Below are 115343 nucleotides of genomic sequence, written 5' to 3'. Positions count from 1 at the left end.
AATATGCTGATGTTGCCGTTGTTTTCTATTCGCCGGATGCTGTGAAAATTAAACAATTGGAAGAAGTAACTTATGAACAAATCGCAACTTCCTTTAATAGAAAAGATTTAATTATTTATACCAATCCAACGGAATTTAAAAAGTATTTATTCAATTTAAATCTTGATAATTCTGCATTATTATTGATGAGTTCAGGTAATTATGGAGGTTTGAATTTTGATGAGGTCAAAACTTTGATTGAGTAAATTAATGTGTCAATTAGAATTAGATAATGTGCCAATTGCTTTTAAGTAATTGGCATTTTTTTTTATTATCTAATTTAAGTTTGTATAACGATAATGTCCCGCAATTTTATATTCAAACAAGCAATCTTCTAAAACTTGCCCGCCGCCAACGTTATGAACAATAAGATTTCGTTTGCCGTCTTCTGATTTTTTGTTGGTGATAATTCCAATATGAGGCAACTTTCCGTTAATCATCCAGGTTACAATTTCTCCTGTTTTATACTCTTTAGCATCTTCAGTAACTGGCAGTTTTGTTCCTTTTCTGTCAAAGAAAACTTCTAAATTAGGAACTCTGCGGTGGTCGATATTGGTGTCCGTTTTTGTCATTCCCCATTTTTTTAAATTTGGATATTTAGAAAAGTTGTCGACCATATCTTCATGGACTTCTTTTTGTAAATCAATATTTAATTTTCGATAGGTACGAATTACAACATCTGAGCAAACACCTTTGTTTATAGATATATCTCCGTTTGGATATTTTATCGAAAAATAGGCTGGATCATAATCTATTGAAGCATCAATTATCGATATTGCAGCTTCCGATAATTTTTCTTCAAAAGTTTTTACAGCAGTTTTATGCGTATCTGTAAAAGCTAATTTTTTGTTTTCTTTTTGGCTACAAGAAATAAATAGTAATAAAACTAAAGTGATGCAGATAGATTTCATCCTTTTTGTTTTAAAATTAATGATTATAAAAATAACAAATGAATTTTAATGAATGATTTTTCTTATTTTTGAAAACATTGATAAAAACTATATGCCTGAAAAAATTAAAGTTGTCCATACGACAAGCGAAAATCATGATTTCATATTTTTATACGGCACCTTCGATACTTTTTTGTGGGAACGTTATTCCGAATTAAAAACGGATTATTGGAATAATAATGTAATAGAATTTACTCCAAATGTAGTTGTTGTTTATTTAGAAAACAAAGCGGTTGGTTGTGGCTGTTTCAAACAATACAATGATACGACAGCCGAATTCAAAAGGATGTTTGTTTTACCTGAAGCAAGAGGACTTGGTTTGGCTCAGCTCATTATTAAAGAAGTTGAAAAGAAGGCAATTGAAGACGGTTTCAAAGTTTTGATTTTAGAAACTTTATATAAACAAATTGAAGCCATTACTTTATATCAAAAAGTTGGATTCGAAATAATTGACAACTACGAACCTTATGTGGGCTTGACAAATAGTATTTGTATGAGCAAAAACATTAATATTTAATTCTGATGGAATCAACTCATTTTCCTATTCCAAACTGGTCCGAAGACGACAGGCCACGTGAAAAATTAATGCTAAAAGGCAAAAGTGTCTTAAGTGACGCCGAATTAATTGCCATTTTGATTGGTTCCGGAAGCCGGAATGAATCGGCAGTGGATTTAAGCAAAAGAATTTTGGCCAGTGTTGATACTTTGAATTCATTAGGCAAAATGTCTATTTCGCAATTAATTGATTTTAAGGGAATAGGCGAAGCTAAAGCCATTACTATTATTGCTGCATTAGAATTAGGAAGAAGGCGCAGGGCAGAAGATTCAGTTGAACTGACCAAAATTACATCTAGTAAAATGGTTTTTGAAATCATGCAGCCTATTATTGGCGAACTTCCGCATGAGGAATTTTGGGTACTTTTTCTGAATAATTCAAATAAAGTAATTTTAAAGTCTCAATTGAGTAAAGGAGGTATTTCAGGAACTGTTGTTGATGTCCGCCTGGTTTTTAAATTAGCACTTGAATCTGGCGCTACTGGCTTGATTTTATGTCATAATCATCCATCAGGCACGTTAGTCCCAAGTGAAGCTGATAAACACATAACCAAAAAGCTAAAGGTGGCAGGAGATAGTTTAGATGTTAAAGTTTTGGATCATTTGATTATTACTGAAACAAAATATTATAGTTTTGTAGATGAAGGAATTTTATAAATTATGCACACAAATATTACCGATATATTTTTTGATTTAGACCATACGCTTTGGGATTTTGATCGAAATTCAGAAAAGGCTTTTGACCGAATTTTTAAAAGTAAGTTTCCGGAAATTAAATGTCAGGATTTTATTGAAAAATATATACCTGTAAATCAGGCTTGCTGGAAATTATATCAACATGACAAAATTTCACATCAGGAACTGCGTTATAAAAGATTGAAGTTGTCTTTTAACGCTTTGAATATTACTATTTCTGATCAGGATATTGATCAGATTGCAAATGATTATATTGAATTTCTAACCGATAATAATCATCTTTTCGAAGGTGCAATTGAAATTTTAGATTATTTAAAATCAAAATATACATTACACATCATAACAAATGGTTTTGCCAGTGTGCAGGAAAAGAAAATAAATAATGCTGCATTAGGAAGTTATTTCAGTACAATTACAAATTCTGAACTGGCAGGTGTAAAAAAGCCAAATAGTTTTATCTTTGATTATGCAATTAATTCGGCAAAGGCTTCAAAAGAAAATTGTATTATGATTGGAGATTGTTTAGATGCAGATGTTAATGGAGCACTTAATGCAGGGTTAGATGCTATTTTTTTCAATGATAAAAAAATTGAAGCACCACAAAATATTAAACAAATAAATCATTTATTAGAACTCAAAAAATATTTATAATTATGAGAATTAAAATTTTATTAATCATCTTCCTCTCTTCCTTTGCTGGTTTTTCACAATCAATCAATGATTACAAGGCTGTTATTGTGCCTATTAAATTTGATTTTGCAAAAGGTGTCAATCCATATAGGCTGTCCACTATGACAAAGGCAAATTTAATAAAAGCAGGTTTTGAAGCTTTTTATGAAAATGAACAGCTTCCTGCAGAATATGCAAATCGTTGTGATTTATTATATGCTGATGTAAAAAGAGATAATGCTTTTTTAGTAACTAAACTTTTTGTTGAATTTAAAGATTGTTATGGAAAAGTAGTTCATACCTCTGAAACCGGAAAAAGCAAAGAGAAAGAATTTGATACAGCTTATAGAGAAGCTTTAGATATGGCATTTGTGTCTATATATAGTTTGAATTACAACTATAGTGGGAAAACCGCAATAACAACTTCGGGTGGTGCTTCAACTGTTGCTGTTGCCGCGCCGGCTGTTGCTGCAACCTCAGTTTCAACTCAAGTTGCTACACCAGTTGCAGATGTTTCTGATCCAAATTTACTGTATGCACAACCAACAGAAAATGGGTATCAATTAATTGATAAAACACCAAAAGTAGTTATGAAATTACTTAAAACTTCTCGACCTGATTCTTTTATAGCGATAAAAGAGGGGGTACAGGGAACTTTAAATGCTAAAGACAATCAGTGGTTTTTTGAATATTATCAAAATGATAAATTAGTTTCTGAAAAAGTTTCTGTAAAATTCTAAATATAAAATATAGTTTAATAACCATATTTATCCTTCCAACGGTTCTTTAAAAATTCACGGTTGCTATTCTCTCTTGAATTCTGACCTGGATTATAAAGAACCGTTTCTTTTATGGCATCGGGTAAAAACTCCTGTTCTGCAAAGTTATTGGCGTAATCATGCGAGTATTTATAGTCTTCGCCGTAACCCAATTCTTTCATCAGTTTTGTTGGAGCATTGCGCAAATGAATGGGAACAGGCAAATCACCTGTTTGTTTTACCAATTGCTGTGCATTTCCAATCGCCATATAAGATGCATTACTTTTAGGCGAAGTAGCCAGATAAATAGCGCATTGACTTAATAAGATGCGACTTTCGGGATAACCAATAGTAGACACGGCCTGAAAAGTATTATTTGCCATAATAAAAGCTGTAGGATTGGCATTTCCAATATCTTCACTTGATAAAATCAACATTCTTCGAGCTATAAATTTCACATCTTCACCACCTTCAATCATTCTGGCAAGCCAATAAACAGCACCGTTAGGATCACTTCCACGAATCGATTTGATAAAGGCCGAAACAATATCATAATGCTGTTCTCCAGTTTTGTCATACAAAACCGTATTTTGCTGAACAAGTTCGAAAACCCTATCATTTGTAATGATAATTTCATCACTGGCAGAAGCGTTGACAACCAATTCAAAAATATTTAATAGCTTACGGCCATCTCCGCCAGATAATCTTAGCAATGCCTCAGTTTCTTTTAGAATAATATTTTTTGTTACTAATTCTACATCCGTCTTCATGGCACGATAAAGCAAGGCTTCTAAATCAGTTTTCGTAAAAGCATTTAATATATAGACCTGACAGCGTGATAACAATGCAGGAATCACTTCAAAACTTGGGTTTTCTGTGGTTGCACCAATTAAGGTAATCCAGCCTTTCTCGACCGCTGCCAAAAGGGAATCCTGTTGCGACTTACTAAAACGGTGAATCTCGTCAATAAACAAAATCGGATTTTTAGTCGTGAATAACCCACCACTTTGTTTCGCTTTTTCAATCACATCGCGAATATCTTTCACACCAGAATTTATGGCACTCAAAATATAAAAAGGGCGCTTTGATTCCTGAGCAATAATTTGGGCCAGAGTCGTTTTTCCGGTTCCTGGAGGTCCCCAGAAAATTAATGAAGGAATAATTCCTTTTGAAATTTGTTGTGTTAAAGATCCGTTTGGACCAACCAAATGGTTTTGACTAATGTAGTCTTCTAATTTCTGTGGGCGTATGCGTTCTGCTAAAGGTGCTTCCATTTTGTAAAATTACGAGTTTCAATTTTAATTTAATTTTTTTTAGGAGCTATTTCCTGCTGTCCGCTATATCTTTTTTGGCAGAAAAAGCCAAAAAAGGATGTCGTTTCCATCAGGGCTATAAATCGTATCTTAATAAATCAATTTTTTGCTGACAAATTATCAGTAAAGTGTATTTGGATAGTTTTTTGATTGAACAATTATTCAATTGATTATAAAAACATGAACGATAACCACTTTAAATTTTCAACCGCTGTTGTTGGACTTCCGGTATTTTTTGTCCTCTTTTTGTGGATTGTGTATTGGATTCAGATCCGGTTTGATTTCGATTTTTATCAAAACGGAATTTATCCTCGGGATTTATCAGGTTTGCAGGGTGTTGTGTTTAGTCCTTTTATTCATGAAAATTTAAATCATTTGTACAACAACTCTATTCCGCTTTTAGTATTATTGGCAGCTTTGCAATTTTTTTATCCAAAACAATCTTTTGCCGTTATTGGTTATGGAATTTTATTTTCCGGTTTAATAACATGGATTATCGGAAGAGGAAATTATCATATTGGAGCCAGCGGATTGATCTATGTTTTGGTAAGCTTTATATTTTTCAAAGGGATTCAGAGTAGATATTATCGTTTAGTAGCATTGTCATTCACTGTAGTTTTACTTTATGGAGGAATGATTTGGTATGTTTTTCCTGATGTAGATCAAAGCATTTCCTGGGAGGGACATTTGGCAGGTTTTATAACCGGTTTTGTAATATCGTTGTTTTATAAAACGCCCGAGTATACAAAACCAGTTGTGTATGATTGGCAGAAACCTGATTTTAAACCTGAAGAAGATGCTTTTATGAAACATTTTGATGAAAATGGTAATTTTGTTAATATTGAAATTGCTCAAGAAAATGCTGAAATAATATCATACAATTTTAACTCTGATGTTTCGGTTAATTATGTCATAACTAAATCAGAATCAGGAGATAAATGATTTAGCAGATGTTCCATTGATTTAAATTGATTATTTTTGTTAAGGTTCTGTAATTTTATTTGATTCTTATGAAAACGATTTGTTTGTTAACCACTTTTACGATTTTTTTAATCTGCTCAAAAACTATTGCTCAATGTGAGATAAAAAATAGGGTACAAGCTGATGGTAGTATGATGTATTATTTTGATCCGGCTGTTTTTTATACTACAAAATCAAAGTCACTAAAAATAAATATAGTTACAGATAAAGAGCACTACTTTGTTGCATTACAGCCTACACCATTCCCGCCTAAAAAGGAAGGCAAAGAAATTAAAGACGATTTAACTATAGAATTAGCAGACCAAAAAAGATACAAACTGAAACATTATGATACACAATATAGGCATAACGATTCTATAATGCAGGTGCTGTATTTAATGGATGAAAAAGATATTGAAGCTTTTTCAAAATTCGAAGCGGTAATAGCTCAAATTAATATGAAGGGAACAGAATTCGTTCGAAGCTATAACTTCAAATTGCATAAACATGCTATAATGCAACAATTGAACTGTTTTTTGAAAGAGGAGGACAAGTAAAAATTATTCGTCACTTGTTGTCGTTTCGTTTTTATGTAGTTTTTTGCTGATATTTTTATAAAGATTATTAAAGGAAATTGTTAAAGCTGCTGCATTAACAATTTGGTTTCCATTATCCCTTGGCAGGTATTCATTTGCATAAGTCAATTCAATCTGTATGTCATCAGTTAGTAAATATCCAGCGCCTATATTTAATCTATTTCGATCAAAAAAACGTAAACCCGTGACCTTAGTGCCGGATTTGAAGAACAATTCATCCGAAGCTACTGCGTATATAACACCTTCTCTTAAAACTTTACTGTTAATAGGTTGTAAATATTTAATTTGCTGCCGATATCTCAAAACATTCTCATACTCCTCGTTTCCGTTTCTCATGTGCCTGAGCTCTAATCTCATTCTGGTGCTTAAAGTGTATCCCGTTTTATGAAAATAATAGATGCCCTGTAAAGCAAAACGCCATTCGGGAGATTTAAATTGTCCTATCTCCGGGACATCTTTATTGTCAAAATAAGCTATAAACGTAGAAAGCTTCCAGCGAGGCGATAAATAATAATGCCCCCAGCCTCTAAATGTTTTTTGAATGTTTTTTTCAAAAATATTAGGAGAGGATTCAGTACTGCTGTAACTGCCTCCAATGTTTAATTCTGCAGACCATTTGTCATTTAATGTTCTGTTAAATTGTATTTCATTCCAAAGTTGATTATAAGTGGTAGATTGTCCGTAACATATACCTGTAGTAACAAGTGTCGCAATGAAGCAACAGATGTTTTTAAGTACTATGTTTGAAGTAGGATTACAAGACATTCGATTAATAATTAAAAAATCGTTTACTCACCATACATTCTCCATACTATTTAAATTCTTTGTCTGACAGTTTCATACAGGAAAGCACCACAGGCAACAGAAACATTTAAAGATCCAATTGTGCCAAACATTGGCAGTTTTGCTTTTTCATCTACAATTTTTAGAACAGAAGGATTAATTCCTCTGTCTTCAGATCCCATGATGATTGCTAAAGGTTCATTCAATTGTAAATCATAAATATTTTGCTCTGTTTTTTCAGTAGCAGCTATAGTTTTTATTCCTGATCCCTGTAGGTAGAAAATAGCATCTTTGATATGTTCAACTTTACAAATTGGAACATTAAAAACAGCTCCGGCTGAAGTTTTTACAGTATCTCCGTTTACAGGAGCTGAACCGGCTTTTTGAACTATAATTCCGTTAACACCAGTACATTCTGCTGTTCTGATAATGGCACCAAAATTTCTTGCATCAGAAATTTGGTCTAATATTAAAAATAGAGGTTTTGAACCGGATTCAATTGTAGATTCTACCAGATGTTCTAATTCTATAAATCCAATAGGGGATATGGTAGCAACAGCACCCTGATGATTATTTGGTGTTAAGCGATTCAGTTTTTCAACAGGAACGTATGAAAAGTTAATGTTCGCACGTTTCATCACTTTCATTAAATCTTTCATTAACTCACCCGAAATTTCCTTCTGGATGAATACTTTATCTACTTCTTTTCCTGCCTGAATGGCTTCTATAATGGCTCTGATTCCAAATATTTGATGTTCTTTTTCCATGGGGACAAATATAGGGATAATGTTTATATAAAAAAACCATCCCAAGTAATGGGATGGTTTAAATAAAATTCTTTATATATAATTTTAATGTTCGTCTTCAAGAAACCCAGTTCTCTTATAACCTTTCACCTCATAAATAGTTCCTGGATCATCTGAGAATTCAGCTTTAAAAGAGATACCATCAACAGTATGGCCTCCAGTAGATGTAGCGCCATTCTTAGTAATTTTACCTTCTGTGATGTTTACATTAACGTCATATGTTTCAATAATATCAGGTGTTGAAGCAACATCGTGAACAATACTACTAGCTAAATTATCTCCTGCAAATGACAACGAACTAAGAGTTATGGGTGACTTAACTTTAAAATCCCAAAGGTTGCCATGATCATCAATCCACATGTCTTTTCCATCATTTGCTGATGTGTTGTAAGTAGAAAGAACTCTATAGTTTACTACTACTGCTCCATCAACGAACATTTGAACGTACCAGTCTCCTGACATACTCTTAACAGATGTTTCTCCTGGATCAGTATCTCCAACTTCGTCACAAGATGTAAATGAAGTAAGCACAAGTATTACTGCAAGCACACGTGTTATATTTAATTTTATATTTTTCATTTTAATATTTTTAAATTATCGTTTAAATATTCTATCAGCAGTGCCGAAGAATGCTGTAGCAGTAATAGACCATTTCCAGTTGTCTTTATCTGTAATTGTTCCAATGTTACTTTCAGCATCAATACCTGTTTCAGAAGCGTCTGCTTTGAAAGGAGCATAAATTTGTTTGTCATCTATATTGTAGAATTCCATCTTTAAATTGTTAGGATCATCTACAGTATAACCAGTAGCATTGTCTGTGAAATACTTTCTGTCTCCTAGTTTAGTAACATTATTAGCATTACTGCCTCTGAAAAAGGTACCAGACAAGTCAATTGTACTTGGTTTGTTACTTAGTACCACTACAGTACGAGTTAACGAAGCAGGATAACCATCGCTATTTGTTGCAGAATATTTCAGTTTATAAACTGTAGGCTTACTAGTGTCAACTGTACCGTCAATTTTTACTTCAAGAACTTTTCCTTCAGCTTCAGCTTCAACGCCTGCTTCTGTATATGTTTCTCCTTGAGTGAGAACAACTAATGGATCACCATTCATGGTTAAGTTAGCGTATGCAGTCACTTTTGATACTCCATCGGTAGATTCTTCACATGAAGTTAATAATAGTCCTGAAACCATCATTAGGGATATAAATATTTTTTTCATTGTTTGTTTTTTTTTAGTTAGCATCCCACCAAACTGGAGCAGTTATTTTTGCTAAAACCGGAGCGTTAGGATTACGTGTTTTTACAGTATTTGGTAAAACAAGTCTTCTAGGGAATAATTTTCCTGTTACATTTTCAACAGATACTCTAAATTGTCCAGGAATGTAATCTTCGTCATCCTGATCAACAGCAGACTCTCTTGGGAAGCCCGTTCTGTTCTGCTCTAAGAAAGATTCGTAACCGTTTCCAGGAAAACTTGCTATCCATTTTTGAGTTATAATTGCTTCAATTTGAGCGGTAGCTCCTGTTGCAGGAAATTCATACTTCCCTCCCGCAGCCAATAATGCGTTAGGGCTTCCTACTGGGGCAGTTATTGGGGCAACGGTAGTAGTACTGTTGTATTTTTGGAAATTTGCAGCAACTCCTAAATCGTATTTTTGTTTAGCATCTACACCACCATAATATCTAACAAGGGCTTCTGCCTGCAAGAAATAGCTTTCTTCAGCACTCATAAAATATAAAGGAGTTTTAGCGTATAGAGTTACTAATGAAAGTCCTGAAGCTCCATTTTCAAAATCGCCTTGGTTGTTTGGATTTCCTGTGCCATAGTATTTGTTCAAACGTGGATCACCATTTGTTTGCAGGTAAAGGTATAAGGTTTTACTAGCTCTAAGATTCAAAGTAGTGTTCAACTGTCTTCTGTCAGTTTCATATAATGGGTTGCTCCTATCTGCAGCATCTTCGAATTGAGTCATTGCAGCATCAACATCTAAAAATTGTGCACCAGAAGCAAATAATGTTTTGATTCCTGATTCTGCTAATGAAGGATTAACTTCTGTAAGTCTAAGGTGTAATTTTAATAATAATGAGTTCCCAAATTTTGTCCAGTTAGACATTGTACCATTGAAGATAAAATCATCATTTCCAGGAGCAGCTCCGACAGATGAACTTAAGTCTTTAGACAATGCTAATTTTAAATCAGATATCATTAAGTCGTAAGTTTCTTTTCCTGTATTAAATTTAGGCTGCAAAATATTAGGGTTGTTTGCTTCTGCATATGGAATGGCATCATATAAATCTGTCATTATCTGTGATGCTTCAACTTCAAGGACAGTAGCAATTAAATAGTAATTCCAGTTACCTTCTGCCTCTGCTTGTCTTTTTACAACTCTGATGTCGTTTAAAGCATCGTACATTGCGGTCCAGGCAGTTTGGAAATCATTAGTCCCAATGCTATATTGATCAATGTTTTTGTATTGGTTTGAAGTAGTGTTCTGTGTCCAGAATTGAGACCAAAATCCTCCAATAAGAGCATAGTATGATCCTTGTGCACCTGCTAAACCTGCAATTCCTGCTGGTAAAATAGTGCTATTGGCTTGTCCGGGAGGCAGAGCATCCGGGTCTCTATTAATGTCAAATGATTCATCACATGACACTAATAAGAATAGTGCAGTTATTATTGTTGCTATCTTTTTCATTTTTATCTATGAATTATATTTTTAGAATGATAATTTTAAAACTCCACCTACTGATCTCTGTGATGGATTAGCTCCAAATTCTCCAAATTCAGATATTACTCCTGTTCCAAAAGTTCCAACTTCAGGATCAACATATGGGTTTTCTCCAGGAGTCCACATGAAAAGGTTTCTTCCGTAAATACCAACAGTGATTTTGTTTAATCCCATGTTTTTAGTAAGAGTAGAAGGGAAGTCATAATTTAAATTAACCTCTCTTAATCTAACAAAAGTTTTGTCAATTACATGTGTTTTCTCTATTCCAGGGTTGTTTCCTGTATTGTAGAAATTAGTTACAGTACTAAATGTAAGTGGTGTTGTGTTCTCTGTATAGGTAACTTCTTGTGTTGTTGGGTCAATCTTTTCATTAACAGAATTTGGTATGATAAAAGAATTTCTATCATTATAAGTAGTTTCTATTCCATTTCCTACGAAATGTGATAGCCTTTTTGTATAAGAGTAGAAATCGCCTCCTTGTTTCCAATCTAAAGAGAATGCCAGATTAAAGTTTTTGTATTTGAAAGAGTTTTGCAATCCCATAACAAAATCACGCTGAGCGTTTCCGATTTTTTGGATATCATCACTTACTTCATACATACCTGTTGATGCGTTTACAATATATTGTCCTAAAGCATTCGTTTTAGGAGTTTGAGAGTAGAACGAACCAATAGCCTCTCCTTTAGTGGCTCTCATAGTTACACCATATGCACTTGTTAAATCAATATAATTTCCTCCTGTATTTAATTCAGTTACTTCATTCAGGTTTTTAGTGAATGTGTAAGTAATGTTCCATGAAAAATCTTTGTTTTTAATTGGACTACCGGTTACAGAAAGTTCAATTCCTTTATTTTCTACATCCCCAGCATTGATTGCTTTTATTGTATATCCGGTTGAAGGATCCAATGGTAAGTCTACAATAAGGTCGCTGGTTGTTTTATGATACAATGCAATATCATAGCTAATTCTGTTTTTGAAGAATGATCCCTCGGCTCCAACTTCGTATTCTAAGGTGCTCTCTGGTTTTAAATCTGGATTACCAAGTCTTCCTGAAGCTTCGAAGAAACTTACACCTCCAACTGGTGACGCAATTATACCGAAGTTTGCGTTAGCTATACCTGAAATGTAAGAGTCTTCAGTTGTATATACTCTGGTGTCATTTGCAATATTTGAAACGGCTGCTCTTAGTTTAAGGAAAGTATTTCCGTTGTCAATTGCAATTGCACCTAATGATAAGGATGGGTAAAAATATGAATTTTCTGTAGGCGGTAGAGTCGATGTAATATCGTATCTGCCTGTTACTGTAGCGAAATATCTGTTTTTAAATGAAAGCTCAGCAGATGCATAAACAGCTCCTGTTCTTCTTAGAGAGTTTGACTGATCAATCACCGGTCTTAGAGCAGAGTTTGATAGTTCATAGAACCCTGGAAGACCTAGATTTGTGATTGAGTTTTTTAATATATCACTCTCTCTTTTATTGTAGTTGAAACCTCCTAAAAGATTTAAGGTCCAGTCTTCGCTTAAGTTGGTATTATAATTAAGGTTAAAATAAGTGTCAAATTCACTAAATTCTGACCTTGATTCTGTAACTCCACCTACAACTGGGTTAGCACCTGCGATTGCTTGTGGTGATCCAGGGGTATAATTCACGATTGCACCGTAACTCTTAAGTCTTTCTGTTCTGACGTTACCACCAATTTGCCATGAAGCAGTAAGTTTTTCTGTTAATTTGTAGCTTAAATTAACGTTTCCAAAAAGATTATGTCCGTATACTTTTGTACTATTCTCGTTTATTGAAAAATATGGGTTTGTTGCATAAGGTGTAAAATAGTAATCAGGAGTGTTAAAGACATTGTTTTTGTAATCACTTAAGTCTACTACACTAATATCTCTTGGGATTTGTAATAGATCTTGTTGTAAGGTTGAACCTTGACCTGCATCATCACCTTGACCTGTATTAACTATACCTTGGTCTTTATATACATAGTTTATCGATGTTCTTAATGTGAATTTTTTTCCTTTTAATCCACCATTGAAACCTAAGGATTGTTTTTTGTATAAATCGACTGATGTTGGCACAACTCCATCACTGTTTACATTTGAGAATACCAAAGAGAAGTCTGAAGTATCTCCTCCACCACTAAGTGTAACAGACTGTGTAGATAATACACCTGTATCGTAAAAGTCTCTTATGTTGTCATTTAATCCAACGTAAGATTTAATTTGTTGAGTGTTGTTGTATATGGTTCCCCAAGGTCTTGATTCGCCATTAAAAGCTGGTCCCCAGGAACCGTTTTCGTTACTGGTTGTGCTAGATCCAGAAAATCCTAGACCATTCCATCCTTGTCCAAAACTATTTTGTAGATGAGGTACTCTGGCAACTTCACTAAATTCTGTTGAAGCTAACATGTCTACTTTAATTCCTGAGTTTGCTTTTCCTTTTTTAGTTGTAATAATGATTACACCACCACCAGCTCTTGAGCCATATAAGGCAGATGCTGCAGCTCCTTTAAGGACTGTCATACTCTCAATATTGTTTGGGTCAATATCACTTATACCACTACCAGAATCATAGGATCTTGTAGAAGTAGCTACTCCATTATTTCCTGTACCAGTTGGAGTATTGTTAATTGGAGTTCCGTCAACAACATAAAGTGGTCCATTACTATTTGTAATACTGTTTAAACCACGAATAACAACTTTTGTGGAAGCACCTGGCTGAGATGGTGCAGTAATATCTACACCTGCAATTTTTCCGGAAAGTGTTTCAAATGGGTTAGTATTTACAACCTGAGTAAGTTGGTCTGCTTTTAAAGTTGTTGTCGCATAACCCAGAGATTTTTTTTCTCTTTTAATACCAAAAGCCGTTACAACAACACCTTCTAGTTCTTGTGCTCCTGCATCTGCTAATTTAACGTTTACAGTAGAGGAACTTGCTGCTACCTCTTCAGTTTTCATACCGATGTAGCTAAATACCAAAACCTGGCTTGTTGTTGCTCTGATGGAAAATTTACCGTCAAAGTCTGTTTGTGTTCCGGTTTTTGTTCCTTTTACCAATATGCTGACACCTGGAAGAGGCATTCCTGCATTGTCGGAAACAGTTCCTGAAACAACTCTTTCTTGCGCAAAAGTAAGTTGCGCGACTAGTACTAAAATTAGCACTAAGAATCCATTGAACTTTAGTTTCATTTTTAAATATTTTGAATTAGTATCGCAAAACTCTTAATAATTTGTTAACTATCCTAATAAATAAAAATCTTTTTTTGGTAAACATCAAAATTTAACATTATAACATATGTTTATGATAGTGTTATATAATTTTAAATTTTGATTGTGCGCAATGCCATTTGTAAGGTTAATCTTTAGTGTTCCATTTGTGGTTTGTATTGATGTTCCAAATCCAATTCCTGTTAATTTATTAATTTTGGTTTTGTTCTCATTTCTTGTTAAGTCTTGATATATTCCATAATCAAGAATAGAATTTACATAGAGGTTTTTAGAAGCAACGTATCTGTATTCTGTAAGAATAGAAGAAAATAAATTTGCTTGTAAGCTGTTTTCTAAAAATCCTCTTATTGAATTCATTCCGCCAAAACGAAATAATTCATTGATAATGTAATTTTCACTGTTTAAGTAGAAATTTTGTGAATTTATGTTAATGAAATTCTTTTCATTCAATTCGAAGTTGTAGGAGATGTTTAAGTTTGTGTAAAATTGATTGCAGGAAGCAGCTGTTTTGGGTTGATTTGTTGTATTTCTTTTTCCAAATCCAAATACTAAGTTAACATTAGCTTTTTTTGGTAACAAATAATTAACTGCATCAGTTCTGATGTACTCAAATGTTGTGGCTAAGAAGGAATTTTTGAAATCGCTTATGTTGGTATTGTTTGTGTTTTGAATATCACTTGATTCAGTTGATTGATATCCTAAATATACTTTAGAATTATAATTTATATAATAGCCTAAGTCAATTTGTGTTTTTGCATTTTGAAAAGTACTGTCTTGTTTAAAGATGTTTAACTGAGCTTTAATTCCAAGTGGTGATTTAAAGATGTATGGGATTTCTAATTTTGTATTAAAAGTTTTTTGTTGGTTTCCGTCGCTTTTCCAATATAAAGAAAATTGTTCTCCGGCTTTAAGAATGTTTTGCAGGGTGATGTCAAGGTATCCGTTTAAGTTTAGTTTTTTGTTTTCATCATTTGAAAATCCTACGTATCCATCAAAGGTGTTTGCTTTTCTTTTTTCGATATAAACGTAAACTTTTGTCGAGTCGTTTGTGAATAGTATTTCAGGATATTTTGTCTGATTGACGAATCCAAAATTATTTATATCATTATAAAGCTCATTAATAGTTTTTTTATTATGGGTTCTGCTGATGTATTTTATATGGAGTCGTTTTAAATGACCTTTGGGAAAATAATCCCTACGATTGTTATCTGTGTAATTTAGTATAATGGAATTTACACTGCGTTTTTTTTCGGAATTAAAATTTAAATCGGCATAAATTATCAAATCCTTTCTTCGTATATTCTCTAATTTTATTTTGCTTAATGCAAATCCTTGTTTTTCGGCCTCAATAATTTTTTGATTTATGTAATTTTCGGTTTCTTCATACGGAATAATTAAGGTGTCATTTTTTGTTTTTGATGAGCTAAAAAATAAATTATCTCTACCTATATATATATGCGTATATTTTATTTTGTTTCCAAGTGATAATTTGTATGTGTATATTGAGTCATTTTCTTTTTGATTTTCAAGGGTTTTAATGTCTAAATAACCTTTTTTATTTAGCTTTTCTATAGCGTTGATAAGCTCGTTATTAAGTGATTTTATGTTTGTATGTTTTTGGATATAATTTAATGAATCTAAAATTACATCTTCTGTTTTGTTAGTCCCTCTTAATTTTAAATTAAAATCTTGAGCATTCGCAAAAATACTTATTAAATAAAAAGTGATTATTAGTAATGACTGTTTCAAGAGCAATTGTTTCATTTATTAAAAGTATTGCAAATATCTATTATTTGTTTGTAAAAGTTTAAGCTTAAATAATGTTATTGAAAATTAATGATTTAACGTTTGTATAGTGGAAAATATTTTATACATTTGCAACCCCGTAAAAAGCGGGAATTTAATATACATAATAAATTTTTAGTATTAATTATGCCAACAATTCAACAATTAGTAAGAACAGGAAGAACTCAGATCACTAAGAAGAGTAAATCGGTTGCTTTAGATTCTTGTCCTCAAAGAAGAGGGGTTTGTACGCGTGTTTACACTACTACACCAAAGAAACCAAACTCTGCAATGCGTAAAGTTGCGCGTGTACGTTTGACAAATGGTAATGAAGTGAATGCTTACATCCCTGGAGAAGGTCACAATCTGCAAGAGCACTCGATAGTATTAGTGCGAGGTGGAAGGGTAAAAGATTTACCAGGTGTTAGATATCATATCGTTCGTGGAGCGCTTGACACGTCAGGAGTTGCAGGAAGAACGCAAAGAAGATCTAAGTACGGTGCTAAACGCCCAAAAGAAGCAAAAAAGTAATTTAAAACTTTTAAGAAAAAGACATGAGAAAAAGAGCGGCAAAGAAAAGACCACTTTTACCAGATCCAAGGTTTAATGACCAATTGGTAACGCGTTTTGTGAACAACTTAATGTGGGACGGTAAGAAATCTACAGCTTTCAAAGTATTTTATGATGCAATTGACATCATTGAGTCTAAAAAGCAGGATTCAGAAAAATCTTCATTAGAAATTTGGAAAGATGCTTTAACAAACGTTATGCCTCACGTAGAAGTACGTAGTCGTAGAGTAGGTGGGGCTACATTTCAAATTCCAATGCAAATTAGACCAGACAGAAAAATTTCTATGGCAATGAAGTGGTTAATACTTTATTCCAGAAGAAGAAATGAAAAATCTATGGCACAACGTTTAGCGTCAGAATGTTTAGCTGCTGCTAAAGAAGAAGGTGCTGCGGTTAAGAAAAGAATGGATACTCACAAGATGGCAGAAGCTAACAAAGCTTTCTCTCACTTTAGATTTTAATTCGTAAGAAATGGCTAGAGATTTAAAATATACAAGAAATATCGGAATTGCTGCTCACATTGATGCTGGTAAAACAACAACAACTGAGCGTATCCTTTTTTACACTGGAAAGTCACACAAAATTGGTGAAGTGCACGATGGTGCTGCAACAATGGACTGGATGGCACAAGAGCAAGAAAGAGGTATTACAATTACTTCTGCTGCGACAACTTGTGAGTGGAATTTTCCAACTGAGCAAGGTAAGCTTTTACCAAACTCATTGCCTTATCACTTTAATATTATTGATACTCCTGGACACGTTGATTTTACTGTAGAGGTAAATCGTTCTTTACGTGTACTTGATGGATTGGTTTTCTTGTTTAGTGCTGTTGATGGTGTTGAGCCACAATCAGAAACTAACTGGAGACTTGCTGATCAGTATAGAGTTCCTCGTATGGGATTTGTGAACAAGATGGACCGTCAGGGATCTAACTTTTTGGCAGTTTGTCAACAAGTTCGTGATATGTTAAAGTCAAACGCTGTTGCGATCACTTTGCCAATTGGTGAAGAAAATGATTTTAAAGGTGTTGTAGATTTAGTAAAAAACCAGGCTATCATTTGGCATGATGCAACTCAAGGGGCAACTTTTGATATTGTTGAAATTCCTGCTGATATGGTTGCAGAGGTTAAAGAATATAGAGATATCCTTATTGAGGCAGTTGCTGATTACGATGAAAACTTGCTTGATAAGTATATGGAAGATCCAGATTCTATTACTGAGGAGGAAATTAACAATGCTCTTAGAGCTGCTACTATGGACATGGCTATCATTCCTATGATTGCTGGTTCTTCTTTCAAAAACAAAGGAGTTCAATTCATGTTAGATGCAGTTTGTAAATATTTACCTTCTCCAATGGATAAGGAAGGTATCGAAGGAATTCATCCTGATGATGCTGAATTATTAGAAGAAGATCAAACTAAAATCTTGCGTAAGCCAGATGTAAAAGAGCCATTCGCTGCTTTAGCATTTAAAATTGCTACTGACCCATTCGTAGGTCGTTTGGCTTTCTTTCGTGCTTATTCTGGGCGGTTAGATGCGGGTTCTTATGTTTTGAACACACGTTCGGGAAATAAAGAAAGAATTTCTCGTATTTACCAAATGCACGCTAACAAACAAAATCCAATCGAATACATCGAAGCTGGAGATATTGGAGCTGCTGTTGGATTTAAAGATATTAAAACTGGAGATACATTGTGTGATGAGAAACACCCAATTATTCTTGAGTCTATGAAATTCCCTGCGCCGGTAATTGGTATTGCAATTGAACCTAAAACTAAAGCGGATGTTGATAAAATGGGTATGGCTTTGGCTAAATTAGCTGAAGAAGATCCAACATTTACTGTTAGAACAGATGAGGCTTCAGGGCAAACTATTATCTCAGGTATGGGTGAGCTTCACTTGGATATCTTGGTAGATCGAATGAAACGTGAATTTAAAGTTGAAGTAAACCAAGGTGAGCCTCAAGTTGAATATAAAGAAGCGTTTACAAGAACTGCAACTCATAGAGAGACTTACAAGAAGCAATCAGGAGGTCGTGGTAAATTCGGTGATATCGTATTTACACTTGAGCCAGCTGATGAAATTGATGGTAAAGTTCCTGTAGGATTGCAATTTATTAATGCAGTAAAAGGTGGTAACGTTCCTAAAGAATATATTCCATCTGTAGAAAAAGGTTTCCGTGAAGCTATGAAAACTGGTCCTTTGGCTGGTTATCAAGTGGATAGTTTAAAAGTAACTTTGACAGACGGATCTTTCCACCCTGTCGATTCAGATGCTCTTTCTTTTGAATTAGCTGCAAGAATGGGTTATAGAGAAGTAGCTAAAGCTGCTGGAGCAATTATTTTGGAACCAATCATGAAAATGGAAGTTATTACTCCTGAAGAAAACATGGGAGATATCGTAGGTGATATCAACCGTCGTAGAGGTCAGGTTAATGACATGGGTGACAGAAACGGTGCAAAAACTATTAAGGCTGATGTGCCTTTATCAGAAATGTTTGGATATGTAACAACATTAAGAACATTATCTTCTGGTAGAGCTACTTCAACAATGGAGTTTTCTCACTATGCAGAAACACCTTCTAATATTTCAGAAGCTGTAATTAAAAAAGCAAAAGGTAACGCTTAATTCTTAAGAAAATGAGTCAAAAAATCAGAATAAAACTAAAATCTTACGATCACATGTTGGTAGATAAGTCTGCTGAAAAGATCGTAAAAACAGTAAAAACTACTGGCGCGGTTGTAACAGGTCCAATTCCGTTACCAACTCACAAAAAACTTTTCACTGTACTGCGTTCTCCGCACGTAAACAAAAAAGCGAGAGAGCAATTTGAAGTAATGTCATACAAGAGATTGATTGATATTTATTCATCTTCATCAAAAACAATTGATGCATTAATGAAACTTGAATTGCCAAGTGGAGTTGAAGTAGAGATCAAAGTGTAATTTTATTATATTTTTATAAAAAAAAGCGAGACAGGAATGTTTCGCTTTTTTTTGTATTTGTAGATTTTTATTCTTTTGATTTTTAATAGAATAAAAACAATAATTTAATGCCGTTTTGTTAAAAAAGCCTTGTATATAGCTTGTTGGCAAGGATTGAGAGGTTTTTCTAATAATTCATTTTGTAATATTAATCTGTAATAATTATTCATTAAAATATTTTCACTTTGGAACTAAAATAAAAATATGCTGATTTTTTTGGGCTTGGATTTTGATAATGAGCGATTTAATTTTTGTAACCGTTTGGTAAATTGAATTTTAATACCTACTTTTGCACTCCCTGTTTGGAAATTTATGTGATTTTCAAATTGAAGGGAGTTTTAGTAATCAATAATTAATATTTATGTCTGGGTTAATTGGTAAAAAAATCGGCATGACTAGTATTTTCGACGAAAACGGGAAAAACATTCCTTGTACAGTAATCGAAGCTGGGCCATGCGTTGTTACCCAAGTCAGAACCAAAGGTGTTGACGGGTACGAAGCGTTGCAACTTGGTTTCGATGACAAAAACGAGAAACATTCCACTAAAGCGGCTTTAGGTCACTTTAAAAAAGCTGGAACTGTTGCTAAGAAAAAAGTCGTTGAATTTCAAGATTTTGCAACTGAACAAAAATTAGGAGATCTTATTGATGTTTCTATTTTTACTGAAGGAGAATTTGTGGATGTACAAGGTGTATCTAAAGGTAAAGGTTTTCAAGGGGTTGTTAAACGTCACGGATTTGGTGGTGTTGGGCAAGCAACTCATGGTCAGCACAACCGTTTAAGAGCGCCGGGTTCTGTAGGAGCTTCTTCTTATCCTTCCAGGGTATTCAAAGGAATGCGTATGGCTGGAAGAATGGGAGGAGATAATGTAAAAGTTCAAAACCTTAGAGTTTTAAAAGTAGTAGCTGAAAAGAACCTACTTGTTATTAAAGGATGCGTTCCTGGACATAAAAACTCTTATGTAATCATTCAGAAGTAATGGAAGTAAAAGTATTAGATTTCAACGGAAAAGATACTGGGAGAAAAGTTCAACTTTCTGATTCAGTATTCGCAATTGAACCAAACAATCACGCTGTATACCTTGATGTTAAGCAATATCTTGCAAATCAAAGACAGGGAACTCACAAAGCTAAAGAAAGAGCTGAGGTGACAGGAAGTACGCGTAAGATTAAAAAACAAAAAGGAACTGGTACAGCTCGTGCGGGAAGTATCAAAAATCCATTGTTTAAAGGTGGTGGAACTATTTTTGGACCAAGACCAAGAAGCTATTCATTCAAATTGAATAAAGCCTTGAAAAGATTGGCGAGAAAATCAGCTTTCTCAATCAAAGCAAAAGAGTCGAATATTATCGTTCTTGAAGACTTTGGATTTGAAGCTCCAAACACTAAAAATTTCATTAACGTTTTGAAAGCTTTAGGGTTAGAAAATAAAAAATCTCTATTTGTATTGGGTGAAGCGAATAAAAATGTATATTTGTCGTCACGTAATTTAAAGTCTTCTAATGTCGTAACTAGCTCGGAATTAAGCACTTACGCTATATTAAACACTAATAATTTAGTGCTTTTAGAAGGTTCTTTGGAGTTAATTGAAGAAAATTTAAGCAAATAATAGGAATATGAGTATCATAATTAGACCTATAGTAACAGAAAAAGTAACCAAAGAAAGTGAAGTTTTAAACCGCTTCGGATTCGTTGTTGACAAAAAAGCAAACAAAGTTCAGATTAAGAAAGCTATCGAAGCTGCTTATGGAGTAACTATCGTTTCAGTTAACACGATGAACGTAAGACCGGACAGAACTACAAAATACACTAAAAGTGGTTTGATCAGTGGAAAGACAAATGCTATCAAAAAAGCAATTGTACAAGTACAAGAAGGAGAAACAATTGATTTTTACAACAATATCTAAGATAAAATGTCAGTAAGAAAATTAAAACCTATTACCCCAGGTCAGCGATTTAGAGTTGTGAATGGTTATGACGCCATTACAACTGATAAGCCGGAACGCTCTTTGATAGCGCCGATAAAAAACTCTGGAGGTAGAAATAGTCAAGGAAAGATGACCATGCGTTATACGGGTGGTGGTCACAAGCAGAGATATCGTATTATTGATTTCAAACGTACAAAAGAAGGAATTCCAGCTACAGTGAAATCAATCGAATATGATCCAAATCGTACTGCATTTATCGCATTATTAGCTTATGCTGATGGTGAGAAAACTTATGTTATCGCTCAAAACGGATTGAAAGTTGGTCAGAAATTAGTTTCTGGTCCAGAATCTCAACCTGAAATTGGTAACACATTACCTTTAAGCAGAATTCCTTTAGGAACTGTAATATCTTGTATTGAGTTACGTCCAGGTCAAGGAGCAGTAATTGCTCGTTCAGCTGGTACATTTGCTCAGTTAATGGCAAGAGATGGAAAATATGCTACAATTAAAATGCCATCTGGTGAAACAAGATTGATCTTGTTAACATGTTCGGCTACAATTGGAGCTGTTTCTAATTCAGACCACCAATTAGTTGTATCAGGAAAAGCTGGTAGAACAAGATGGTTAGGAAGAAGACCTAGAACAAGACCTGTTGCAATGAACCCTGTTGATCACCCAATGGGTGGTGGAGAAGGACGTTCTTCTGGTGGACATCCACGTTCAAGAAATGGAATACCAGCAAAAGGTTATAGAACTCGTTCTAAGAAAAACCCGAGTAACAAGTATATCGTAGAACGTAGAAAGAAATAATAAGATATGGCACGTTCATTAAAAAAAGGACCTTTCGTTCATTATAAGTTAGACAAGAAAGTTCAGGAAAACGTAGAAAGTGGTAAAAATAGTGTAGTAAAGACTTGGTCTAGAGCTTCTATGATTACTCCGGATTTCGTTGGACAAACAATCGCAGTTCATAACGGTCGTCAATTTGTACCAGTTTACGTAACAGAAAACATGGTAGGTCACAAATTAGGAGAATTTTCACCAACTAGATCTTTTAGAGGTCATGCTGGAGCAAAAAATAAAGGTAAAAAATAAGAAGCAATGGGAGTTCGTAAAAGAGAAACAGCAGATGCGAGAAAAGAGGCTAATAAGTCTATTGCTTTCGCGAAATTGAATAACTGCCCTACTTCACCTAGAAAAATGCGCTTAGTAGCGGACTTGGTAAGAGGTCAGAAGGTAGAAAGAGCACTTAACATCTTAAGATTCAGTTCTAAAGAAGCTTCAAGAAAATTAGAAAAACTATTATTATCTGCAATCAACAACTGGGAGCAAAAAAATAGTGAAGGTAATTTAGAAGAAGCTGGATTATTTGTTAAAGAGATCAGAGTAGATGGTGGAATGATGTTGAAAAGACTTCGTCCAGCTCCTCAAGGTCGTGCACACAGAATAAGAAAACGTTCTAATCACGTAACAATCGTGCTTGGAGCTATCAATAACACACAAAGCAATTCTTAAGCAGCATGGGACAAAAGACAAATCCAATTGGAAATAGACTTGGTATCATCAGAGGGTGGGACTCTAACTGGTATGGTGGAAATGATTACGGTGATAAACTTGCCGAAGATCACAAAATCAGAAAGTATATCCACGCCCGTTTATCAAAAGCTAGTGTATCAAAAGTAATCATCGAGAGAACTTTGAAGCTTGTAACCGTTACTATCACTACTGCAAGACCTGGTATCATTATCGGGAAAGGCGGACAAGAGGTAGACAAGCTAAAAGAAGAACTTAAGAAAGTTACTGACAAAGAGGTTCAAATCAACATCTTTGAAATTAAAAGACCTGAATTAGATGCTTATCTTGTGGCGACAAGCATCGCTCGTCAAATCGAAAGCCGTATTTCTTACAGACGTGCAATCAAAATGGCTATTGCTGCTTCTATGCGTATGAACGCTGAAGGTATCAAAGTTTTGATTTCTGGTCGTTTGAATGGTGCGGAGATGGCGCGTTCAGAAGGTTTCAAAGAAGGTAGAATTCCTCTATCAACTTTCAGAGCTGATATTGATTATGCTTTGGCTGAAGCTCACACTACTTATGGTAGAATGGGTATCAAAGTATGGATCATGAAAGGTGAAGTTTATGGAAAGAGAGATCTTTCCCCACTTGCAGGAATGGATAAAAAACAATCCGGAACTGGTGGTGGTAAAGGTGGAGATTCTCCAAGAGGAGACAGAAAACCTTTTAATAAAGGTGGAAAACCAGATGCTCGTAAAAGAAAGTAAATTTTTAAACTAAAGAAAAATGTTACAGCCTAAAAGAACAAAATACCGTAAGGTACAGAAAGGTAAAATGAAAGGTAACTCTCAAAGAGGGCATGAACTTTCTAATGGAATGTTTGGTATTAAATCTGTACATGAAGATGGAATGTTCTTAACGTCTCGTCAAATCGAAGCTGCACGTATTGCTGCAACTCGTTTTATGAAGAGAGAAGGACAATTATGGATCAAGATATTTCCAGACAAACCAATTACTAAGAAGCCTCTTGAGGTACGTATGGGTAAAGGTAAAGGTGCCGTTGAATATTGGGCTGCCGTTGTTAAACCCGGAAGAATTATGTTTGAAGTTGGAGGAGTTCCTTTGTCAGTTGCAAAAGAGGCGTTACGTCTTGCAGCTCAAAAGCTTCCAGTAAAAACTAAGTTCGTCGTTGCTAGAGATTTCGAAGCATAATTAAATTTATATTATGAAACAATCAGAAATAAAAGATCTTTCTGCAGCGGAGTTGCAAGAAAAACTTAGTCAAACTAAGAAAGTATATGCTGACCTAAAAATGGCTCACGCTATTTCTCCAATTGAGAACCCACTTCAAATCAGAAGTGTAAGAAGAACAGTTGCAAGATTGGCTACAGAGTTAACTAAAAGAGAGTTACAATAATTGTATTCTGCTGAAAGATGGAAGAAAAAAGAAATTTAAGAAAAGAAAGAATTGGTGTTGTTACTTCAAATAAAATGGATAAGTCTATTGTTATTGCTGAAGTAAGAAAAGTAAAACACCCATTATACGGTAAGTTCGTGTTGAAAACAAAGAAATACGTTGCACACGACGAAACAAACGACTGTAACATTGGAGATACTGTAAGAATTAGCGAAACGCGACCTTTAAGTAAAACAAAATGTTGGAGATTAGTTGAAATCTTAGAAAGAGCTAAATAATTATGGTACAACAGGAATCAAGACTAAAAGTAGCAGATAACACGGGAGCAAAAGAAGTTTTAACTATCCGTGTTTTAGGAGGTACCAAAAGAAGGTATGCCTCTGTTGGTGACAAGATTGTAGTATCTATTAAAGATGCAACTCCAAACGGAAACGTTAAAAAAGGAGCTGTTTCAACTGCAGTTGTTGTACGTACCAAAAAAGAAGTGAGAAGAGCTGATGGTTCTTATATCCGTTTCGATGATAATGCATGTGTTCTTTTGAACGCTGCAGGGGAAATGAGAGGAACTCGTGTTTTTGGTCCGGTAGCAAGAGAACTTCGTGAAAAACAATTCATGAAAATTGTATCATTAGCACCAGAAGTGCTTTAATTCGTTTTAAGATGATAAAGCTAAAAATAAAATCAGGAGACATCGTAAGAGTTATTGCTGGAGACCATAAAGGTGCTGAAGGTAAAGTATTACGTGTTTACCGTGAGAAAAATAAAGCGATAGTTGAAGGTGTAAACATGGTTTCGAAACATACAAAACCAAGTGCAAAAAACCCTCAAGGTGGTATCGTTAAGAAAGAAGCTTCTATACAAATATCTAACATTTCACTAATTGATCCTAAAACTAAGGAAACAACTAGAGTTGGTATTAGAGTAGAAGGAGATAAGAAAGTAAGATTTTCAAAAAAATCTAATCAAGTACTATAGTAATGGCATATACACCTAGACTAAAAGAAGAATATAAGAGTAGAGTAATTGCTGCTCTTAAAGAGGAATTCGGATATACAAACGTGATGCAAGTTCCAAAACTTGAAAAAATCGTTTTGAGCCGTGGAGTTGGTGCAGCTGTATCTGATAAAAAACTTATCGACTATGCGGTTGATGAGTTAACAAAGATCACTGGACAAAAAGCAGTATCTACAATTTCAAAGAAAGACGTTGCGTCTTTTAAATTGAGAAAAGGGATGCCTATTGGAGCAAAAGTTACTTTACGCGGAGAAAGAATGTATGAGTTTTTAGATAGACTTGTTACTTCTGCTTTACCACGTGTTAGGGATTTTAGTGGTATTAAAGCTACTGGTTTCGATGGTAGAGGTAATTACAATCTTGGGGTTTTAGAGCAAATCATTTTTCCAGAAATTGATATTGACAAAGTAAACAAAATTTCAGGAATGGATATTACATTTGTTACTACTGCAAAAACAGACAAGGAAGCAAAGTCATTATTGGCTGAATTAGGTTTACCTTTTAAAAAGAATTAAGATATGGCTAAAGAATCAATGAAAGCCCGTGAGGTGAAAAGAGAAAAAACGGTAGCTAAGTATGCTGAGAAAAGAAAAGCTTTGAAAGAGGCAGGAGATTTCGAAGGATTACAAAAATTACCTAAAAATGCTTCACCAGTTCGTTTGCATAATCGTTGTAAATTAACTGGGAGACCAAGAGGTTATATCCGTCAATTTGGTATTTCACGTGTTACTTTCCGTGAAATGGCTAATAACGGATTAATTCCTGGTGTTAAAAAAGCATCTTGGTAATCTCGCAATAAGTTTGTAGTTTTGCAAACCAAAAAATAATTTTAATTGATTAAAGGTTCGGGAGACGAGTGTCTCCCGAAAACCATAGTCGCAATCAAATACATATGTATACAGATCCTATTGCAGATTATTTGACTAGAGTTCGTAACGCAGTGGCCGCAAACCACAAAGTTGTTGAAATTCCAGCTTCTAATCTAAAAAAAGAAATAACTAAGATCTTATTTGATCAAGGTTATATCTTGAGTTACAAATTTGAGGACAACTCTGTTCAGGGTTCAATCAAAATTGCTCTGAAGTATGATAAAGATACTAAAGAGCCTGTGATTAAAGATATCCAAAGAATTAGTAAACCTGGTTTACGTAAATATGCAGGTGCTGATAAATTACCTAGAATCCTTAACGGATTAGGAATTGCTATTGTTTCTACATCAAAAGGTTTGATGACTGGAAAACAAGCTAAGCAATTACATGTAGGTGGTGAAGTAATTTGTTACGTATACTAATTTTAAAGACTAAATAAGATGTCAAGAATAGGTAAAAGCCCAATTGTAATCCCTGCCGGAGTAACTGTAGAAGTTAAAGACGGTATTATTACAGTAAAAGGAAAAAAAGGTCAACTTACTCAGGAGTTCTCGGACGTAACTGTAACAGTTGAAGGCGATCAAGCATTAGTAGAAAGATCGTCTGATCATAAAGACCAAAGAGCAAAACACGGATTGTACAGATCATTAATCAATAATATGATTATTGGAGTAAATGAAGGTTTTACAAAAGAACTTGAATTAGTTGGAGTTGGTTATAGAGCTTCAAACCAAGGTCAAAAGTTAGATTTAGCTCTTGGATATTCTCACAATATTGTTTTAGAAGTTGCTCCAGAAGTAGTAGTAGAAACAGTATCTGAAAAAGGAAAAAACCCTATCGTAAAATTAACGTCATTTGACAAACAACTTTTAGGTCAGGTTGCTGCGAAAATCAGAGGTTTCCGTAAGCCTGAGCCGTACAAAGGAAAAGGTGTTAAATTTGTGGGTGAAGTATTAAGAAGAAAAGCAGGTAAATCAGCTTAAAAAATAAGATTATGTCATTAACAAAATCTGATAGAAGACAGAGAATTAGATTCAGAATTAGAAAATCGATTAGTGGTACTGCTACTAACCCAAGACTATCTGTATTTAGAAGTAACAAAGAAATTTACGCTCAACTTATTGATGATGTAAATGGAGTTACTATATTAGCTGCATCTTCAAGAGAAAAAGAAATAGGAAAAGGTACTAACGTTGAAGTAGCTGCTGCTGTTGGAAAACTAGTTGCTGAAAAAGCGTTAAAAGCTGGGATTGATACCATCACTTTTGATAGAGGAGGTTATTTATATCACGGTCGTATTAAATCATTAGCAGAAGGCGCAAGAGCGGCTGGACTTAAATTCTAATATATATGTCTAAATACAAAAATGTAGAATTGGTAAAACCAAGTGGTCTTGAACTTAAAGATCGTCTGGTAAGTGTTAATCGTGTTACTAAAGTTACAAAAGGTGGTAGAGCTTTTGGTTTTTCTGCTATTGTAGTTGTAGGTGATGAAAACGGAGTAGTTGGTCATGGTTTAGGGAAATCTAAAGATGTTTCTGAAGCAATTGCGAAAGCAGTAGAAGATGCTAAGAAAAATTTAGTAAAAATTCCTTTAAATGGACAATCAGTTCCTCACGAACAAAAAGGTAAATTTGGTGGTGCACGTGTGTTTTTGATTCCTGCCTCTCATGGTACAGGAGTTATTGCTGGTGGAGCTGTTCGTTCAGTTCTTGAATCAGTAGGTATTCACGATGTATTATCTAAATCTCAAGGATCATCAAATCCTCATAACGTGGTAAAAGCAACTTTTGATGCTTTATTACAAATGAGAAGCGCTTATACTGTTGCAAAACAAAGAGGTGTTTCTTTAGAAAAAGTTTTTAAAGGTTAATTCAGGAAATTATGGCTAAATTATTAGTAAAGCAAGTACGAAGCAAAATCAACTGCCCTCTTTCTCAAAAGAGAGGTTTGGAAGCTTTGGGTCTACGTAAAATGGGACAAGTTGTAGAGCATGATTCAAACCCTGCTATCCTTGGGATGATAAACAAAGTTAAACACTTAGTTTCTGTAGAAGAAGCTAAATAACAAATACTGTTATGAATTTAAGTAACTTACAACCAGCTGAAGGGTCAACACACAATCAAAATAAAAGATTAGGTAGAGGAGAAGGTTCTGGAAAAGGTGGTACTTCTGCAAGAGGTCACAAAGGAGCAAAATCTCGTTCTGGTTATTCTAAAAAGATTGGTTTTGAAGGAGGGCAAATGCCACTTCAAAGACGTGTGCCTAAATTTGGTTTCACAAACATCAACCGTAAAGAATACGAAGGTGTTAATTTAGATACGCTTCAATTGTTAGTAGACAATGGTGTAATTACAGATTCTGTTTCAATGACAGATTTTGTAGCAAACCGTTTAGCTACCAAAAATGAAATCGTTAAGATTTTAGGTAGAGGAGAATTGAAAGCAAAATTAAAAGTAACTGCTCACAAATTTACTGCTACTGCAAAAGCTGCTATTGAAGCTGCTGGTGGAGAAGCTGTAACAATATAATTTTTCTATTCTATGAAGAAATTTATTGAATCAATAAGTAATGTTTGGAAAATCGAAGAACTGAAAAACAGAATCCTGATTACATTAGGATTACTTTTAGTATATCGTTTTGGAGCACACGTTACGCTTCCTGGAATTGACGCGACTCAATTGACTGGTTTAGCGGGACAAACAAAAAATGGTTTAGGATCAATCCTTGACATGTTCACCGGAGGTGCTTTTTCTAAAGCTTCAGTTTTTGCTTTAGGTATTATGCCCTACATATCTGCGTCTATTGTTGTTCAGTTAATGGGAATTGCGATTCCATATTTGCAAAAACTTCAAAACGATGGAGAGAGCGGTAGAAAAAAGATTAATCAAATTACACGTTGGTTAACTATTGCTATTACATTGGTTCAAGGCCCAACTTATATCTATAATTTATACAGAACATTACCAAGCAATGCGTTTTTGCTAGGGTTCAACTCCCCTGAGTTTTTATTTTCGTCTGTTATTATATTAGTTACAGGTACAATATTTGCTATGTGGCTTGGAGAAAAAATTACTGATAAGGGTATTGGGAATGGAATTTCATTATTGATTATGGTTGGTATCTTAGCTCGTTTACCGCAAGCTTTTATACAAGAATTTACAACCAGAGTTACGAATAACAACGGTGGTCCCATGTTATTGGTTATTGAAATTATTGTATGGCTATTAGTTATTATTTCTTGTGTATTGCTTACAATGGCAGTACGTAGAATTCCAGTGCAGTATGCTCGTCGTACAACAACAGGTGATTATGAGCAAGATTTAGCCGGTGGCAATAGACAATGGATTCCACTTAAGCTTAATGCTTCAGGGGTTATGCCAATCATTTTTGCCCAGGCAATTATGTTTATTCCTGCTGCTGTAGCCGGATTGTCTAAATCAGATACATCACAATCTATCGTTGGTGCATTTAGTAATATGTTTGGGTTTTGGTATAATTTTGTATTTGCAACGTTAATCATTGTATTTACATTCTTTTATACTGCGATCACAGTACCTACTAATAAAATGGCTGATGACTTAAAAAGAAGTGGTGGTTTTATTCCCGGAGTTCGTCCAGGAGCAGAGACTTCAGACTTTCTTGATAAAGTGATGTCTTTAATAACTTTCCCAGGATCTTTATTCCTTGCTTTGATTGCTGTGTTCCCGGCTATTGTTGTAAGTATTATGGATGTACAACAATCTTGGGCAATGTTTTTTGGAGGTACCTCATTAATAATTATGGTTGGAGTTGCAATAGATACTATTCAACAAATCAATTCATACTTGTTAAACAAGCATTATGATGGTTTAATGAAGACTGGTAAAAATAGAAAAGCGGTAGCTTAATATATTTATGGCAAAACAATCAGCAATAGAACAAGACGGATCAATCATTGAAGCATTATCAAATGCGATGTTCCGTGTAGAGTTAGAAAATGGACATATTGTAATTGCTCATATTTCTGGAAAAATGCGTATGCATTACATCAAATTATTACCTGGTGATAAAGTGAAACTAGAAATGAGCCCTTATGACTTGTCAAAAGCAAGAATTACTTATCGATATTAAAGGATATTCACTATGAAAGTTAGAGCATCAGTAAAAAAGAGAAGTCCCGAGTGCATCATTGTGCGTAGAAAAGGGAGATTGTACGTAATAAACAAAAAGAATCCTAGATTTAAACAAAGACAAGGATAATTATGGCAAGAATAGCAGGGGTAGATATCCCAAAAAATAAGAGAGGTGTTATAGCACTTACCTATATCTTCGGATTAGGAAGAAGTAGAGCGATTGAGATTTTAGAGAAAGCTCAAGTTAGCCAAGATAAAAAAGTTCAAGATTGGAATGATGACGAGATCGGAGCAATTCGTGATGCAGTTGGATTTTACAAAATTGAAGGAGAATTACGTTCTGAAGTTTCTTTGAACATCAAACGTCTAATGGATATTGGATGTTACAGAGGTATCCGTCATAGATCTGGTCTTCCTTTGAGAGGGCAAAGAACTAAAAATAACTCTAGAACAAGAAAAGGTAAAAGAAAAACTGTTGCTAACAAGAAAAAAGCAACTAAATAATAAGTAATATGGCTAAAGCAACTGCAAAAAAACGTAAAGTTATCGTTGAATCAACGGGTGAAGCTCATATTTCTGCCACTTTCAATAACATCATTATTTCTTTGACAAATAAGAAAGGTGAAGTTATTTCTTGGTCTTCAGCTGGAAAAATGGGTTTCAGAGGTTCTAAAAAGAATACTCCATATGCGGCTCAAATGGCAGCAGAAGATTGTAGTAAAGTAGCTCTTGAGGCAGGACTTAAAAAAGTTAAGGTTTATGTAAAGGGACCAGGAAACGGGCGTGAGTCTGCCATCCGTTCTATTCATAACGGTGGAATTGAAGTTACAGAGATTATCGATGTTACTCCAATGCCTCACAACGGATGTCGTCCTCCAAAGAGACGTAGAGTTTAATAATATATTTAAGTATAACAAGGTAGAATAAACGATTATCGAAGGATATGACCTGAATTCATAATCTCTACCTTAAATTTAATTTTTTAGAAATGGCAAGATATACTGGTCCTAAAACTAGAATTGCTCGTAAATTTGGCGAAGCAATATTCGGAGATGATAAATCTTTCGAAAAAAGAAATTACCCACCTGGACAACACGGGATGGCTAAAAAAAGAGGTAAAAAATCTGAGTATGCTGTTCAGTTAATGGAGAAGCAAAAAGCTAAATATTCTTATGGAATTTTAGAAAAACAATTCAGAGGTTTATTCAAAAAAGCATCAGCTACTAAAGGTGTTACTGGTGAGGTTCTTTTACAATTATGTGAAGCAAGATTAGATAATGTTGTTTTTAGAATGGGAATTGCTCCATCTCGTAGAGGTGCAAGACAATTAGTTTCTCATAGACATATTACCGTAAATGGTGAAGTTGTAAATATTCCTTCTTACCACCTTAAGCCTGGTGATAAAGTTGCAGTTCGTGAAAAATCTAAATCTTTAGAAGCAATCGAACGTTCTTTATCAAATTCAAGTCATGTTTATGAATGGATTACTTGGAACAATGATCTTAAAGAAGGAACTTTTGTTTCTGTACCTGCAAGACTTCAAATTCCAGAAAACATTAAAGAACAATTAATCGTAGAGTTGTACAACAAATAATAATTGACTTAGTCGAAATTTATGGCAATATTTAATTTTCAAAAGCCCGATAAAGTTATCATGATCGATTCAACCGATTTTGAAGGTAAATTCGAATTTAGACCTTTAGAACCTGGTTATGGATTGACAGTTGGTAATGCACTTAGAAGAGTTTTGCTTTCAGCATTAGAAGGTTATGCAATTACATCTGTTCGTATCGAAGGTGTAGATCATGAGTTTTCTACTATTTCAGGTGTTGTTGAAGATGTTACCGAAATTATCCTTAATCTAAAACAAGTGCGTTTCAAACGTCAAATTGAAGATATCGATAATGAAGCAGTTACAATTTCTGTTTCTGGTAAAGATCAATTAACAGCAGGTGATTTTCAAAAATTTATCTCAGGTTTTCAAGTTTTGAATCCAGACCTTGTTATCTGTAATTTAGATTCTAAAATCAAATTGAACTTCGATTTAACAATCGAAAAAGGTAGAGGATATGTTCCTGCTGAGGAGAACAAAAAACAGAACGCTGCAATTGGAACTATTTTTACTGACTCAATTTTTACTCCGGTAAAAAATGTTAAGTATGCAATTGAAAACTTCCGTGTAGAACAGAAAACAGATTATGAAAAATTAGTTTTTGAAATTAAAACTGATGGTTCTATTAATCCAAAAGATGCTCTTACTGAAGCTGCTAAAGTTTTAATTCACCACTTCATGTTATTTTCTGACGAAAGAATTACACTCGAGGCTGACGAAATTGCACAAACAGAATCGTATGATGAAGAGTCATTGCATATGAGACAATTGCTTAAAACTAAGCTTGTTGATATGGATTTATCTGTGAGAGCATTAAATTGCTTGAAAGCGGCTGAAGTTGATACACTTGGTGATTTAGTATCGTTCAATAAAAATGACCTAATGAAATTCCGTAATTTTGGCAAAAAATCTTTAACTGAACTAGATGAACTAGTAGCGGTTAAAAATTTAACTTTCGGAATGGATTTAGCTAAATACAAATTAGATAAAGAATAATTCAATCCCGCTTGCGGGATTAAATTTAAAATAGCAATGAGACACGGAAAAAAATTCAATCACTTAAGCAGACAGACTGGACATAGAAAAGCTATGTTGGCTAATATGGCTTGTTCTCTTATTGAGCACAAACGTATTAACACTACTGTTGCTAAGGCTAAAGCGCTTAAACAATTTGTTGAGCCTTTAATCACAAAATCAAAAGAAGATACGACTCACAATCGTCGTATTGTTTTTGCTTACCTACGTAGCAAATATGCGGTAACTGACTTGTTCAGAGATGTAGCTGCTAAAGTTGGTGACCGTCCAGGAGGATACACTCGTATCATTAAAGTTGGAAATCGTTTGGGAGATAATGCTGATATGGCAATGATCGAACTTGTAGATTTTAATGAACTTTACAATGGAGGTAAAAAAGAAGTTAAAAAAGCTAAAAGCCGTCGTGGTGGTAAAGCAAAAAAAGCTGAGGAAACTACTGAAGCTCCAGCTGCTGAATCAGAAACAACTACTGAAGCTTCTGAATAATTATGAAAGTAATGATTCTATAGAAATCAAGGATAAGCTAATTTTTAGTTTATCCTTTTTTTTTATTTTTTTATAGAGAAAGTATAATTTAACTTTTTTGAGAGTTTGGGTTTTATTTTTGTGAATGAAATTTTTAAAAAATCTTGGAAGCACTCTTTTAAAAAAGTAAATTTGCAAAATATCTAATTATAAATAAATGAGCTATAGCTTGTTTTGAAGACGATAAAAAGAACAATACAAATTAAATAATGAAATACACGACACGACAAAGCGCCATTTTATTACTAAGTGATGGAACTATTTTTCACGGGAAATCTATCGGAATTAGCGGTAAAACTTTTGGTGAAGTTTGTTTTAATACAGGAATGACAGGATATCAGGAAATTTTTACTGATCCTTCTTATTTTGGACAGATATTAGTTGCTACAAATGCGCATATAGGAAACTACGGTGTTAATGATCAGGAAATAGAATCTGATAGCGTTAAAATTGCTGGTTTGGTTTGTAAAAATTTTAGCTTTAATTATTCAAGAGAAGACGCATCAGGGAGCTTAGAAGATTACTTTACTAAACAAAATTTGATTTGTATTTCTGATGTTGATACGAGAGCTCTTGTTAGCTATATTCGTGATAACGGCGCTATGAATGCTGTTATTTGTACAGACGGAACTTCTGTTGAAGAATTGAAAAAAGAATTGGCTAATGTGCCAAACATGGAAGGTTTAGAGTTGGCATCAAAAGTTTCAACTACTGAGCCTTATTTTTTTGGTGATGAAAGTGCTACTTATAAAATATCTGCTTTAGATCTTGGAATCAAAAAGAATATTTTAAGAAACCTTGCAAAAAGAGATTGTTATATTAAAGTCTTTCCTTATAATTCAACTTATAAAGATTTGTCAGAATTTAATCCGGATGGATACTTTTTATCAAATGGTCCTGGTGATCCAGATCCGTTATTTGGTGCTATAGAAGTTGCTAAAGAAATTATCGCAGACGATAGACCTTTATTTGGAATTTGTTTAGGTCATCAGATTATTGCTCTTGCTAATGGAGTTAAAACGTATAAGATGTTTGGTGGTCATCGTGGGATTAATCATCCGGTAAAAAATATTATTACCGGAAGAGGCGAAATAACTTCTCAAAATCATGGTTTTGCTGTAAAAAGGGAAGCTTTAGATGGTCATCCTGAATTAGAGATTACACATGTACATCTTAATGATGATACTGTTGCAGGAATGCGTATGAAAAACAAAAATTGTTTTTCAGTACAATATCATCCCGAAGCAAGTCCTGGACCACATGATTCATCGTATTTATTTGATCAGTTTGTTGAGAACATAAAACAAGCTGCCTCTAAAACGATATAGTTAATAAATAAAGATGTTTAATATCAACAATACGTTTTTACTATTAAATATTTTTATAATTTCGTAAAAAACATATAATTTACTAATAAAAAACAAAAATAATGAGTATTATAATTAAAGTTCACGCAAGACAAATTTTTGATTCCAGAGGTAATCCTACTATTGAAGTTGATGTTGTAACTGAAAATGGTGTTTTAGGTAGAGCTGCTGTTCCATCTGGTGCTTCAACTGGAGAACATGAAGCTGTTGAATTACGTGATGGTGGTAAAGCATATCTTGGAAAAGGAGTTTTGAATGCGGTGAATAATGTAAATACTGTTATTGCTGAAGAATTGGTAGGAACTTCTGTTTTTGAACAAAATACTATCGATCAGTTAATGATTGATTTAGACGGGACTCCAAATAAATCTAAATTAGGAGCAAATGCTATATTAGGAGTTTCATTGGCTGCTGCGAAGGCTGCTGCTAATGAGCTTGGATTGCCATTATACAGATATGTTGGTGGAGTTTCTGCCAATACCTTACCTGTGCCAATGATGAATATCATTAATGGTGGTTCTCATTCTGATGCCCCTATTGCTTTTCAGGAGTTTATGATTTTTCCTGTAAAGGCAACTTCTTTTACTCACGCTATGCAAATGGGAACTGAAATTTTCCATAGTCTGAAAAAAGTATTACACGATAGAGGGTTAAGTACTGCTGTAGGTGACGAAGGTGGTTTTGCGCCAAACTTGGCTGGAGGTACTGAAGACGCTTTGGATACAATTAAATTAGCAGTTCAAAATGCAGGATATTCTTTCGGTGATGAAATTATGATTGCACTAGACTGTGCTTCTGCAGAATTTTATGTAAACGGTAAGTATGATTACTCTAAATTTGAAGGAGAAACAGGTAAAGTTAGATCTTCAGTTGAGCAAGTTGAATACTTGGCTGAATTGGTTGCTAAATATCCAATTATTTCTATCGAAGATGGTATGGATGAAAATGACTGGGATGGATGGAAATTGCTTACTGAGAAAATAGGACATAAAGTTCAATTGGTTGGTGATGATTTATTCGTTACTAATGTTGAACGTCTATCGACAGGAATTGAAAAAGGAATAGCAAATTCAATTTTAGTAAAAGTGAATCAAATTGGTACTTTAACTGAAACGATAGCAGCTGTTAATATGGCTAAAAATGCAGGTTATACTTCAGTAATGTCTCACCGTTCAGGTGAAACAGAGGATAATACAATTGCTGATTTAGCAGTAGCTTTAAACTGTGGGCAAATTAAAACAGGTTCTGCTTCTCGTTCTGATCGTATGGCAAAATACAATCAATTATTAAGAATTGAAGAAGAGTTGGGAAGTACTGCTTATTTTCCGGGATTAAAAGCTTTTAAAATCAAATAATTGTAAGAGTTATATTGTAGAATAAAACCATTCGTATAAACGGATGGTTTTTTTTTGGAGTTTTAACAAATTCATAGTATTATTCTTTTTTTAATTAGTCTTAAATTCCTTAGATTTGATAAATTATTATTTTAAAGAATTATTTCCGATATATTATGTCAAAAACTGCTACATTAGAAGTAGATGGTAAGAAAATTGAACTTCCGGTAATCACAGGAAGCGAAAATGAATCAGCTATCGATATTAACAAATTACGTGATTTAACTGGTATTATTACTATTGATCCAGGTTATAAAAACTCAGGTTCTTGCAAAAGTGAAATCACTTTCTTAGATGGGGAATTAGGAATTCTTCGTTATAGAGGTTATTCAATTGAAGATTTAGCTGAAAAAGCTAGTTTTTTAGAAACCTCTTATCTTTTGATTTTCGGAGAATTACCAACTGCTCAGCAATTAGCACAATTCGAAAATGATATTAAAAAGCATTCTTTGGTTAACGAAGAGATGAAAAATATTATTGACGGTTTTCCAAAAACGGCTCACCCAATGGGAGTTTTATCTGCCTTGACTAGTGCTTTGACAGCATTTAATCCAAAGCCGGTAAATGTTGACAACGAAAAAGAAATGTATGATGCTATTTGTAAAACAATGGCCAAATTTCTTGTAATTGCAACTTGGACCTACAGAAAATCTATGGGCTATCCGTTAAATTATTACGACAATACAATAGGGTATGTAGAAAACTTTATGCATTTGATGTTTGAACTGCCTACTGGGCCTTACAAATCAAATCCAGTTGTTGTTGATGCATTAGACAAATTATTTATTCTTCATGCAGATCATGAGCAAAATTGTTCTACTTCTACAGTAAGAATGGTAGGTTCTTCTCATGCAGGTTTGTTTGCTTCGATTTCTGCAGGAGTTTCTGCTCTTTGGGGGCCACTTCACGGAGGTGCCAATCAGGCAGTTCTTGAAATGTTAGAAGAAATTAATAAAGATGGTGGAGATACTGATAAATTTTTAGCGAAAGCAAAAGATAAAAATGATCCATTTAGATTAATGGGATTTGGTCACAGAGTTTATAAGAACTTTGATCCTAGAGCAAAAATTATTAAAAAAGCAGCTAAAGAAGTATTAGAAACGTTGGGTGTTGAAGATCCAATTTTGGAGATTGCAAAAAAATTAGAGGCTGCGGCTTTAGAAGATGAATACTTCAAGTCAAGAAATTTATATCCAAATGTGGATTTTTACTCTGGAATCATTTACAGAGCGTTAGGTATTCCAACCGATATGTTTACAGTAATGTTTGCTATTGGAAGATTACCAGGCTGGATTGCACAATGGAAAGAAATGCGCGAAAATAAAGAGCCAATTGGAAGACCAAGACAAATTTATACTGGTCATCCATTGAGGGAATTTCAGTCAAATAAATAAAATGAAAGCTTCACTTAACTGTGAAGCTTTTTTTATATTTGCAACAAAATCTAACACTTATGTTGCAGTTAAATATAAAGAACGAAACATCAAGATTACGTGCTGTAGTTTTGGGTTCTGCCGTTCATAATGGGCCAACTCCCTCAATAAAAGAGGCCTATGATCCTAAATCGTTGGAACATATTAAGGCAGGAACGTATCCTCTCGAAAAAGATATGGTTGTTGAGATGGATGCTTTTAATTCCGTTTTTCAAAAATATGATATAAAAGTTTATCGTCCGGAAATGATAGAGAGTTATAATCAAATTTTCACTAGAGATATTGGTTTTGTAATTGATGATGTCTTTATTAAATCAAATATTTTGCCTGACAGAGAACGTGAGCTAGATGCTATTCAATATGTAATTAATCAAATAAATCCTTTAAAAGTTGTTCGCCCGCCACAAGAAGTTCATATTGAAGGTGGTGATGTTATGCTTTGGAACGGCCATATTTTTATTGGAACTTATAAAGGGAGTGATTATAAAGATTATATAACTGCAAGGACTAATATTCAAGGTGTAAATTATATCAAAGAGTTATTCCCAAACAAAATTGTCAAAGAATTTGATTTGGTTAAATCTAAATTAGAAGCTCGTGATAATGCTTTGCATTTAGATTGCTGTTTTCAGCCTGTTGGAAAAGATAAAGGAATCATTTATAAAAGAGGTTTTCGGGAAGAAGCAGATTATCTTTATTTGGTAAATCTTTTTGGAAAAGAAAATTTATTCCATATCGAAAGAAACGAAATGTATAATATGTTTTCAAATGTTTTTTCAATAGATGAAAACATTGTAGTTTCAGAAAAGAATTTTACGAGATTAAATAATTGGTTACGTACTAATGGTTTTACAGTTGAAGAAATTCCGTATGCTGAAATTGCAAAGCAGGAAGGTTTGCTTAGATGTTCAACTTTGCCTTTAATTAGAGATTAATACATGTAAAGTAAAGATGTACAGAGTATGTCTCTACAAAATTAAAATATACAGATATGGAACAAATAACAAATGCTATCGTAATGATTCGTCCTGTTGCTTTTAGGATGAATGAACAGACAGCCATAAATAATTATTATCAAAAAGTATTAGACGGACTTTTGCCAAGTACAGTAAATGCAAAAGCACAGCAAGAGTTTGATGTTTTTGTGGAAAAATTAAGAGCTGTGGGTGTTGATGTTACAGTTATCGAAGATACATTAGAAACAGATACACCTGATAGTGTTTTTCCAAATAACTGGGTTTCATTTCACGAAAATGGGGATGTGGCTTTGTATCCAATGTTTGCCGAAAACCGTCGTCCGGAGCGTCGCGAAGATATTTTGGATACCCTTGAAGAAAAAGGTTTTGAGATTAGTAACATTATGGATTATACTTCGGCTGAAGAGGATGGCATTTTTCTTGAAGGAACAGGTAGTTTACTTTTAGACAGAGCTAACGGAAAAGCATATTGTGCGTTATCACCTCGTGCAGATGAAGAATTGTTTATTGAATTCTGTGAAGATTTTGATTATGCTCCGGTAATTTTTGAAGCTTTTCAAACTGTAGAAGGAGAACGCAAATTGATCTATCATACAAATGTAATGATGTGTCTGGGCGAAACTTTTGCGGTTATTTGTGCAGATAGTATTGATGATAAAAAAGAACGTAAAATGGTTCTGGAAAATTTAAAAGCTGATAAAAAAGAAATTATTTTAATTACCGAAGCACAAGTAAATAATTTTGCTGGTAATATGTTAGAAGTTCGAGGAGCAAATAATAAAAAGTATATTGTTATGAGTTCATCAGCTCATCAAAGCTTAACAGTAAAACAAATTACACAATTAGAAACGCATGCTGAAATTTTAAGCTCAAGTTTGGATACTATTGAAGCTTGCGGTGGTGGAAGTGCCAGATGTATGATGGCTGAAGTTTTTTTACCGAGAAACTAAGTTTAAAATTTTTAATTAGAAAATTCCAAATTCCAAAAACTGAATCACTACAGTATGGAATTTGGGATTTTGTATTTAGATATTCGAAGTATTTACATCAAGTTTCCTTTTATAATATTAATTATAGAGCTAACAATATACTGAATTCCTATTGCAATTACTATGAAACCGACTATTCTGGAAATTGCGACGATACCTGAAGCTCCTAATATTCGAGCCAAATAATGCGCACTTTTTAAGATAGCATAAATGGTAATTGCTATTGCCAAAATGGCTATACTCGAAATTATTATTTCTTTCATTTCATGATGCTCCTGATAAAAAGCAATTAACAATGAGATAGACCCCGGACCAGCCAGCATCGGAATTGCCAGTGGAGTCAAAGCTATATCATTTCTTTGTTGTGCATCATTTTCTACTTTTTTATTAATTCCTCTTTTTTTGCTTATTTTTCCGGATAATAATGAAAAACCGGAATTTAATATTACAAGTCCACCGGCAATTCGAAGCGCGTCAATACTGATTCCGAAAAACGTCAATACATATTGACCGATAAAGAAGGATACAATCAAAATAATAAAAACATTAATTGCTGTCCATAGTGAGATTCTGGAGCGCTCAGTTTCCGAATCATCATGAGTGAGTCCTACAAAGATAGGGACGGTGCCAATTGGGTTTAAAACAGAGAAAAGAGCGGCAAATAAATAAATGAATAAATCCATAATGTTTTTTCGGTTAATAAAGTAAAAATAATCAAATTTTAAGATTTTACTCCAAAATGATGTTAGTATATTGTTTTTTCTTCTTTAATGTCTCTAATTCAATAATAGGCAGGATATCCAGCCTTTTTTGATTACTTTTGTTGCATATTCAGAGATAATGAAAAATAAAAAAACTTTAGTTCTAGGTGCTACAGCAAAACCTGAACGTTATGCTTTTAAAGCTATAAATATGTTGATTCAAAAAGGATGTACAGTTTTGGCAATTGGTCAAAATGCCGGTGAAGTTGCCGGTGTAAAAATCCATACCAAAGCTATCCCTGTTAAAAATATAGATACAATAACTTTATATTTAAATCCTGTTCGCCAGCGCGATTATTATAATTATATTATTGAAGCAAAGCCTAAACGGGTGGTCTTTAATCCTGGAACCGAAAATCCTGAGTTGTATCAGTTGCTGGAGCTTAATAATATTAAGGCGGAGGTTGCCTGCACATTAGTTTTGTTGGCAACAAATCAGTATTAGCTTTTTTAAAGCTATTCCTGCTGTATACTTTATCTTTTGCGCTGAACTCCGGCACAAAAGCATATCGTTTCTGTAAGGGTTCAAAATATTGTTTTGCGAAAAACTTTTGTACTTGCAGATACATTAAATTAAGTTTTTTCAACACTCTGCCAAACCATTTAAAATATTACTTTTGTTTTTATGGAATTTTCATCAAAATTAATAGAAAAAGCAGTTAATGAAATGTCGCAATTACCAGGAATTGGTAAGCGTACGGCATTACGTTTAGTACTTCATTTATTAAAACAGCCTAAAGAACAAACAGGTTTTTTGTCGCAAGCATTATTGAATATGCGTGAAGATATTAAATTTTGCGAGAATTGCCATAATATTTCAGACTCAAAAGTTTGTGAGATTTGTGCTAATTCATCAAGAAATCATCAGACTATTTGTGTTGTTGAAGATATCAGAGATGTGATGGCTATAGAAAATACAGGGCAATATAAAGGTATTTATCATGTTTTAGGAGGTAAGATTTCTCCAATTGAAGGAGTAGGCCCAAGTCAGTTAAATATATCTACTTTAGTTGAGAAGGTAAAGCTGGGTAAAGTTGTTGAAATTATTTTCGCATTGAGCTCTACAATGGAAGGGGATACTACTAATTTTTATATATATAAACAAATTACCGATTCTGAAATTATAATTTCTACAATTGCAAGAGGGATTTCGGTGGGTGATGAATTAGAATATGCAGATGAAGTTACGCTTGGAAGAAGTATTTTGCATCGTGTACCTTTCGAAAAAACATTTAGAAACAATTAAATAAATACGAATTGAGTAAGATTTCCTGAAGATTAAAGGAATAGTTATATTTGCTTGTAAAACTTTAAAAATGACAAAAAACTGTTTTTATTTATTATTAATTAGTACGTTATTTACATCCTGTATTCCTGTAAAAGATTTAGTGTATTTGCAGGATAAAGGAACTTCCGAAAATGAAACTACAGTTTCAGTAGTTGAATCAAAACCCTACAGATTACAAGTTAATGATGTTTTGAGTGTTGATATTAAAGCGATAGATCCTAAATTGGTTGCTATTTTTAAGTCTACTGAAAGTTCAAATCCCGATATTGGTAAATCTGAATCGCAATTGTATTTTAATGGGTTTACTGTTGATGATCACGGTAATATAAGAATGCCAATTTTAGGTGAAATAAATGTAATTGGTTATACACTTGAAGAAGCGCGTTTGAAGATTGAGAAAAAACTACTCGAAGAATATTTTAAAAAAGAAGCAAATATATTTGTTACTGTAAAATTAGCAGGTTTCAGGTATACAATAAATGGAGAAGTAGGAAGCACAGGTACTAAAACATTGTTTCAGGAGCATGTAAATATCATGGAAGCAATTGCTAATGCGGGTGATATTACTACAGTTGGTAATCGAAAGTCAGTGACAGTGATTCGTCAGACACCTACCGGAGTTCAAATGAATGATATTGATTTGACAGATGTAAATGTCATGAAGTCACCTTATTATTACTTACAGCCTAATGATTATGTTTATGTAAAACCACTAAAACAGAAAACGTGGGGCACAGGTCAGACAGGAATACAATCTATAGGTACAATTATAACTTTGTTATCTTTGGCTACAACAGTTTATTTATTGTTGAAAAATTAAAAAACTAAATAGGAGAGATGCTAGATATAAAAGATTTTTCGATTTTTGAGAATCATCCAAATTTTGATTTTAAGGGGTTTTTGTTGAAAATTGGAGGATATTGGAAATTGTTTTTAGTGAGTTTAATTATTGCATTTACAATTGCTTATCAGGTTAATATACGTAAAGAAAAGATTTATGCAATGCAAACTTTAATTTCTATTAAAGAAGAAAGTAATCCTTTTTTTACTTCCAATACAAGTTTGGTTTTTAACTGGGGTGGTATTTCTGATCAGGTCAGTGGTATTTCAACCATTTTGCAATCAAGATCTCATAATGAATTGGTAGTCGATAATTTGCAATATTATATCGATTATCTTGAAAAAGGAGAGTATAATATGATTGATGTATATGGCGCCGTTCCTTTTTATATCAATATAGATAAAACAAAACCTCAATTAGCCGGATCTTTAATCAAAGTCAAATTTTTAAGTCCAAACGAATATGAAATTCGAATTCCGTTTGAGAATAATTCGGTTTCATTATTTAACTATTCTAATAATAGTTATAGCAATACAGCAGTTCAGCCAGTTGAATTTATTAAAAGATATAAAGTTGGAGAACAGGTTGTGCTGCCATTTTTAAATTGGAAACTGGAAATAACTGATAATCCCGGTTTTTATAAAGGAAAAGAATATTTTGTTAGATTTAATGATTTTGACGCCACTGTTTCGCATTATCGTGGAATTGGAGTTAATGCAGAAGAAAAGGGCGGTTCTATTCTTACATTATCTATGCAAGGTACAAATAAAGCCAGAATGGTTGAATATTTAAATTCTACAGTTAAAATGTTAATTAAAATTCAATTAGATGGTAAAAATCAGTTTGCTACCAATACTATAGCATTTATTGATAGTACACTTGTTGCGATGGAATCTCAGCTGAAGGAAACGGGTAACGAACTTAAAACTTTTAGAAAAGATAAAAATATTTATGATATTGAAGAGGGGGGTGCTAAATTTTCTGATAAAATTTTAGATTTTGATGTTGAGAAAGATGCAGTTATGCGTAAAATAACTTACTATAACTCCTTAAAAGCATATCTTAACAATAGTGTTGATTATTCAAAATTACCGGCGCCATCAGTTGCAGGAATTGAAGATCCAAATATTGTAACAAATGTTTCAAAACTCATTGCTTTGTCAACCCAAAGATCTGAGATGTCTTATGCTGTAAAAAGTGATAAAATTTTTAAGGATTTCGATAATCAAATGATAGCTGTTAAAAATGTTTTACTTGAAAACATAGTTTCTGCCAAGGCATCTTTGCAATATGATTTGGCTTTAGTCAATAATAAATTAGGAGAAGCGGAGAGTACTATTAAAAGGCTTCCGGAGCAACAGCAGGAATTATTGAAAATCAAAAGAAAATATGATTTAAGTGATAATATCTACAGTTCATTTCTTCAAAAGAGAAATGAAGCAGAAATTGTAAAAGCATCTAATTTATCTGATATTCATTTTATAGATCCTGCAAAAGATATTGGTGGGGGATTAATTGGCCCAAAAACTTCTGTAAATTATGTCTTAGCTTTGTTTTTAGGATTTTTAATTCCTTTAATTATTGTTTTTATTCTTTTCTTTATTAATAATACTATTCAAAATACTGAGGATATTAGCAAACAAACACAAATTCCACTAATTGGAGTTGTAGGTATTAATAAAGAGAATACTAGTTTAGCCGTTTTTCAAAAACCAAAATCAGCATTATCAGAGGCTTTTAGAGGTATACGTTCATCACTTCAGTTTTTATACAAGAAGAAACAACTAGACGGAGCAAAAACATTAATGATTACTTCTTCAATTAGTGGGGAAGGAAAAACATTTTGTTCGATAAATATTGCAACTGTTTTTGCTTTGAGTGAGAAAAAGACAGTTATAATAGGGATGGATTTAAGGAAACCAAGATTGGCTGACGAATTTAATCTGATAAATCATCATGGAGTAGTTAATTATTTGATAAAACAAAAGACTCTTTCCGAAATTGTAAATAAAACTCAAATTCCTTATCTTGACGTCATTCTTTCAGGACCAGTTCCACCAAACCCTTCTGAACTAATTATTAGTGAAGTAATGGGTGAATTGATTGAAGAACTTAAAAAAACATATGATTATATTATATTGGATACTCCGCCGGTTGGTCTTGTCTCTGACGCCTTAGAGTTAATGCAATTTAGCGATGTAACTTTATATGTTGTAAGGCAAAATTATTCAAAAAAGGAAATGATTACATTGTTAAATAACCGTGTTAAAAGAGGTGAACTAAATAATGTAAGTATCATTTTAAATGGATTTGAAAACAAAGCTAAATATGGTTCTGCTTATGGTTATGGTTACTATGGTGGATATGGAGCGTATTCTGACGGTTATCATGAAGAAGAAAAAGAAGTAGGTTTTCTAAAGAATATTTTAAAGAAAATAAAAAAATAACAATTTAAAATAGATGGAAGAAAATGTTCAAAATACTATTTTAATAACAGGAGGAGCCGGTTTTATCGGTTCTAATTTATGTGAATATTTTTTAAATTCCGGACAAAAAGTAATTTGCTTAGATAATTTTTCGACTGGGCATTATCATAATTTGAAAGATTTTGTAACAAATCCAAATTTTAAATTAATTGAAGGCGATATTCGAAATTTAACTGATTGCAGTTTAGCTGTAGTTGGCGTAGATTATGTATTGCATCAGGCTGCATTAGGTTCAGTACCACGATCAATAAATGACCCAATTACTACAAATGAGGTTAATGTCTCAGGTTTTTTGAATATGCTTGTTGCCTCACGTGATGCAAAAGTAAAACGATTCATCTATGCCGCAAGTTCTTCTACTTATGGAGATTCCGAAGGTCTGCCTAAGGTTGAAAATGTAATTGGTAAGCCATTATCTCCTTATGCTATTACTAAATATGTAAATGAATTGTATGCAGAAATTTTTAGTAAATCCTATGGACTGGAAACAATAGGTTTGCGTTATTTTAATGTTTTTGGAAGAAAACAAGATCCAAAGGGAGCTTACGCTGCAGTGATTCCTAAATTTGTAATGCAATTAATGAATTATGAAAGCCCTGTAATCAATGGTGATGGAAATTATTCAAGAGATTTTACTTATATTGATAATGTAATTCAGATGAATGCTCTGGCAATTTCATCTAATAACTCTCAAGCAGTCAATAATATTTACAATACTGCGTTTGGAGATAGGAATACTTTGAATGATTTAGTTGGATATTTGAAAAAATATTTAATAGAATTTGATTCAAAGATAGCTGATGTGCCAATTATTTACGGAGAAAGAAGAATTGGGGATATTCCACATTCATTAGCAAGTATAGATAAAGCTAAAAGCTTATTGGGATATAATCCCAAATATTCATTGGAAGAAGGACTAAAAGAGGCAGTAAGCTGGTACTGGAATAATTTAAAATAAAAGAAAACATAATATAGAAAATATGAAAATAACCAAAATTTGTTGCATAGGGGCAGGTTATGTTGGAGGTCCAACAATGGCAGTAATTGCTCAAAAATGCCCACATATTCAAGTAACTGTTGTCGATTTGAATGAACAAAGAATTAAAGATTGGAATGATCCAAATACAGATAATATTCCAATTTATGAACCGGGCCTTTCTGAAATCGTAGCCGAAGCGAGAGGTAGAAATCTTTTCTTTTCGACAAATGTTGAAAAAGCTATAGATGAAGCTCAGGTTATTTTTATCTCAGTTAATACACCTACTAAAACCTATGGTAAAGGTAAAGGAATGGCTGCAGATTTAAAATTCATAGAATTATGTGCCAGACAAATAGCAAAAGTTTCTAAAAGCAATAAAATAGTTGTCGAGAAATCAACTCTGCCTGTTCGTACAGCTGAGGCTATAAAAAGTATCCTGGATAATACAGGAAACGGGGTTCAGTTTCAGATTCTTTCCAATCCGGAATTTTTAGCAGAAGGAACTGCTGTTACTGATTTATTAAATCCGGATAGAATTCTTATTGGTGGTGATACAACTCCTGAAGGAGAAGATGCAATTAATGCCTTAGTGGATGTTTATGCTAATTGGGTTAGTAAAGATAAAATTTTAACAACAAATGTTTGGTCATCTGAATTGTCTAAACTTACAGCAAATGCATTTTTAGCGCAGCGTATTTCATCAATAAATGCAATGTCTGAGCTATGTGAGAAAACTGGAGCAGATGTAAGTGAAGTGGCACGTGCTATTGGAATGGATAGTCGCATTGGTTCTAAGTTTTTAAAAGCTTCTGTAGGTTTTGGAGGTTCTTGTTTTCAAAAGGATATTTTAAATTTGGTTTATATAGCAAAATCTTACGGATTAAATGAAGTTGCAGACTATTGGGAGCAAGTTATTATTATGAATAATTATCAAAAGAGAAGATTTTCAAATAAAATTGTTCAGACTTTATATAACACAGTAGCTGATAAAAAAATAACCTTTTTAGGCTGGGCATTTAAAAAAGATACAAACGATACACGTGAATCTGCAGCTATATACGTAGCAGATGATTTGATTAATGAACAGGCGAAAATTTCAGTTTATGACCCAAAGGTATCAAGAAATAAAATCTTAAGTGATTTAGATTATTTAGAAACAAGAAAGGCTACAGAAAATGCTGATGCTGTTCTAACATTTGAAGATTCTTATGAGGCATGCAAAGGAGCACATGCAATTGCAATTCTTACCGAATGGGATGAGTTTACAAAATATGACTGGCAAAAAATATATGATTCTATGCAAAAACCGGCTTTTGTTTTTGATGGAAGAAATATCCTAGATTCAAAAGCATTAAAGACCATTGGCTTTATTTACAACGCAATAGGTTCTTAAAAAAAATAGCATGAATTGGTATGTTGTTTATACGAAACCTAAATGGGAAAAAAAAGTAGCTGAAAAGTTAAATGAAGTAGGGATCGAATGCTATTGTCCTTTAATCACTCAGATAAAACAATGGTCAGATAGAAAGAAAAAAGTTGAAGTTCCTCTTTTTAATTCTTACGTTTTTGTTCAATTACCAGAGAAAGATAGAAATGCTGTATTTCAGATCGCAGGAGTAGTCCGATATTTGTTTTGGTTAGGAAAAGCAGCAATTGTTCGAAATGAAGAAATTGAAACGATAAAAAAAAGTCTTTCTGATACAAGTTTTTCTGATATTTCTGTCCTGCCTTATAAAAAAGGAGATAAGATAAAACTGGAGGGAGGCGTTTTTAGGAGTCAGGATGCAGTTGTTCAAGAAATAACCAACACGCATTATATTTTGGTTTTAGAATCTTTGGGATGTGTTTTGAAAATGAAATATAAAAAAGAGTAGTTTTAGATTTGTTATGCTTTAATTAAGAATTAACTTAGTTTGTATTGTAGATCTAAATTGTTACCTGGAAAAAGAATTTAAAAGAACAAAAATCATTTAATTAATGACTTTTGTTCTTTTTTTTTGTATATTCTTTTGAATCATAGGTTTTTAAACTTTATTTTTTTGAGGGAATTATAAGATGTTTAGGGGTTGATAAAATTGACTTATTATGTTATATTTGCTCAAATGGAATTCTTCTTTATTCATAGTCATTAACGTGACTTTGAATGGCGAAGCCGTGCAATTTAATATGCGAAATTAAGGGAAAATATGAATAATAACGTAAAAGTTGCCGTTATTGGATTAGGTTATGTAGGGTTGCCTTTGGCTCGTTTATTTGCTACTAAATATCCTGTAGTAGGTTTTGATATTAATGATTCAAGAATTAAAAGTTTAAAGCAAGGGACCGATACTACCTTAGAAGTAGAAGATGCTATTTTGCAAAGCGTTTTAGTTGATTCATCAGATAAAACAAAAGGACTTTATTGTACTTCAGATATAAAAAATATTGCAGATTGTAATTATTTTATAATAACCGTTCCAACTCCTGTAGATAAAAATAATCGACCGGATTTAACTCCTTTGTACAAAGCGAGCGAAACCGTAGGGAAGATGCTAAAAGAAGGAGATATTGTGATTTATGAATCAACAGTGTATCCTGGGGTAACGGAGGAACAATGTGTGCCGGTTTTAGAAAAAATATCAGGCTTGAAATTTAATGTGGATTTTTTTGCAGGATATTCACCTGAAAGAATTAACCCTGGTGATAAAGAACACACTGTTGAGAAAATTCTAAAAATTACCTCAGGATCTACTTCTGAAATTGGTTTAAAAGTAGATGCTCTTTATAAATCAGTTATTACTGCTGGTACCTATTTAGCACCTACCATAAAAGTTGCTGAAGCTGCTAAAGTAATTGAAAACTCACAACGGGATATTAATATTGCTTTTGTAAATGAACTGGCTAAAATATTCAACTTAATGAATATTGATACTCAGGAAGTACTTGCTGCTGCTGCTACGAAATGGAATTTTCTTCCTTTTAAGCCGGGTTTAGTTGGAGGTCATTGTATTGGCGTTGATCCCTATTATTTAGCACAAAGAGCTCAAGAATTTGGATATCATCCTGAAATAATTTTGGCAGGGCGTCGTTTGAATGATAGTATGGGCGAATATATAGCATCTCAAGTAGTAAAACTTATGATTAAAAAAGGCATTTCGGTAAATAATGCTGAACTTTTAATGCTTGGAATTACTTTTAAAGAAAATTGTCCTGATGTTCGCAATACCAAAATTGTAGATGTTGTAAGGGCATTAAAAGAATACGGCATTTCTGTTATAATATATGATCCAATTGCAAATATTGAAGAGGTTAAAAAAGAATACGCATTAACAACAATAAACATTCTTCCGAAAGAAAAATTTGACGCAATAGTTTTAGGAGTTGCACATGCTGAATTTTTAAAATTAAATTTTAAGGAGATTCAAAAATCGAATAGTTTAATATACGATGTAAAAGGAGTTTTAGGAACTAAAGCTGATAACAGGTTGTAGTATTAAAGCTTTTTATTAAAAAATAAAAATATATTTATGAGTAATTCAATTGTACATGTAATTTTAACGGGAGGAATAGGTAGTAGATTATGGCCACTTTCCCGTAAAAGCCAGCCTAAGCAATATTTGGAAATATTTGAAGGGAAATCCTTGTTTGAAATGACTGTTGAGAGAAATAGTCATTTAGCAAATAATGTAATGGTTGTGGGAAATGTTGATAACCATCATTTAAGTGGTAATGTTATGGGTAAATCTCAGACAGAATATCTTAATATTGTTGAAGCAACACCAAGAAATACAGCTGCCGCTATTGCATTTGCTGCTTTTGCATCAAATCCGGATGATATTTTAATTATAACACCATCAGATCATATTATTGATAAAATGGAAGATTATAACAATGCTATTAAAGAAGCAATTCAAAAAGCTGAGGAAGGTTATATTGTAACTTTCGGAATCATCCCAACAAAACCGGAAACTGGTTACGGTTATATAGAATCAAAAGGAGACAGAGTGTTATCATTTAGAGAAAAACCAAATGAAACTACTGCTAAAGATTTTATTGCAAAAGGTAATTTTTTATGGAACAGTGGAATGTTTTGTTTTAAAGCAAGTGTGCTTTTAGATGAATTAAAACAGTTTCAGCCTGACGTTTACGAAAAGTCCAAAATAGTTTGGGAGTCAAGTAAAGAAGGTTTTCTGGATTTAGATACATCTTTAGAAATTCCATCCATAAGTATCGATTATGCTGTCATGGAACGCAGTAAGAAAATTAAAGTTGTTCCTGCATCATTTACATGGTCTGATTTAGGTTCATTTGAATCAGTTTATGATTATTTGGTTTCTAAAGGACATCCTATCGATAAAAATGGAAATATGGTTATTGGTAGTGATAAGCATACCACTTTTCTTGGATTAAAAAACACGATTTTTGTTCATACAGATACTGCTAATTTAATTTTGCAAAAAGAAAATTCTCAGAATGTAAAAGATATATATAGTGAATTGGAAAAACAAAATTCAAAATTATTAAATTAATAAGATGAAAAAAATTCTTATAACTGGTGGTGCTGGTTTTATCGGATCACATGTCGTTAGACGTTTCGTGAACAAATATCCTCAATATCAAATTTATAATCTGGATGCATTAACGTATGCAGGGAATCTGGAAAATATTAAGGATATTGAAAATGAGCCTAACTATACTTTTGTAAAAGGAGATATTGTAGATGAAGCGTTTATTAATGAACTTTTTTCAATTTATAATTTTGATGGTGTTTTGCATTTAGCGGCAGAATCACATGTTGACAGATCGATCGAAGATCCTCTGGCATTTGTAAAAACAAATGTTATTGGGACTATGAATTTGCTTAATGCTGCCAAAAAGCAATGGAAAGATAATTTCGAGGGTAAAAGGTTTTATCATATCAGTACTGATGAAGTTTATGGTTCTTTAGGAGCAGAAGGACTTTTTACAGAAACCACACCTTATGATCCAAACTCTCCTTACTCAGCTTCTAAAGCAAGTTCAGACCATTTTGTAAGGGCTTATGGAGAAACGTATGGTTTGCCATATGTTTTAACGAATTGTTCAAACAACTATGGATCCTATCATTTTCCAGAAAAACTAATTCCGCTTTTCATCAATAATATTATCAATAATAAACCATTGCCTGTTTATGGAGATGGTAATTATACCCGAGACTGGCTTTTTGTAGAAGATCACGCCATTGCCATTGATTTAGTTTTTCACGAAGGAAAAAACCATGAAACTTATAACATTGGAGGTTTTAATGAGTGGAAAAACATTGATTTGGTTAAATTATTATGCCAGATTATGGATGAAAAACTTGGGAGAGAAAAAGGTAAATCTCAAGAGTTGATCACTTACGTGAAAGACAGACCAGGACATGATTTGCGTTATGCGATTGATGCTACTAAAATTAATAAGGAACTAGGCTGGAAGCCATCAGTAACTTTTGAAGAAGGTTTGGAAAAGACTATTAATTGGTATTTGAATAATGAAGAGTGGCTCAGAAATGTGACATCTGGTTCTTATAAAGATTATTATAAAAAACAATATTCTTAGAAATAATAAATTCTGTTTTGAATTAATTACTTACAATTGAAATAAAACAAACATCATTAAAATGAAAAAAATAACAGCTTTTCTTTTATTATTTTTTACTCTTTTATTTTCATATCAGATAAATGCTCAGGATTTAATCAAATCAAGTGATTTGAGTACTGTAAAAGTGGATTATTTATCGGATAATGATATTGCTAAAATAAAAGCACAATTGCAAAGTAATAATATGACAATTGAGCAAGCAGAAACGATGGCTTTATCAAAAGGAATGAGTGCTGGAGAATTTGCAAAGCTAAAAGCAAGGGTAAATGATGGAAATGTTAATACTTTAAATAAAAAAACTAATGAAAAAATTAGTGAAAATAAAAAAGATTCTGGACGTACTCAGGATAAAATTATAAATAACAAAGTCAAAGATTCTGTTAATGCTTTAATATTTGGTTCTGAATTGTTTGATAATCCCACGTTGAATTTTGAACCTGATTCAAATTTGGCAACACCTATGAATTATATTTTAGGTCCTGGTGATGAACTACAGGTAAGCGTTTATGGAGTACAAGAATTTAATGCCAGTATTCCCGTAAGTGTCGAAGGAAAAATCACTATTCAGTATGTAGGACAAGTTTCAGTTTCAGGAATATCAATTGAAGCTGCAACTCAAAAAATTAAAGCAGCCATTGCAAAGGTTTATAGCACTGTCAGATCAGGTCAGTCTCAGGTCAGTGTAAGTTTAAGCAGAATTAGAACGATTAAAATTACGATTGTTGGAGGAAAACAACCAGGAAATTATTCTATATCATCTCTGGCAACTGTTTATAATGCATTACATTTAGCAGGAGGTCCAGGAAAAAATGGCAGTTATAGAAACATTGAATTAATTAGAAATAATAAGGTTTATAAAAACATAGATATTTATCGTTTTTTAGTTAAAGGTGATCAATCTGATAATGTGAGTTTAAAAGAAAATGATGTAATCAGAATTCCGGTTTATGACCAGAGAGTAACTGTAGAAGGTCAGGTAAAGAGACCTGGGATTTTTGAAATGAAAAATGGTGAAAAATTTTCTGATTTATTAAATTTCGCATCCGGTTTTAATGATTTTGCTTATACCGCATCAGTAAATGTTTTGCAAAAAACAGGGAAAGAATTTAAGGTTCATGATATTAATGAAAGTGAATTTGCTTCGTATGAGCCTCAATCAGGTGATGTTTTCAGAGTTACTAAAATTTTAAACCGTTTTGAAAACCGTATTAAAATAGAAGGGGCGATTTTTAGACCGGATTATTATTCCTATAGTGAGGGAATGAGAATTTCAGATCTTATAACCAGAGCAGAAGGCCTTAAAGAGGATGCTTATAGTAAAAGAGCCAGAATTATTCGTCTAAAGCCTGATTTAACAACAGAAATAGTAAATGTTGATTTAGAAACCGCTTTGTCAGGAGATTTAAATGCGGATATTGAATTAAAAAGAGAAGATATTGTTACTGTTTATTCCATTTTAGATTTCAGGGAAGAATATAAAGTCACGATTGATGGTGAAGTAAAGAATCCTGGGGAATATGAATATTATGATAATTTGACATTAAATGATTTAGTAATTCAGGTTGGAGGACTTACTGGTTCGGCATCTAAAAGAGTTGAGATTGCCAGAATGATTAAGTCGGATGAAATTGATGATGCCAATCCAAAACGGATCGAACTAGTAGAGCTGGAAATTACTGCAGACAATAATGAACAGGTGAAAAACTTTATTTTAAAGCCTTTTGATGTTATTAACATTAGAAGAATGGCTGTTTATGAAAAACCACAAATGGTTACAATTACAGGAGCTGTAGCTTATCCTGGCAAATATGTATTAGCTAATAAAAAAGAGTCAGTTTATAATGTGGTTATGCGTGCAGGTGGCTTGACATCTGTTGCTAATTTGGAAGGTTTGAAAATTAAGAGACCTATTAAACAAGAACAAATCGAAAAGATAGAAGGTATAGATTTAAATTTATCCCAAAATGATACTTTAAAAGAAAAGCTGACTAAAAAGCTAAAAGAAGAATTAAAATTTGCTATAATTCCGGTAGATTGGAAAAAAATCGTTAAAGATAATAATCATTATTCTAATGTTACCTTGTTTCCTGATGATGAAATTGAGGTTACTACTTTTAACGAAGGAGTTAAAGTGACAGGAAACGTTTTGCTGACCTCGGAGATACCGTATAGAAGCGGCAAAGGTTTTAAATATTATATAAATGCAGTTGGAGGTGTTGATAATAAAGGATGGAAAAGAAAAGCATATATTATTTATCCTAACGGAAAAGCATCAGTAACAGGTTCCTTTTTATTCTTTAGATCGTATCCTAAAGTTACTCCTGATTCACAAATTGTTGTGCCTGAAAAGCCTGAAACGAAAAAGATGAGTACTGGAGAATGGGTAAGTATAGGAAGTGTGATTACTAGTTTGGCGTTATTAATTGTTACTGCTTTTAAATAAAATTAAGATTCTTTATGGAAAATAATTTACCGGTTAAAAATGATGAAATTTCATTAAGAGAATTAATCCAAAAAGGAAAAGAATGGTGGGACTATTTACTTTCGAAGTGGAAAATTATTTTGATTGCAGGTATAATTGGAGCTGCCTTGGGTCTTGCTTGTTCATTTAGTAAAAAACCAATTTATACTGCTACTTTATCATTTGCATTAGAAGATGAAAAAAGCGGAGGTGGAGGATTAGGAAGTGCATTAGGATTGGCAAGTTCATTTGGTTTTGATTTAGGAGGTAGTGGAGGGAGTATTTTTACTGGTTCTAATCTCACTGAATTGTTTAAATCCCGTACAATGGTTGAAAAAACATTGCTTTCTCCTGTTGTAATCGAAGGAAAAACAATTTCTTTGGCTGAAATGTATATTAAAAATAATGAATGGCGTAAAAAATGGAAAGATAATCCAAAATTTGCAAGTTTAGAATTTTTGCCAAATTCAAATCGAAAATTATATACCCGTGTTCAGGATAGTGTTTTAGGAAAAATGTATGAAAATTTGTCAAAAGGAGGTTTAACTGTTGCTCAAAAAGACAAAAAGATTTCAATTATAAGTATTGATGTTACTTCTCAAAATGAACTTTTTGCAAAATATTTTTGTGAAGCCTTAGCTAAACAAGTGTCTGATTTTTATGTGGATACTAAAAGTAAAAAGGCAAGAATGAATATGGCAATTTTACAACGCCAAACTGATTCAATTCGAAGTGAGCTTAATGATGCAATTACTGGAGTTGCAATTGCTAATGACAACACATTTAATTTAAATCCGGCCCTCAATGTTCGTCGTGTTACTTCAGCGAGAAGACAGGTAGACATTCAGGCCAATACTGCCATATTAACAGAACTTGTTAAACAATCAGAATTAGCAAAAGTTACTTTACGCAAAGAAACACCATTGATACAGATAATAGATAGACCTATATTGCCGTTAGCAAAAGATCGATTTGGTAAAGCAAAAGGAATTATTTTAGGAAGTTTTTTATTTGGTTTTTTAGCCATTTTATTCCTGACGATTAAAAAACTGATTAAATAATCAAAAAACAATAATAATATTTTCTATTTGACTTATATGCAATCTTGCTTAATAATAACATCTTGTATTTATCCATCTTCTTCATTTGTTACATTAATGAATCCTGATGATAGAGAAAAATTGCATATTGAAGCCTTAAAAAGATGGATTACAGAATCAGATTTTAAAACTATAATCATATGTGATAATTCAAATTATGTTTATTGTAATGAAATTGTCTCGTTAGCTACTAAAAATGATAAAATTCTTGAAGTACTTAATTTTGAAGGAAATAAAGAAAAGTCTAAAGTATTAGGAAAAGGGTATGGAGAGGGCGAAATAATGAATTATATATTAAATAATAGCAAATATATTCAATCCCATGATTCATTTTTTAAGGTTACAGGGAAATTATTTGTTGAAAATTACAATAATTATTTAAACTTTAAAGGTGTTGATTTTGCGTTTGATTATTCCTACTCATTTTTTTGGAAAAAAGAAAAGGTTCAATGTGTTTTCACTAATTTTTATTTTGCAAATTTAATTTCATATAAAAATATTTTAAAAGATGAATATTTAAAAGTTAAAGATAGTGAGGGTTTGTTTTTAGAACATGTTTATGCCTTTGCTCTTCAAAAAGAAAATAGTTTGAATATAGTCTCTATATTACCTGCTATTTCGGGTATTAGTGGATCTTCTGGAGTTAGTTATAATAGAAAGCTAATTAATTTAATAAAAAAAATACTTTTGTTATCATCCATAGTAAGGAAGTTGTAAATGCTTGTTCAGTTAAATAATTTTCTTATTCTCAAAAGGTAAATAGATGCTAAAAATAAAAAGTATAGTTATAAAAAATAGCATCTTTTCAGTATTACAAATTGTTTTGTCAACATTTTGTTATGTTGTAATATATTATTTAATTCTTCATAAATTAGGAAAAAATGAATTGGGTATTTGGTCTATAATAACTTCCCTTCCAATTGCTATATCAGTCTTTGGCTCAGGTGTTTCAGGCTGTGTTTTGAGATACATACCGGTACATGTAGCACAAAATGACAAAAAAGCATTTAATCAAATAATTTTTAATGGATTTGCTTTTAATATTATTTTTGGAGGGTTACTAGTTATATTAGGCTATTACTTTTCTGCTAGCATTCTATCTTTTCTATTTAACGATCCACAAATTCCTAGTAGATATATTCTCTTATTTAGGATATCATTGTGTACTTTTTTTATAAGTTTCATAACTTCTGTTCTATTATCTGCTATAGATGGTATGCAATTAATATTTGTGAGAAATAAGATTGTTATTTTCTGTTCTGTAATTTTTTGCATAATCGCTGCTATTTTAGTTTATTATTATAACTTAACAGGTATTTTGATTGCTCAGTTAATTCAGTCAATTTTATTACTTATAAGTGCTACTGTAATATTGATTAAAATTGATCTTTTTGATTTCTCTTTAATGAAGTTCAATCAGATTTATATAAAATTGTTTCTTACTTATGGACAGGGTTTCCAGGCTATATCTTTAGCTGTTTTGGTTTTTGACCCAATAACGAAATATTTTTTAAACAAATACTTTAATCTCTCTACAGTTGGAATTTATGATCTCGTTTCAAGAGCGGTAACTCAAATAAGAGTTCTAATTGTTAGTGCTGTACAAGTTATAACTCCTTTTGTTTCCAAAAGCAATGAAAAGTGTGAATTAGATATTAATGAAATGTTTAATAAGATAAATAGAGGAGCTTCTTTATTAAGTTTTATACTCTTCAGTATCCTTATTTGTTTTAGTATGATTATTGTTGGATATTTAGATAAAAATAATGCCAATCAATATTTATTTATTTTAATATTATTATGTATATCATATCATTTTAATATTATGGCTAGTACTGCCTATTCAATATTAATGGGTTTAGGTAAATTAAAAAACATAATAATATCTCATATTTTGTCAAGTATAATAAATATTGCGCTATTTTTTTTTATTGGAAAATATTTGATTGATGATTTAGTTGTCCTTCCAATTGCTTTTTCTATTGTTTTATCATCTCAGTATCTTATATTTAAATTTAAAAAACAATTTAATATAACTGATGATGTAGTTAAAAAGTCTGATTCTCTTGTAAAAACATTATCTGTATTTACTATTATCATGAGCAGTATATTGGTATTATTAAAAATGAATACTTGTTTTAGAATTATATTGTTTGTTTTTCATCTGTTAGTTCTAATATTTTTAATAAGAAAAAATGATTTTTTTGCTGGCATCTTAAATAAAATATCCAATAAATAATTTCGATGACAAAAATTTCTATAGTTACAGTTATATATAATGGTGAGAGTTATATTGAAAAAACAATTTTAAGTATTATTAACCAGTCTTATCAAAATATTGAATGCATAGTGGTTGATGGTGGTTCTACCGATGGAACGTTAGAAATATTAGAAAAATATAAATCCAGTATTGATGTTATGATTTCTGAACCAGATAAAGGATTGTCAGATGCTATGAATAAGGGCGCTAACTTAGCTTCTGGAGATTGGATTTTATATCTTCATTCTGATGATACGTTCACTGACGAGCTGTCTATTCAGAAATTGATAGATGCTTCACTTAAAAACCCTGATGCAAATTGGATTACAGCTTATCTTCGTTTTCAGAATAGTAAGGATGAAATATTTAAAAAGGACAGATATTATAAAATTTCCTGGGCAGCAATGATTATAAGAAATGTTATTAGACATCAATCTACGATGGTAAGACTGAATGCATCTTTAGACATTGAGTTTAATCATAAATATAAACACGCTATGGATTATGATTATTTCTTGAGATTATGGAAGAAATATGGAGACCCAATAGTAATTCAAGAATACATTTCTGATTTTAGATTAGATGGTAATAATTTGTCCTCGGATTATTTTGCTTCATTAAAGGACGAAATGAGGGTTAGAGTTAATTTTAGAAAGGAAAATTCACAAAAATTTAAATTGCCATTTGATTATTTAGTTTATTGGTTGAGATACTTTAAAATTGTTTTCATCCATAATATAAGAAAAAATGCTTAATAAACCATTTAGTTTTGTTGCATTAAATTTGTTTAGTTTTACAGCAGATATGTTTTTTTTTGAGGGTAATTATGCTTTTTATCTTTCAATTTTTTTTTCAGTTTTTATTTTCATTTATAATTTTAGAACATTTGGTCTTAAAGAATCAATCGTATTGACAATTATTTATTTATTGGCTTTTGATAGTCCATCATTCTGTTTTTTTCAATATAATTTTAGATTTTGGTACTTTTACTTATTACTAATCTATGTTATTTCTTTTTTTCAACTTTTTAGTAATAACTACGAGGTGTTTCAAAAATGTAAAAAAAAAATTTCTATTAATACTTTAATAATTATTGTTTTTTTTCTGTGGTCATTATTGTTTTTTTTATTTGAGAATGAGATATCGAAGTTATATAATTTTAAATATTGGTTTTTTTATGTTGGTTTGATTTTGACTTTAAATAGTTTTTTTAGAAATAATGTCAATAAGTTTAAAGAAATTTCATTCTATTATGTTTCAATCACATTTTTTGTGTTGGTTTTCGGATTTTTAAAAACACTTAAATATTTAAGTTCAATATCTTTTAGTCAAATTTCATTCCTCAATATCCGCCCAGTTGCTTTTTTTTCAGAAACCAGTTGGTATAGTGAATTTATATTATTTGGTCTATTGTTTATATTTTTATTATTAAAATCAGAATATAAATTACACTACTCTTTCTATTTGATTCCATTTTTTCTATTAGGGATATTATTTTCTTTTACAAGAAATTCGATTTTAGGTCTTGTTTTATTTTTAATTATCAGTGTTATTTGTGATTTTTTTATATTAAAAATAAGGCATATAAAATCTAAAGATTTGAAGATAATACTAGGTTCATTTAGTTTTATTTTATTTGTAAGTATCTTGCTGTTCATTTATTTCCCGAATATATTTTCATTCTTTATTTTAAAATTATCTGCAAAAGACCCTTCTGCATTAGGGAGAATTGAGGCTTTTAAAATTTCTATACACAATTTATTAAATCAAAATTTTTTTGGACAGGGATTTTATTGGAACCCAAGTTATTCTACTGTAACAGGTTCCGCATTAGGATCAAAGTCTTTTAATTTATTTTTAATGATTGGAAATATTTTTGGAATAATTGGCCTTATTTTATTTTTAGTATTTATTTGTCTCTACATTAAAAAGCTACTAGAATCACTTTTTATTACTAAATCAATATATATAAAATACAGTATTGTCTTTATATTGGTTTTTTTGCAAATGGCAATGTTTGCACCCATACATCAATTTCCTTTTGGGATGTTAGTAGTGTCTTTGTCTTATTTTTTATATAAAAAAGGAATGTATAATTATCAAATAGTTTTGGATTAAGAAATTATTAATTGAAAATCCGTAAATATTAATGATTGATGGTTACTAAAAAATGTTAGAAAAACCTTTTAATTTTGTTTTAATAAATTTAGTATCCTATTTTATAGTTCTGGCAACGATAGGATTTGAAGCTGCATTTCCTCTTTGTATATTCTTTTCGATTTTTATAATTATTTATAATAAGAAAAAAATAGGATTAAAAGGTTCACTTGTTTTAGCTATTATATACTTACTTGCTTTCGATAATGAAATATTTTATTTTTCAGATTATAACATTAGAATTTGGTATTTTTATTTAATTATAATCTACCTAATTTCTTTCTTTGAAATTATAATGCGTGCAAAAAAACAAATTACTATAAGCAGATTGTTTTTATCAGAATATTTAATTGGTTTTGTTTTTTTTATTTGGTCAATATATTTTCTAATAACTGAAGATTTTATCTCGAAAATTAATAATATAAAATATTGGGTGTTTTATGTTGGACTTATTTTGGTTTTAAATCATTTTTTTATTAAAAAGACTAATTATTATGATCAAATCATTGACTATTTTATTTCTGTAACTGTTTTTATAATTTTTTGGGGAATATTGCAATTTTTTACCAATTTAATTTTTTACCCTAATTTTCAGTTAGATTATTACAATATTAGACCTAGTGCATTTTTTTCCGAAACGACATGGTACAGTGAATTTACTTTTTTCGGTTTATTATTAATTATATTAAATGTTTTAACAAAAGATAAAAAGTTAAAATTATTATACTTAGTTCCCTTTTATATTTTGGGTTTTTTATTTTCTGTTACAAGAAATACTTATTTGGCCTTATTTTTATATCTATTATTCACGTTTTTTTTAACAACTATTTTTCAAAAAAAAATAAATCTAAGAATCATCAAATCTCAATTTACTATTATAAGTTTTCTTATACTGATATTTATAATGATTATATACGCACCTGAATTATATGAAATTTCGAATTTTTTTGTTTTAAAATTTTCAGGGAATGATGACTCAGCTCAGGGAAGAATTGAAGCTTATCATATTTCGGTTAATAATATTTTAAATGGAAATATTACAGGAAACGGATACTATTGGGACAAATCGCATTCTACGGAAAGCGGATCTGCTTTAGGATCAAAGTCCTTTAATATTTTTTTAATGATGGGAAGTATTTTTGGAATATTTGGGGGTGTTTTATTTGTAATTCTAATAGTGTCATATTTGTTTAAACTTGTGTATTACTATTATCTATATAAATCCATTTATATTAAATATAGTTTTATTATGTTTTTAATTTTTATTCAAATGGCAATGTTTGCACCTATTCACCAGTTTCCATTTGGTATGCTAATAGTATCTATATCAGTTTTTTTATTTAAAAAAGGAATTTTTGATTATGAACAAAATAATATTCGTAGCTCCTCAATTTAAAAATGGCGGTGGAAATCGGGTTTTCGTAGAGCTTGCTAATTCAATTTCACGAATAAATAATTATGAATTAGAAATTATCTATCCAAATAATTCAAGAGAGATTAATCATTATAAAATTGAATCAAAAGTTCACATTAAAGCTATTGGTAAAATTGCTGAAAAATTAATTCCGAAGTTGTTTAATAGCTTTCTTTTATTTAGATATGTTATAAAAGAATTGAAGATAAATGAATCAACGACTGTAATAATTTCAGATCCTATTTTGTCTGTTTTTTTATATGTCATTCCAAGAAAATATAATAAAAACATTATTCGCTTTATTCAGGCGGATGACTATAGGATTTATGATGATTTGTTTGTATTAAGAAACAAGCTTTTTCTTTTTGTATTTAAACTTCTGACACGTTTAAATTATAAACTTAAATTAAAATATATATTCAATTCAAATTTTACATATGATAGATTTATTAGTATAAGCAATAGAAAAGATGTTGCTAAATTAATTGTTCATCCTGCTGTAGATAAAGATATTTTCAATTATTCAAAATCACGAAATGATTTGTTAAACGATAAAATTTCAATTTGTTTAATAGCAAGAGATCATCCATTAAAAAAATTAGAAGACTTTATACGTGCCTGGTCTGTTTTATCACCACATATTAAAAATAAAATTTCCAAAGTTCATTTAATTTCTACAGATAAATTAGAAAAATTTGACTTAAATGAATTTACTTTAGTACGACCAAAGGATGATTATGAAATTGCCGAGGTTTTTAGAAAAACAGACATTTTTATATCAACATCATTATGGGAAGGTTTTAGTCTTCCGCCACTAGAAGCATTAAACTGTGGTGCAACTATTCTTTCAAGTGATTCAGGAGGCGTTAGAGAGTACGCACGTAATGATTATAATGCATCTTTGTACAGTCCTGGTAATATATCTGAATTAAAAGAGAAATTAACTGAGCTTATAAATGATAAAAATAAAAGAGATATGTATAATAAATATGCAAATGAAACAATAAAAGAATTCTCTTGGGATAAATCAGCAAAAATGTTAATATCGATTATTGAAAATAAGATATGATTTATCATTATTATCTTAAAATACTAATGATAAATTTCAGTAAATTAAAGTAATGTGACAAAACAAAACTAATAGTCTCATAGTACTTATTTAGAATTGGAAATAAATAATTGCTAATGGAATAAAAGGTGTACTCTGATTACTTCCTAAATGTCTTAAGGCTATGAAACAAGCTAAATACGCAAGAGTAACTAATTTAAATAAAATATTGAATGAACACAAAAATCACATCTTGCATTGTTCTTTACAAGAACGATATAACTATGGTGAGAGAAGCAATAGATTCATTTTTGAATACAGAATTGAAAGTAAAATTATATTTGGTAGACAATTCACCAACAAATGAATTGAAGAAAATTGTTATAGACTCAAGAATTGAATATATTCATAATCCTGCAAATCCTGGATTTGGTGCTTCTCATAACGTGGCTATAAAAAAAGCTTTTGAACTGGGTTCAGATTATCATTTGGTTTTGAATCCTGACATTTATTTTAAAAAAGGGACATTGGAGCAAATTTGCAATTTTATGGATACTAATGTTAATGTAGGTCATTTAATGCCTAAAGTTACTTATCCTAATGGTGAACTTCAATATCTATGCAAAACCAATCCTACTTTTTTTGATTTGTTTGTGAGAGGCTTTATGCCTTCATTTTTAAAAGGAACATTTAAAAAAAGAATGGACTCCTACGAATACAAAAATCAGGATTATAATAAAAACATCTATGACATACCTTATTTATCAGGCTGCTTCATGTTTTTAAGAACAGCTACTCTAAAAGATATTGGTTTTTTTGATGATAAAATATTTATGTACTTAGAAGATGCTGATTTGACAAGACGATTTTTAAAAATTTCTAGAACTGCATATTATCCCGACGCTCAAGTTTTTCATCATTTTGCAAAAATGACACACAAAAAACTCAAATTTAAATGGATTACAATAGAAAGTGCTTTTATTTATTTTAATAAATGGGGTTGGCTAAAAAGTATATATTAAAATGAATATTTTACTAACTGGATCTAATGGTTTTTTAGGACAAATCATAATTAAAATATTAGGAAGAGAACACCAAATTTTTGGTCTTTCAAGAAATTTTGGAAATTATAAAGTTTCTTTAGATAAACAAATTCCTAACTTTATTCATGCTTTTGATGTGGTTATTCATGCCGCCGGAAAAGCACATTCTGTTCCAAAAAATGATATTGAAAAACAACAGTTTTATGAAATAAATGTTATTGGTACAAAGAATTTATTGTTAGGTTTAGAAAAGACCTCTTTACCGAAACAATTTGTATTTATAAGTTCAGTATCTGTCTATGGACAGGAAATAGGGAATGATATCGATGAAAATCATTCATTAGACGCTAAAGATCCATATGGTATAAGTAAAATTAACGCTGAAAAAATTATTTTAGATTGGTGTGAAGAAAATAAGGTCATATGTACAATTTTACGTTTACCATTACTAATAGGTAAAAATCCTCCAGGTAATTTAGGAGCTATGATAAAAGCCATTAATAAAGGATATTATTTTAATATCGATGGCGGAAGGGCACACAAAAGCATGGTATTAGCTGAGGATGTAGCTGCTTTTATTCCAAAACTGGAATCAGTTGGCGGAGTTTACAATCTTACAGACGGAGCTCATCCTAATTTTTATGAGTTGAGTAAAACTATTTCAATACAGAAAAATAAAAAATTACCTTTTAATTTACCAATAATAATAGCCAAATGTATGGCACTTGTAGGCGATTTTATAGGTGTTAATGCACCGATAAATTCAACAAAATTAAAACGGATAACATATAATCTTACCTTTGATGATACTAAGGCCAGAGAAGAGTTGGAGTGGAACCCCCAGAATGTTTTAATGTATTTACGATATAATGAATTGGAATGATTTAATTCAGTAGGTCTTTGTTCTTTTACTTTATTCAAATCTTTTAAATATATTAAGCATGCCAAGGATAAAGAAGAAGTTAAAGAGTTAATTTAAAAATTGCCAATAAATAATGCAATACACAATACTAGGCTTTCATTTAATGATTTTAATGTTACTATATTTTAAAGTAGCTAACCGTTTCAACATAATTGATAAACCAAACCAAAGAAGTTCACATACTGAAATCACTTTGCGAGGAGGAGGAATTGTTTTTTGGTTTGCTGCTTTACTATATTTTGCACAGCATATCCAAAATAATTATTCTTTCTTTGTTGGAATTACGTTAGTGAGCTTAGTAAGTTTTTGGGATGATATTCAGAGTTTGTCAAATAAGATTAGAATTTCGATTCATTTTTTGGCTATTACTTTGATTTTTTATGATTTAGAGATTTTTAATTCTATTTCTCTTTTAGGAATTTTATTGGCTTATATTATAGCTGTTGGCTTAATAAATGTCTATAATTTTATGGATGGTATAAACGGTATAACAGGTTTATATACTTTGCTAGTAATGGGATCATTGTTATATGTAAATAAAAATATTCAGCTATTTACAGATGCTGGTTTTATAAAGTATTCTATGATTGCCAGCTTAGTTTTTCTTTTTTTTAATTATAGAAAAAAAGCTAAATGTTTTGCAGGAGATGTTGGAAGTATAGCAATTGCTTTTTGGATCATTTATCTTGTTTTGAAACTTATTTTAGCAACAAACTCAGTTATTTGGCTTTTATTTTTAGCCGTTTATGGCGCAGATGCTGGTTGTACCATTTTGCACAGGCTGTATTTAAAACAGAATATTTTTGAAGCGCATCGTTTGCATCTGTATCAGGTTTTAAGTAATGAATATAAAATTCCACATAGATTGGTTGCTTTATATTACGCATTAGCACAAATAGCCATTTCAATTTTAGTGGTGTTTTTATATCAAAAAATTAGTGATACATTAATTTTCTTAATTATTACTATTCCTCTGCTTTTAGTATATTTACTAAAATTCTATTTGTTAAAAAGACTTGATTTAAAATTAAATTAATGAATCCTAGAGTAATTCAAGGCGGAAATTTTTTAGACCATAGAGGAACTATTTCTTATGTAAACGATTTTAGTTTTAAGGATATTCAAAGATTTTATATTATAAGTAATTCTGATGAAAATCCAATTCGTGCCTGGCAAGGACACAAATTAGATGCTAAAAACTTTTATTGTATAAACGGATCTTTTAAAATTCACTTTGTGAAAATTGACAATTGGGAGAGCCCTTCGAAAGATTTAAATATTGAAACTATAATGGTAAGTGCTTCAGAAAGTAAAATTGTACATATTCCGGCAGGTTTTGCAAATGCAATTGAATCTTTAGAGGCAAATTCAAAGCTATTATCATTTTCGACTTTGCCATTAGGAGATGTTGGTGAAGATGATGTTCGTTATCCTTCAGATTATTGGAACATTAATGGAAAATAAACGAATTTTTCTATCCATGTCACAGCAAAGTGGTTTCGAACAGAAATACATTCAGAAAGCACTTGATGATAACTGGATTACTTCAGGAGGACCAAATGTAAATGATTTTGAGAAGGTTCTTGAAAATTATCTTGCAGAAGAATCATTTGTAACGGCTTTAAATTCGGGAACATCTGCAATTCATTTAGCATTAATTTTATTAGGAGTTGGTGCTGGAGATGAGGTTATTTGTCAAAGCCTTACATTCTCGGCATCAGCGAATCCTATTTTATATCAGGGAGCTATTCCTGTTTTTGTGGATAGTGAATCAGAAACATGGAATATGTGTCCTGAGAATCTCGAAATTGCAATTCAGGACAGAATCAAAAAAGGCAAAAAACCTAAAGCAATTATTGCCGTTCATTTATATGGAAATCCATATAAAGTTGATGAAATTAACGAAATTGCAGAGCGATATGAAATTCCAATTATTGAAGATAGTGCAGAAGCTCTTGGGAGTACTTACAAAGGAAAAAAGTGCGGGACTTTTGGGACTTTTGGAGTTCTCTCTTTTAACGGAAATAAAATTATTACAACTTCGAGTGGAGGTGCTTTAATTTCTAAATCAAAGGTTTTACAAGAAAAGGCTGTTTTTTATGCCACACAATCCAAAGATGAAGCCGTACATTACCAACATAGCAAGATAGGATACAATTACAGAATGAGTAATATTTGTGCGGGAATCGGTCTTGGACAAATGGAAATTTTGAATAAAAACATTAATTCCCGAAGAGAAATAAATCGTTTTTATAGGGTAATCTTTGAAGGCATAGACGAAATACAACTTTTTCAGACAGTTAATAAAGATTGCTTTTCAAATTATTGGTTAAGCACGATTTTAGTTCAGCAAAGTACTAAAGAAAATATAAATAGGGAAACTCTTATGCTGTCTTTTGAAAATGCAAATATTGAATGTCGTCCACTTTGGAAACCAATGCATTTGCAGCCCATTTTTTCAGATTATCCATATTATGGTAATAATGTGGCCGAAAATTTATTTGAGAGAGGGTTATGTTTACCTTCTGGTTCAAATATTACGAAAGAAGAAAAAGATAGAATTAAAGAAGTGGTTAATACCTTTTTTGAAAAACATAAATAAAAAAAAACTGCATTTTAAAAAATGAAAATTGAAGAAACGTTTATAAAAGATTTAGTAGTTATTGAACCAACAGTTTTTGGCGACGAAAGAGGTTATTTTTTTGAATCATACAGTAGAACTAAATTTGAAGATTTAGGGATTGATATCGATTTTGTTCAGGACAATCAGTCTTTTTCAAAAAAAGGAACATTGAGAGGATTGCATTATCAAAATCCGCCTTTTGCTCAAAGTAAATTGGTTCGAGTTTTAGAAGGAGAAATTATTGATGTGGCTGTCGATTTAAGAAAAGATTCTCCAACTTACGGAAAATCGTTTAGTGTTTTATTGTCGGCTGAAAATAAAAAGCAATTGCTGGTCCCTCAGGGATTCGCACACGGTTTCTCTGTTATTAGTGAAACGGCTTCAGTAATGTATAAATGCGATCAGTTTTATAACAAAGCTTCTGAAGGAGGGATAAAATATGATGATCCATCTTTAAATATTGATTGGGGTATGGATTTAAATGACGCAATAGTTTCTGAAAAAGATCAGATTTTACCTTTTATTGAAAATTGTAATAGTTTATTTTAATGAAAAAAATACTTGTTACAGGGGCAACAGGACAATTAGGTTCTGAGCTTTTACAACTTTCTTCAAATGATTCTCAATATGAATGGTTTTTTGCAGACAGAACTCAGATTACCTTAGATAATTTAGATTTGCTAAAGACACAATTAAAAGCAATAAATCCGGATATTATCTTGAATTGTGGAGCTTATACAGCAGTTGACAGAGCAGAATCGGAAAAAGATCTGGCTAATACTGTAAACCATTTAGCAGTCGAATTGATTGCTGAATATGCACATGATAATAACGTGAAGCTAATTCATATTTCTACGGATTATGTTTTTGACGGATCTTCTTCAATTGCTTTAAATGAAGAAACTGAAACGAATCCGATTAATATTTATGGTGCCACTAAAAGAGCGGGTGAAGTAGCTTGTATTAATAATAATCCTAATTCAATTATAATAAGAACTTCTTGGGTTTATAGCAAATTTGGAAATAATTTTGTGAAAACAATGCAACGTTTAATGCAGGAACGAGAATCAATAAATGTAGTCAATGATCAAATAGGTTCTCCAACTTATGCAGCCGATTTAGCACAAGCAATGCTGGATATTTTGGAATCTCCAAATTGGATACCCGGAATCTATAACTATTCAAATGAAGGTGAAATAAGCTGGTATGATTTTGCGTTGAGCATAAAAGAACTTGGAGGATATAATTGTCATGTTGGAGGAATTCCATCAGTATCTTATCCAACCCCGGCAAAACGCCCGGAATTTTCATTATTGGATAAAGAAAAAATAAAAAAAACATATCAGGTAGATGTTCCAGAATATAAAGAAAGTTTAAAGAAAATGTTTTTTTAGAATAAATATTTCAGCTAAGAATCTACAAAAAAAATATTAAAAGATGAAAGGAATTATATTAGCCGGAGGTTCCGGTACCCGATTGCATCCATTAACACTTGCAATGAGCAAGCAAATGATGCCTGTGTATGATAAGCCTATGATTTATTACCCATTATCAACATTAATGATGGCTGGAATAAATGAAATATTAATTATTTCTACACCTCATGATCTGCCAAATTTTAAAAAATTATTAGGAGACGGATCCAGTTTGGGATGTAAATTTAGTTATGCCGAACAAGCTATTCCAAATGGTTTAGCTCAGGCTTTTGTAATCGGAGAAGAATTTATTGGTGATGATGATGTTGCGCTGATATTAGGAGATAATATTTTTTTTGGATCTAATATGCAGGAACTTTTAAAGTCAAATACAAAACCAAATGGAGGAGTTGTGTTTGCTTATCATGTTTCAGACCCAGAGCGTTATGGAGTAGTAGAATTTGATGAAAACTTCAAAGCTATTTCTATTGAAGAAAAACCGGAAGATCCAAAATCAAGTTATGCTGTTCCCGGCTTGTATTTTTATGATAATTCAGTTGTAGAAATAGCTAAAAATATTCAGCCAAGTGCGAGGGGGGAATATGAAATTACAGATGTAAATAAAGTCTATTTAGAAAAAGAATCTTTAAAAGTAGGTATTTTAAGCAGAGGTACAGCCTGGCTAGATACCGGAACTTTTAATAGTTTAATGCAGGCGGGACAATTTGTTCAGGTTTTAGAAGAGAGACAAGGATTAAAGGTTGGTTGTATTGAAGAAATTGCCTGGAGACAAGGTTTCATTTCTGATAAAGAGCTTGAAGAACTTGCTTTGCCTCTTGTTAAATCAGGATATGGGTCTTATCTGATCGAATTATTAAAACAAAAGAAAAAAAATGCGAGATTTTAATTTAAAAAGAAATATTTTTTTAAAATCTTTAATTAGTACTTTTGTAAGTGTGCTAAGTTTCAATACTAAATACAATTAACTTGAATACAGATAAACCAAACAAAATGTCTGCTTTATTGCATAATAGTTTCTCACCAAGAAATCTTAAAGCAAATATTAATAATCTTAGTTATTTGCCAAGGTGGATTATCGTTGCAATTGATATCATTGTCCTTCTTTTTTCGTTTACATTTACTTATATGCTTTTTGAAGGTACAGCATTAGGTTACATTGTAACGACATATCATTTTTATTTTGTATTAAGTCTTATATTTGTCAATGTCTTTTTCTTCTGGCTATTTAGGACCTATTCAGGAATAATCAGGCATTCTTCTTATATAGATGCAATAAAATTATTGTTCTCTCAAATGTCAGTTTTGATTTTCTTTTTGATTTTCAATTTGGTCTTTGAGTTGTATTCAGGACATAAAGCCTTTTTAAATACGGCACTTTTTATAAATTTAGTGCTTTCTTTTTGTGGATTATTCTTATACAGAGTAATCGTAAAACAGACTTTCGAAATCTATTTTTCAGAAAAAACGGACTCAAAATTAATACGAACCGTTATTTATGGTACGGATGCTAATGCAATTTCAGTTGCAAATGCACTTAAATTTGAATCGCCTTCAAGATTTAAAATTGTTGGTTTTGTAGATAAAAACAATCAAAATGCCTCCAAACGAATGTTGGATCTGCCTATATTGATTCAAAAGAAAAAACTGCCGGCGTTAATGCGTTCAGTAGCTGCTGAAGGTGTTATTATTGCAGATAAAAGCTTATCAAAAGAAGAGCAGTTGATTATTGTTGATCAATGTTTGGAATTTAATTACAGGGTATACACAGTTCCATTAATTTCGGATTGGGAAAATCAAAAAGAAATTTCTCAAAAAGTAAAGAATATTCAAATTGAAGATTTATTAGAAAGAAAGCCAATTGTATTGGACAGTAAATCAATATCTAAGCAATTAAAAGATAAAGTTATACTCATTACAGGTGCTGCTGGTTCTATTGGAAGTGAAATTGTAAGACAGGTTTTAGGATTTAATCCCAAAACAATAATAATTTTAGATCATGCAGAAACCCCTTTGCATAATTTATGTTTAGAAACTCTCGCATTAGATTCGCAAACTAAAATAAGAGCTGTTATTGCAGATGTTAAAAGCAAAAAAGCTTTAGAGAAAGTTTTTGTTGATTTTAATCCCCATGTAGTTTTTCATGCTGCAGCTTATAAGCATGTTCCGCTAATGGAAGAAAATCCTTCACAAGCAATTCTTACAAATGTTAAGGGAACAAAAAATTTAGCGGATCTATCTTGCAAGTATAAAGTAAAGAAATTTGTAATGGTTTCTACTGATAAAGCAGTGAATCCTAGTAACGTTATGGGAGCCAGTAAACGTATTGCAGAGAAATATGTACAGTCTCTATTTTTAAAAAACAAAAGAGAAAAAGAGGAAGGGGTTACGAAATTTATTACAACTCGTTTTGGAAATGTTTTAGGTTCTAATGGTTCTGTAGTTCCTTTGTTTACTAAGCAAATTGCTGAAGGAGGGCCGGTTACCATAACTCATCAGGATATTATTCGTTATTTCATGACTATCCCTGAAGCTTGTCAGTTAGTTTTAGAGGCAGGGGCTATGGGTAATGGCGGAGAAATTTATATCTTTGATATGGGAAAACCGGTAAGAATTATTGACTTAGCTAAAAAGATGATTAAATTAGCAGGCTTCATTCCGGATAAAGAGATAAAAATAAAAATTGTGGGTCTTAGGCCAGGTGAAAAATTATACGAAGAATTACTAAACGATACTTCTAAGACTTTACCAACTTATCATAACAAAATTATGATAGCACAAGAAATTCAGGATGAATATGAGAATCTGCATATTGAAATTGAAGAACTTATAGAAATTGCGAATTTTTACAGTAATGACGATATTGTAAGCAAAATGAAAAAAATTGTTCCTGAATTTAAAAGTATGAATTCTACTTTTGAAGTTTTGGACAAATAAATGGATTTGTTATTTATTGTATAATGTATGAAAAAAGGTGTTTTTATAAAAAACGCCTTTTTGCTTTTTAATCTTTTTTTTGGACAGGTAAAATCCTGTTAATTTGTAAAATGAATATAGAAAATAAAGATTGGCTGTTTGAAATAACACCAAAAAATAATTTCCTCTCTCTGAATTTTAAGGAAATCTGGCAATACAGGGATTTGTTATTTCTCTTTGTAAAACGAGATGTAATCACAGTATATAAACAAACTGTATTAGGTCCACTTTGGTATTTGATTCAGCCTTTATTTACTTCGGTTACCTTTACTATAATTTTCAATAATGTTGCCGGAATCAATACAGGAACAATTCCTCCATTTTTATTTAATTTGGCCGGAATCACAGTTTGGAATTATTTCACGGCTTGCCTTACAGGTACATCAGATACCTTTAAAGCCAATGCCAGTATTTTTGGAAAAGTTTATTTTCCACGAATTATAACGCCGCTTTCAGTTGTCATTTCCAATTTAATTAAATTTGGAATTCAGTTTTTTATTTTTGTCTTTTTTTACGTTTTTTATTATATACAGGGAGCAGATTTAGCATTAAACGGATTAGTGGTTTTTTTTCCTGTTTTAATAGCTGTTATGGGTGTGTTAGGTTTAGGATTAGGAATGTTGATCTCATCGATGGTTACCAAATATCGAGATTTTAGTCATTTGATTACTTTTGGAATATCGTTATTAATGTACCTGTCTGCAGTAATGTATCCCATGGCATTGATAAAAGAGAAATTACCTAAATTTGGCTGGATCGTAGCATATAATCCCTTGGCTTATATTATCGAAACTTCCCGTTATATGCTTTTAAATGTTGGAGAAACTTCTATTTTAGGATTATGTTATACTTTATTAGTTACGATTGCTATATTTTTTGTGGGGCTTTTAGTTTTTAATAAAACGGAAAAGAGTTTCATAGATACCGTTTAGTAGAGCATATTTCCCACTAAGCTATTTTAAAATAATTTACAATTCACATAATTCACAATTGAAAAAAGATATAATTTTAAAGGCCGAAAATATTTCTAAGCAATACCGTTTAGGACAAGTAGGTACCGGGACTTTAAGTCATGATATAAACCGTTGGTGGCACCAGATACGAGGTAAAGAAAATCCATATTTAAAAATTGGAGATACCAATGATCGATCTATAAAAGGAACTTCAGATTATGTATGGGCCTTGCAGGATATTAATTTTGAAGTTGAACGAGGAGAAGTTCTCGGAATTATCGGTAAAAACGGCGCAGGAAAATCGACACTTTTAAAAATTTTATCTAAGGTTACGGCTCCAACCACAGGAACTATAAAATCGCGTGGACGTATTGCCTCTCTTTTAGAGGTTGGTACAGGATTTAACGGAGAAATGACGGGCCGTGAAAATATTTTCTTAAACGGTGCCATTTTAGGAATGACAAAAAAAGAAATCGCTTCAAAACTTGATGAAATTATTGATTTCTCAGGCTGTGAACGTTATATTGATACTCCTGTAAAACGATATAGCAGTGGAATGACGGTTCGTTTGGCTTTTGCTGTAGCTGCTTTTTTAGAACCTGAAATTTTGGTAATAGATGAGGTTTTAGCCGTTGGAGATGCTGAGTTTCAGAAAAAAGCTATTGGTAAAATGCAGGATATTTCCAGAGGTGGTGGAAGAACCGTTTTGTTTGTTAGCCATAATATGGCAGCAGTGAAGAGTTTGTGTACCAAAACTATACTGATGGAAAATGGAATTATAGTTTTTGAGGGTAATACAAGTGAAGGCATAGATTATTATTTGAAGTCAAATCAATACGGAGGATATGTTAATCAATACATTAATGATACATCTAAAGGATCTGGTTTTAGAAAACTCTCATTAGTAGATGATAAAAAAGTTTTACGAACTGAATTTGGTTTTGATGAAAGTATTTTTATTAAAATAGAAGTAAAAATAGGCGAGTCACATTTAAAAGCACATTTGGGATTCAGATTGGTAGATATAAAAGGAAGAGTTATTTTTACATCAGAAATAAAATTAGAAGAAAGGATAAAATCAGCGGGTTTATATGAATTTGAAGTTAAAATACCAGACCAATTTTTAGTACCAAATCAATTTAATCTTACTTTTGGACTTCATATTCCTAATTTGGAAGTTGTTGATTATAAGCAAGATTGTCTTTCTTTTGAAATTGTTGAAACTGGATCAGAGTTTAATCTTTATAATGGAAATGATTATGGGTGTGTTTTTGTGGATTGTGAGTGGAAAATTATATAAAAATGATACACAAAGTAAAGAGATATATTAAGAGTTTTTTTTGCAGAAAGAATTCTAAATTCACATTGCAGGTTTCGGATCATATAACTTCTTCCGGTTCCTCAAATATAAGAGGGGCTAATATTTCGGTTAGAAATCCAATAAAAAATAAAAAATATATTTTAGTAGGGGAGAATTGCCATATTACGGGAAACTTTATTTTTGAGATTCAAGATGGTAAAATTACTATAGGCGATAGAACATTCATTGGAGGAGGAACTTTTATTTGTACTGAAGAGATAGAAATTGGTAATGATGTTATGTTTTCATGGGGATGTACAGTTGTAGATAATAATTCTCATTCTAATATTTGGTCTGAACGTAAAAATGATGTTTTAGATTGGAAAAGAGGCTTAGATGAAAATAAAATAGGCCATTACAAAGATTGGACGAATGTAAAAAAAGCTAAAGTTACAATAAAGAATAAAGTTTGGATTGGATTTAATAGTATTATTTTAAAAGGAGTAACTATAGGTGAAGGGGTCATTATTGGTGCGGGTAGCGTAGTTACAAAAGATGTCCCAGACTGGACAATTGTCGCAGGAAATCCGGCACGAATAGTAAGAGAAATTCCAGAAAATGAAAGATAGAATGACTTGGGAAGAAACTATTAAATTTATTCGTACGCAGCCAGAATTTGATTATTTAGTTGATAAAGCTTATTTTGAAGAAAATCTGCCTTTAAATGTAGAACGCTTTATAAAAAGTGATGAATTTATTGAAACTCTAAAAATTTTAAGACAATATCAGCCCTTCGCCAAAACAATTTTAGATATTGGTAGTGGAAATGGAATTACTGCCGTGGCATTGGCCTTAGAAGGTTATCATGTAGTATCTATAGAGCCAGATCCAAGCGACACTATTGGGGCTGGAGCAATTAGGAAATTAAAAAAGCACTATAATTTAATTAATTTAGAGATTTACGAATCTTTTGCTGAAGAACTTCAACTACAAAGTGAAAGTTTTGATATAGTTTATACACGTCAATGTATGCACCATGCATATGATCTGAATAAATTTGTTGCAGAAGCAAGCAGAGTCACAAAAAAGAAAGGATTATTTATTACCATTCGGGATCATGTAATTTTTAATCAAAAAGACAAAGAATGGTTTTTAGAAAATCATCCCCTGCAAAAATTTTACGGAGGTGAAAACGCCTTTCAAACTGAAGAATATAGAACGGCGATGGAAAAAGCAGGCTTAAAAGTAGAAAAAGAAATCAAATATTATGAGAGTGTGATAAATTATTTTCCGGTTTCTAAAGAAGAAATTTTGAATAAATTTCAAATTAGAAGATCAAAAGCAATCTCCAATTTTAAGAATAAATTTGGAATTTTATCAAGGCTTACTTTTTTTAAGTATTTATATTTAAAGAAGAAAGGTTTAAATCAAAGTAACAAGTTAAATGAAAATGAAATTCCAGGAAGAATGTATTCTTATATAACAATAAAAACATGAAATTCTTAATTATAGGTTCCAGTGGATTTATTGGCAGTCATTGCGTTGATTATTTTTCTAATAAAGGATTTGAAGTGTGGGAAGCAGATGTTAATGAAAGTCAAAAAGAAAAATTTTATAAAATAGAACGTCACAACTCTGATTTTTCTGCAGCTTTTAAAGAAAATCAATTTGATGTTTGTATTAATGCATCAGGCTCTGCACATGTTGGTTTTTCTTTTGAAAATCCTTCACAGGATTTTGAACTTAATGTTGTGAATGTACAGAAAATATTAGTGGCAATCAGGGATTATAATAGTAGCTGTAAGTTTATTAATTTTTCTAGTGCTGCTGTTTATGGTAATCCAAAGATTTTACCAATTGTAGAAAACAGTAATTGTAAACCCTTATCTCCTTATGGTTTTCATAAATTGCAAAGTGAACTACTCTTAACTGAGTATCATAAATTTTTTGGACTGTATACATGCAGTTTACGTGTTTTTTCGGCGTATGGTCCAGGTTTAAAAAAACAATTGTTTTGGGACTTATATCAGAAAGCAGTTGAAAACAATGAAGTTTCGCTCTTTGGGACTGGCAATGAAACCAGAGATTTTATATATATTGATGATTTAGTCAAAATTATAGAATTAATTATTGATAAATCGCCATTTACGGGTTCCGCTTATAATGTCGCTGGTAATCCTGAAACTACAATTGCTGAAGCTGCAAAAGTTTTCATTAAAGAGTTTTCTCCTCAAAAGAAACTTGTATTTAATGGCGAAGTAAAGGTTGGAGATCCTAATAATTGGGTAGCAGATATTACTGGAATTATTGAAATGGGTTTTCAAAAGACATTCAGTTTAGAAGAAGGGATTAAAAAATATGTTTTATGGCTAAAAGAATTAAAATAGGAATTGTTTATTCTTACGATGAAAATTGGATTGGAGGTACCTATTATTACCAAAATCTCATACAGTCTCTTAAGTTATTAGCTGATAATCGAAAACCACATCTGATTATCTTGAGTAACGATCCATCTTCTTTTGAGTCAATTCAAGCATTTAATTATCCTTTTATTACTTATAGGGAGTTAAATAAGACACCGTCATTTTTTAAAAAATGTCTGAATAAGTTGTTTAGAATAATATTCAGAAAGAATATAGCGAAAAAAAAAGTAAACTATGGGATAGATGTCTTGTTTCACCCCACTGAAATACAAATTCCAAATTCAATTGAAAAGCATTTATACTGGATACCGGATTTTCAGGAACTTTATCTGCCTCATCTTTTTTCAGAAGATTATTTGAATTTCAGAAAAAAAACGCAAAAAGAACTATTATCAAAAGATAACAATATTTTGTTCAGTAGTAATGATGCATTACATGATTTTAAGAAAATTTATCCTAATGCAAAATCAAAAACTTATGTAGTGAATTTTAGTGTTTTTCACCCCAATTATTCGAATATTGACATTGAAAAACTTAGAATTAAATATAAGTTAGATGCGGTTCCATACTTTTTTTCTCCCAATCAATTTTGGAAACATAAAAACCATATTATTGTTTTAAAAGCTGTAAAGAAAATAAAAGAAAATTATAATTATAATATTCAGGTTGTTTTTTCTGGTAAAGAGTATGATCACAGAAATCCTGTATATTTTGATGATATACAACAATTTGTAAAAGAACATAATTTACAAGATAATATTAAATTTCTAGGATTTATTGACAGAGGAGAACAGTTGTGCTTTATGAGCAATTCATTGGCCATAATTCAGCCTTCTTTATTTGAGGGATGGAGTAGTGTGGTTGAAGATGCTAAAGCCATGAACCAAAATGTTATAGTTTCATCCTTAAATGTACATAAAGAACAATTACACAGTCAAGGATACTTTTTCGATCCTGAAAATGAAGATCAGTTAATTAATCAAATGGTTTATTTTTTACAAAACAGCATAAAAAAGCCAGAGTTTAATTATAATAGTCAATTGCATTTATTCGGGCAAAAATTTATGGATGTAATATCTGCAATCAATTAAAATGAACTACCCAAAAATATCAATTGTAACACCAAATTTTAATGGAGGAGAATACCTTGAGGAAACTATTTTGTCTGTGTTGTCTCAAAATTATCCTAATTTAGAATATATAATTATTGATGGAGGAAGCAATGATAATTCAATTGATATTATTAAAAAGTATGAGAGCCAATTAACATATTGGATTAGTGAATCAGATAATGGTTTATACGAAGCCGTCCAAAAGGGTTTTGACAAATCGACTGGTGAAATTATGGCCTGGATTAATTCAGACGATGTATATCATCCAAAAGCTTTTTTTACGGTTGCTGAAATATTTTCTTTAGATGGAGTGAACTGGCTTCAGGGAGTCCCATCTACTTTAGATGAGAAAGGAAGGACAATAGGGGTAAGTAAGGTTAAAAAATGGTCAAAATTCAACTATTACACAGGCAACTTTCATTGGATACAGCAAGAGTCGGTTTTTTGGAGACGATCATTATGGAAAATGGCGGGAGCAAAAATGGAGACTGAAATGAAATATGCAAGCGATTTAGAATTGTGGCTTCGTTTTTTTAGGTTTGAAAAGCTATATGTCACAAATGCTTTGTTGGCGGGCTTTCGGATAAGGTCAAAAAATCAATTGTCTTTAGACCATAAGGATGAATATTTCAAAGAAGCTAACGATAAAATAAATAATGAGATTAACAATGTCATTTCAAATCAAGAAAAAAAAATAGTAGCACAAATAAAAAAGTATAATCTTATTCTAACCAAATTAAGATTCAACCCTTTAAAGCAAATATTTTATTCCCTTTTTTATTTGAAAATGAAAAAAAATAAAGAAGCACTATTTGATTATCCGTCTGTAATAATCTTTGACAGAATAAGCCAGAAATTTAAATTAACTAAAGAATGCTAAAATTATCAATTATAACAATCAATTATAATGATATTCAGGGATTGCAAAAAACAGTGGAAAGTGTTGTTAGCCAATCCTCAAATGACTTTGAGTTTCTTGTTATTGATGGCGGATCAACAGATGGCAGTTCTGAATACTTAGGAGTTCAGAATAAAAAATTGGATTATTGGATTAGTGAGAAGGATAGAGGTATTTATCATGCCATGAATAAAGGAATAAGAGCTTCTTCAGGAGAGTATATATTGTTTTTGAATAGTGGAGACGTCCTGTTAGATGATACAGAAATACTGAATAAGGTTGTTTTGCATTTAGATCAGCAAGCATTATATTATTCGCCCATATATTTATCACAAAATAATATAATTAAAAATAAAGTGGACTATCCTGTAAATATCAATGAAAGATTTGTGTTTACTAATACAATATGTCAGCAAGCCGTAATTTATCATACCTCAGTTTTTAATAATAATTTTTTTGACGAAAAATTAAAATATATTTCTGATTGGAAAATGCATTTTTCTCTATTTAAAAGTAAAGTTAAATTTATTCATTTAAATATTCCGTTTGCAATTTATGATTTAGATGGATTAACAAGTAAGGGAGAAACAAAATATACTTCACATAAAGAGAGATTAAAAACACAATTTTTGGACTTTTTTTTATATTTTTTAAAATATTATGGAACAAATAGAAGGGTACTTTTTAGATTGTTAAAAATATTTATTCGAGTTGACTAAAATTCCAATTGCAGCAACTAACAAAACCATACACTTTTTGAAATGATAACTATTTTATATGCATACCGTAATAGAGAATTTAATCGTATTAAGCGTTCGCTGGATTCATTAGCTTCGCAGACAAAACAAAACTTTAATGTTGTTTTTGTTGATTATGGTTCTAAAAAAGAAATTGCTTCAGAAATAAAGGAACTGGTCAAACATTATTCTTTTTGTAATTATCATTATCTGTTTTCAGAGTTTCAACCCTGGAACAAGAGTAAAGCTTTTAATTATGTTTTGAAAAATATTGACTCTGAATATTGTTTTACGGCTGATGTCGATATGATTTTTCATCCTGAATTTACGTCAATTTTAGAAGAGAAATGTAATCCTGACAAGGCAATTTATTTTCAGGTTGGCTATATGTCTAATGAGGAAAATAATAAAGAATCCATTAATTATGATAGTTATAACATCAAATTTCTGAGCACTAAAGACGCTACAGGAATGACACTTTTTCCAGTTAAAAGGTTAAAAAGTATCCGGGGATTTGATGAATTTTTTCATTTTTGGGGAGCAGAGGATACTGATATACACAACAGGATAATACAAGCGGGATGTGAGCTGGAATTTTATGATCAAAAAGTATTGATGCTACATCAATGGCATAAAAATTACAGAAACAGAGAAACGGTAGATTTAAATACAGAATTGCAATTATCACGAATTGTAGAAGTAAATCACCGTCATTTAAAATGCAATTTTGAAACTGAATTTAACAATGTGAATTCAGAAAAGTGGGGAGAAGTAATTTCAGAATCAGAGTTTAATGAATTAGAGGGGTTTGATAATAATCTGGTTTTGATTAATAAGAAAGAAATAATCGACCATTTTTTATTTGTTGAACTTCCTCGATTTCAAAACGGAATTTTATCAATTCGTTTTGTTGAAGATGATTTTCAAAAGTCTTTGAAATATAAAATTAAAAAGTCAATTGGTAAAAAGGCACCAAAATACTATAGCCTAAAAGAAATTAATGATAAATTACTTTTGCATATTATTTCATTTTATCATCAATTTCCTTATACCTATAAAGTAAGTAATGATTTAAAAAGCATAAGTTTTAAAATAAAAAAAGCATAGTTAAAATATAATTTATAAAAACCAAATGGCAGAAGTAATTTTAGTATCACAATTTCCACTTCCCTTTTCAAAAACGGGTAGCTGGACAACACTATATTATAATTATCTGGCTGATCATCATGAAATAGATTATGTAATTTGCCAAAAGCCTGAAAGTATATTTGATACTGTAAAATATCAATTTGTTTCTGAAAATATACTAGATAAAATAAAAAGAAAACTTTCTAAAAAAACATATTTAGAATATTTAAAAGCAATTGGTCGAATCATAAAACCAGATAAAAAATACATTATCCAGATTGTCGATAATTTTGGAATTGTTAAACCTTTACAGGAATTTTTGATTAAAAATAGGTTAAGAGAAAATTGTCAGATTCAGTTTTTTTATCATGGATTTCCTCCTTTTTTAGAAAACTTTCATGGAAGATGGTTTTTTGAGAGTATTGATGAAATGATCTTACTGACGCATGACAGTTATAAAGTGCATAAGGATTGTTATACGATTTTGCCCTGTAAATTTTCAGTATTGCATAATGGGATTGATACACAAAAATTCCATAAAATTTCTCATGAAGAAAAAATAAATTTTAAAAACAAATTAGATATAAAAGACAAAAAAGTCTTTATTTGGTGTTCTAAAGATCTTCCAAAAAAAGGATTGGATTTTACATTGGAAGTTTGGAAAAAGATTCATTCACAAAATAAAAATACAGCTTTATTGGTTGTAGGAGCCACACGTAACAACCCAATGGAAGGAGTTTGTTTTCTGGGGAAAATCCCTAATAATGAACTTCCTAAATACTATCAAATGTCCGATTGTTATCTGTTTCCAACGCTCTGTCATGAAGGTTTTGGTATGAGCTTAATAGAAGCGATGCATTCAGGATGTTATTGTATTGCTTCGGCTTTAGGAGGTGTACCTGAAGTGTTACAATATGGAAAGTTAGGCAAGTTGATAGAAAATCCGCATTTTCAACAGGAATGGGAAGAGGCTATTTTAGAATTTCTGAATCAAAAGGAAATAAGAGAGATTGTAATTCCGGATAATTTATATTCAACTCAAAGTTGGAATTCAGGTATGAATAAAATTATTGAGAATGCTAAAAACAGATTGCAATAAATGAAAACCATTGCTATTATTCCAGCTCGTGGAGGCTCTAAAAGGCTCCCTCAAAAAAATATAAAATTTCTTGGCGTAATTCCATTGTTAGCACATAGTATTTTGTATGCTCAAGCCAATAAGAATTGTATTGATGAAGTTTATGTTTCTACAGATGATGAAGCAATTAAAAAAGTGGCATTGCACTTTGGAGCAAAAGTAATTGATAGACCAACAAATATTTCTGGAGATTTAGAACCAACGGTTTCGGCTTTAAAAAATGTTTTAGAACAGATAGATGAGGTAGAAAATGTTGTTTTGTTGCAACCTACAAACCCACTTCGTCCTGAAAATTTATTAAAAGATGCTTTCGATATTTATCAAAAAGAAAATTATGATAGTCTTTTTAGCATTTCCAAAAATCACCAAAAATTCGGAAAAATAGAAAATCAAAAATTCGTTCCTTTCAATTACAAAATAGGGCAGCGCAGTCAGGATTTAGAACCTCTTTTTTATGAAAATGGATTGCTTTATATCACAAAAGCAAAGTTAATTTTAGATAATATTATTATTTCAGAAAAAGCCTTTCCATTCGAAGTAAATCATATTTTTGCCAATATAGATATTGATACGCAAGAAGATTTTGATTATGCAGAATATTTATATAACAAACATATAAAAATATAATTCATAATTTTATGAACCCATACATTGAAATCGCAGGAAGAAAAATAGGTCCGGATTTTCCGCCTTTAGTTATCGCCGAAATCGGAATTAACCATGAAGGTTCTTTACAAGTAGCCAAAGAAATGGTTGACGCTGCAAAACGCGCTGGTGTTGAGATGGTCAAACATCAAACCCACATTGTAGAAGACGAAATGAGCGGGGCGGCCAAAAAAGTAATTCCGGGAAACGCTGATGTTTCTATTTACGAAATCATGGAAAGATGTTCTCTGAATGAAGCAGATGAATTGGAACTTAAAAATTATGTTGAAAGCAAAGGAATGATTTTTATTTCTACGCCGTTTTCTCGTGCGGCTGCAGAACGCTTAAAAAAATTTGACATTCCTGCTTATAAAATTGGTTCTGGCGAATGCAATAATTATCCATTATTAGAACATATTGCCTCTTTTGGCAAGCCTGTTATTTTAAGTACGGGTATGAATACGATTGAAAGTATTCAAAAAGCAGTAGCTATTTTTGATAAACACAATATTCCTGTTGCTTTATTGCATACAACAAATTTATATCCAACACCAATTCATTTAGTTCGTTTTGGAGCGATGACAGAAATGCATGAAGCTTTTCCTGATAAAGTGTTTGGTTTGTCTGATCACACTCTAAATAATAATGCCTGTTTAGGAGCAGTGGCTCTTGGTGCCAGCATTTTAGAGAGACATTTTACAGATCATATGCAGCGTACAGGTCCCGATATTGTATGTAGTATGAATGAAAAAGCTTGTCAGGATTTAATTGTTTCAAGTGCAGAAATTGCTCTCATGCGCGGAGGCACCAAAAAACCGGCTCAGGAAGAACAAGTTACAATTGATTTTGCATTTGCAACAGTCTGTGCTATAAAATCAATTAAAAAAGGAGAAAAATTATCTAAAGAAAACATCTGGGTAAAACGACCGGGAACAGGTAAAATCCTGGCGGAACATTTTAACGATTTGATTGGAAAAATAGCTGTCAGAGATATTAACAATGATGAACAATTGGATTTTTCTGATTTCGATTAGTTCAATGTGATATATTTGAAGTTCTTTTTAAGACAAAACTAATTATATCTCGATATGAATTCCCCTCTTGAGAGGGGTTAGGGGTGTGTTTTAAGATAAAGACTAGAATAAACTAAGATGATTATGAAAAGAAAAAATATTCCATATAATCCTAAATTAAAAGAATTTGCACGACAACTTCGCAATAATTAGACTAAAGCTGAGATAATTCTTTGGCTAAAATTAAAAGGGAAACAGATGTATGGATATGATTTTCATAGACAAAAACCAGTTGATAATTATATTTTAGATTTCTTTTGTCATGAATTAATGTTAGGTATAGAAGTGGATGGATATTCTCATGAATTTTTAGAAGTTTATAATAGAGATATTATTAAATAAAATAAAATGAATGAATTTGGAATTTCTGTTTTACGATTTAGTGACCATCAAGTTTTAAAAGATATAGAAAATGTTCTTAGGGCGATTGAATTTTTATTTTTGAATATGAAAAACACACCCCTAGCCCCTCTCAAGAGGGGAAATAAAATATTGAAATTTATGTTCTAAATTGTTTTTCAGTAAAAGATAATCGCAACCGTTATATTCGTCCCTGATAGGTGAGGGTTAGAGTCGTGTAATTTTAAACATATAAATGAAAAAAATCCTTTTCCTTACCGGAACCCGTGCAGATTTTGGGAAAATAAAATCATTAATTCAAATTTTGGAAGAAGAACCAGAATTTGAAGTTTTTGTTTTTGTTACCGGAATGCATTTACAGGAAATATACGGATATACCCTTATAGAAATTGAGCGGTGTAATTTTAAAAATGTATTTACATTTGAGAATCATACTCATGAAACCACAATGGATTTAACATTGGCTAAAACCATTGAAGGTCTATCTGGTTATTGTAAAAATATAAATCCTGACATGATAGTGGTTCATGGCGATCGTGTAGAAACACTGGCCGGAGCAATTGTAGGTTCACTCAATAATATTTTGGTTGCACATATAGAAGGCGGGGAAGTTTCAGGAACAGTTGACGAATTAATTCGGCACAGTGTAAGTAAATTAAGTCACATACATTTTGTATCAAATAAAGAAGCTGAAAAAAGACTGATTCAAATGGGAGAAATAAAAGAATCAATTTTTAAAATTGGATCTCCTGATATTGATATTATGTTTTCTAATCAACTACCGGAATTGAATATCGTAAAAGAGTATTATGAAATTCTATTCAAAGAGTTTGCGATAGTTATGTTTCATCCGGTAACTACTGAATTTCAGTCGATGCAGGAACATGCAAATACTTTTGTTGATTGTTTGTTGAAAGACAATCATAATTATGTGGTTATTTTTCCAAACAATGATTTAGGAAGCCAGTTTATTCTTGATGCTTACGAGAATTTAAAGCATAATGCCCGGTTCAGAATTTTCCCTTCGATTCGATTTGAATATTTTTTAACACTTCTAAAAAATAGTCAGTTTATTATTGGAAACAGCAGTGCAGGAATTCGTGAAGCTCCTTATTATGGTGTTCCAATCATTAATATCGGGACCCGTCAGCAAAACAGGGCTGTAAATGCAGATATTATCAATGTCGATTATTCTGAAAAGGATTTGAATGAAGCACTTTCCATAATAGACCTGCACAAAATACAATATTCAGATAATGATTTTGGAGAAGGAAATAGTGCCGAATTATTTCTTAGATGCCTCCAAAAGTCGGATATTTGGCAGCTCAATCACCAAAAACAATTTAGAGACAGTTAATGCCAAACAAAAAGATATTTATTTTATTGCCTGATGGAATTGGACTTCGAAATTTTGCTTTTTCTAATTTTTATAAAATTGGATTAGATAAAAATTTTGAAATTAAGTATTGGAATAACACACCATTTGATTTAACTACATTAGGTTTTGATGAAATTAAAATCAGTGAGGCGAAATCAAATCCGTTAACTGATAGTTATAAAAATGCCCGTAAACACATTGAACTTAATTTGAGCATCAAATCAGAGAAAGATTTTGTTTATGATACTTATAGGTTTCCTTTTGCATATAAAAAAATAAGACCGGCGCTGAAAAATCTGGTAACTAAATTTTTAATTGCAACTCATTCTTCATCTAAAGGATTAGAAAAAATTCGTAAGAAAATTAAAAAATTAGAGAGCAGTACAAGTTATTATAACTATTGCTTAGAAATACTCCAAAAAGAAAAACCAGATTTTGTTTTTTGTACAAATCAACGTCCTGTTTTGGCAATAGCACCTTTATTGGCAGCAAAAAAAAAAGGAATTCCTACTGCAACATTCATTTTCTCCTGGGATAACTTACCAAAGGCAACAATGTTAGTAGAAACCGATTTTTATTTTGTCTGGAGTGAACACATGAAAAAGGAGTTACTTCATTATTATCCTTACATAAGAGAAAACCAAATTTTTATAACCGGTACACCGCAATTTGAAAGTCATTTTGATAAAGACAAATTAATTCAAAAAGAAGAATTTTATAAAGAACATCAACTCGATTTAGACAAAAAATACATTTGTTATTCGGGTGATGATATTACCACTTGTCCGGACGACCCTCAGTATTTGAATGATGTTGCCGAGGCAGTGCGGGAATTAAATAATCAGGGAAATTCTTTAGGGATTATTTTTAGAAGATGTCCGGTAGATTTTTCTAATCGATATGATTTTGTTTTAGAAAAAAATAAAGACATCATTAGATCAATAGTTCCTTTATGGCAGAAAATAGGCGATGGATGGAATACTATTTTGCCAACTCAGGCAGATAATATAGCACAGGTAAACACTATATATCATACTGAAATGGTTGTGAATCTGGGGTCATCAATGGTATTTGATTATGTGTCTTTTCAAAAACTTTGCGCATTTCTAAATTATAATGTTGAGAACAGGATAGATAAAAATTGGTCGGTTTCTAAAATTTATAACTATATCCATTTTCGATCTATGCCTGATAAAAAAGCAGTTATCTGGCTAAATTCTCCAAATGAAATTGCTAATAAAATTAAACTAGCTTTAGAACAGAAAAATGAAAATGTCAGAAGTGCCCAAAATTGGTTCAAAATAATCAATCAGGATTCGCCCGAAAATGCTTCTAATAGAATTTGGGAAAGTATTGAAGCTATTTTAAGCCAAAGATTTTAGTACTTTTGGCTTTTTTATATAAATTACTTTATGTTTTTTAATTCCATAGCATTTGCTATTTTCTTACCAATCGTTTTTTTCTTGTATTGGTTTGTTTTTAATAAAAGCAAAAGCAGTCAAAATGCTTTATTAATTATTGCCAGTTATTACTTTTATTCTTGTTGGGATTGGAGATTTCTTTTTTTATTAGTTTTCTCTACTTTTTTAGATTATTATACCGGAATTCAAATTGAAAAAGGGAAATCTGAAAAAAGCCGTAAATTTTGGTTTTGGCTCAGTATTCTGGTCAATTTGGGATTTTTGGGAGTCTTTAAATATTATAATTTTTTTGCCAATTCTTTCTCAGAATTACTAAATTCTGTTGGAATCCAGGCTAGTCCAATTTTATTAAATGTAATTCTTCCTGTCGGAATTTCTTTCTATACTTTTCACGGTTTATCGTACGTAATTGATATCTATTATAAGCGAATAAAAGCCGAATATAATTTTGTAGATTATTCGCTGTTTGTAAGCTATTTTCCGCTTTTGGTGGCCGGGCCAATCGAAAGAGCGACTCATTTGCTTCCTCAGGTAAAAGTAAAAAGAGAGTTTAATTTTGAAAAAGCCAAAGAAGGAATTTATCAAATCATCTGGGGATTAGTCAAAAAAGTAGTCATTGCAGATACATGTGCTACTTACGCTAATGCTATTTTTGATCATTATCCTTCCATGAATTCATTTTCATTGATTCTTGGTGCAGTATATTTTGCATTTCAAATTTATGGAGATTTTTCAGGTTACTCAGACATTGCATTAGGAACTTCAAAATTGTTTGGTTTAGATTTATTACGAAATTTCAATTATCCATATTTTTCAAGAGATATAGCAGAGTTTTGGCGTCGTTGGCACATTTCGCTTTCCTCCTGGTTCCGTGATTATTTATACATCCCATTAGGTGGAAGCAAAGGCGGACTTTGGATGAAAGTCAGAAACACTTTTATCATTTTTGTGGTAAGCGGATTTTGGCATGGAGCTAATTGGACTTACATTGCATGGGGATTTATAAACGCGTTTTACTTTCTGCCTTTGCTTTTACGTAATAGTAATCGAAACAATATGGATACAATAGTGCTTTCATGGAACTTTAATTCCGTAAAAACAATAATTAGTATTCTTTCGACTTTTCTGATTACTTGCATAGCCTGGATATTTTTTAGAGCTAAAACCATAACTGATGCAATTTTGTATTTAAAACGAATTTTTACGAGTAAGGACTTCGGTTTTCAATATTTAGACAATGAACGTTATAATTACGAATTACTTGTTATGATTGGTTTATTTGTTTTGGTAGAATGGAATAACAGGACTAAAATCGAGCCTGTTTCAGGTAAAAGAAGTACAGTAAAATTAGCTCTTGCAATTATGGCAATTATGGCTTTTGGTACTTTTTCAGATTACAAAGAATTTATATATTTTCAGTTTTAATGAAGCAGTTTTTATTTTATACAGTAAAAGTTTTACTTATAGCGGTTTTAATTGCTGCTATGATGGACGGACTTTATACTTATGTTTTTTTACAATCTAAAAACAGAGGAAAAATTGAAACAGTTTTTAATTCCAAACCTCAAAATTATGATGTGGTAATTTTGGGTTCCTCCCGGGCTAATAATCATTTTGTCTCAGAAATGTTTGAGGATTATGGATTGAAAACATTCAATTATGGTATGAGTGGAGGCCATTTATTTGAAGCATCATTAATGTTGAAATTAATGATAGAGAGAAGATATAGTATAAAAAATGTGATTTTGGAGGCTGATTTAAATCTTTCTAATGACAAAGAATCTGATGGAGTTTCTGCAAAATTTTTGCCTTATATCCATAATTCGACTGTGATAAAAGAACATTTAGAAACTCAGGAAAATTTTAATGAATTGTATTATATTCCCTTTTACAGATATATAAAATATGATGGTAAAATTGGGTTTAGGGAAACTTATAAAATTGTAATGGGAGAAAAAACAAATGCTTTAGATAACTTAGGGTATTACCCGTTGGTAAAACATAAAAATGGCAATATGAAAAATAATATTGTGAATCTAAAACCTTTGAAACACAATAAATATTACGAAGAAATTAAAAATATTTGCAAGGAAGAGAACATCAATTTTATTGCTGTAATGACACCAATGTGTGAAAATGTAAAAGGAATGAATTATTTTGATAAAGTAAAAAAACTCTATCCGGAAATTCATAATTACGAAAATGTTGTTGTTGAAAATAAATATTTTTCTTCCTGCGGACACATGAATGACACAGGAGCTACAATTTTTACAGCAAGAATTCTAAAAGATTTTTTTGATAAATAAAATGAATATAGCTTTTTTAACTCCTGAATACCCACACTCTAAAACAGGAAGCTCAGGAGGCATCGGGACAAGTATTAAAAATTTAGCAATTGGACTTTTAGCTAAAGGAGTTTCTGTACGCATATTAGTTTATGGTCAAAAAGAAGATAATACTTTTAATGATGATGGAATTTTTATTCAGCAAATAAAAAATGTAAAACTCAAAGGTTTGTCATGGTTCTTAACGAGAAAAAAAATCGAAAGAATAATTAATCAACTGTATTCCAGGAAAGAAATTGATTTGGTTGAAGCAGCAGACTGGACAGGTATTTCATCATTTATAAAACCAAAATCATGCCCGTTAATTATAAGGTTAAACGGATCAGATACTTATTTTTGTCATTTGGATAATCGTCAGGTAAAATGGATTAATAAGTTTCATGAAAAACGTGCTTTACAAAATGCAGATGGATTATTATCAGTAAGCCAGTTTACAGCTGATATGACAAATGTTATTTTTGGTTTGAAGAAGGAATTTACAATTATTCCCAATCCTATTGATAATAATTTATTTCAGGGAAATAGTGTAAATCATAATAAACAGAAAACCATATTATATTTTGGAAGTCTAATTCGGAAAAAAGGACTTTTAGAATTACCATTAATTTTTAATAAGGTAATAGAAAATCACCCGGATACTAAATTGATTTTGATAGGCAAAGATGTTCCGGACATAATTTCAGGAAATTCTTCGACCTTGCAAATGATGCAGGAATTATTTTCAGATACGGCGAAGCAAAATGTTGAATATCTAGGAAGCGTTCCATATATCGAAATAAAAGAAAAAATTCAACAAGCAACAGTTTGTGTTTTCCCATCATTTGCAGAAGCTTTTCCGGTTTCCTGGTTAGAAGCTATGGCAATGGAAAAACCAATTGTAGCCTCAGATATTGGCTGGGCAAAAGAAATGATAGATAATAGCAGTAATGGTTTTTTAGTTCATCCAACAAACCATAAGTTTTTTGCAGAAAGAATTAATGATTTTTTAGAGGATGAAGTTTTGTGCACCAAATTAGGACATGCAGCAAGAAATAAGGTAGAAGAATATTTTGATATACATGTAATAGCTACTGAGAATATAGAATTTTACAAAAAAATAATTAGTCAAAAAAACATATAATAATGATAGTTGTTTATCATCAAAATTATAAAGTTGTCGAAATTAATAATGCTAATAAGACTTTAACTTTTTCAGGTAAAAATGTTGCACGAACTTTATTCGAAATGGCAATTGCTTTTCCTGATGAGTTAGTGATTTGGTGTCATTTTGATTTGAAATCTAATTTAAATTTTTCTGAATTTGATACCATTTTTCATCATCATAAGATAATGGCTTCTTACCATCCTTTTCAAGATTCATTTTTATCTGATGCTGTAGGTTATATAGAAGAGTCGCCTTTTATAAAGATCAATAAAAAAGTTAGGTATCCTACCTGGCTAATGAACAGTTCTGTTGGAGGTATTTATGCTTCTGTTTTATTGGCTTTAAAAGATGAAATTAATTTTTCAAATGACTTTGATTATTTTTTACTCTCATTAGCAAAATTAGTAATGCCAACAGGACTGTTATGTTATTCAGAACCAAAATTGTTAAAGGGAGTTCTGAATCATACTAATAAAATTTCTAAAAAGAATAATTTTGTTTTATTTCGTCTTGTAAGACAACATTACAGAAAACGTAAAGTAATTTTGTTATTTTTGAATTTGTTCTTATATGAGAGAAAAATTTCTGTATTACCACTATTGTTTTCATTTTTTTATTTTCAGCGAAAGTTAAAAAACAATTTGTTAGACAACATTCAGGTTCAGTCAACAAAAAAAGTTGTTGAATTAAGAACTATAGATGTCATCATACCAACTATTGGAAGAAAGGAGTATTTGTATGATGTTTTAAAAGATTTATCACAGCAAACCCATCTTCCAAAAAATGTTATTATTGTTGAACAGAACCCAAATCTGGAAAGCGTTTCTGAACTGGATTATCTTAAAAGCGAAATTTGGAATTTCGGGATAAAACATATTTTTACACATCAGGCAGGTGCCTGTAATGCACGAAATTTAGCTTTGGCCGAAGTAAAAAGCGAATGGGTATTTATGGCTGATGATGATATAAAAATTGACAATAATTTTTTAAATGAGATATTTTTAAGAATTAAGAAATTTGGAGCCAATGCGATAACATTAGCATGTTATGAGCCAGGATATTCTTCCAATAAAAAACATAAAATGCAAATGCAATGGGGATCTTTTGGTTCAGGTTGCAGTATTGTGAAAAAACAATTTTTAGAAGATACAAAATATAATAAAGGTTTTGAGTTTGGATATGGAGAGGACTCAGATTATGGAATGCAATTAAGAAATTTAGGAATTGATATTTTGTATTTTCCAAATCCCGAAATTACCCATTTAAAAGCACCAACTGGTGGATTTAGAACAAAACCAGTTTTAGTCTGGCAAAATGATACAATTCAGCCTAAACCTTCACCAACAATTATGTTGTACAAGATATTGCATTTAAATAAAATGCAAATATTGGGTTATAAAACTATTCTATTTTTTAAATTTTATAAAACACAGTCCATAAAAAATCCAATTAGGTATTTCTCTAATTTTCAAAAACAATGGAATAGAAGTTTGTACTGGGCGAATCAATTAAAAAATCAAGAATGAAGTTTTCTTTAATTATTTGCACCTACATGCGTCCGGAGCCACTGTTGAAATTATTAGAGTCGGTTAAAAAGCAATCATTGTATCCAGATGAAATTTTAATTATTGATGGCTCAACAAACAATCTTACTGAGGTCGTTTTTAATGAAAACCGGTTTAAAAATCTAAATTATTTTTTGGTTTCTGATGAAAACAGGGGTCTTACTAAGCAAAGAAATTTTGGTATTTCGAAAGTAAATGCGAATAATGAGGTTGTTTGTTTTTTAGATGATGATACTGTGCTTGAAACAGATTATTTTGAAAATTTATTAGAGACATATAAATTGTTCCCTAATGCATTAGGGGTTGGGGGATATATTTTTAATGAAATGCAATGGATAAAAGTAGAGGGCAATTATTTTCCAAAAATAAACGAATTTTATTTTGATGGATGGAAACGTAAAGATGGAAGTAGGTTTGTTTTAAGGAAAAAACTCAAATTAGATAGCAATTGTGCACCTGGTTTCTCTCCTGGTTTCTCTCATGGGCGAAGCGTTGGTTTTTTACCCCCAACAAATAAAATATACCAGGTTCAACAATTAATGGGAGGAGTTTCTTCGTTTCGAAAATCAGTTTTTGAAAAGTTTTCATTTTCTACTTATTTTGAAGGATATGGCCTATATGAAGATGCTGATTTTACATTAAGAGTTTCAAAAACTGCAAATTTATATTTAAACACTGCAGCTAAATTGTCGCATTTTCATGCTAAATCAGGACGTCCAAATAAATATAAATACGGGAAAATGGTTGTGCGAAACGGATGGTATGTATGGCGTGTTAAAAATTCAAAACCAAATTTAGAAGATCGTTTTAAATGGAATGCGATAACTGTTTTATTAATTCTAATCCGTTTTACTAATATAATAACTGAAAAGAATAAAAAAGGAGTCTTTACAGAAGCAGTTGGCAGAACTGTTGGATGGTGTAGTTTACTATTTAATAAGCCAAAACAAAAATGATATTTATATTAAAAAAGAAGATTCTAAAAAAAATAAAAGAGTTTAGAGTAAACTATTCCTATGTTCGATTTTACGATCAGAACAAGCGGATAATTTATATTGATTTAAATCATCGTACAAAGGTTAGAACTTATCTCAATCTTTTTTTTAGAATTCATGAAGCTTATAAGGAACCAATAGTCATTAAATTTTCATTGTTGAGAATGATTTTTTTGGCAAGATGGTTTAATGAACTTGATTATATTTATTTTGAAAAACCGTTTTCAAAAATAATAAAATTTAAAACTTTCAGTCATCATAAGAAAGCAGATTTTAGAGTTAATTATAACTATAGAAAAATATATTCATCTGATGAATATCAGGAAAACACATTGCCATATATTATGCATCCGGGCAATTATTTACAAACTGAAGTTGAAACTCTGCCAAAAAATATTGGAATTTTGATGAGTGGTAATTTTGAAGAAAAAATCTATAACACCAACGTCATTCCCCATAATTTTGGAATGCTGAACAGATGGAATATTTATCAGGAAGTTTTGAAACATAATCAATTGCTTTCGATTACAGGAGATGAATTGGTTACAGGCTTGAAATCAGGTAAGTTTAAAGAGAATTTTGTTTTAATGAAATGGCAATCAGGAGCAATTCCTACAGAAAAGTGGCGGTATTATCTCTCATCTGCCCATTTTATTTTTTGCGCTCCGGGAATGACAATGCCTATGTGTCACAATGTTTTAGAAGCTATGTCTGTTGGAGTAATTCCAATTTTAAATTATCCTCATTGGTTAAATCCTTCTTTGACAGATAATCTTAATTGTTTAGTATATCAAGACGTTTCAGATATTAAATTTATAATAGATAAAGCACTTTCTTTGTCTATAAATGAAAAGTTTGAAATTGCGAGAAATGCAATTGAATATTATAAAAAATATTATGATAATTATGTTTTTAATGAAAATGGAAACTGTGAATTAATTGTTTTAAATGAAAATAGTAAAGATTTAATTTAATGAAATTTGCAATTATCACGCACGTCATTCACAATCAAAAAGATAACCTATATCTTGGTTATGGACCTTATATATTTGAAATGAATATTTGGCTAAAATATGTAGACGAAGTTATTGTGGTGGCTCCATTAGAAAACAAAGCTATAACTGCAATTGATCTGGCCTATAATCATGAAAAAATTGATTTTAAAAATATTCCAAACTTCAATTTTTTAGATTTTAAGACTATTTTTTTAGCATTATTAAAATTGCCTAAAGTTTTCTGGAAAATATTTTGGGCCATGATAAATGCTGATCATATTCATCTACGTTGTCCCGGAAATGTTGGTTTGATTGGTTGTCTTGTTCAAATTTTATTTCCATACAAAACAAAAACAGCAAAATATGCAGGAAATTGGGATCCGAAAAGCAAACAGCCATGGACATATCGTTTGCAAAAATATATTTTGAATAATACTTTTTTGACTAAAAATATGCAGGTTTTGGTGTATGGAGAATGGGAAAATCAATCTAAAAATATTAAGTCTTTTTTTACCGCAACATATTCGGAATCTGAAAAAAAAATAATACAAAAGAAGAGTTTAGATTCAGAAAGTCATTTTGTTTTTGTGGGAAGTTTAGTTTTAGGTAAAAATCCACTTTATGCTGTAAAGTTGATTGAAGAGCTCATTAATAAAGGAAATAGAACTACTTTAGAAATATATGGTGAAGGTGCGGAAAGACAAAATTTAGAAAATTACATACAAAAAAATGAGTTAAAAAATTATGTTTTTTTGCATGGAAATCAAAATAAGGAAACAATTAGGAATGCATATCAAAAAAGTCATTTTGTAATACTGCCCTCCAAAAGTGAAGGTTGGCCAAAAGCAATTGCTGAAGGAATGTTTTGGGGATGTTTTCCTGTTTCTACTAAAGTTTCCTGTGTTCCTTTTATGCTTGATTATGGAAATAGGGGAATTCTGCTGGAGATGGATTTAAAAAAAGATATACAGCAAATAGAAAAATTATTAAATAAGGAGGATCATTTTTTTGCTAAAAGTAAATTAGCAAGTAATTGGTCACAAGAATATACTACAGATGTTTTTGAAGCCGAAATTAAAAAGCTATTAGTAAAATGAGAATAGTGCAAATCATTGATTCTCTTGAAGCTGGTGGCGCAGAGCGTATGGCAGTGAATTACGCAAATGCATTAGCTAAAAAAATAACGTTTTCAGGATTAGTGGCAACCAGAAAGGAAGGTGTTTTGAAAAATCAAATTGATTCAGAAGTACCCTATTTGTTTTTGGAAAAACAAAAAAGCGTTGATATAAAAGCTATCCTTAAATTAAGAAAGTTTGTAAAAAACAATAGTATTGAGATAATTCATGCTCATAGTTCTTCTTTTTTTATAGCCGTTTTAGTAAAACTAACTTTACCGAAAATAAAAATCATTTGGCACGATCATTTTGGTATTTCTCAAGATTTAAGTTTAAGAAAAAATCTTGGGCTAAAGTTTGGATCATTTTTTTTTACCGGAAGTATTGCAGTAAATTCATCATTAAAAAAATGGGCAGAATCTTATCTATGGTGTTCTAAAATTGTTTATTTCCCAAATTTCATTCTAACTGTTTTTCAATCAAACGACAAAATAGAATTGAAAGGGACTACAGGAAAAAGAATAATTTGTGTCGCTAATCTTCGACCTCAAAAAAACCATAAATTGCTTATTGAAGTCGCCTCTATAATTAAAGAAAAATTTCCTGATTGGACATTTCATTTGTTTGGAAAAGATTTTAAAGATGATTATTCGCAACAAATTAAGAATAGTATCAGGAACTTAAAATTAGAAAAAAACGTTTTTTTTTATGGAACTATACAAAATGTCAGTTCGGTAATAAAACAATGTGATATTGCTGTTTTGACTTCTTTATCTGAAGGATTACCATTGGCGATTTTGGAATATGGTTTGCATAAAATGCCGGTTGTTGCTACTAATGTTGGTGAAATTTCAAAAATTATGACTTCAAATAAGGAAGGTTTGATTGTAGAATCAAATAATGTAAGTCAATTTGCGAATGCTCTAATACAGTTTATTCAAAATGAAAATTACAGAAATGAAGCCGGCATGGTATTAAACAAAAAAATTACACTAAATTTTAGTGAAGAATCAATTATTAATCAATATATTTTGTGGTTGAATTCTTTAATTAGTTTTGCGTAAAAATATATTAATTTAAATGAAAAACTTTCGATTATCATATCCGTATCTCCTTATAATACATGCCGTAATTGCTTTGGGAATTTTTACCTTACCTATTTTATCTAAAGTATATGCATTGTTAATCCCGTTAATTGGTTTTTATATTGTTTATGTTACCAAAAATAAAAATAACGAAGTTCTTTTAGTAGCAGCATATATGGTTGGTATGGAAGTATTTTTACGGATGACGGGGGGGAATTTTAATAATGAGTTTGTAAAAGTAAATGTGATTTTTTTTATGCTTTTGGGGATGATATATAGTAATTTTTCTATAAATGCTTTGGTGTATTGGGTCTTTTTATTGTTGTTAATTCCAGGTATTTTAGTAACATCATCGACTGCAGATTTTAATTCAGATATTCGAAAATTATTAGTGTTTAATTTATCAGGACCTGTGTGTTTAGCTATTTGTGCTATTTATATGTATAAAAGAACAATTTTATTTACTGATTTGCAAAAAGTTGTTATTGCAATAGGGCTGCCGATTATTACAACTGCAGTTTACTTGTTTTTATTTAATCCAAGTGTTAAGGATGTTGTTACGGGTACTCAATCAAGTTTTGCAACATCCGGAGGGTTTGGGCCTAATCAGGTTTCGACTATTTTGGGTTTAGGAATGTTTGTCTTTTTTGCGCAATTGGTTTTATTTTCAAAATCAAAAAAGCTAATGATTGTAAATGGAATTTTATTGTTGTTTATAAGCTATAGGGCGATTGTTACTTTCTCCAGAGGAGGGGTTATAACAGCTATAGTGATGATTGTTTGCTTGTTGTTCTTATTGTATTATTTTTCTAACGCAAAAGGAAGGGGTAAATTTATTTTAGTTTTTATTGTAACAGCTTTAATGGGTGGAGGAATTTGGACTTATAGTTCATTGCAGACATCTGGTCTTATTAATAAACGTTATGCAAACCAGGATGCGATAGGAAGGACCAAAAAAGATCGTTTGGGAGGAAGAGAAAAAATTATGGATGAGGAAGCTGCAATTTTTATAGATAATCCCATTACTGGAGTTGGGGCCGGAATGGGAAAAAAGGTTAGGGAACAGTCTTCAGGAGTAGGGGTTGCCTCTCACAATGAGATTACAAGAATGCTTAGTGAACATGGTCTGTTTGGGATTTTTGGGCTCCTGATACTTTTTCTAACTCCACTTATTCTTTATATCAACAATAAACAGCATTTGTACTTTTTACCTTTTTATTTTTTTTGGCTTTTGACCATTAACCATGCGGCTATGCGAACTGCTGCTCCGGCTTTTGTTTATGCATTGTCTCTTCTTTTAGTGCAGGTTAAATTTCCTCAAAAAGCAGAAAATTCGGGCGATTAAATTCTATTTTTTATAATACATTTGTCTCAAATTAAAGAGATTGAAATCAAAATAGAATATATGCAAACAAATAAAAAAATGCATTTTGAAATTTCAGAAAGAAAAGTGCTTCTTAGACTTTTTGATATTGCTTTTATCTTATTTGCTCTGTATCTAATGGATGAACTTTTTTATTACCCATATTTCAATCTCGATAGCAGGCATTATTTTAGACCAATTTTATTAATTGCTTATTTATTCAGTTTCGGAGCGATTTTCGAGATGTACAATCTTCAGATTGCCAGTAATCAGTTCCAGATTCTTCAAAGTGTTGTTTTAACTGTAACAACAGCTACTTTAGTATATTTATTTACACCCATTTTGTCGCCAGAACTTCCAAAGCAGCGATTGGTCATTCTTATTTTTTATTTTACAATTCTTGGAGCTTTATTGCTTTGGCGTTTTTTTTATGTTTTCTTTTTAGCAACTCACCGATTTTCACAAAATGTAATCTTAATTTGCAATAGACATCAGGTAGTTGAACTCGTCCTGGGGCTTGAGAATGTTGATCCACATTATAAAATCATTGGTTTTGTAAATTCAGATTTTTTAGCAGAAAAAGATCTTTCTTTAAATTATATAAAAGAAATTGATAAAAATGAGTTACTTGCTTTTGTGAGTAAAAATAACATTTCTGAAATTGTGATAGCTTCCCAAAAAACAGAAGGAATTACCGCTGATTTATATCAACAATTGCTTTACTTATTAGAATCTGGGAATATTATAAGAGAATACACTCAGGTATATGAGAGCAAAACACAACGTATCCCTGTTCAGTATATTTCCAGGGATTTTTATCGCTTTTTTCCATTCAGTCGTAGTAATAATAATAAGTTATATTTATTATTAGTAAGTTTTCTTGAATTCCTTTTTTCTTTAATAGGTTTATGTTTTTGTGCTATTTTAATTCCATTTATTTTTATGTCTAATACCTTTTGGAATAAGGGAACTTTATTTTATACTCAAGAGCGTGTAGGTAAAAATGGAAGAATATTCCAAATTTATAAGTTTAGGACAATGGTTGAAAACTCTGAAAGCAATGGTGCTGTTTTTGCCACGCCAAACGATAAAAGAATTACACCATTTGGTAAATTTATGCGTAAAACAAGAATTGATGAATTACCTCAGTTCATCAATGTTTTAAAAGGAGATATGGCTGTTATTGGTCCAAGACCCGAAAGACCTTTTTTTGTTAAAGAAATTGCCGAAGTAATGCCGTTTTATGAAACTCGTCACGTAATTAAACCAGGACTTACAGGCTGGGCACAAGTAAATTATTCATACGGAGAATCCATAGAAGAAAGTCTTATAAAATTGCAATACGATTTATACTATATAAAACATAGAAGTGTATTTTTGGACTTAAGCATTACGTTTAAAACTATAACAACGGTTTTATTCTATAGAGGGCAATAATTTATATTATTGTCGGAATTCTTTTCTTATTTCTAATAGCTACTCTTACCAAAACAACTCCACTTGTAACAATCATCGGCAAAACTATAAAAAAGTGGACTTTATTAATTATAAAGAGTGTATAAACAACCAATAAAATCAAATGTAAGATAGCAAATTTATAGCTCCATCTTTTATTGTTAATAGCAGAAAAAATAATCAAAAGCAATAAAAAAGGACTAAATAATAAGATGTTATAATTCAGAGCCAGCTCCTGATGGTATGAATAAAATCCAACGGAGAAAAAAAAGATTCCCATTAAGGATAAAATGAAAAGATAGAATTTATCTAAAAATCTTTTGTTTATAAAAATAACAAAACCAAGTAAAATAATATAGCTGTAAAGATTATTCCACCATGAAGAAGGTGTTTCTTTTTCAAAGTATAAAATGGTTTTGCTTTTACTTGCAAAAGAATGACCTTGAAAAATCGTTTTTTCTAAACTATTCTTTAATTCAAAAGGCAAGAAAATTTTAGTGCCTAATTCATCTACTTTCATTCCAAAAATGATGCTTGTTCCCAATTTTTCGTAAAAATGGCCATCAAAATAAGGGAATAAAATACTTCTGTACGTTTTATCAATGTCTCCTTTTTTGGTAATTATCACATTATTATTTAATGATTTATTAATGATGTCAACCACCATCGAAGTACAGTTTTTATCAATAAATTTATAGGTATAATAACGGTCTTCAGAAAGTAAGGTAGTGTTCAGATTATCAAAAAGCTTTTGTTTTGTATCTTGAGGAATAAGCAGATCTTGCTCATATACGCTTCTTCTTTCATAATTATATTCATTTATAAAATCAGCGTATGAATGTGCGATTACAAAATACTGTAAATCGCCTTTTGCAAATTTTGCTACAAAGTTAGGAGTTCTAAAATCGAAAGCACCATAATTATACACAACATCAATATTATTTGCAGGATCAGCAACGCGAATGGCTGTGTGTCCGAAAAAAGAATACGATTCGTTGCCAAGGCCGCATGTTAATACACTTATACGAGCATCTTTTGATAATGGTAAATTTTGTCCAAAACTGAAATTAAATAGTAGTAATAGAAACAGTATTTGTAGAAATGTAAAACTTCTCATGTTTGATTTTTTAAATAATTATTCCTTATCTAAAGATACCTAAATCTACTTTAAGCGAAAAAATATTAGAGTATAAGGCAGTGCTTTGATTTCCTAAATCAGTAAGGGCATAATCAACCTGAATTCCTTTGTATTTAAAACCAAGTCCAATATTGGGTTGAAAATTTAATTTCTCTGTATTGTCCAATTGCATTACGTTTTGAAAATTTCCTGCTCCTGCTCTTAAAAATACTAGCTCTGTATAACCAAATTCAAATCCTACAGCAGGATCAATGCTTACAATATTTGATGAAATAATATCGTTAGTCTGCTCAAAACGCATGTTCAGGTTTGTAGCGACCAAAAGGCTGGTATCGTTATGAAATTCAAACTTTTTTGAAATTCCTAATTGTGCTTTTGGCAATGTAATCTCAGTACTTTCGGGCAATTCCTGATTTTCTCCGGGAATAGCATCTGAGATTTTTTTATATTCTTCTTCATCTATATTCCAGACATTGTAAGTAGTTGTAATATCCCGCAACATCAATCCGAATTTCCAGTCATTTTTTTCAAATTGAAGTCCAAAATCAAAACCAAATCCCCAGGAATTAGCAAATTTTCCAATAACACGTCTAATAATTTTGGCATTTACACCGTATTGAAATCCTTCTACAGGTAATTTTCTGGCATATGAAAATGTAAAACCATAATCAGCAGTCGAGAACAAGCTGATACGGTTGTAGTCAATATTACCCTGATTATCGATTAACTCAGTTGTGTCTAAGATATCATCAACTCCAAAACGAATCATCGATATTCCCCAGGCGCTTCTGTCATCAATCGGAATAGCATATCCTATATAATCGTATTGTGCTATATTCGCAAAATAATTGGCATGCATTAAGGATATTTGATGATCCTCAAGATGTGTCAATCCTGCAGGATTCCAATAAACAGAGTTAACATCATTAGTGGAGGCAACGACAGCACTGGACATTCCTAAAGCTGCAGCATCAACCCCAATATTCATAAACTCATTCGAATATTTCCGAACTGTCTGTGCATAATTTGAAGTGCAATTCCAGAACAATAAAAATACTAGTATTTTTTTCAACGTAATTATTTTATCAAACCTAAGCTTGTTTAAATTTTTACCAAAAATATAATTTTTTACTGAGCTTATTTCTTCCTTTTCATAAATAATATAAAAGTAGGATGTTAGAATAAAAAACTCTATTAAAAACGCAGATAAGATTGACTTATTATACTAAATTTGCTCTTCAATCTTCAAAATCATAAAAAATGAATATTAAAAAACATATTCCTAATTTAATTACACTAGTCAATCTTTTTTGTGGCTGTGTTGCCATAGTTTTTGTTTCTGAACAAAATTATGAAATGGCTTTTTACATGGTTTGTTTAGGAATATTTTTTGATTTTTTTGATGGTTTTTTTGCCAGATTCTTTAAGGTTTCAAGTCCTCTTGGATTGCAATTGGATTCTTTGGCAGATATGGTAACCAGTGGAGTAGTGCCTGGCTATGTAATGTTTTCGATGTTTACAAACAGCGCCCACGAATTAGGAACAAATCCTTTGATTCCCTTTTTAGGCTTTCTCATCACTTTAGGTTCGTGTTACCGATTGGCTAATTTTAATATTGATACGCGTCAAACCGATTCGTTTATTGGTTTGCCAACTCCAGCAAATGCACTTTTCATTATTAGTTTGCAAGTTGTTTTGGATATGTATGGTGATGCATCACTTTTGATTCTTGAGATATTAACAAATCAATGGATTTTACTTGTAATTACAGTATTCAGTGCCTATATTTTGAATGCAGAAATCCCATTGTTTTCATTAAAAATTAAAAAGTTTAATTTGAAAAACAATGCTCTTCAAATTTTGTTTTTATTGGGCTCTGTTATTTTAGTATTATTGCTTCATTATATCGCAATCCCTTTAATAATCATTTTTTATGTGCTTTTATCAGTAGTAAATAATAAATTTCTGAAAAAGTAGTTTTATTCGAATGGCAAGAAGAACTTCTTATTCCCGAAAAGTCAAACCTAAAAAATCAATTTTTAGAAGAAGTTTGCGGTTCATCATTTTTTCGTTTTTTGTTATGCTTTTTGTAAGTGTAATTTACCATTATCGTGATGGTTTATCTTATTATCTTGGTTTTAAATCAGAAAAAGGTTTAGACGAAGATGAGGTTGATAAACATCTTTCTGATGTTAGAAATATTCAGGTTTTAGAGAAACATAAAGGAAAAGTAATCGGTATTGATATTTCTGAATTTCAGGGAACTGTCGATTGGGACGGTATATCTGTTTTAGAAGAAAAATATCCTGTACAATTTGTTTTTATTCGTGCTACAGCCGGTAATGACAGAGTTGACAGTAGATTTAAAAAAAATTGGGAAAGCGCCAAAGAATATAAAGTAATGCGGGGAGCTTATCATTATTACCGTCCTAACGAAAACTCTATTGAGCAGGCTAATCTGTTTATTAAAACCGTAAAACTGAAAACTGGCGATTTGCCTCCGGTTTTGGATATTGAAAAGCTACCAAAAAACCAGCCTTTGGACAGTTTGAAAAAAGGATTGAAAAGATGGTTAAATAAAGTAGAAACTCATTATGGAGTTCGCCCTATTATTTACACAGGCGAACGTTATTATGATGATTTCCTAAAAGAAGAATTCAGTGAATATCTATTTTGGATAGCTAATTATAATTTTTATAGAGAAAAAATCGATGAGGATTGGCTCTTTTGGCAGTTTACAGAAAAAGCATCTTTACCTGGAATCAAGCATCGTGTGGATGTAAATATTTATAATGGTGATTTAGAACAATTGCAATTTATAACCGTGGATTAAATACGTGTTCAGTATTCAGTTTTTAAAGTGTTCAGTGAAAACTAAAAACTAACAAAACCGAACACTGAAAACTTTTTTCTAAAATTCAAGCTTCTTTTTACGTAATTCAAAGTTTTGTCCGAGATAAACACGGCGAACCATTTCATCTTCTACCAATTCTTCCGGAATTCCCGCTTTCAAAATTCCTCCTTCAAACATTAAATAGGTTTTGTCAGTGATTGCTAAAGTTTCCTGAACGTTGTGATCGGTAATTAAAATTCCGATGTTCTTATTTTTTAATTGGGCTACAATTCGCTGAATATCTTCAACAGCAACTGGGTCAACTCCTGCAAAAGGTTCATCTAATAAAATGAATTTTGGATCTGTGGCCAAAGCACGTGCAATTTCGGTACGACGGCGTTCACCTCCCGAAAGCAAATCACCTCGATTCGTACGAATATGTTCTAAACTGAATTCTTCAATTAAACTTTCCATTTTTGCAATCTGTTCTTCTTTTGAAAGTTTGGTCAGTTGCAAAACGCTTAGGATATTATCTTCGATGCTTAATTTTCTAAAAACGGATGCTTCCTGAGCTAAATAGCCAATTCCTTGCTGTGCACGTTTGTACATAGGATAATCGGTAATATTTAAATCATCCAGATAAATGTTTCCCTGATTTGGTTTTACCAATCCTACAATCATGTAAAACGAAGTTGTTTTTCCGGCACCATTTGGTCCCAAAAGGCCCACAATTTCTCCTTGATTTACCTCAACAGAAATTCCTTTTACAACACTGCGCCCTTTATAGGTTTTTATTAAATTGTCGGCTCTTAACTTCATTTTTTCAATTAGATAATTAGATAATTAGAAAATGAGATAATTAAAGAAACTAACTCAAAATTCATTTTAAAATTTGATTTGAAAAGCAAAATAAATGTAAAACAATCAATCCGATAAATCAATTAACAAATTATTGCAATTTCAAAATTTAGAATTTGTCCTTCAGAATTAAATAATTAGGGCATTTCAAGAAATTACCTAATTACCAAATTGGCACATTTTCTAATTACTGCCCTGATTCCTCTAAGGCTTCCCAAAATTCATAAGCTCTTCTTAAATGCGGAATTACGATTGTTCCTCCAACCAAAGTTGCGATTCCCATTGCTTCCATCATTTCTTCTTTTGTAACACCTTCTTTATGGCTTGTTTCTAAATGATATTTTACACAGTCATCACAACGTAAAACAGCAGAAGCTACTAAGCCTAAAAGTTCTTTTGTTTTTACATCAAGAGCTCCGGGAGCATAAGCATTGGTGTCAAGATTGAAAATTCGCTTAACAATTTTGTTGTTGTCAGCTAATAACTTTTCATTCATTTTAGAACGATAGTCGTTAAATTCTTGTATGATATCAGACATTTTCTTTTAATTTATTTCTATAAACAATTTTTGAAATCATGATACTCACTTCGTAAATAAGCAGCATTGGTATTGCTACAATTGTCTGACTTACAACATCAGGCGGAGTGACTATTGCAGCGATAATTAAAATAATTATTACTGCATATTTCCAATATTTTCTCAAAAAATCAGGTGTTACCAAACCTAATTTGGTTAAGAAATAAATGGCGATTGGCAATTCAAAAAAAACAGCGCTCCCCAGAACACTGGTTTTTACCATTCCCATATAAGAATCAAGTGTAAACTGATTTTTTACCACATCACTGACAGAGAAAGTAGCGACGAAATTCACCGACATCGGAACTACGACGAAATAGCCAAACAATACTCCTAAAAAGAAAAGTAAAGAAGAGGTGAATATGAACACTTTGGCGTTTTTTCTTTCTTTCTCATATAAAGCAGGACTTATGAAATTCCAGATTTGCAGTAATATGTATGGAAAACTTAAAATAAAACCTGCTAAAAGACACATCCATACAAAAATATTTACCTGACCTTCCATCTCCGTATTCTGAATGATGAAATTCAATTCAGTTATACAAATGCTATCAGCAATACCTAACTGATGTGATAAGTCACAAAACCATACGTAGGTAAAAAAAGTAGGTCTTGTTGGTCCTAAAATAATTACATCAAATAAATAATCACTAATAAAATAAGTCACAAATGCCATTATCATGATTGCAATTGTGCTTCTAACTAACAACCATCTTAGTTCTTCAAGATGGTCTAAAAACGACATTTCGTTAAGGTTCTTCTTTGCCATTATACTATTCCTTCTTTTAAAATGTCATGTAAATGTAATACGCCTTTGTATTCGCCATTGTCTGAAACAATCAATTGTGTTATCGAAAAATCTTCTAAAATATTCAGGGCGTCAACAGCCATGGTTTCCGAAGATACTAATTTAGGATTTCTTGACATAATATCTTTTGCAGTTAAATCAGCAATTGAATCTCTGTCGTTCAGCATTCTTCTGATGTCACCATCAGTTATTATTCCTATTATTTTGTTATTTTCAACAACAGCAGTTACACCAAGTCTTTTTTCGGAGATTTCAAAAATTACTTTTTTAACAGATGTTTCTGGTGAAACCATTGGTTTTAAAGAGTTCTCAATCATATCTTTTACGCGAAGTAATAATTTTTTTCCTAAAGCCCCGCCCGGATGATAAACTGCAAAATCTTCGGGTTTAAAATCACGCATTTCCATTAGGCAGACAGCAAGGGCGTCTCCCATAACAAGTTGAGCTGTAGTACTATTTGTAGGAGCCAGATTTATTGGGCAGGCTTCGATATCAACAGTGGTATTTAAAACGTAATCAGAACCTTTAGCTAAAAATGAAGTTATATTTCCGGTCATTCCAATTAAAATATTTCCAAAACGTTTCAATAAAGGGACTAAAGCCTTGATTTCAGGGCTGTTTCCACTTTTTGAAATGCAAATTATGATATCCTCATTTTGTATCATTCCTAAATCACCATGAATGGCTTCAGAAGCGTGAAGGAACATAGAAGGTGTTCCGGTTGAATTGAATGTAGCGACCATTTTTTGCGCAATGATGGCGCTTTTTCCAATTCCTGTAACGATTAATCGGCCTTTTGTTTCGTAGATACGTTGAGTCGCTTCGTAAAAATTTTCATCAAGAAAATCAATCAGCTTTGTAATCGCTTCACTTTCAGACAGTATTGTTTTTTTTGCGATGGCTAAAATATTTTCTTTTGTAATCAAAACAGGAAAGTTAAAATTTGTGAATGTGAAAGAAATTTGTATCTTTATGATGCAAATTTATACAAAATACCATTAATATAAAGAATGAATTCAAACGAAATTGAAATACATAAAGAATTAAAGAAGTATTTCGGCTTTAGCCAATTTAAGGGTTTGCAGGAACAAGTCATTACAAGTATTTTAAATAAAAAAAATACTTTTGTAATTATGCCAACCGGAGGAGGTAAATCTCTTTGTTATCAACTGCCTGCTTTAATTCAGGATGGAACAGCTATCGTTGTCTCTCCTCTAATTGCTTTAATGAAAAATCAGGTTGATGCTATTCGAAGTCTTTCTTCTGAAAATGGAATCGCTCATGTACTGAATTCATCTCTCACAAAAACAGAAATTGCTCAGGTTAAAAAAGATATCACATCTGGTTTGACCAAATTATTATATGTAGCTCCTGAATCTTTGACGAAAGAAGAATATGTAGCTTTTTTACAAAGCGTGCCTATTTCGTTTGTGGCAATTGATGAAGCTCATTGTATTTCAGAATGGGGACATGATTTCAGACCAGAATATCGGAATCTTAAAAACATCATCAAGCAATTAGGACAAGTACCAATCATTGGGCTTACAGCTACTGCAACCCCAAAAGTTCAGGAAGATATTCTGAAAAATCTGGATATGTCTGATGCAAATACTTTTAAAGCATCATTCAACAGACCCAACTTATACTACGAAGTTCGTACTAAAACTAAAAATATTGAATCGGATATTATTCGATTTATCAAACAGCATAAAGGCAAATCCGGAATTATTTACTGTTTAAGCCGTAAAAAAGTAGAATCGATTGCAGAAGTTTTGCAGGTTAACGGAATTAGTGCTGTTCCCTATCATGCTGGGTTAGATGCTAAAACCCGGGCTAAACATCAGGATATGTTTTTAATGGAAGACGTTGATGTTGTGGTTGCAACAATTGCTTTTGGAATGGGAATTGACAAACCGGATGTTCGCTTTGTAATTCACCATGATATTCCAAAATCACTCGAGAGTTATTATCAGGAAACGGGTCGTGCGGGACGTGATGGAGGAGAAGGTCATTGTCTGGCTTACTACTCTTATAAGGATGTAGAAAAATTAGAGAAATTCATGTCAGGGAAACCAGTTGCAGAACAGGAAATTGGTTTTGCCCTATTACAGGAAGTCGTGGCTTACGCCGAAACCTCGATGTCCAGAAGAAAGTTTTTGCTTCATTATTTTGGTGAAGAATTTCCGGATGATGGTGATGGAGCCGATATGGATGACAACGTTCGTAATCCTAAAAATAAAATCGAAGCCAAAGAACAGGTTGTTAAATTATTGGAAATTGTTCGGGATACGAAGCATATTTATAAATCAAAAGAAATTGTATTTACTTTAATTGGCCGTATAAATGCAGTTATTAAAGCGCATAAAACGGATACACAGTCTTTTTTTGGTTCAGGATCTGATCATGATGAAAAATATTGGATGGCTTTGCTTAGACAAGTTCTTGTTTCAGGATATTTATCTAAAGATATTGAAACCTATGGGGTAGTTAAAATTACCCAAAATGGATTGGATTTTATTAAAAATCCGGTTTCGTTTATGATGTCTGAGGATCATGAATACAACGAGTCGGAAGACGAGGCTATTGTTACTGCAGCAAAATCTTCGGGAACTGCAGATGAAGTTTTGATGGGCATGTTACGTGAGTTACGTAAAAAAGTAGCTAAAAAACTTGGCGTCCCTCCCTTTGTGGTTTTTCAGGATCCTTCCCTTGAAGATATGGCTTTAAAATACCCTATTAGTTTAACAGAACTATATAATATTCATGGAGTTGGAGAAGGCAAAGCGAAGAAATATGGTAGCGATTTTGTTGCTTTAATAAGCCGTTATGTAGAGGATAATGATATTATTCGCCCTGATGATTTAGTCGTAAAATCGACAGGAGTTAATTCGGCTAATAAATTATATATTATTCAGAACATAGATAGAAAGTTACCTTTAAGCGATATTGCTTCTGCAAAAGGTTTAACGATGGATTCTTTGATTAAAGAAATGGAGCAAATAGTATATTCTGGTACAAAACTAAATATCAAATATTGGGTTGATGATATGCTTGACGACGATCAGCAGGAAGAAATTTACGATTATTTTATGGAATCAGAATCTGATAAAATCGAAGATGCTCTTAAGGAATTCGATGGAGAATATGATATTGATGAATTACGTTTGATGAGAATCAAATTTATTAGTGAAGTAGCAAATTAAATCAATTTCCAAAATTATGAAATCCAAATTCCAAATGCTAGCGGTAGTTTGGAATTTGGATTTTTTTATTAGAATTTAACCTTCAAAAACTTCTCCTCGATGCGGTTTTAAAGCATCTCTTACCTGAATCATATTCTCGTCGTTGACAACCATAAAAGCGATTGCCTGCATTTCGTTTATGATTTTAAAACCTGTAATATTTAAGGGAAGTTTTTCTATGGTGATATATTCTTTTAGGTGAATCTCATGATGTTCAGCTGTTTTTGCCGAAGCGGGACCACGAAAATCCCAGATCAATTTAATTTTTCTAGACATTTTTTTAAAGGTGCAAAGATTGAGAGTAGCAAAGATACAAAGTCTATTTTTACGAAGAAGAGAAAAGTTAATGCATAATTAATTACAAAAGAGCTGAGATGTAAGAAAAAAACAAAAAGTTCGCAAAGTAGGTCATCAAACAGCTTTGCTAATTTTGTGTTGTTATAAAATCATACCTTTAAAAAATCTTTGCGCACTTTCAGGTTAATTATATAAAGTCATTTCAAAATGTTATTTTTGCATATTCTTTTCATAAATAGAAAAGCTAATTGATAAATAAGATACAATGCCAAGAGAACTTTTGCTTCAGGTAACACCGGAAATAGCTGCAAACGATTTGTTGCTGAAAGACCATTTGTCTAAACAAATAAAAGTTTCTCCCAAAGAAATTCAGCACATTTCGATCTTGAAACGTTCTATTGATGCGAGACAAAAATCAATCAAAATAAACCTGAAAGTCTTAATTTATTTGCGGGGTGAATCTTTTCAGGAAACAAAAATTACGCTGCCAATATATAAGGATGTTTCATCGGCTCAGGAAGTCATTGTTGTTGGAGCAGGTCCAGCAGGACTTTTTGCTGCTTTGCAATTAATAGAACTAGGTTTAAAACCAATTGTTATTGAACGCGGCAAAGATGTTCGGGGACGCAGACGTGACTTAAAAGCAATAAATGTAGAACATATCGTAAATGAAGATTCGAATTATTGTTTTGGAGAAGGAGGCGCAGGAACATATTCTGATGGAAAACTATATACCCGGTCTAAAAAACGTGGCGATGTAACCAGAATTTTAGAACTTTTGGTTGCTTTTGGAGCTTCTGAAGATATTTTAATAGAAGCGCATCCGCATATTGGAACCAATAAATTGCCAAAAATCATTGAAGATATTCGAAATAAAATCATCGAGTTTGGCGGTCAGGTTTTGTTTGATACTCGTGTAACTGATATTTTAATAAAAAATAATGAAGTTGAAGGAATCGTAACTCAAAATGGAGACAAGATTCTTGCGAATAAATTAATCTTAGCAACCGGGCATTCGGCACGCGATATTTTTGAATTACTGGATAAAAAGAAAGTTTTTATTGAAGCTAAACCTTTTGCTTTAGGAGTTCGTGCAGAGCATTCACAGCAATTGATTGATAGTATTCAATATAGCTGTGATTATCGTGGTGAGCATTTACCGCCAGCGCCATATTCGATTGTAAAACAAGTCAATGGTCGCGGAATGTATTCGTTTTGTATGTGTCCGGGTGGTGTAATTGCGCCTTGCGCTACAAGTCCTGGTGAAGTGGTTACAAATGGCTGGTCTCCATCAAAACGAGATCAGGTTACGGCAAATTCAGGAATTGTAATTGAGTTGAAATTGGAAGATTTTAAGCCTTATGCGAAATTTGGTGCTTTGGCCGGAATGGAGTTTCAAAAAAGTATCGAACAAAAAGCATGGAATTTGGCAGGGCAAACTCAAAAAGCCCCGGCACAAAGAATGCTAGATTTTACACAAAATAAAGTTTCAGCAGATATTCCGAAAACATCTTATGTTCCCGGGACAACTTCTGTTGAAATGGGGCAGGTTTTTCCGGGCTTTTTATCACAGATTTTACGTGAAGGTTTTAAGGAATTCGGCAAATCAATGCGTGGTTATTTGACTAATGAGGCAGTTTTGCACGCACCGGAAAGCAGGACTTCATCTCCGGTTCGTATTCCCAGGGATCCTCTAACTTATGAGCATTTACAAATAAAAGGCTTTTATCCATGTGGAGAAGGAGCAGGTTATGCAGGAGGAATTATTTCTGCTGCAATTGATGGAGAAAAATGTGCCTTGATGATTGCTGAATCTTTGAAATAATAAACTGAGATTAAAAAAATAAAATAGTAATTTGTTTGATGTAATCAATATTAAAAGGATATAAACTAATAATTGAAACTAAGGTGTATAATGGAAAGAATTACTAATGTTATTTTCATTGTTATACTTTAATGAATTATCCAGATTCATTTATTTTACATTATAAGTGCTATTTTGAGCAATGAGATCTTAAAAAAGCGAGCATTCGCTACTCCTAAATTTTTTATAAATACCTTTATCTGTCTTTAAAAATATTTTCATTTGTCTTTTTTGTCTGTAATTACTTTGTAATTCTCGTTTTTATAAAATACAATGATATTTTATCTTTTAAATTTATAAAAATCTATTTTGCAAAATTCTTAGTGATTGACGTCGGAGTATTATATTTCGTTAATGATTTGTGCTGATTTTATTTTTATTTTAAACATAATGTATTTTATATGGTTTTTTTTTATTGAATGACAAAAAAATATCAAAAAAAATATAGCATAATTGAAAAAAAAATCTATTTTTATGCAATCGATTACAATGAGAATATGGTTGTGTTTTTTGCACAAAATAAATTCATAATTATTTTTTGATAAGTTTTCATAATTCTGTTTTAATCGATTGTTATAATTATTTAACCCCAAATTCAATTAAAATGAAGAAAATTACTCACCTTTTACTGTTATTAATCTGTACTACTTTTATAGGTCATGCTCAAAAGACACCTAAAATAGATTTAATGTTATGGAAATTAACAATTCCGGAGGGTTCTGTTACAACCTACAAAGCGCCTAAAATTCTGGATTATGCAGAAAATAGAGAAATTCAAAAATTTATGTTTAACGATTTGACTGATAGATCTTTAGTGTTCTATGTGTACCCATCTATAAAGTCTAAAAGATCATTTAATAAAACAGATTTAAAAGAGCAAAACTCATTTGGAAGTGATGCTAGCTGGTCTTTTAAACAAGGGGCAAAACTAAAAGCATCTGTTAAAATGGGAGAAATTTATAAGAAAAATGACGTGCATCCACGAGTTATATTTGCTCAGATAGGTGGCAGATTAAAAGAGGATCAGGTTAATTTGATAGGTGCAAAAGATAAAAGCGCTCCATCTATATTAAAGGTTTATTGGGATAACGGTTATGTGAAGTTAAGATCGAAAAGACTTGCAGATCCATCCATTACGGGTGTCGATATATTAAAAGAAGATTCATGGATTGATGATGATGGCTATACTTTTAAGAAGAAAGTAGATTTTGATAAATTTAATTTTCAAATTGAAATTACAGACGGAAAAATGAAAGTTAGCGTGGATGGTGAAGACAAAGTATATTCTGGAGGTGATTATAAGTTATGGAATTCATTTGATAACTATTTTACTGTTGGGTGTAATCTTCAGGGCGATGAAACTGGTGCATATGCGAATGTGAAATTTTATTCGTTAGATGTTACTCACTAAATTTAGAATCATATTCAAATAAATACATAAAGTCTGTATCAGTAATGATTCAGACTTTTTTTTATGAAATATGTTAAAAATAATAAAGAGCTGCTTTTAAGGCTTCTTTCTTAATTTAGTTTTAAATACCTTTTCAAATTTTTCTATTTTAGGCTGTATTACCATTTTGCAGTATGGCTGGTTTTTGTTGTTTGCATAATAGTTTTGGTGATAATCTTCTGCTTTATAAAACTTTGTAAAAGGCTCAACTTTGGTTACAATTTGACTATCGTAAACTTTTGCTTTGTTTAGTTCTGCAATAATGCTTTGTGCTGCTTTCTTTTGCCCTTCGTTTTTATAAAAAATAACAGAACGATATTGTGTTCCAATATCAGCACCTTGTCTGTTTAAAGTTGTAGGGTCGTGAACAGTAAAGAAAACCTGAAATATTTCATTAATATCAGTGATGCTTTTATCATAGGTAATCTGTACAACTTCTGCGTGACCAGTTGTTCCTGTACAAACTTCCTCATAAGTTGGGTTGGTAATTTTTCCTCCGGAAAAGCCCGAAACCACTGATTTTACTCCTTCTAAGTTTTCATAAACAGCTTCAACACACCAATAGCAGCCTCCGCCAAGTATTATGGTTTCAAGATTTGAAGTACTCTTTGTTTTTCTTCCTTGTGAAAATCCATTAATTGATAATGCAATTAGTAATATTAAAATTGTATTTTTCATGTGTAAAATTATTTTTTAGAATCAGGAATGAAATCAAGAGCAATTGAATTCATGCAGTAGCGTTTCCCTGTAGGAGCAGGGCCATCATCAAATAAATGACCTAAATGCCCGCCACATCTTCCGCACAGGGCTTCAATTCTCTCCATTCCTAATGAATTATCATTTTTATAAACTACACTTTTTTTATTGTCTTGTTCAAAAAAGCTTGGCCATCCACAGCTGCTTGAGAATTTTGCTCCAGAACGGAAAAGCGTATTTCCACATGAAGCACAATAATAAGTTCCTTTTTCATCAGTATTCCAGTATTTTCCTGTAAAAGGTCTTTCCGTATCAGCTTTGCGCATTACAGCGTAAACATCTTCTGGTAATACTTTTTTCCATTCAGCATCAGTCACATTCAGTTTTGCTGTGTCTGTATTCGAATAATAAGGATTTCCGGGTTTATTTATTTTGTTTTCCATAGTTACTGTTTTTGTATTTTGCTTTTTAGTAGACTGCCCGCAAGCCTGAAAGATAAATAGTGGAATTAAAAAGCAAAGACTGAAAAATTGTTTTCTTGTTTTCATTTTGTTTGAGTGCTTTAATTTTTTATTTCAAATGTACGACTAGATTTTGTCTATAAATGTCGTACACTTTACAATTGAGTTTTTTTTAAGTATGTTTTAACTTTATATTATTTACGTAAAATAAAGTTTAAAAGTTTTGTCGTCTTATTTTTAAAGGTTTTTTTGAGGCTGTTCGTTTTTGTAGTTACCTGGCCATTAGGTTAATAAAAAAATATTTGCCAGTTAAACTTTTCACAATCTTTTCTAAGATTTTCAAGCCATTTCTTTTTTCGTATTTTTGTTAAATCAACATACCTTATGATAGAAGAAAATGTAATATTAGTTAATCAGAATGATGAGCAAATTGGTTTGATGCCAAAATTAGAAGCACATGAAAAAGCAGTTTTGCATCGCGCATTCTCAGTTTTTATTTTAAATAGTAAAAATGAAATCATGTTGCAGCAGCGTGCTCGTCAAAAATATCATTCGCCTTTACTCTGGACAAACACTTGCTGTAGCCATCAACGTGAAGGTGAATCAAATATACAGGCAGGAAGCAGAAGATTATCCGAAGAAATGGGTTTCGAAACCGAATTGAAAGAGTTGTTTCATTTTATATACAAAGCACCTTTTGATAATGGTTTGACAGAACATGAGCTTGATCACGTGATGATTGGGTATTACAATGAAAATCCGGATATTAATTTAGAAGAAGTTGAGGATTGGAAATGGATGAAAATTGAAGATATAAAACAGGATATAGAAAGACAGCCCGAAATTTATACAGTATGGTTCAAAATAATTTTTGATGAATTCTATCATTATTTAGAAGAACATAAAGTTTAACCGACTAACCAATAACCTAATGAAAGTAACCATATCAAGAAAAGCACATTTTAATGCTGCACATCGATTACATAGGAAAGATTGGACATTTGAAAAAAACAATGCCGTTTTTGGAAAATGTAACAATCCTAATTTCCATGGGCATAATTATGGTTTAACAGTCAGTGTTACTGGAGAAATTAATCAGGAAACAGGATTTGTTTTAGATGTGAAAGTACTAGCGGATATTATATTAGAAGAAGTAGAAATTCCGTTTGATCACAAAAACCTGAATCTGGACGTTCCTGAATTTCAGGATTTGAATCCAACAGCTGAAAATATTGCCGTTGTGATATGGAATAAAATTAGAAAAAGAGTTCAGAACGATTTTGACTTAGAAGTTGTATTGAATGAAACAGATCGTAATTTTGTAACTTATAAAGGAGAATAAAACATGTCGTTAAAAATAGGGGATATAGTTCCGAATTTTATAGCAAAAGATAGTCACGGAGAAATTTTTGATAGCCAAAGTGTTTTGGGACGAAAGCCACTTGTGATTTATTTTTACCCAAAAGATAATACGCCAGGTTGTACTACAGAAGCTTGTAGTTTTAGGGATCAATATGAAGATTTTAAAGACTTAGGAGCCGAAGTTATTGGAATAAGCAGTGACAGTGTTAAATCACATCATAAATTTGCAAAAAAACATGAATTACCTTTTATATTATTATCAGATCAGGATAAAAAATTGAGGCATCTGTTTGGAGTTCGAAATAATTTATTCGGCCTTTTACCAGGACGAGTAACATATATTATTGACCGGAATGGTGTTGTTATTTTGATTTTTGATAGTGTGAATGCAGCGAAGCACATTCCGAAAGCATTAGATACAATTAAAGAATTAGTATTATAGATTAACAAGTTTGTATTACAAGAAGATAGAATTAATAAAGATATTAGCCCAGAATTTAAACTATGAAACCAAAAACATACCCTTTGCAATTTGAACCGATTTTAAAAGAAAGAATCTGGGGAGGTGAAAAATTAAAAACGATTCTTAATAAACCAATTGTTTCAAATATTACTGGTGAGAGCTGGGAATTATCCACTGTAGAAGGAGATGTAAGTATTGTGGCTAATGGAGAGTTGAAAGGAAAATCATTAATGGAACTTATTAATGAAGCACCAAACGAAATTTTGGGAACAGAAGTTTACAAACGTTTTGGAAAACAATTTCCATTATTGTTCAAATATTTAGATGCCCGAGAAGATCTTTCTATTCAGGTTCATCCAAATGATAAATTGGCAAAAGAACGCCATAATTCTTTTGGTAAAACTGAAATGTGGTTTGTAACACAAGCAGACGCAGATTCTAGAATTATTGTGGGTTTTAAAGAGAATTCAAGCAAAGAAGAATATTTAAAACATTTAAATGATAAAACTTTGCTTTCGATTTTAGATACTGTGACTGCAAAACCTGGCGATGTTTTCTTTTTAGAAACAGGGACGGTTCACGCAATTGGCGCAGGATTGGTTATAGCCGAAATTCAGCAAACATCAGACATTACGTATCGTTTGTATGATTTTGATCGTAAAGACGCACAAGGAAATACAAGAGAACTTCATGTAGATTTGGCTCTTGATGCGATAAATTATAATAAAGTAGAAACCCAGAAGCAATATGAAACAAAAACCAATACTTCTAATGTGGTGGTTGATTGTCCTTATTTTACAACTAATTTTCTTCCTTTAGAAAATAAATTGGAAGTTTCTAAATCTGGAGCCACTTTTACGGTTTATATGTGTATTGAAGGAAGCTTTGAAATAGAATATGATGGTTTTAAACAATCATATAAAAAAGGAGACACAGTTTTGGTCCCAGCTGAGATACATACATTTATTTTAACTGGAAATGCTTCAATTTTAGAAATTTACATTTCATAGCATATAATATAAAGAATATGTGTACTTTTGCAGACGCAAATTAAAATTAAAATAAAATGGCAAACGTTAAAAATTTAAAGAAAGACATCAATTTCGTATTAGGAGATATTATTGAGGCAATTTACTTATTTGAAATGTCGACTACAGGAAACCCTACACCAGAAACGAATGCTTTGATCGATCAGGCTATTGCTGCTTTTGATACTTTGATCACAAAAGTGAATGCAAAGAACGTTGAAAACAAAAAAGCACACTTCAAACAAATCAATATTGAATTGGAAGAAACTGCTAATCAATTGATTGCTAAAATCAACGAATTATAAGCCATAAAAACGATAAAAAAGTGCAAATTTATTTTGGAAAATTCTAAAACCGTCTTATATTTGCACCCGTAATGAGTCGCCAGCGTAGCTCAGTTGGCTAGAGCAGCTGATTTGTAATCAGCAGGTCGTGGGTTCGAGTCCCTCCGCCGGCTCAACATAAAACCATCACTGTTTAGTGATGGTTTTTTTATTTAATTTTAGTTGTAAATTTATTTTGGAAAATACAAAAAACCATTTTATATTTGCATGCGTAATGAGTCGCCAGCGTAGCTCAGTTGGCTAGAGCAGCTGATTTGTAATCAGCAGGTCGTGGGTTCGAGTCCCTC

Annotated in this window: 125 protein-coding genes and 1 tRNA gene (1 of these 126 running past the window's edge); 107 read left to right on the top strand and 19 right to left on the bottom strand. The window is 31.6% G+C overall.

Annotation, left to right across the window (positions count from 1 at the left end):
* On the top strand, positions 1 to 245 hold the end of the coding sequence (locus tag ACEN2I_RS05220; protein WP_441765031.1) for a UDP-N-acetylmuramate--L-alanine ligase. 1111 nt of this gene lie to the left of the window's left edge; the window shows 245 of its 1356 coding nt (coding positions 1112-1356); its start codon lies beyond the left edge, outside the window; it ends in the stop codon at positions 243 to 245.
* Positions 246 to 314: 69 nt separating this feature from the next.
* Here the strand turns inward: ACEN2I_RS05220 and ACEN2I_RS05215 are convergent, their stop codons facing one another.
* Positions 315 to 950: a DUF1287 domain-containing protein gene (locus ACEN2I_RS05215; protein WP_441765030.1), complete on the bottom strand. Its 636-nt coding sequence runs from the start codon at positions 948 to 950 to the stop codon at positions 315 to 317.
* Positions 951 to 1002: 52 nt separating this feature from the next.
* On the opposite strand from ACEN2I_RS05215, the gene ACEN2I_RS05210 reads away from it, so the two are divergent.
* Genes ACEN2I_RS05210 through ACEN2I_RS05195 form a run of 4 tightly spaced genes read left to right on the top strand, consistent with a single transcriptional unit; the run spans position 1003 to position 3649 of the window.
* On the top strand, positions 1003 to 1506 hold the full coding sequence (locus ACEN2I_RS05210; protein ID WP_441765029.1) for a GNAT family N-acetyltransferase: 504 nt from the start codon (positions 1003 to 1005) through the stop codon (positions 1504 to 1506).
* Positions 1507 to 1511: 5 nt separating this feature from the next.
* Entirely contained in the window at positions 1512 to 2201 is a 690-nt protein-coding gene (gene radC / locus ACEN2I_RS05205; RefSeq protein ID WP_441765028.1) for a RadC family protein, read from the top strand.
* A gap of 3 nt (positions 2202 to 2204) precedes the next feature.
* The gene (locus ACEN2I_RS05200; protein WP_441765027.1) at positions 2205 to 2891 is read left to right on the top strand and encodes a YjjG family noncanonical pyrimidine nucleotidase; all 687 of its coding nucleotides are present in this window, start codon (positions 2205 to 2207) and stop codon (positions 2889 to 2891) included.
* A 2-nt stretch (positions 2892 to 2893) separates the two neighbouring features.
* Positions 2894 to 3649, top strand: a complete 756-nt coding sequence (locus ACEN2I_RS05195) for a hypothetical protein (protein ID WP_441765026.1) — start codon at positions 2894 to 2896, stop codon at positions 3647 to 3649.
* 14 nt (positions 3650 to 3663) lie between these two features.
* Here ACEN2I_RS05195 and ACEN2I_RS05190 read toward each other — a convergent pair whose 3' ends face one another.
* Entirely contained in the window at positions 3664 to 4941 is a 1278-nt protein-coding gene (locus ACEN2I_RS05190) for a replication-associated recombination protein A (RefSeq protein ID WP_441765025.1), read from the bottom strand.
* A gap of 219 nt (positions 4942 to 5160) precedes the next feature.
* On the opposite strand from ACEN2I_RS05190, the gene ACEN2I_RS05185 reads away from it, so the two are divergent.
* A complete protein-coding gene (locus ACEN2I_RS05185; RefSeq protein WP_441765024.1) occupies positions 5161 to 5922 on the top strand; it encodes a rhomboid family intramembrane serine protease in 762 nt (253 codons plus the stop codon).
* 68 nt (positions 5923 to 5990) lie between these two features.
* Positions 5991 to 6497, top strand: coding sequence for a hypothetical protein (locus ACEN2I_RS05180; RefSeq protein ID WP_441765023.1), 507 nt, complete (start codon positions 5991 to 5993; stop codon positions 6495 to 6497).
* Between the two features lie 3 nt (positions 6498 to 6500).
* Here the strand turns inward: ACEN2I_RS05180 and ACEN2I_RS05175 are convergent, their stop codons facing one another.
* The 7 genes from ACEN2I_RS05175 to ACEN2I_RS05145 form a co-directional block, all read right to left on the bottom strand.
* Positions 6501 to 7301, bottom strand: coding sequence for a DUF2490 domain-containing protein (locus ACEN2I_RS05175; protein ID WP_441765022.1), 801 nt, complete (start codon positions 7299 to 7301; stop codon positions 6501 to 6503).
* Between the two features lie 50 nt (positions 7302 to 7351).
* Positions 7352 to 8086, bottom strand: a complete 735-nt coding sequence (gene rlmB, locus ACEN2I_RS05170) for a 23S rRNA (guanosine(2251)-2'-O)-methyltransferase RlmB (protein ID WP_441765021.1) — start codon at positions 8084 to 8086, stop codon at positions 7352 to 7354.
* A gap of 84 nt (positions 8087 to 8170) precedes the next feature.
* On the bottom strand, positions 8171 to 8674 hold the full coding sequence (locus tag ACEN2I_RS05165) for a lipid-binding protein (RefSeq protein WP_441765020.1): 504 nt from the start codon (positions 8672 to 8674) through the stop codon (positions 8171 to 8173).
* A gap of 45 nt (positions 8675 to 8719) precedes the next feature.
* On the bottom strand, positions 8720 to 9349 hold the full coding sequence (locus ACEN2I_RS05160; protein ID WP_441765019.1) for an immunoglobulin-like domain-containing protein: 630 nt from the start codon (positions 9347 to 9349) through the stop codon (positions 8720 to 8722).
* A 13-nt stretch (positions 9350 to 9362) separates the two neighbouring features.
* On the bottom strand, positions 9363 to 10826 hold the full coding sequence (locus ACEN2I_RS05155; protein ID WP_441765018.1) for a SusD/RagB family nutrient-binding outer membrane lipoprotein: 1464 nt from the start codon (positions 10824 to 10826) through the stop codon (positions 9363 to 9365).
* A gap of 21 nt (positions 10827 to 10847) precedes the next feature.
* Positions 10848 to 14048 (bottom strand): SusC/RagA family TonB-linked outer membrane protein, encoded by a 3201-nt coding sequence (locus ACEN2I_RS05150; RefSeq protein ID WP_441765017.1) that lies wholly within the window; start codon positions 14046 to 14048, stop codon positions 10848 to 10850.
* Positions 14049 to 14132: 84 nt separating this feature from the next.
* A complete protein-coding gene (locus tag ACEN2I_RS05145) occupies positions 14133 to 15851 on the bottom strand; it encodes a hypothetical protein (RefSeq protein ID WP_441765016.1) in 1719 nt (572 codons plus the stop codon).
* Between the two features lie 168 nt (positions 15852 to 16019).
* On the opposite strand from ACEN2I_RS05145, the gene rpsL reads away from it, so the two are divergent.
* The 37 genes from rpsL to ctlX all read left to right on the top strand — a co-directional run bounded on the left by rpsL (position 16020) and on the right by ctlX (position 39575).
* Positions 16020 to 16403, top strand: a complete 384-nt coding sequence (gene rpsL, locus ACEN2I_RS05140; protein ID WP_007136570.1) for a 30S ribosomal protein S12 — start codon at positions 16020 to 16022, stop codon at positions 16401 to 16403.
* Between the two features lie 23 nt (positions 16404 to 16426).
* On the top strand, positions 16427 to 16903 hold the full coding sequence (gene rpsG / locus ACEN2I_RS05135; RefSeq protein ID WP_007803600.1) for a 30S ribosomal protein S7: 477 nt from the start codon (positions 16427 to 16429) through the stop codon (positions 16901 to 16903).
* 10 nt (positions 16904 to 16913) lie between these two features.
* Positions 16914 to 19070 carry an elongation factor G gene (gene fusA, locus ACEN2I_RS05130; protein WP_441765015.1) on the top strand — a complete coding sequence of 719 codons (2157 nt, stop codon included), beginning with the start codon at positions 16914 to 16916 and terminating at the stop codon, positions 19068 to 19070.
* 11 nt (positions 19071 to 19081) lie between these two features.
* Positions 19082 to 19387 (top strand): 30S ribosomal protein S10, encoded by a 306-nt coding sequence (gene rpsJ / locus ACEN2I_RS05125; protein WP_007803605.1) that lies wholly within the window; start codon positions 19082 to 19084, stop codon positions 19385 to 19387.
* Between the two features lie 400 nt (positions 19388 to 19787).
* Positions 19788 to 20405 (top strand): 50S ribosomal protein L3, encoded by a 618-nt coding sequence (gene rplC / locus ACEN2I_RS05120; RefSeq protein ID WP_441765014.1) that lies wholly within the window; start codon positions 19788 to 19790, stop codon positions 20403 to 20405.
* Complete coding sequence (gene rplD / locus ACEN2I_RS05115; RefSeq protein WP_294925960.1) at positions 20405 to 21034, top strand: 50S ribosomal protein L4; 630 nt, start codon at positions 20405 to 20407, stop codon at positions 21032 to 21034. Before rplC ends, rplD begins: the two co-directional genes overlap by 1 nt.
* 7 nt (positions 21035 to 21041) lie before the next feature.
* The gene (rplW, locus tag ACEN2I_RS05110) at positions 21042 to 21332 is read left to right on the top strand and encodes a 50S ribosomal protein L23 (RefSeq protein WP_007803621.1); all 291 of its coding nucleotides are present in this window, start codon (positions 21042 to 21044) and stop codon (positions 21330 to 21332) included.
* Positions 21333 to 21338: 6 nt separating this feature from the next.
* The gene (gene rplB, locus ACEN2I_RS05105; RefSeq protein WP_059114053.1) at positions 21339 to 22163 is read left to right on the top strand and encodes a 50S ribosomal protein L2; all 825 of its coding nucleotides are present in this window, start codon (positions 21339 to 21341) and stop codon (positions 22161 to 22163) included.
* Positions 22164 to 22169: 6 nt separating this feature from the next.
* A complete protein-coding gene (rpsS, locus tag ACEN2I_RS05100) occupies positions 22170 to 22448 on the top strand; it encodes a 30S ribosomal protein S19 (RefSeq protein WP_012022488.1) in 279 nt (92 codons plus the stop codon).
* A 6-nt stretch (positions 22449 to 22454) separates the two neighbouring features.
* Positions 22455 to 22868 carry a 50S ribosomal protein L22 gene (rplV, locus tag ACEN2I_RS05095; RefSeq protein WP_007803631.1) on the top strand — a complete coding sequence of 138 codons (414 nt, stop codon included), beginning with the start codon at positions 22455 to 22457 and terminating at the stop codon, positions 22866 to 22868.
* A gap of 5 nt (positions 22869 to 22873) precedes the next feature.
* Positions 22874 to 23635 carry a 30S ribosomal protein S3 gene (gene rpsC, locus ACEN2I_RS05090; RefSeq protein WP_007803635.1) on the top strand — a complete coding sequence of 254 codons (762 nt, stop codon included), beginning with the start codon at positions 22874 to 22876 and terminating at the stop codon, positions 23633 to 23635.
* Positions 23636 to 23654: 19 nt separating this feature from the next.
* Positions 23655 to 24080 carry a 50S ribosomal protein L16 gene (rplP, locus tag ACEN2I_RS05085; protein WP_007803637.1) on the top strand — a complete coding sequence of 142 codons (426 nt, stop codon included), beginning with the start codon at positions 23655 to 23657 and terminating at the stop codon, positions 24078 to 24080.
* Between the two features lie 13 nt (positions 24081 to 24093).
* Positions 24094 to 24285, top strand: a complete 192-nt coding sequence (gene rpmC, locus ACEN2I_RS05080; RefSeq protein WP_031456038.1) for a 50S ribosomal protein L29 — start codon at positions 24094 to 24096, stop codon at positions 24283 to 24285.
* Positions 24286 to 24302: 17 nt separating this feature from the next.
* Positions 24303 to 24563 carry a 30S ribosomal protein S17 gene (gene rpsQ / locus ACEN2I_RS05075; RefSeq protein WP_007803646.1) on the top strand — a complete coding sequence of 87 codons (261 nt, stop codon included), beginning with the start codon at positions 24303 to 24305 and terminating at the stop codon, positions 24561 to 24563.
* A gap of 2 nt (positions 24564 to 24565) precedes the next feature.
* Positions 24566 to 24934: a 50S ribosomal protein L14 gene (gene rplN / locus ACEN2I_RS05070; RefSeq protein WP_007803649.1), complete on the top strand. Its 369-nt coding sequence runs from the start codon at positions 24566 to 24568 to the stop codon at positions 24932 to 24934.
* 11 nt (positions 24935 to 24945) lie between these two features.
* A complete protein-coding gene (gene rplX, locus ACEN2I_RS05065) occupies positions 24946 to 25260 on the top strand; it encodes a 50S ribosomal protein L24 (protein WP_007803650.1) in 315 nt (104 codons plus the stop codon).
* A gap of 2 nt (positions 25261 to 25262) precedes the next feature.
* On the top strand, positions 25263 to 25814 hold the full coding sequence (gene rplE / locus ACEN2I_RS05060; protein WP_441765013.1) for a 50S ribosomal protein L5: 552 nt from the start codon (positions 25263 to 25265) through the stop codon (positions 25812 to 25814).
* A 3-nt stretch (positions 25815 to 25817) separates the two neighbouring features.
* A complete protein-coding gene (gene rpsN / locus ACEN2I_RS05055; protein WP_007803655.1) occupies positions 25818 to 26087 on the top strand; it encodes a 30S ribosomal protein S14 in 270 nt (89 codons plus the stop codon).
* Positions 26088 to 26191: 104 nt separating this feature from the next.
* Positions 26192 to 26590 (top strand): 30S ribosomal protein S8, encoded by a 399-nt coding sequence (gene rpsH, locus ACEN2I_RS05050; RefSeq protein WP_160374439.1) that lies wholly within the window; start codon positions 26192 to 26194, stop codon positions 26588 to 26590.
* Between the two features lie 18 nt (positions 26591 to 26608).
* Positions 26609 to 27151: a 50S ribosomal protein L6 gene (rplF, locus tag ACEN2I_RS05045; RefSeq protein WP_441765012.1), complete on the top strand. Its 543-nt coding sequence runs from the start codon at positions 26609 to 26611 to the stop codon at positions 27149 to 27151.
* 11 nt (positions 27152 to 27162) lie between these two features.
* Positions 27163 to 27513, top strand: coding sequence for a 50S ribosomal protein L18 (gene rplR, locus ACEN2I_RS05040; RefSeq protein ID WP_072974805.1), 351 nt, complete (start codon positions 27163 to 27165; stop codon positions 27511 to 27513).
* A gap of 5 nt (positions 27514 to 27518) precedes the next feature.
* Positions 27519 to 28040 carry a 30S ribosomal protein S5 gene (rpsE, locus tag ACEN2I_RS05035; protein ID WP_007803663.1) on the top strand — a complete coding sequence of 174 codons (522 nt, stop codon included), beginning with the start codon at positions 27519 to 27521 and terminating at the stop codon, positions 28038 to 28040.
* A gap of 11 nt (positions 28041 to 28051) precedes the next feature.
* Complete coding sequence (gene rpmD, locus ACEN2I_RS05030) at positions 28052 to 28234, top strand: 50S ribosomal protein L30 (RefSeq protein ID WP_017495010.1); 183 nt, start codon at positions 28052 to 28054, stop codon at positions 28232 to 28234.
* An 11-nt stretch (positions 28235 to 28245) separates the two neighbouring features.
* The gene (gene rplO, locus ACEN2I_RS05025) at positions 28246 to 28698 is read left to right on the top strand and encodes a 50S ribosomal protein L15 (RefSeq protein ID WP_017495009.1); all 453 of its coding nucleotides are present in this window, start codon (positions 28246 to 28248) and stop codon (positions 28696 to 28698) included.
* Between the two features lie 12 nt (positions 28699 to 28710).
* Positions 28711 to 30057, top strand: coding sequence for a preprotein translocase subunit SecY (gene secY / locus ACEN2I_RS05020; protein ID WP_007803669.1), 1347 nt, complete (start codon positions 28711 to 28713; stop codon positions 30055 to 30057).
* A 7-nt stretch (positions 30058 to 30064) separates the two neighbouring features.
* Complete coding sequence (gene infA / locus ACEN2I_RS05015; RefSeq protein ID WP_007136545.1) at positions 30065 to 30280, top strand: translation initiation factor IF-1; 216 nt, start codon at positions 30065 to 30067, stop codon at positions 30278 to 30280.
* A 12-nt stretch (positions 30281 to 30292) separates the two neighbouring features.
* The gene (gene ykgO / locus ACEN2I_RS05010) at positions 30293 to 30409 is read left to right on the top strand and encodes a type B 50S ribosomal protein L36 (RefSeq protein ID WP_072945378.1); all 117 of its coding nucleotides are present in this window, start codon (positions 30293 to 30295) and stop codon (positions 30407 to 30409) included.
* Positions 30410 to 30411: 2 nt separating this feature from the next.
* Positions 30412 to 30786: a 30S ribosomal protein S13 gene (rpsM, locus tag ACEN2I_RS05005; protein WP_031456033.1), complete on the top strand. Its 375-nt coding sequence runs from the start codon at positions 30412 to 30414 to the stop codon at positions 30784 to 30786.
* Positions 30787 to 30794: 8 nt separating this feature from the next.
* Complete coding sequence (gene rpsK, locus ACEN2I_RS05000; RefSeq protein WP_007803677.1) at positions 30795 to 31178, top strand: 30S ribosomal protein S11; 384 nt, start codon at positions 30795 to 30797, stop codon at positions 31176 to 31178.
* A 92-nt stretch (positions 31179 to 31270) separates the two neighbouring features.
* On the top strand, positions 31271 to 31876 hold the full coding sequence (rpsD, locus tag ACEN2I_RS04995) for a 30S ribosomal protein S4 (RefSeq protein WP_007803679.1): 606 nt from the start codon (positions 31271 to 31273) through the stop codon (positions 31874 to 31876).
* A 21-nt stretch (positions 31877 to 31897) separates the two neighbouring features.
* A complete protein-coding gene (locus ACEN2I_RS04990) occupies positions 31898 to 32890 on the top strand; it encodes a DNA-directed RNA polymerase subunit alpha (RefSeq protein WP_026109818.1) in 993 nt (330 codons plus the stop codon).
* Positions 32891 to 32926: 36 nt separating this feature from the next.
* Positions 32927 to 33415 carry a 50S ribosomal protein L17 gene (gene rplQ, locus ACEN2I_RS04985; RefSeq protein WP_007803683.1) on the top strand — a complete coding sequence of 163 codons (489 nt, stop codon included), beginning with the start codon at positions 32927 to 32929 and terminating at the stop codon, positions 33413 to 33415.
* A gap of 248 nt (positions 33416 to 33663) precedes the next feature.
* A complete protein-coding gene (carA, locus tag ACEN2I_RS04980; protein WP_441765011.1) occupies positions 33664 to 34782 on the top strand; it encodes a glutamine-hydrolyzing carbamoyl-phosphate synthase small subunit in 1119 nt (372 codons plus the stop codon).
* Between the two features lie 101 nt (positions 34783 to 34883).
* Complete coding sequence (gene eno / locus ACEN2I_RS04975) at positions 34884 to 36176, top strand: phosphopyruvate hydratase (protein WP_441765010.1); 1293 nt, start codon at positions 34884 to 34886, stop codon at positions 36174 to 36176.
* Positions 36177 to 36331: 155 nt separating this feature from the next.
* Entirely contained in the window at positions 36332 to 37609 is a 1278-nt protein-coding gene (locus ACEN2I_RS04970) for a citrate synthase (RefSeq protein ID WP_441765009.1), read from the top strand.
* A gap of 59 nt (positions 37610 to 37668) precedes the next feature.
* Positions 37669 to 38583 carry a dimethylarginine dimethylaminohydrolase family protein gene (locus ACEN2I_RS04965; RefSeq protein ID WP_441765008.1) on the top strand — a complete coding sequence of 305 codons (915 nt, stop codon included), beginning with the start codon at positions 37669 to 37671 and terminating at the stop codon, positions 38581 to 38583.
* 56 nt (positions 38584 to 38639) lie between these two features.
* The gene (ctlX, locus tag ACEN2I_RS04960; protein WP_441765007.1) at positions 38640 to 39575 is read left to right on the top strand and encodes a citrulline utilization hydrolase CtlX; all 936 of its coding nucleotides are present in this window, start codon (positions 38640 to 38642) and stop codon (positions 39573 to 39575) included.
* 92 nt (positions 39576 to 39667) lie between these two features.
* Here ctlX and ACEN2I_RS04955 read toward each other — a convergent pair whose 3' ends face one another.
* Positions 39668 to 40297, bottom strand: coding sequence for a MarC family NAAT transporter (locus ACEN2I_RS04955; RefSeq protein WP_441765006.1), 630 nt, complete (start codon positions 40295 to 40297; stop codon positions 39668 to 39670).
* Positions 40298 to 40454: 157 nt separating this feature from the next.
* On the opposite strand from ACEN2I_RS04955, the gene ACEN2I_RS04950 reads away from it, so the two are divergent.
* The 52 genes from ACEN2I_RS04950 (at position 40455) to ACEN2I_RS04695 (ending at position 97617) form a co-directional block, all read left to right on the top strand.
* The gene (locus ACEN2I_RS04950; RefSeq protein WP_441765005.1) at positions 40455 to 40820 is read left to right on the top strand and encodes a CoA-binding protein; all 366 of its coding nucleotides are present in this window, start codon (positions 40455 to 40457) and stop codon (positions 40818 to 40820) included.
* A 180-nt stretch (positions 40821 to 41000) separates the two neighbouring features.
* Positions 41001 to 41621 carry a recombination mediator RecR gene (gene recR, locus ACEN2I_RS04945; RefSeq protein WP_441765004.1) on the top strand — a complete coding sequence of 207 codons (621 nt, stop codon included), beginning with the start codon at positions 41001 to 41003 and terminating at the stop codon, positions 41619 to 41621.
* Positions 41622 to 41691: 70 nt separating this feature from the next.
* A complete protein-coding gene (locus ACEN2I_RS04940; RefSeq protein WP_441765003.1) occupies positions 41692 to 42483 on the top strand; it encodes a polysaccharide biosynthesis/export family protein in 792 nt (263 codons plus the stop codon).
* 17 nt (positions 42484 to 42500) lie between these two features.
* Positions 42501 to 44951 carry a polysaccharide biosynthesis tyrosine autokinase gene (locus ACEN2I_RS04935; protein WP_441765002.1) on the top strand — a complete coding sequence of 817 codons (2451 nt, stop codon included), beginning with the start codon at positions 42501 to 42503 and terminating at the stop codon, positions 44949 to 44951.
* A gap of 13 nt (positions 44952 to 44964) precedes the next feature.
* Positions 44965 to 45948 (top strand): SDR family oxidoreductase, encoded by a 984-nt coding sequence (locus ACEN2I_RS04930; protein WP_441765001.1) that lies wholly within the window; start codon positions 44965 to 44967, stop codon positions 45946 to 45948.
* Between the two features lie 22 nt (positions 45949 to 45970).
* Entirely contained in the window at positions 45971 to 47362 is a 1392-nt protein-coding gene (locus ACEN2I_RS04925; protein ID WP_441765000.1) for a UDP-glucose 6-dehydrogenase, read from the top strand.
* Between the two features lie 10 nt (positions 47363 to 47372).
* Positions 47373 to 47843, top strand: a complete 471-nt coding sequence (locus ACEN2I_RS04920) for a UpxY family transcription antiterminator (protein ID WP_441764999.1) — start codon at positions 47373 to 47375, stop codon at positions 47841 to 47843.
* A gap of 312 nt (positions 47844 to 48155) precedes the next feature.
* The gene (locus tag ACEN2I_RS04915) at positions 48156 to 49439 is read left to right on the top strand and encodes a nucleotide sugar dehydrogenase (protein ID WP_441764998.1); all 1284 of its coding nucleotides are present in this window, start codon (positions 48156 to 48158) and stop codon (positions 49437 to 49439) included.
* Positions 49440 to 49475: 36 nt separating this feature from the next.
* Positions 49476 to 50477 (top strand): mannose-1-phosphate guanylyltransferase, encoded by a 1002-nt coding sequence (locus ACEN2I_RS04910; RefSeq protein WP_441764997.1) that lies wholly within the window; start codon positions 49476 to 49478, stop codon positions 50475 to 50477.
* Between the two features lie 4 nt (positions 50478 to 50481).
* Positions 50482 to 51528 (top strand): dTDP-glucose 4,6-dehydratase, encoded by a 1047-nt coding sequence (rfbB, locus tag ACEN2I_RS04905; protein WP_441764996.1) that lies wholly within the window; start codon positions 50482 to 50484, stop codon positions 51526 to 51528.
* 61 nt (positions 51529 to 51589) lie between these two features.
* Positions 51590 to 54013: an SLBB domain-containing protein gene (locus ACEN2I_RS04900; protein ID WP_441764995.1), complete on the top strand. Its 2424-nt coding sequence runs from the start codon at positions 51590 to 51592 to the stop codon at positions 54011 to 54013.
* Positions 54014 to 54027: 14 nt separating this feature from the next.
* A complete protein-coding gene (locus ACEN2I_RS04895) occupies positions 54028 to 55092 on the top strand; it encodes a Wzz/FepE/Etk N-terminal domain-containing protein (protein ID WP_441764994.1) in 1065 nt (354 codons plus the stop codon).
* A 96-nt stretch (positions 55093 to 55188) separates the two neighbouring features.
* Positions 55189 to 55848: a hypothetical protein gene (locus ACEN2I_RS04890; protein WP_441764993.1), complete on the top strand. Its 660-nt coding sequence runs from the start codon at positions 55189 to 55191 to the stop codon at positions 55846 to 55848.
* A 46-nt stretch (positions 55849 to 55894) separates the two neighbouring features.
* On the top strand, positions 55895 to 57370 hold the full coding sequence (locus ACEN2I_RS04885) for an MATE family efflux transporter (RefSeq protein ID WP_441764992.1): 1476 nt from the start codon (positions 55895 to 55897) through the stop codon (positions 57368 to 57370).
* Positions 57371 to 57375: 5 nt separating this feature from the next.
* On the top strand, positions 57376 to 58146 hold the full coding sequence (locus ACEN2I_RS04880) for a glycosyltransferase family 2 protein (RefSeq protein WP_441764991.1): 771 nt from the start codon (positions 57376 to 57378) through the stop codon (positions 58144 to 58146).
* Positions 58139 to 59509: an O-antigen ligase family protein gene (locus tag ACEN2I_RS04875; RefSeq protein WP_441764990.1), complete on the top strand. Its 1371-nt coding sequence runs from the start codon at positions 58139 to 58141 to the stop codon at positions 59507 to 59509. The genes ACEN2I_RS04880 and ACEN2I_RS04875 overlap by 8 nt, the downstream gene beginning before the upstream one ends.
* A gap of 943 nt (positions 59510 to 60452) precedes the next feature.
* Positions 60453 to 60944: a hypothetical protein gene (locus ACEN2I_RS04870; protein ID WP_441764989.1), complete on the top strand. Its 492-nt coding sequence runs from the start codon at positions 60453 to 60455 to the stop codon at positions 60942 to 60944.
* Positions 60910 to 62031: a glycosyltransferase family 4 protein gene (locus ACEN2I_RS04865; RefSeq protein WP_441764988.1), complete on the top strand. Its 1122-nt coding sequence runs from the start codon at positions 60910 to 60912 to the stop codon at positions 62029 to 62031. The genes ACEN2I_RS04870 and ACEN2I_RS04865 overlap by 35 nt, the downstream gene beginning before the upstream one ends.
* 212 nt (positions 62032 to 62243) lie before the next feature.
* Complete coding sequence (locus ACEN2I_RS04860) at positions 62244 to 63032, top strand: glycosyltransferase (protein WP_441764987.1); 789 nt, start codon at positions 62244 to 62246, stop codon at positions 63030 to 63032.
* A 1-nt stretch (position 63033) separates the two neighbouring features.
* On the top strand, positions 63034 to 63936 hold the full coding sequence (locus ACEN2I_RS04855) for an NAD-dependent epimerase/dehydratase family protein (protein WP_441764986.1): 903 nt from the start codon (positions 63034 to 63036) through the stop codon (positions 63934 to 63936).
* A gap of 112 nt (positions 63937 to 64048) precedes the next feature.
* Positions 64049 to 65011 carry an MraY family glycosyltransferase gene (locus tag ACEN2I_RS04850; protein ID WP_441764985.1) on the top strand — a complete coding sequence of 321 codons (963 nt, stop codon included), beginning with the start codon at positions 64049 to 64051 and terminating at the stop codon, positions 65009 to 65011.
* A complete protein-coding gene (locus ACEN2I_RS04845) occupies positions 65011 to 65439 on the top strand; it encodes a hypothetical protein (RefSeq protein ID WP_441764984.1) in 429 nt (142 codons plus the stop codon). Before ACEN2I_RS04850 ends, ACEN2I_RS04845 begins: the two co-directional genes overlap by 1 nt.
* Positions 65429 to 66577, top strand: a complete 1149-nt coding sequence (locus ACEN2I_RS04840; protein WP_441764983.1) for a DegT/DnrJ/EryC1/StrS family aminotransferase — start codon at positions 65429 to 65431, stop codon at positions 66575 to 66577. The genes ACEN2I_RS04845 and ACEN2I_RS04840 overlap by 11 nt, the downstream gene beginning before the upstream one ends.
* 21 nt (positions 66578 to 66598) lie before the next feature.
* A complete protein-coding gene (rfbC, locus tag ACEN2I_RS04835; RefSeq protein ID WP_441764982.1) occupies positions 66599 to 67147 on the top strand; it encodes a dTDP-4-dehydrorhamnose 3,5-epimerase in 549 nt (182 codons plus the stop codon).
* Complete coding sequence (gene rfbD / locus ACEN2I_RS04830; protein ID WP_441764981.1) at positions 67147 to 67992, top strand: dTDP-4-dehydrorhamnose reductase; 846 nt, start codon at positions 67147 to 67149, stop codon at positions 67990 to 67992. Before rfbC ends, rfbD begins: the two co-directional genes overlap by 1 nt.
* A gap of 43 nt (positions 67993 to 68035) precedes the next feature.
* On the top strand, positions 68036 to 68920 hold the full coding sequence (gene rfbA, locus ACEN2I_RS04825; protein WP_441764980.1) for a glucose-1-phosphate thymidylyltransferase RfbA: 885 nt from the start codon (positions 68036 to 68038) through the stop codon (positions 68918 to 68920).
* Between the two features lie 104 nt (positions 68921 to 69024).
* Positions 69025 to 70968: a polysaccharide biosynthesis protein gene (locus tag ACEN2I_RS04820; protein WP_441765185.1), complete on the top strand. Its 1944-nt coding sequence runs from the start codon at positions 69025 to 69027 to the stop codon at positions 70966 to 70968.
* A gap of 110 nt (positions 70969 to 71078) precedes the next feature.
* A complete protein-coding gene (locus tag ACEN2I_RS04815; protein ID WP_441764979.1) occupies positions 71079 to 71939 on the top strand; it encodes an ABC transporter permease in 861 nt (286 codons plus the stop codon).
* A gap of 58 nt (positions 71940 to 71997) precedes the next feature.
* Positions 71998 to 73260, top strand: coding sequence for an ABC transporter ATP-binding protein (locus tag ACEN2I_RS04810; RefSeq protein WP_441764978.1), 1263 nt, complete (start codon positions 71998 to 72000; stop codon positions 73258 to 73260).
* Between the two features lie 2 nt (positions 73261 to 73262).
* Positions 73263 to 73889, top strand: a complete 627-nt coding sequence (locus tag ACEN2I_RS04805) for an acyltransferase (protein WP_441764977.1) — start codon at positions 73263 to 73265, stop codon at positions 73887 to 73889.
* Positions 73879 to 74757, top strand: coding sequence for a class I SAM-dependent methyltransferase (locus tag ACEN2I_RS04800; RefSeq protein ID WP_441764976.1), 879 nt, complete (start codon positions 73879 to 73881; stop codon positions 74755 to 74757). Before ACEN2I_RS04805 ends, ACEN2I_RS04800 begins: the two co-directional genes overlap by 11 nt.
* Positions 74754 to 75647: an NAD-dependent epimerase/dehydratase family protein gene (locus tag ACEN2I_RS04795; RefSeq protein ID WP_441764975.1), complete on the top strand. Its 894-nt coding sequence runs from the start codon at positions 74754 to 74756 to the stop codon at positions 75645 to 75647. Before ACEN2I_RS04800 ends, ACEN2I_RS04795 begins: the two co-directional genes overlap by 4 nt.
* The gene (locus ACEN2I_RS04790) at positions 75626 to 76774 is read left to right on the top strand and encodes a glycosyltransferase (protein WP_441764974.1); all 1149 of its coding nucleotides are present in this window, start codon (positions 75626 to 75628) and stop codon (positions 76772 to 76774) included. Before ACEN2I_RS04795 ends, ACEN2I_RS04790 begins: the two co-directional genes overlap by 22 nt.
* A 1-nt stretch (position 76775) precedes the next feature.
* Complete coding sequence (locus ACEN2I_RS04785; protein ID WP_441764973.1) at positions 76776 to 77675, top strand: glycosyltransferase family 2 protein; 900 nt, start codon at positions 76776 to 76778, stop codon at positions 77673 to 77675.
* Positions 77669 to 78412 carry a glycosyltransferase family 2 protein gene (locus tag ACEN2I_RS04780; RefSeq protein WP_441764972.1) on the top strand — a complete coding sequence of 248 codons (744 nt, stop codon included), beginning with the start codon at positions 77669 to 77671 and terminating at the stop codon, positions 78410 to 78412. Before ACEN2I_RS04785 ends, ACEN2I_RS04780 begins: the two co-directional genes overlap by 7 nt.
* Before the next feature lie 42 nt (positions 78413 to 78454).
* A complete protein-coding gene (locus ACEN2I_RS04775; RefSeq protein WP_441764971.1) occupies positions 78455 to 79537 on the top strand; it encodes a glycosyltransferase family 2 protein in 1083 nt (360 codons plus the stop codon).
* A 25-nt stretch (positions 79538 to 79562) separates the two neighbouring features.
* Positions 79563 to 80657 carry a glycosyltransferase family 4 protein gene (locus ACEN2I_RS04770; protein WP_441764970.1) on the top strand — a complete coding sequence of 365 codons (1095 nt, stop codon included), beginning with the start codon at positions 79563 to 79565 and terminating at the stop codon, positions 80655 to 80657.
* Positions 80658 to 81323: an acylneuraminate cytidylyltransferase family protein gene (locus ACEN2I_RS04765; RefSeq protein ID WP_441764969.1), complete on the top strand. Its 666-nt coding sequence runs from the start codon at positions 80658 to 80660 to the stop codon at positions 81321 to 81323.
* An 11-nt stretch (positions 81324 to 81334) separates the two neighbouring features.
* Positions 81335 to 82375 carry an N-acetylneuraminate synthase gene (neuB, locus tag ACEN2I_RS04760; RefSeq protein ID WP_441764968.1) on the top strand — a complete coding sequence of 347 codons (1041 nt, stop codon included), beginning with the start codon at positions 81335 to 81337 and terminating at the stop codon, positions 82373 to 82375.
* Positions 82376 to 82612: 237 nt separating this feature from the next.
* Complete coding sequence (locus ACEN2I_RS04755) at positions 82613 to 82756, top strand: endonuclease domain-containing protein (protein WP_441764967.1); 144 nt, start codon at positions 82613 to 82615, stop codon at positions 82754 to 82756.
* A gap of 253 nt (positions 82757 to 83009) precedes the next feature.
* Positions 83010 to 84131 carry a UDP-N-acetylglucosamine 2-epimerase gene (neuC, locus tag ACEN2I_RS04750; RefSeq protein ID WP_441764966.1) on the top strand — a complete coding sequence of 374 codons (1122 nt, stop codon included), beginning with the start codon at positions 83010 to 83012 and terminating at the stop codon, positions 84129 to 84131.
* Complete coding sequence (locus tag ACEN2I_RS04745; RefSeq protein ID WP_441764965.1) at positions 84131 to 85534, top strand: UDP-glycosyltransferase; 1404 nt, start codon at positions 84131 to 84133, stop codon at positions 85532 to 85534. Before neuC ends, ACEN2I_RS04745 begins: the two co-directional genes overlap by 1 nt.
* 30 nt (positions 85535 to 85564) lie before the next feature.
* Positions 85565 to 86998: an MBOAT family O-acyltransferase gene (locus ACEN2I_RS04740; RefSeq protein ID WP_441764964.1), complete on the top strand. Its 1434-nt coding sequence runs from the start codon at positions 85565 to 85567 to the stop codon at positions 86996 to 86998.
* Positions 86998 to 87879: a hypothetical protein gene (locus tag ACEN2I_RS04735; RefSeq protein WP_441764963.1), complete on the top strand. Its 882-nt coding sequence runs from the start codon at positions 86998 to 87000 to the stop codon at positions 87877 to 87879. Before ACEN2I_RS04740 ends, ACEN2I_RS04735 begins: the two co-directional genes overlap by 1 nt.
* Position 87880: 1 nt before the next feature.
* Positions 87881 to 89038, top strand: coding sequence for a glycosyltransferase family 4 protein (locus ACEN2I_RS04730; protein ID WP_441764962.1), 1158 nt, complete (start codon positions 87881 to 87883; stop codon positions 89036 to 89038).
* Positions 89039 to 89040: 2 nt separating this feature from the next.
* The gene (locus ACEN2I_RS04725; protein ID WP_441764961.1) at positions 89041 to 90588 is read left to right on the top strand and encodes a glycosyltransferase family 2 protein; all 1548 of its coding nucleotides are present in this window, start codon (positions 89041 to 89043) and stop codon (positions 90586 to 90588) included.
* Positions 90585 to 91583 carry a glycosyltransferase family 2 protein gene (locus ACEN2I_RS04720; RefSeq protein WP_441764960.1) on the top strand — a complete coding sequence of 333 codons (999 nt, stop codon included), beginning with the start codon at positions 90585 to 90587 and terminating at the stop codon, positions 91581 to 91583. The genes ACEN2I_RS04725 and ACEN2I_RS04720 overlap by 4 nt, the downstream gene beginning before the upstream one ends.
* Before the next feature lie 203 nt (positions 91584 to 91786).
* On the top strand, positions 91787 to 92596 hold the full coding sequence (locus ACEN2I_RS04715; protein WP_441764959.1) for an ATPase: 810 nt from the start codon (positions 91787 to 91789) through the stop codon (positions 92594 to 92596).
* Positions 92596 to 93714 (top strand): glycosyltransferase, encoded by a 1119-nt coding sequence (locus tag ACEN2I_RS04710; RefSeq protein WP_441764958.1) that lies wholly within the window; start codon positions 92596 to 92598, stop codon positions 93712 to 93714. Before ACEN2I_RS04715 ends, ACEN2I_RS04710 begins: the two co-directional genes overlap by 1 nt.
* Complete coding sequence (locus ACEN2I_RS04705) at positions 93711 to 94796, top strand: glycosyltransferase (protein WP_441764957.1); 1086 nt, start codon at positions 93711 to 93713, stop codon at positions 94794 to 94796. Before ACEN2I_RS04710 ends, ACEN2I_RS04705 begins: the two co-directional genes overlap by 4 nt.
* Positions 94797 to 94812: 16 nt before the next feature.
* Positions 94813 to 96162 carry an O-antigen ligase family protein gene (locus tag ACEN2I_RS04700; RefSeq protein WP_441764956.1) on the top strand — a complete coding sequence of 450 codons (1350 nt, stop codon included), beginning with the start codon at positions 94813 to 94815 and terminating at the stop codon, positions 96160 to 96162.
* Positions 96163 to 96222: 60 nt separating this feature from the next.
* Complete coding sequence (locus tag ACEN2I_RS04695; protein WP_441764955.1) at positions 96223 to 97617, top strand: sugar transferase; 1395 nt, start codon at positions 96223 to 96225, stop codon at positions 97615 to 97617.
* Position 97618: 1 nt separating this feature from the next.
* Here the strand turns inward: ACEN2I_RS04695 and ACEN2I_RS04690 are convergent, their stop codons facing one another.
* Together ACEN2I_RS04690 and ACEN2I_RS04685 are read right to left on the bottom strand one after the other, a co-directional pair.
* On the bottom strand, positions 97619 to 98752 hold the full coding sequence (locus ACEN2I_RS04690; RefSeq protein ID WP_441764954.1) for an Lnb N-terminal periplasmic domain-containing protein: 1134 nt from the start codon (positions 98750 to 98752) through the stop codon (positions 97619 to 97621).
* A gap of 25 nt (positions 98753 to 98777) precedes the next feature.
* Positions 98778 to 99821 (bottom strand): PorV/PorQ family protein, encoded by a 1044-nt coding sequence (locus ACEN2I_RS04685; protein WP_441765184.1) that lies wholly within the window; start codon positions 99819 to 99821, stop codon positions 98778 to 98780.
* Between the two features lie 212 nt (positions 99822 to 100033).
* Between ACEN2I_RS04685 and ACEN2I_RS04680 the strand changes: the two genes are divergently transcribed.
* Positions 100034 to 100750 (top strand): CDP-alcohol phosphatidyltransferase family protein, encoded by a 717-nt coding sequence (locus ACEN2I_RS04680; RefSeq protein ID WP_441764953.1) that lies wholly within the window; start codon positions 100034 to 100036, stop codon positions 100748 to 100750.
* Positions 100751 to 100760: 10 nt separating this feature from the next.
* Positions 100761 to 101606 carry a glycoside hydrolase family 25 protein gene (locus ACEN2I_RS04675; protein WP_441764952.1) on the top strand — a complete coding sequence of 282 codons (846 nt, stop codon included), beginning with the start codon at positions 100761 to 100763 and terminating at the stop codon, positions 101604 to 101606.
* 78 nt (positions 101607 to 101684) lie between these two features.
* Here ACEN2I_RS04675 and lptB read toward each other — a convergent pair whose 3' ends face one another.
* The 4 genes from lptB to ACEN2I_RS04655 form a co-directional block, all read right to left on the bottom strand.
* Positions 101685 to 102425: an LPS export ABC transporter ATP-binding protein gene (gene lptB, locus ACEN2I_RS04670; protein WP_026982881.1), complete on the bottom strand. Its 741-nt coding sequence runs from the start codon at positions 102423 to 102425 to the stop codon at positions 101685 to 101687.
* Positions 102426 to 102651: 226 nt separating this feature from the next.
* Complete coding sequence (locus tag ACEN2I_RS04665) at positions 102652 to 103002, bottom strand: carboxymuconolactone decarboxylase family protein (RefSeq protein WP_441764951.1); 351 nt, start codon at positions 103000 to 103002, stop codon at positions 102652 to 102654.
* Positions 102995 to 103810 carry a twin-arginine translocase subunit TatC gene (tatC, locus tag ACEN2I_RS04660; protein ID WP_441764950.1) on the bottom strand — a complete coding sequence of 272 codons (816 nt, stop codon included), beginning with the start codon at positions 103808 to 103810 and terminating at the stop codon, positions 102995 to 102997. Before tatC ends, ACEN2I_RS04665 begins: the two co-directional genes overlap by 8 nt.
* On the bottom strand, positions 103810 to 104775 hold the full coding sequence (locus tag ACEN2I_RS04655) for a KpsF/GutQ family sugar-phosphate isomerase (protein WP_441764949.1): 966 nt from the start codon (positions 104773 to 104775) through the stop codon (positions 103810 to 103812). The genes tatC and ACEN2I_RS04655 overlap by 1 nt, the downstream gene beginning before the upstream one ends.
* A gap of 84 nt (positions 104776 to 104859) precedes the next feature.
* Here ACEN2I_RS04655 and recQ point away from each other — a divergent pair, with 84 nt between their 5' ends.
* The gene (gene recQ / locus ACEN2I_RS04650; RefSeq protein WP_441764948.1) at positions 104860 to 107052 is read left to right on the top strand and encodes a DNA helicase RecQ; all 2193 of its coding nucleotides are present in this window, start codon (positions 104860 to 104862) and stop codon (positions 107050 to 107052) included.
* A 75-nt stretch (positions 107053 to 107127) separates the two neighbouring features.
* Here recQ and ACEN2I_RS04645 read toward each other — a convergent pair whose 3' ends face one another.
* A complete protein-coding gene (locus ACEN2I_RS04645) occupies positions 107128 to 107367 on the bottom strand; it encodes a hypothetical protein (RefSeq protein WP_441764947.1) in 240 nt (79 codons plus the stop codon).
* A gap of 286 nt (positions 107368 to 107653) precedes the next feature.
* On the opposite strand from ACEN2I_RS04645, the gene ACEN2I_RS04640 reads away from it, so the two are divergent.
* Positions 107654 to 109213: an NAD(P)/FAD-dependent oxidoreductase gene (locus ACEN2I_RS04640; RefSeq protein ID WP_441764946.1), complete on the top strand. Its 1560-nt coding sequence runs from the start codon at positions 107654 to 107656 to the stop codon at positions 109211 to 109213.
* A gap of 643 nt (positions 109214 to 109856) precedes the next feature.
* A complete protein-coding gene (locus ACEN2I_RS04635; RefSeq protein WP_441764945.1) occupies positions 109857 to 110663 on the top strand; it encodes a polysaccharide lyase family 7 protein in 807 nt (268 codons plus the stop codon).
* Between the two features lie 96 nt (positions 110664 to 110759).
* Here ACEN2I_RS04635 and msrA read toward each other — a convergent pair whose 3' ends face one another.
* A complete protein-coding gene (gene msrA / locus ACEN2I_RS04630) occupies positions 110760 to 111380 on the bottom strand; it encodes a peptide-methionine (S)-S-oxide reductase MsrA (protein ID WP_441764944.1) in 621 nt (206 codons plus the stop codon).
* An 8-nt stretch (positions 111381 to 111388) separates the two neighbouring features.
* Positions 111389 to 111946, bottom strand: coding sequence for a peptide-methionine (R)-S-oxide reductase MsrB (msrB, locus tag ACEN2I_RS04625; RefSeq protein ID WP_441764943.1), 558 nt, complete (start codon positions 111944 to 111946; stop codon positions 111389 to 111391).
* A 297-nt stretch (positions 111947 to 112243) separates the two neighbouring features.
* On the opposite strand from msrB, the gene idi reads away from it, so the two are divergent.
* The 6 genes from idi to ACEN2I_RS04595 all read left to right on the top strand — a co-directional run bounded on the left by idi (position 112244) and on the right by ACEN2I_RS04595 (position 115169).
* Entirely contained in the window at positions 112244 to 112771 is a 528-nt protein-coding gene (gene idi, locus ACEN2I_RS04620; protein ID WP_441764942.1) for an isopentenyl-diphosphate Delta-isomerase, read from the top strand.
* Positions 112772 to 112790: 19 nt separating this feature from the next.
* On the top strand, positions 112791 to 113201 hold the full coding sequence (locus ACEN2I_RS04615; protein WP_441764941.1) for a 6-carboxytetrahydropterin synthase: 411 nt from the start codon (positions 112791 to 112793) through the stop codon (positions 113199 to 113201).
* 3 nt (positions 113202 to 113204) lie between these two features.
* Positions 113205 to 113663 (top strand): peroxiredoxin, encoded by a 459-nt coding sequence (locus ACEN2I_RS04610; protein WP_441764940.1) that lies wholly within the window; start codon positions 113205 to 113207, stop codon positions 113661 to 113663.
* A gap of 62 nt (positions 113664 to 113725) precedes the next feature.
* Complete coding sequence (locus ACEN2I_RS04605; RefSeq protein WP_441764939.1) at positions 113726 to 114694, top strand: type I phosphomannose isomerase catalytic subunit; 969 nt, start codon at positions 113726 to 113728, stop codon at positions 114692 to 114694.
* A 56-nt stretch (positions 114695 to 114750) separates the two neighbouring features.
* On the top strand, positions 114751 to 115017 hold the full coding sequence (locus ACEN2I_RS04600) for a hypothetical protein (protein WP_294925788.1): 267 nt from the start codon (positions 114751 to 114753) through the stop codon (positions 115015 to 115017).
* Positions 115018 to 115095: 78 nt separating this feature from the next.
* Positions 115096 to 115169, top strand: a tRNA-Thr gene (locus ACEN2I_RS04595).
* The last annotated feature ends 174 nt before the right edge of the window (positions 115170 to 115343 follow it).

The sequence above is a fragment of the Flavobacterium sp. W22_SRS_FK3 genome (genome assembly GCF_052113665.1).
Lineage (GTDB): Bacteria > Bacteroidota > Bacteroidia > Flavobacteriales > Flavobacteriaceae > Flavobacterium.
Note: the sequence above shows the minus strand (reverse complement) of the source record. Positions and strands in the feature narration are given on the sequence as shown.

Bases quoted from the DNA above. Each gene is read 5' to 3' on its own strand.
- rpsC (WP_007803635.1), top strand. From the start codon at position 22,874: ATGGGACAAAAGACAAATCCAATTGGAAATAGACTTGGTATCATCAGA.
- ACEN2I_RS04740 (WP_441764964.1), top strand. From the start codon at position 85,565: ATGTTTTTTAATTCCATAGCATTTGCTATTTTCTTACCAATCGTTTTT.
- tatC (WP_441764950.1), bottom strand. From the start codon at position 103,810: ATGGCAAAGAAGAACCTTAACGAAATGTCGTTTTTAGACCATCTTGAA.
- ACEN2I_RS04950 (WP_441765005.1), top strand. From the start codon at position 40,455: ATGAAAAATAAAAAAACTTTAGTTCTAGGTGCTACAGCAAAACCTGAA.
- ACEN2I_RS04765 (WP_441764969.1), top strand. From the start codon at position 80,658: ATGAAAACCATTGCTATTATTCCAGCTCGTGGAGGCTCTAAAAGGCTC.
- fusA (WP_441765015.1), top strand. From the start codon at position 16,914: ATGGCTAGAGATTTAAAATATACAAGAAATATCGGAATTGCTGCTCAC.
- ACEN2I_RS04730 (WP_441764962.1), top strand. From the start codon at position 87,881: ATGAATATAGCTTTTTTAACTCCTGAATACCCACACTCTAAAACAGGA.
- ACEN2I_RS04785 (WP_441764973.1), top strand. From the start codon at position 76,776: ATGAACTACCCAAAAATATCAATTGTAACACCAAATTTTAATGGAGGA.
- ACEN2I_RS04890 (WP_441764993.1), top strand. From the start codon at position 55,189: ATGAATCCTGATGATAGAGAAAAATTGCATATTGAAGCCTTAAAAAGA.
- ACEN2I_RS04715 (WP_441764959.1), top strand. From the start codon at position 91,787: ATGATTTTTTTGGCAAGATGGTTTAATGAACTTGATTATATTTATTTT.
- ACEN2I_RS04840 (WP_441764983.1), top strand. From the start codon at position 65,429: ATGGAAAATAAACGAATTTTTCTATCCATGTCACAGCAAAGTGGTTTC.
- ACEN2I_RS04935 (WP_441765002.1), top strand. From the start codon at position 42,501: ATGCTAGATATAAAAGATTTTTCGATTTTTGAGAATCATCCAAATTTT.
- rpmD (WP_017495010.1), top strand. From the start codon at position 28,052: ATGGCTAAATTATTAGTAAAGCAAGTACGAAGCAAAATCAACTGCCCT.
- ACEN2I_RS04775 (WP_441764971.1), top strand. From the start codon at position 78,455: ATGATAACTATTTTATATGCATACCGTAATAGAGAATTTAATCGTATT.
- ACEN2I_RS04925 (WP_441765000.1), top strand. From the start codon at position 45,971: ATGAAAATAACCAAAATTTGTTGCATAGGGGCAGGTTATGTTGGAGGT.
- rpsH (WP_160374439.1), top strand. From the start codon at position 26,192: ATGTATACAGATCCTATTGCAGATTATTTGACTAGAGTTCGTAACGCA.
- ACEN2I_RS04820 (WP_441765185.1), top strand. From the start codon at position 69,025: ATGTCTGCTTTATTGCATAATAGTTTCTCACCAAGAAATCTTAAAGCA.
- rplP (WP_007803637.1), top strand. From the start codon at position 23,655: ATGTTACAGCCTAAAAGAACAAAATACCGTAAGGTACAGAAAGGTAAA.
- rpsQ (WP_007803646.1), top strand. From the start codon at position 24,303: ATGGAAGAAAAAAGAAATTTAAGAAAAGAAAGAATTGGTGTTGTTACT.
- ACEN2I_RS05190 (WP_441765025.1), bottom strand. From the start codon at position 4,941: ATGGAAGCACCTTTAGCAGAACGCATACGCCCACAGAAATTAGAAGAC.
- ACEN2I_RS05210 (WP_441765029.1), top strand. From the start codon at position 1,003: ATGATTTTTCTTATTTTTGAAAACATTGATAAAAACTATATGCCTGAA.
- msrA (WP_441764944.1), bottom strand. From the start codon at position 111,380: ATGAAAAATACAATTTTAATATTACTAATTGCATTATCAATTAATGGA.
- rfbC (WP_441764982.1), top strand. From the start codon at position 66,599: ATGAAAATTGAAGAAACGTTTATAAAAGATTTAGTAGTTATTGAACCA.
- ACEN2I_RS04700 (WP_441764956.1), top strand. From the start codon at position 94,813: ATGAAAAACTTTCGATTATCATATCCGTATCTCCTTATAATACATGCC.
- rplX (WP_007803650.1), top strand. From the start codon at position 24,946: ATGATAAAGCTAAAAATAAAATCAGGAGACATCGTAAGAGTTATTGCT.
- ACEN2I_RS04795 (WP_441764975.1), top strand. From the start codon at position 74,754: ATGAAATTCTTAATTATAGGTTCCAGTGGATTTATTGGCAGTCATTGC.
- ACEN2I_RS04695 (WP_441764955.1), top strand. From the start codon at position 96,223: ATGCAAACAAATAAAAAAATGCATTTTGAAATTTCAGAAAGAAAAGTG.
- secY (WP_007803669.1), top strand. From the start codon at position 28,711: ATGAAGAAATTTATTGAATCAATAAGTAATGTTTGGAAAATCGAAGAA.
- ACEN2I_RS04815 (WP_441764979.1), top strand. From the start codon at position 71,079: ATGAATATAGAAAATAAAGATTGGCTGTTTGAAATAACACCAAAAAAT.
- ACEN2I_RS04875 (WP_441764990.1), top strand. From the start codon at position 58,139: ATGCTTAATAAACCATTTAGTTTTGTTGCATTAAATTTGTTTAGTTTT.
- lptB (WP_026982881.1), bottom strand. From the start codon at position 102,425: ATGAAGTTAAGAGCCGACAATTTAATAAAAACCTATAAAGGGCGCAGT.
- rpmC (WP_031456038.1), top strand. From the start codon at position 24,094: ATGAAACAATCAGAAATAAAAGATCTTTCTGCAGCGGAGTTGCAAGAA.
- ACEN2I_RS05180 (WP_441765023.1), top strand. From the start codon at position 5,991: ATGAAAACGATTTGTTTGTTAACCACTTTTACGATTTTTTTAATCTGC.
- ACEN2I_RS05150 (WP_441765017.1), bottom strand. From the start codon at position 14,048: ATGAAACTAAAGTTCAATGGATTCTTAGTGCTAATTTTAGTACTAGTC.
- ACEN2I_RS04645 (WP_441764947.1), bottom strand. From the start codon at position 107,367: ATGTCTAGAAAAATTAAATTGATCTGGGATTTTCGTGGTCCCGCTTCG.
- rpsJ (WP_007803605.1), top strand. From the start codon at position 19,082: ATGAGTCAAAAAATCAGAATAAAACTAAAATCTTACGATCACATGTTG.
- rplN (WP_007803649.1), top strand. From the start codon at position 24,566: ATGGTACAACAGGAATCAAGACTAAAAGTAGCAGATAACACGGGAGCA.
- ACEN2I_RS04965 (WP_441765008.1), top strand. From the start codon at position 37,669: ATGTTGCAGTTAAATATAAAGAACGAAACATCAAGATTACGTGCTGTA.
- ACEN2I_RS04955 (WP_441765006.1), bottom strand. From the start codon at position 40,297: ATGGATTTATTCATTTATTTATTTGCCGCTCTTTTCTCTGTTTTAAAC.
- rpsL (WP_007136570.1), top strand. From the start codon at position 16,020: ATGCCAACAATTCAACAATTAGTAAGAACAGGAAGAACTCAGATCACT.
- neuB (WP_441764968.1), top strand. From the start codon at position 81,335: ATGAACCCATACATTGAAATCGCAGGAAGAAAAATAGGTCCGGATTTT.
- ACEN2I_RS04600 (WP_294925788.1), top strand. From the start codon at position 114,751: ATGGCAAACGTTAAAAATTTAAAGAAAGACATCAATTTCGTATTAGGA.
- ACEN2I_RS04720 (WP_441764960.1), top strand. From the start codon at position 90,585: ATGAAGTTTTCTTTAATTATTTGCACCTACATGCGTCCGGAGCCACTG.
- ykgO (WP_072945378.1), top strand. From the start codon at position 30,293: ATGAAAGTTAGAGCATCAGTAAAAAAGAGAAGTCCCGAGTGCATCATT.
- rplB (WP_059114053.1), top strand. From the start codon at position 21,339: ATGTCAGTAAGAAAATTAAAACCTATTACCCCAGGTCAGCGATTTAGA.
- rplQ (WP_007803683.1), top strand. From the start codon at position 32,927: ATGAGACACGGAAAAAAATTCAATCACTTAAGCAGACAGACTGGACAT.
- ACEN2I_RS04710 (WP_441764958.1), top strand. From the start codon at position 92,596: ATGAAATTTGCAATTATCACGCACGTCATTCACAATCAAAAAGATAAC.
- ACEN2I_RS05145 (WP_441765016.1), bottom strand. From the start codon at position 15,851: ATGAAACAATTGCTCTTGAAACAGTCATTACTAATAATCACTTTTTAT.
- ACEN2I_RS04940 (WP_441765003.1), top strand. From the start codon at position 41,692: ATGACAAAAAACTGTTTTTATTTATTATTAATTAGTACGTTATTTACA.
- ACEN2I_RS04855 (WP_441764986.1), top strand. From the start codon at position 63,034: ATGAATATTTTACTAACTGGATCTAATGGTTTTTTAGGACAAATCATA.
- ACEN2I_RS05175 (WP_441765022.1), bottom strand. From the start codon at position 7,301: ATGTCTTGTAATCCTACTTCAAACATAGTACTTAAAAACATCTGTTGC.
- ACEN2I_RS04915 (WP_441764998.1), top strand. From the start codon at position 48,156: ATGAATAATAACGTAAAAGTTGCCGTTATTGGATTAGGTTATGTAGGG.
- ACEN2I_RS04920 (WP_441764999.1), top strand. From the start codon at position 47,373: ATGAATTGGTATGTTGTTTATACGAAACCTAAATGGGAAAAAAAAGTA.
- rpsD (WP_007803679.1), top strand. From the start codon at position 31,271: ATGGCAAGATATACTGGTCCTAAAACTAGAATTGCTCGTAAATTTGGC.
- rplR (WP_072974805.1), top strand. From the start codon at position 27,163: ATGTCATTAACAAAATCTGATAGAAGACAGAGAATTAGATTCAGAATT.
- rpsG (WP_007803600.1), top strand. From the start codon at position 16,427: ATGAGAAAAAGAGCGGCAAAGAAAAGACCACTTTTACCAGATCCAAGG.
- rplC (WP_441765014.1), top strand. From the start codon at position 19,788: ATGTCTGGGTTAATTGGTAAAAAAATCGGCATGACTAGTATTTTCGAC.
- ACEN2I_RS05215 (WP_441765030.1), bottom strand. From the start codon at position 950: ATGAAATCTATCTGCATCACTTTAGTTTTATTACTATTTATTTCTTGT.
- recR (WP_441765004.1), top strand. From the start codon at position 41,001: ATGGAATTTTCATCAAAATTAATAGAAAAAGCAGTTAATGAAATGTCG.
- rplD (WP_294925960.1), top strand. From the start codon at position 20,405: ATGGAAGTAAAAGTATTAGATTTCAACGGAAAAGATACTGGGAGAAAA.
- ACEN2I_RS04845 (WP_441764984.1), top strand. From the start codon at position 65,011: ATGAATCCTAGAGTAATTCAAGGCGGAAATTTTTTAGACCATAGAGGA.
- ACEN2I_RS04895 (WP_441764994.1), top strand. From the start codon at position 54,028: ATGGAAAATAATTTACCGGTTAAAAATGATGAAATTTCATTAAGAGAA.
- ACEN2I_RS04910 (WP_441764997.1), top strand. From the start codon at position 49,476: ATGAGTAATTCAATTGTACATGTAATTTTAACGGGAGGAATAGGTAGT.
- ctlX (WP_441765007.1), top strand. From the start codon at position 38,640: ATGGAACAAATAACAAATGCTATCGTAATGATTCGTCCTGTTGCTTTT.
- rlmB (WP_441765021.1), bottom strand. From the start codon at position 8,086: ATGGAAAAAGAACATCAAATATTTGGAATCAGAGCCATTATAGAAGCC.
- ACEN2I_RS04860 (WP_441764987.1), top strand. From the start codon at position 62,244: ATGAACACAAAAATCACATCTTGCATTGTTCTTTACAAGAACGATATA.
- msrB (WP_441764943.1), bottom strand. From the start codon at position 111,946: ATGAAAACAAGAAAACAATTTTTCAGTCTTTGCTTTTTAATTCCACTA.
- ACEN2I_RS04970 (WP_441765009.1), top strand. From the start codon at position 36,332: ATGTCAAAAACTGCTACATTAGAAGTAGATGGTAAGAAAATTGAACTT.
- ACEN2I_RS04930 (WP_441765001.1), top strand. From the start codon at position 44,965: ATGGAAGAAAATGTTCAAAATACTATTTTAATAACAGGAGGAGCCGGT.
- ACEN2I_RS04675 (WP_441764952.1), top strand. From the start codon at position 100,761: ATGGCAAGAAGAACTTCTTATTCCCGAAAAGTCAAACCTAAAAAATCA.
- ACEN2I_RS04850 (WP_441764985.1), top strand. From the start codon at position 64,049: ATGCAATACACAATACTAGGCTTTCATTTAATGATTTTAATGTTACTA.
- ACEN2I_RS04870 (WP_441764989.1), top strand. From the start codon at position 60,453: ATGATTATATACGCACCTGAATTATATGAAATTTCGAATTTTTTTGTT.
- radC (WP_441765028.1), top strand. From the start codon at position 1,512: ATGGAATCAACTCATTTTCCTATTCCAAACTGGTCCGAAGACGACAGG.
- ACEN2I_RS04805 (WP_441764977.1), top strand. From the start codon at position 73,263: ATGATACACAAAGTAAAGAGATATATTAAGAGTTTTTTTTGCAGAAAG.
- ACEN2I_RS05160 (WP_441765019.1), bottom strand. From the start codon at position 9,349: ATGAAAAAAATATTTATATCCCTAATGATGGTTTCAGGACTATTATTA.
- idi (WP_441764942.1), top strand. From the start codon at position 112,244: ATGATAGAAGAAAATGTAATATTAGTTAATCAGAATGATGAGCAAATT.
- rpsE (WP_007803663.1), top strand. From the start codon at position 27,519: ATGTCTAAATACAAAAATGTAGAATTGGTAAAACCAAGTGGTCTTGAA.
- ACEN2I_RS04780 (WP_441764972.1), top strand. From the start codon at position 77,669: ATGCTAAAATTATCAATTATAACAATCAATTATAATGATATTCAGGGA.
- ACEN2I_RS04605 (WP_441764939.1), top strand. From the start codon at position 113,726: ATGAAACCAAAAACATACCCTTTGCAATTTGAACCGATTTTAAAAGAA.
- recQ (WP_441764948.1), top strand. From the start codon at position 104,860: ATGAATTCAAACGAAATTGAAATACATAAAGAATTAAAGAAGTATTTC.
- rplF (WP_441765012.1), top strand. From the start codon at position 26,609: ATGTCAAGAATAGGTAAAAGCCCAATTGTAATCCCTGCCGGAGTAACT.
- ACEN2I_RS04885 (WP_441764992.1), top strand. From the start codon at position 55,895: ATGCTAAAAATAAAAAGTATAGTTATAAAAAATAGCATCTTTTCAGTA.
- ACEN2I_RS04800 (WP_441764976.1), top strand. From the start codon at position 73,879: ATGAAAGATAGAATGACTTGGGAAGAAACTATTAAATTTATTCGTACG.
- ACEN2I_RS04735 (WP_441764963.1), top strand. From the start codon at position 86,998: ATGAAGCAGTTTTTATTTTATACAGTAAAAGTTTTACTTATAGCGGTT.
- ACEN2I_RS04880 (WP_441764991.1), top strand. From the start codon at position 57,376: ATGACAAAAATTTCTATAGTTACAGTTATATATAATGGTGAGAGTTAT.
- ACEN2I_RS05200 (WP_441765027.1), top strand. From the start codon at position 2,205: ATGCACACAAATATTACCGATATATTTTTTGATTTAGACCATACGCTT.
- rfbB (WP_441764996.1), top strand. From the start codon at position 50,482: ATGAAAAAAATTCTTATAACTGGTGGTGCTGGTTTTATCGGATCACAT.
- ACEN2I_RS04635 (WP_441764945.1), top strand. From the start codon at position 109,857: ATGAAGAAAATTACTCACCTTTTACTGTTATTAATCTGTACTACTTTT.
- rplO (WP_017495009.1), top strand. From the start codon at position 28,246: ATGAATTTAAGTAACTTACAACCAGCTGAAGGGTCAACACACAATCAA.
- rfbD (WP_441764981.1), top strand. From the start codon at position 67,147: ATGAAAAAAATACTTGTTACAGGGGCAACAGGACAATTAGGTTCTGAG.
- rplW (WP_007803621.1), top strand. From the start codon at position 21,042: ATGAGTATCATAATTAGACCTATAGTAACAGAAAAAGTAACCAAAGAA.
- rfbA (WP_441764980.1), top strand. From the start codon at position 68,036: ATGAAAGGAATTATATTAGCCGGAGGTTCCGGTACCCGATTGCATCCA.
- ACEN2I_RS04615 (WP_441764941.1), top strand. From the start codon at position 112,791: ATGAAAGTAACCATATCAAGAAAAGCACATTTTAATGCTGCACATCGA.
- eno (WP_441765010.1), top strand. From the start codon at position 34,884: ATGAGTATTATAATTAAAGTTCACGCAAGACAAATTTTTGATTCCAGA.
- infA (WP_007136545.1), top strand. From the start codon at position 30,065: ATGGCAAAACAATCAGCAATAGAACAAGACGGATCAATCATTGAAGCA.
- rplE (WP_441765013.1), top strand. From the start codon at position 25,263: ATGGCATATACACCTAGACTAAAAGAAGAATATAAGAGTAGAGTAATT.
- ACEN2I_RS04755 (WP_441764967.1), top strand. From the start codon at position 82,613: ATGTATGGATATGATTTTCATAGACAAAAACCAGTTGATAATTATATT.
- rplV (WP_007803631.1), top strand. From the start codon at position 22,455: ATGGGAGTTCGTAAAAGAGAAACAGCAGATGCGAGAAAAGAGGCTAAT.
- neuC (WP_441764966.1), top strand. From the start codon at position 83,010: ATGAAAAAAATCCTTTTCCTTACCGGAACCCGTGCAGATTTTGGGAAA.
- ACEN2I_RS05155 (WP_441765018.1), bottom strand. From the start codon at position 10,826: ATGAAAAAGATAGCAACAATAATAACTGCACTATTCTTATTAGTGTCA.
- ACEN2I_RS04725 (WP_441764961.1), top strand. From the start codon at position 89,041: ATGATAGTTGTTTATCATCAAAATTATAAAGTTGTCGAAATTAATAAT.
- ACEN2I_RS04680 (WP_441764953.1), top strand. From the start codon at position 100,034: ATGAATATTAAAAAACATATTCCTAATTTAATTACACTAGTCAATCTT.
- carA (WP_441765011.1), top strand. From the start codon at position 33,664: ATGAAATACACGACACGACAAAGCGCCATTTTATTACTAAGTGATGGA.
- rpsN (WP_007803655.1), top strand. From the start codon at position 25,818: ATGGCTAAAGAATCAATGAAAGCCCGTGAGGTGAAAAGAGAAAAAACG.
- ACEN2I_RS04745 (WP_441764965.1), top strand. From the start codon at position 84,131: ATGCCAAACAAAAAGATATTTATTTTATTGCCTGATGGAATTGGACTT.
- ACEN2I_RS04665 (WP_441764951.1), bottom strand. From the start codon at position 103,002: ATGTCTGATATCATACAAGAATTTAACGACTATCGTTCTAAAATGAAT.
- ACEN2I_RS05185 (WP_441765024.1), top strand. From the start codon at position 5,161: ATGAACGATAACCACTTTAAATTTTCAACCGCTGTTGTTGGACTTCCG.
- ACEN2I_RS04705 (WP_441764957.1), top strand. From the start codon at position 93,711: ATGAGAATAGTGCAAATCATTGATTCTCTTGAAGCTGGTGGCGCAGAG.
- ACEN2I_RS04770 (WP_441764970.1), top strand. From the start codon at position 79,563: ATGGCAGAAGTAATTTTAGTATCACAATTTCCACTTCCCTTTTCAAAA.
- ACEN2I_RS04900 (WP_441764995.1), top strand. From the start codon at position 51,590: ATGAAAAAAATAACAGCTTTTCTTTTATTATTTTTTACTCTTTTATTT.
- ACEN2I_RS04790 (WP_441764974.1), top strand. From the start codon at position 75,626: ATGGCTAAAAGAATTAAAATAGGAATTGTTTATTCTTACGATGAAAAT.
- ACEN2I_RS04690 (WP_441764954.1), bottom strand. From the start codon at position 98,752: ATGAGAAGTTTTACATTTCTACAAATACTGTTTCTATTACTACTATTT.
- rpsM (WP_031456033.1), top strand. From the start codon at position 30,412: ATGGCAAGAATAGCAGGGGTAGATATCCCAAAAAATAAGAGAGGTGTT.
- ACEN2I_RS04640 (WP_441764946.1), top strand. From the start codon at position 107,654: ATGCCAAGAGAACTTTTGCTTCAGGTAACACCGGAAATAGCTGCAAAC.
- rpsS (WP_012022488.1), top strand. From the start codon at position 22,170: ATGGCACGTTCATTAAAAAAAGGACCTTTCGTTCATTATAAGTTAGAC.
- ACEN2I_RS05195 (WP_441765026.1), top strand. From the start codon at position 2,894: ATGAGAATTAAAATTTTATTAATCATCTTCCTCTCTTCCTTTGCTGGT.
- rpsK (WP_007803677.1), top strand. From the start codon at position 30,795: ATGGCTAAAGCAACTGCAAAAAAACGTAAAGTTATCGTTGAATCAACG.
- ACEN2I_RS04865 (WP_441764988.1), top strand. From the start codon at position 60,910: ATGAACAAAATAATATTCGTAGCTCCTCAATTTAAAAATGGCGGTGGA.
- ACEN2I_RS04610 (WP_441764940.1), top strand. From the start codon at position 113,205: ATGTCGTTAAAAATAGGGGATATAGTTCCGAATTTTATAGCAAAAGAT.
- ACEN2I_RS04990 (WP_026109818.1), top strand. From the start codon at position 31,898: ATGGCAATATTTAATTTTCAAAAGCCCGATAAAGTTATCATGATCGAT.